Raw genomic sequence first — 115,343 nt, 5'->3', positions numbered from 1 at the left:
CTTTCCACGCTGCCTAGCGCGGCCGTAGCGATCGTCTCGCCAGAAGCGATGCGCGGCAGCCAGCGCTGTTTCTGGGATTCGCTGCCGCCAAGCAGCAGCGCCTCGGCGGCAAGGAAGATACCGGTCGCAAGTGGTACGGCGGCGAGATGGCGACCGGCCTCCTGCGCCACAAGGCACAGTTCCAGGTAGCCGAGGCCAGCGCCGCCGTAGGCTTCCGGTATTGCGGCAGTGGCGGCACCGTGGCCAGCAGCTGACGCCAGACGGGGGCGCAGTAGGCGGCTGCGCCCTCAAGGGCCTTGCGCACCTCGGCAGAGGTGCTGGTAGTTGCCAGCATCTTGCGTACCTCCTCCTGTAGCAGGCGCTGGTCATCTGAGAAATCGAAATTCACGGTTGTTTCCTAGTTTATCAATGTCAGTTGGCGAGTAGCGGCTTGCGGCCGCGTATCAGATCGGAGGCGCGTTCCGCAATCATGAACGTTGGCGCATTCGTGTTGCCCGAGGGCAGGCAGGGCATGACAGAAGCGTCGACGACGCGCAGGCCGTCAACACCACGTACCCGCAATTCCGGGTCGAGCATCGCATCGACGTCGGAACCCATGCGGCAAGTTCCAACAGGATGGTGGCCGGTAGTCGAGATTTGAACCAGCGCGTCGCGCAATTGAGCCTCGCTGTAGTGTCCGGGGCCGGGATATAACTCGCACTCGATCAGTGCGGCCAGCCCGGGCGTTTTGACGAATTGGCGCAGGATGTTCACGGCGGCGAGTACCGCGTTCCAGTCTTCCTCGTCGCTAAGGTAGTTCGGGTTGACGTTGGCGAGTGCGTCCGGGTCGACCGAAACCCGGCACACGCTGCCGCGCGAGCGGGGGCGCATGTCGCAGGGCGCCAGGGTCATGCCCGGCTGTTTGTGCAGCAGGTTCTCGCCGGTCGCATGCTTGAGGTCTACATCGCCGGTAACCGGCAGGCAATGCACCTGGATATCGGGCCGCGAGAGTGTGGGATCGCTCTTGAAGAACAGCATGACATCGCCGACCGACATGTTCATGGCGCCTTTCTTGAAGAGTATGAAACGCAACAACTCGCGGGCCAGGCGCCAACCTCTCAGGTTGGGGTTATGGCTGGGTCCGCCGGGCTTGAAACGCCAGCCCATGACCAGCACAAGGTGGTCTTGCAGGTTGCTGCCCACGCCTGCGCGGTCGGCCAGAACCGGAATGCCGAAACGCTGCAACTGGTCGCCGGGACCGATGCCGGAGAGCATCAGCAATTGAGGAGAGCGGACGGCTCCAGCCGCCAACAGCGCCTCGCGCCGGGCCTTGACCTGGATCCGCCTGCCGCACTGCAGGTACTCGACACCTGTTGCACGCTTACCTTTGAACAGCACGCGTGTCGCGAGCGCCTTCAGTTCGACCCCCAGATTGGGGCGCTTCATGGCCGGCTTCAAATGGGCATCGGCAGCCGAGCAGCGGCGATGGTCGCGGCCCGTGAGTTGCACCCAACCCATGCCTTCCTGGCTGGCTGCGTTGTAATCGGGATTCACAGGCCAGCCGTATTGGCGCGCGCCGTCCATCAACACGTCGCCGAAGCGCGACGGTTCGAAGCCTGGCGACAACTGCAGCGGACCGCCCTTGCCGCGACCGGTGCCGGACGCGCCCGACCAGTCCTCACCGCGGATGAAGTAGGGTAGGACTTCCTTCCAGCTCCAGCCGCGGGCGCCGGCTGACGCCCAGCCGTCGAAGTCCTCGGGTTGACCGCGCACATAGACCAGGCCGTTAATCGAAGACGATCCGCCCATCACCTTGCCGCGCGGCATGACCATCGACCGACCCCGCAAAGCATTGGCCGGAACGGTCTGATGCACCCAGGCCAGTTTCGGATCGAGCATGGCTTGGGTCCAGCCGGCGGGAATCTTGATCAGCATGGCATTGTCCTTGCCCCCGGCTTCTAGCAGCAGGACCGCAATATCCGGATCCTCGGTCAGGCGGCTGGCCAGCACACAGCCCGCCGCGCCGCCGCCGACGATGATGTAATCGTAGCCGTCTGCATGCATCGCCGGTGTGTTCCCGTAAGTTACCTTCAGGCCCTGCTTAGCGCGGGTGGTGTGATGCGTTTGGCGCCGTAGAAGGTCTTCCCGCGCGCCGCCATATCGCGCAGCAAGGCCGGAGCGGCAAAGCGCTTGCCGTAAGCTGCCTGCAGGCGATCGCACTCCGCCAGCACCTGCGGCAAGCCGATGGTGTCCATCATTGCAAAGGGACCGCCAAGATAGGCCGGAAAGCCGACGCCCAGAATCGATCCGACATCACCGTCAGCGGCCTCGATGACGATTCCTTCGGCGAAGCAGTTGGCGGCCTCGATGAGTTGCGCATAGAACATGCGTACCTTGATCTCATCGACGGTCGGCTGATGTGGTGAGCGCGGCCAGTGCTCGACGAGGCCCGGCCAAAGCTTCTTGTTGCCGTCGGCGCTGTAGTCGAAGTAGCCCTTGCGGTTCTTGCGACCGTAGCGGCCAAGCTTGCCTGCCATCAGTTCGATGATCTTGAAGGAGGTGCTGGGCACATGTTGGTCGCCATGGTCCTTGGCCTGCGACTGGCTGGCGTGATAGGCGACATCGAGGCCGATCTCGTCGCCGATGCTGAGCGGGCCTACGGGCAGGCCGGCCATCTTTGCCGCGTTTTCGATCAGGGCCGGGTTCACGCCTTCCGCCAGCATGTTCATGCTCTCGCTCATGTAGGCGCCGATGAAGCGGCTGGTGAAGAAGCCCGGACCGTCATTGACCACGATGGGCGTCTTCTTCATCAGTGCAACGAAGTCGAGCGTGCGGGCCAGCGTTTCATCCGAGGTTTTCACGCCGCGGATCACTTCCACCAGGGGCATGCGCTCCACCGGCGAGAAGAAGTGCATGCCGATGAAGTTCTGCGGGCGAGAGCTGTTTGCGGCGAGGCTGGTGATCGATAGTCCCGAGGTATTGGAACCGATTACAGCATTCCCTGGAAGCACCGCTTCCAGCATCCTGGTCACTTCCGCCTTAACGCCGCGATCCTCGAATACGGCCTCGACTACCAGTTCGACGCCGGCCAATGCCGCGTAGTCGGTGCCGGGGTGGATGCGTGCCAGGATGGCATCGGCCTTTTCGCGCGTCATGCGCCTCTTCTCGATGTCGCGCTCGAGACGCTTGACGCTGTATGCCTTGCCCTTTTCGGCGGCTTCCTGGTCGCGGTCGAGCAGCACCACTTCCACGCCAAGTTGCGCGCAACTATAGGCTAAGCCTGCGCCCATAAGGCCGGCGCCAAGCACGCCGATCTTCTCGTACGTGGTACGCGGGTAGCCTTCCGGCCGCCGCGCCAGTTTGTCGGCTTTGCCCTTGTTCACGAAGAGGGTGCGGATCATGTTGCGCGAGACGGCGCCGCGGCTGAGTTGCGTCATGTACTTGCTCTCGACGCGCAGGGCCTTGTCCATCGGCAACTGCGGACCTTCGTATAGGCAGGAGAGAATGGCCAGCGGGGCAGGCATATTGTGGTAAGTCTTGGCCTGCAGCAGGGCGATGGCCACCACCAGCATCTGCGCCACGGCCGGGGCCATGGGGCCGGCGCCCCCAGGAACGCGGTAGTCTTTCTTGTCCCAGGGCTGAACTGGGTCGCCGCTTTCGAGTATCCAGCGCTTGGCGGCTGCCAGTACCATGTCGGAAGGTACGACCTGGTGCACAAGGCCCATTTTAAGCGCCTCGTCGGGCTTGATCCTCTGGCCTTCCATCAGTAAGGGCATGGCCGCTTGGATGCCGATTAGACGAGGCACGCGCTGCGTGCCGCCACCACCGGGCAGAAGGCCCACCATTACCTCCGGCAGCCCGATGACGATACCCTTAGCGTCGGACATGACTCTATGGTGACAGGCCAGCGCCACTTCCGTGCCACCGCCCAGGGCCATGCCGTTGATGGCGCAGGCGAAAGGTTTGCCGCAAGTTTCCATGCGGCGCAGTAGTTTGGAGAACGAAAAATTCTGCTCCAGCGCCTCGGCCAGAGGCACGTCCTGTTGATGATCGGCCATTTCCTCCATCAGCTTGAGGTCGGCGCCGGCGACGAACACCGGCTTGCCTGACGCGATCACCGCGCCCTTGATCGCGGGATCGCTGGCAACGCGCTCGATGCAGTCAGAAAGCTCCTCCATGAACAGGAAGTCGATGACGTTCATGGTGTTGTCCTGGCGGTCGATGACCAGCGTGGCAACGCCTTCGCTGTCGACCGAGAATTCAAAGACTTGATTCATCTGTATGTCCCCCCGCGTATCCGGTTCGCGCTCAGACGAGCTCGATAATTGTGGCGCTGCCCATGCCGGCCGCCTCGCACAGACTGACCAACCCGGTGGCCGCCTGCCGGCGCTCCATTTCATCGAGGAGAGTGCCGAGAATCATGCCGCCCGTGGCGCCGAGCGGATGACCCATTGCGATGGCCCCGCCATTGACGTTGATCCTGTCGTGCGGCACGTCGAGGCGCTGCATCAGGCACAGCACCACGGAGGAGAACGCTTCATTGAGTTCCCACAAAGCCACATCTTTGACTTCCATGCCGGTCTTTCTCAGCGCCTTCTGCGCGGCGTGACTGGGTGCGTCGAGCATCAGCGTCGGCTCAGAGCCGACGGTGGCTGTTGCACGGATGCGCGCGCGCGGCTTGAGGCCGAGCCTGGCTCCGATTTCCCGATTGCCGACGAGTACGGCAGAAGCGCCATCAACGATGCCGGAACTGTTGCCGGCATGGTGGATATGTTCTATCTCCTCTAGTTCTGGATAGCGCTGGAGGGCGACACTGTCGAAGCCATACTTGAGCCCGAGGTCGGTGAAGGACGCCTTAAGGGCCGCAAGCGAATCCAGCGTGGTGTCCGGCCGGATGAATTCATCCCGGTCGAGTACCGGGAGTCCAAGCACATCCTTGACCGAGACGATGGAGCGGTCGAACCAGCCCTGTTCCCTGGCGTTGGCCGCTCGCTTCTGGCTGTCAACAGCGTAGGCGTCACATTGCCGGCGATTGAATCCGCACTTTGTGGCGAGCAAGTCGGCGCTGATGCCCTGCATGACGAAGTACGTCTTGAAGGCGACCTGCGGATCGAGCGCCCAAGCACCGCCGTCGCTGCCCATAGGCACGCGCGACATGCTCTCTACGCCGCCGCCAATGGCTAGGTCGATCTGGTCGCCGGCGATCTTTGCCGCAGCAAAATTCACTGCTTCCAGGCCGGAGCCGCAGTAACGGTTGATCTGCATGCCGGGCACGCTATCGGGATAGTCAGCGACCAGCGCGGCGATGCGCGCGATGTTGCCGCCCTGTTCGCCCACCGGCACGACGCAACCGAGAATCACGTCTTCCACCAGGCCGGTGTCGAGCCGGTTTCTATCGCGCAGTGCCTGCAGCATTTGTGCTGCGAGCTGCACGGGCGTTATCTCGTGCAGGCTGCCGTCCGGTTTGCCGCGGCCACGCGGTGTGCGCACATGGTCGTAAATGAAGACTTCAGCCATTTGCTCTCCCGTTGATAAAAGTTGGGGATGCGATGGCCCTAATCTCGCCTTGACCATGCAACGAGGCTAACGTTAATGCGGTCAGGTCTGCTATATGGGTGCAAAATACCCAAAATGGGCGCATTGGGCCAATACTCCGTAAGAATGATCTTCGCCGCAGGTTATCTTTTCGATCAATTCTAGGGGAACATACTATGGGCAAACTGTATGAGCGTGTCGCCATCGTCACGGGCGGAGGCGCGGGCATCGGCAAGGGCATCGCGCGCCGCTTCTGCGCCGAGGGTGCAACAGTCGTAGTGGCCGAATACAACGAGAGCACGGGGGCGGCGACTGTCGCGGAATTGCAGCAGGACTTTGGTGCCCGTGCGGAGTTTCTCTGTGTCGATGTGAGCGACAAGCAACAGGTCATGGCGATGGTCGCGGCGACGGTCAAGCGTTTCGGTCGGGTGGATATCCTGGTTAACAACGCTTGGGCGAAGAGACCCGGTTCGATCGGTTTCAACCCGGTGGAGAAAAATACCGACGAGGATATGGAGCACGCCTTTCGCATCGGCTGTATGGCCGCTTTCTGGTCCATGCAGGCAGTGTTTCCGCATATGCGCGACCAAGCGTGGGGCCGTATCATCAACATGGCTTCACTTAATGGCGTCAACGCCCATCCCTACACGCTTGACTACAACTCGGCCAAGGAGGCGCTGCGCGCACTGACGCGAACTGCGGCGCGGGAATGGGGCAAGCATCAGATATGCTGCAATATCATCTGCCCGGCAGCGGCTACAGATGCCTACAAGGTGTTTGCAATGGCACAACCGGAGAACGCCGCAGCCATCACACGCATGAATCCGATGGGGCGCATGGGCGATCCCGAGTTGGATATCGGCGGCATCGCCGTCTTTCTGGCGAGCGAGGATGCCCGTTTTCTGACCGGCAATACGCTCTTCGCCGATGGCGGAGCGCATATCAACGGCGTCAACTGGATGCCAGACAGAGGCTGAATCGCTCCTTTCGCGCCAGAATGCATTGTCGACCTTGTATTTTGCCGTCCTCATCTAAATGAGGTATGACATCGGGTCTTGGCGGAGCGATGCTGCAGGCTAAATGGCAATCGTCCAGGAGACCGTTTTGTCGAATAACTATTCCGCATCCCGTCCGCTGCGTCTGAAAGAAGTTGCGCGCTGGGACATAGAAACGGATGTGGCCATTGTCGGCTTTGGCATCGCTGGCGCCTGCGCGGCGATAGAAGCCCACAAGGCGGGCGCCAAGGTTTGCATTCTGGAAGTCGCGGCCGCCGCCGGGGGCAGTGCAGCGCTTTCCGGCGGTGAATTCTACCTAGGGGGAAGCGGAGGCACACCGGTGCAAAGGGCCGCCGGGTTCGAGGATGCCACGGAAGATTTTTATAAGTATTTGATGCTGTCCGGCGGACCGGGAGCCGATGAAGCACGAGTGCGCCTCTATGCGGACAACGCCGTTGCCCATTATCAGTGGCTCAACGACCAGGGCATTCCCTTCAAGGGCACCTACCTGCCGGGCAAATGGCTGGAACCCAGCGTACGCATCGATGGTGAGCCGCGCACGGTGCGTGCACGCAAAGGCGTCATACTCTGTGCCGGGGGCTACATCTGCAATGAGGAAATGCTTCGTCGCTACACGCCGCAGGCGCTGGGCTGCCCGAATCCGACCACGGGCGGCAACGACGACGGGTCAGGCATACGCATGGGCATCTCGGTAGGCGCCGCTGCCATCCACATGGACCAGTTCTTCGCTACACGCCCCTTCTTCCCGCCGGATTCGCTAGTCAAGGGCATTTTCATCAACGAGAACGGGCAGCGCTTCATAAACGAGGATGCCTACCATGGTCGCGTCACGCATTACATGCTACGCCAACCCAACGGCCGTGTATGGCTGCTGGTGGATAACAGCATCTTCAATCGGCCAGTGATCAAGCCCGACATCGACATCGCCGCGGTCGGCGAGACCTGGGATGAAGTGGAACGCGAGTTGGGGCTACCGCAGGGGGAACTGACACATACAGTAGCCTGCTACAACCGCAATGCCGAGCAGGGGCTCGATCCGCTGTGGCACAAGGAAGCGGAGTTCCTCAACCCCTAGTCGAGCCGCCTTTTGCGGCGATGAGCTTTTGCGAACGCGACTACCCAGCCTCGTTCTTTACGCTTGGCGGCCTTTCCACGCTGACCACTGGTCAGGTGCTGAACGCCGCCGGCAAGTTGATCGAAGGGCTGTATGCCGCAGGGCGCACGGCCTGTGGTTTGCCGCGCTGGGGTGAAGGTTATTCCTCCGGGATGTCGCTGGGCGACTCGAGTTTTTTGGCCGCCAGGCAGGACGCCATGCCGCTGGCGGCGCATGATTTTCAATCAGACCAAAGTGGAAAGCAGTGATGACACCTGATGAGATAATCGCCTTCGAGGCGAAAGTGCACGCCTATGTCGGGCGCGAGGTCAGCGAGCCCAAGAGAGGCAAGGACGACGTCAACAAGGCCATGATCCGGCACTGGGCCGAAGTGATGGGTGATGAGAATCCCGTTTATACGGATGAGGCCTATGCCGCGGCGTCGAGCAAGCGCGGCATCATTGCGCCGCCGACCATGCTGCTGACTTGGACCATGGAGGGCTATTCCATGTGCCAGACTCCGGAGATCGACGTGCAGCGCGAACTGCACTTAATCTTTGATGTGCACGGTTTCGTCGGTGTCCTTGGCACCAATACCAGGACCGAGTACTACCGTGATTTGCGTCCTGGCGACCAGATCACGTCGCACACGGTCATCGACAATATCTCGGATCGCAAGAACACCGCGCGAGGCGTCGGCTATTTCATCGAGACCGTTGCCCGGTTTACCGACCAGAACGGTGAGGAGATCGGTCGCCAGGTGTTTCGCGTGCTGAAATTCCAGCCCAATGCTGCCACGGCGGAAGCCAAGGCGGGCACGCTTGACGACGCCGCTCCGAAGGCGCCGGCGCGCATCCAGGCGCCGCGAGGACACGACAGTGCATGGTGGTGGGAAGGCGTCGACGAGGGCAAGCTACTTATTCAGCGCTGCACACAGTGCGGTACGTTGCGTCATCCTCCGCGCCCGATGTGCGGCATTTGCAATTCGACGCAATGGGACTCGATCGAGTCTCGGCTGGAAGGAGAAGTTTTCAGCTTCACGGAACTCAATTATCCGAGATTCCCCGGTTATCCCTATCCCCTCGTATGCGGGCTCATTGAGCTGAGCGAAGGCACGCGCCTGGTAGCTAATATTGTCGGGTGCGATGCGGACAAGGTTTTTATTGGCATGAAGGTGAAGGGCAAGGTGGAACGTGTCGACGACAAGACGGTGCTGCCGAACTTCTACCCGGCCTGAGCCCATTAACAGCATAGCGAGACGAGACCATGAACAAAACTACACGCCGCTTCGCCAGCGTCGCCGTCGGCGAGAAATTGCCGCCGCTGGCGATTTCCCTCACTGCAGGCCTGATCATAGGCGGCGCCATCGTGTCGCGCGATTTCACGCCAGTGCATCACGACAAGAAAGCTGCGCAGGCGGTTGGTTTGCCCGATGTCTTCATGAACATCCTGACCAGCAACGGACTGATGGGGCGTTACGTGACCGACTGGGCCGGCCCCGAGTGCACTCTGAAGGCCATCGACGTCAAGCTTGGCGCGCCCAACCTGCCCGGCTTCGTAATGACCATCTGCGGCGAGGTGAAGTCAAAAGATGATGCCGCCGGCACGGTGGATATTGCCGTCAGCGGCGACAACAATGTCTGGGGCACGCATATGTCAGGCAGTGTGCGCGTTGCCCTGCCCAAGGAGGCTTGAGCGATGGTTGCGAAGATTTCAGACAAGGCCGCGATCGTCGGCATAGGCGCCACAGAGTTTTCCAAGGACTCCGGGCGCTCGGAATTGGCCCTGGCCGCCGAGGCCGTGAAAAAGGCGCTTGACGACTGCGGTCTCAAGCCATCCGATGTCGACGGCATGGTGACGTTCACGATTGACCAGAACGAGGAAGTCGATGTCGCTCGCGCCATCGGTTGCGAGAATCTCAAGTTCTATTCGCGTGTCCCCTATGGCGGTGGTGCGGCTACCGGCACTCTGATGCAGGCCGCGATGGCGGTGGCCACCGGTGTCGCCGAGGTGGTGGTTTGCTACCGCGCCCTCAACGGGCGTTCCGGTCAGCGTTACTCCGACGGCGTGTCAGGCAACCTAATCACCGGCAGCGCCATACATTACGGCTGGTACATGCCCTTCGGCCTGCTGACTCCTGCTTCCTGGGTGGCGATGTTCACCAAGCGTTACATGCACATCACAGGCTGCACCCAGGACGCCCTGTTCGAGGTGGCTCACGCAACGCGGCAGTATGCGGTAAACAACCCGGCGGCATTCTTTTATCAGCGTTCCTTCGACCGTGCCGAGTACGATTCGGCGAAGAAGATCTGTGATCCCCTGAAGCTTTTTGACTGCTGTCAGGAAAGTGACGGCGGTTGCGCCGTGGTGGTGACGACACCGGCGCGGGCACGCGATCTCAAGCAGCCAGGCGTACTGATCCGCGGTGTTGCATCCTGCCTGGCGAAGGATCAGGAGGAGATGACGTCCTTCTACAGGCCGGAGATTGCTCGCATCCCCGAAATGGACATCGCCGCCAGGGAAGTCTATGCGCAGTGCGGGCTGCGGCCGGACGATATTGATGCCGCGGTGATTTACGATGCATTCTCCTCCATCGTGCTCTGGCAACTCGAATCATGGGGTTTCTGCGAGTATGGTGAAGCTGAGGCCTTCGTAAAGGCCGGCAATCTTCGGCCGGGCGGTCGCCTGCCTACCAACACTCATGGAGGCCAGTTGTCCGAGGCCTACATTCATGGTGTCAACGGCATCATGGAGGCGGTGCGCCTGGTGCGCGGCACGTCCGTCAACCAGCCGAAGAAGGCCATCAATAACGCTTTGGTCACCTCAGGTGTGGGCGTGCCGACAGGTGGAGCGATTCTGGGCCGGATGGTTTAGGTGGAACTATCAGGCTCGGCCGTGACTGTTCTTGAGCGAGGCAAACTGCCGTGCCATCGGTTCTGGAAGATTGCTGACGAGGTGCATCGTGGCAATGAACTCCTGCAAGATCTCCAGAGAGAAGGATTCCAGTTGGCCGGACACGTCAGGAGACACGCTGAGGCGGTTCGTGCCTTCCCGCACCAGCCAGTTGCGCGCCTCCAGTTCTCTCACCTTACGCCTGACGGTTTCGCGCGGGATACCGGTGGCTTCGCTGATCGAAAGCGCGTTGCAGGGGGCAACTTTCTCAAGTTCGAAGGCCTTGACCAGTTGCTTCCAGTTCTGAGGTTTTTTCTTGCTTTCGGCTATCAGCGTGCGCAAGGCGCGCGAGATGTTGTATTGCGCGATTTCACCGAAGACCAGCGCCATCGCCAGGTCACCATCGAATACCTGGTAGGCGCGGCGCAAATAGCCCGTCGTGAAGCGGTTGATTAATGTTCCGAGCAGTAGGCGCTTGTCGGTCGTCTCGCTGATGAAATCGCTGATGCTGAGGGATGGTGCGATGGGGTTGATCGACTTGGATGGCATCTGAGATCCGGAACAATGCGAACTACCCATTATGAGCATTTTCCGCTGCAAGCCCAAGTTGGCAGGACCTATGATCAGCCTACGGCTCTCTTGCCACAAGAACATTGAAGCAACCATTGAAAAGACGCGACGATGAATTTTCTTATGAACGAGGACCAGCGGGCAATTGTTGATCTAGCGGCAGCCTTGTTTGTGGATCACTGCGCCGACGACCAGATTCTTCGCTTCTGGTCAGGAACCGAGCCATATGATCGGACCCTTTGGAGCAAGCTCGCCGAGACGGGTCTGCTCGGCCTGATGCTTCCGGAGGAGCACGGCGGGAGCGGTCTGGGGATGATCGAGGTAATTGCCGTGCTCGAATGCCAAGGCCGCTATCTGGCCCCGGCACCGCTTTGGAACAGCCAATTGGCGGCAGCGACGCTTGCCCGCTTCAGCAGCGATACTGCCAAAGGGCGCTTGCTGCAAGAACTTGTTTCAGGAGAGAAGCTGGGTACTCTTAGCTTGGAAGGGCTCTTGTCCAGTCGGGGCCTTTCCTTGCATGCTGAGAAGGCCGGAGGGAAGTGGTCTTTACTTGGCCGCTGCCCGGCGGTACCCCTGGCGCTTGAATCAAGCGTGGCGCTATTGCCCGCGAAGACAGCGGATGGTGTTCGCGTGTTCGTCGTCGACTTGGCGCTGCAGGGCATAAAGAAAATCGGCGGCGTGATGACCCACCACGAACCCGCGGCCGATCTGGAGTTCGACGAATTATCATTGCCCGCCGAGGCGGTGCTCGCCGACGACGCGCTGGAATGGCTAGCGCCGCGCGCCGCTGCCTGCCTCGGTGCGCTTCAGCTCGGTGTTGCGGGGGAAGCCTTGAAACGGGCGGTCGCCTATACCAGCGAACGTATCCAGTTCGATCATCCCATCGCCACCTTTCAGGCCATTTCGCAGAAGGCGGCCGACTGCCTGATCGACGTCGAGGCCCTGCGTTCGTCGCTCTGGCAACTGGCCTGGCGGCTCGATGCCGGCCTCGAGTCGGCAGGCGCTGCGGCCTCGGTAAGGGCCTGGGCCTGCGATACCGGGCATCGCGTCTCCCATGCAGCGCAACATATGCACGGCGGCATGGGCGCCGACACCAGTTACCCCATCCATCGCTATACGCTGTGGAGCCGGGCGATCGAAATCACCTGCGGCGGCGTGTCCTCCAACCTGGACGCGCTGGGTCTCTGGCTGAATGCTGCGGAAGTGGAGCTCTGACATGCATGTTGATCTGACACCTGAACAACGCGCGCTGAAGCAGGAAATCAGGGCCTATTTCATCAGCATCGTCACTTCCGAATACCTGGCGCTGAGGCATGACTTTGGCAACAAGGACAGGCTGGCTGCCTACAAGGGGCTGATCCGCCGCATGGGCGCGGACGGCTGGCTGACCGTGGGCTGGCCCAAGGAATATGGAGGCAAGGGTTACACGCCCCTGGAGCAGTTGATCTTCTTCGAGGAAGCCTTTCTCGCAGGTGCCATACTGCCCTTCGTGACCATCAACACCGTGGGACCGGCGCTGATGACACATGGCTCCGAAGCGCACAAGAAGAAGTTTCTTCCCGGCATGGCCGCCGGCGAAATCCATTTTGCTATCGGCTATACGGAACCGTCGGCCGGCACCGATCTCGCCACCTTGAAGACTGCTGCGGCACTGGATGGCGACGCCTTTCAGGTCAATGGCCAGAAAGTATTCACTTCGGACATCGACGCTGCCGACTACGTCTGGCTGGCCTGCCGCACCGATCCCAAGCTGGCACGGCACAAGGGCGTATCCATCCTCATCGTCGATACCGGGTCGGCGGGTGTCTCCTGGACGCCGATCTACACAGTCGGACACCAGACTTTTGCGTCGTACTACGACAACGTGCGCGTGCCGGCCGACATGCTGGTGGGGCAACTGAACGGCGGCTGGAAGCTGATCACGTCGCAGTTGAACCATGAGCGCATCGGCCTGGGCGCCATCGGCGTGCTGGCACGCGGCTGCTTCATGGAAACCCTCAACTGGGCGCGCAGCGCCGACGAGTCGTGCATGCGGCCCATCGACAAGCCCTGGGTGGCCAGCGCCCTGGCTGACTGCTATCGCCAGTTGGAGGCCATGCGCCTGCTCAATTACCGCATGGCTGCCGACCTCACCATAGGCAGGATGGATGTGGGCCTGGCTTCAGCAGCGAAAGTCTTCGGCACCGAAACACCCATCTCCGTACTGCGCAAGCTTATGGAAGTGGCCGGCGTGGGCGGGCTATATCGCCATGGTAGCGCTTCCGCCGTGCTGGCGGGCAAACTTGAAGAAGAGTACCGCGCGGCGCTGATCAATACTTTTGGTGGCGGGGTCAACGAACTGCTGCGCGACATGGCCGCCCAATTCGGGCTTGGCATGCCGCGGGCCGGACGCTAGGGCGGGGATGGGCAAGCAGCGGGCGTTGCAGGCGAGAGTTGCGGCGAGCGGCGAAGCCGACGGCCTGCAGCCGCTCTCTTTTCCTTTCCAGGCGCCTGCCTGCGACGGCAGCCTGGTCGATGTGGTGCCCGGCAGCATCAAGTGGCTGCGCATGCCGTTGCCGATGGCGCTGGATCACATCAACCTCTACCTGGTGCGCGACGGGGCGGGCTGGCGCATGATCGACACCGGCTTCGACACCAGGGAGACGCGTGCGCTCTGGGACCGCATACTGCCCGCTCTCGACGGTCCGGTCACGGGCATCATCAGCACACATCACCACGGCGATCACTGCGGGCTCGCCGGTTGGTTGACGGAAAAGCTGCGCGTACCGCTCTACATGAGCCGCGCCGAATACTTTGCCATGCGTCTGTTCGGCGAGAAATCCTCGCTAGACTCCTGGGAGTACAAGGAATACTTCTACCGCGTCGGAATGAGCCAGGAAAGGCTGGCGAAGTTGGCGCAGGCGATGCAGAAGTTCCATTCCGAATCGCCGCTGGCCCGCGCCTACCAGCGCTTGCGGGACGGCGACAGCCTTGTCGTGGACGGGCGGGAATGGCGGGTGCGCGGTGGCGAAGGCCACTCGCCCGAGCACTGCGCACTGCACTGCGCCGAACTGGGAGTCCTGCTCAGCGGGGATCAGTTGCTGGCCCGCATCAGTCCCAACGTCGGCGTGCTGCCCTTCGAACCTGCGGCCAATCCGCTCAAGGACTGGTTCATCTCTCTGGAACGCATCGGCAAGTTGCCGGACGATACGCTGGTATTGCCGGCTCACGAACTGCCTTTCTACGGGCTCGGCAGAAGAGCGCTGGAGTTGAAGCAGCACCATCTCGGCGTGCTCGATCGCGTGCTGGAACTATGCAGGGAGTTGCCCGACAGCATCTACGGACTGTCGCAGCGACTATTCACCGACCGGCGCAGCGCGCTCGACGACATCCTGGCGGTCAGCGAGACCCTGGCCCATCTGGCCTACCTGCTCGAGCAGGGTCGCATCTCGCGCCGTTTGACAGCCGAGGGCAGTTATGAATTTCGGATCGCCGCCTGAGAATGCTGCCGGCGCCTCACCGGCTTGACCAAGGAGCAGAGTTTGGACGAACTACAGACCTTTCGTACCGAGGTGAGCGCCTGGCTTGAAGCCAATTGCCCATTCTCGATGCGCACGCCGCCCGGCGAGGGCGAACTGGTGATGTCGGGCAGCCACGTCGAGTTCCAGAGCGAGGATCAGAGGCTCTGGTATGAGCGCATGCGCGAGAAGGGCTGGTTTGCGCCGGGCTGGCCGGTAGCCTACGGCGGCGGCGGCCTTGATGCGGCACATGTACGAGTGCTGGAGACCGAGATGTCGCGGTTGCGCTGCCGGCCGCCGCAGATCAACCTCGGCATTTGGATGATTGGACCAGTACTGATCGAGTTCGGCAGCGACGAGCAGAAGCAGGCTTTCCTGCCGGCCACGGCGCGCGGCATGATCGGCTGGTGTCAGGGTTTCAGCGAGCCCAATGCAGGCTCTGATCTGGCTTCGCTGAAGACGAGTGCGGTGCAGGACGGCACCGATTTCGTCGTGAACGGCTCGAAGATTTGGACCTCGCACGCCCATCATGCCGACTACATGTACGCCCTGGTGCGTACCGACAACCAAGTACCTAAGCAGCAAGGCATCAGCATGCTGCTGATAGACATGAAGTCTCCGGGCATAGACGTGAGGCCGATCGACCTGCTTAGCGGCAAGTCGCACTTCTGCCAGGTGTTCTTCGACAATGTCAGGGTAGCGGCGAAAAACCTGGTCGGGCCCCTCCACGGCGGCTGGGGCGTGGCCAAGCGCCTGTTGCAGCATGAGCGCACTGCAATGTCCAAATTTGCCGAACTCAATATGCCCGGTCCCGACCTCGTGGGCGTGGTGCGACGCGTCTGTGCCGACTCGACGGGCCGCATTGGCAATGCCGTCCTGCGCGACAAGGTGGCGGGTCTGGAAATGGAGGCGCAGGCGCAACGTCTCACACAGCAGCGCATCGTCGAAATGGCGAAAGCGCACCAAGATGTGTTCAAGGTAGTGGCGACCATGAAATACCAGATGGCCGAGACCGAGAAGCGCAGCGCTGAGACCATGGTGGCAGCACTTGGCCTGCAGGGCCTGGGATGGGAGAGTGACGGCTTCAGCCCTGAGGAACTCGAGGTCACCCGGCAATGGCTGAATGCCAAGTCGCTGTCCATCGCCGGCGGCAGTTCGGAGATCCAGCTCAACATCATCGCCAAGCGCGTCCTCGGCTTGCCGGAATAGGGAAGATCAACGTGGCAATGTTATTTGATTCCGAACAGCAACTTCTGGCCGATACGGCGCGCGATTTTTTCGCGCAGTACACGCCCCCGGCCGCGTTGCGCAGGCTGCGCGACAGCAAGGATGATCTCGGCTACGAGCCCGAAGTCTGGCGCCGGATGGTTGATCTGGGCTGGAGCGCGATCGTTTTTCCCGAAGCCCACGGTGGCCTCGATTTCGGCTACAAGGGACTGGGCGCGGTATTCGAGCAGGCCGGCCGCTGTCTCGCCGCCACTCCGCTGTTCGGGACGGTCGCGCTTGGCGGCAGCGTCGTGATGCTTGGCGGAAGCGAGGCGCAAAAAGCGCAGAAGCTGCCGGGGGTCATCGCCGGCGAGACCTTGTTCGCGCTGGCCCTAGACGAGAAGTCGCGGCATGACCCGCGCGGCGTGGCGATGCGGGCAGTGGCGAGTGGCGACGGCTTCGTCCTCGACGGCACCAAGTCGTTCGTGGTCGACGGCGGCATTGCCGATCAACTGGTAGTCGTCGCGCGCAGCGGGGGTAGTCCCGGATTTGCCGAGGGCCTGAGCCTGTTCCTGGTCGATGCCGGGGCGGCCGGGGTAACGAAACTGAAACGCAATCTCGTCGACAGCCGCAACATGGCGGCAATCAGTTTCGAAAAGGTCCGTGTTCCAGCAGGCGCGCTGCTCGGGCAGGTCGGGCAGGGTGGGGAACTGCTCGATGCAGTGCTCGACCGCGCTCGCGTCTGCCTCAGCGCAGAGATGCTGGGTGCCGCCGGCTGGCTGTTCGACACCACGGTGGCCTATCTCAAGGAACGCATCCAGTTCGACGTGCCGATAGGTTCCTTCCAGGCCTTGCAGCACCGCGCGGCGCAGATGCACGTGGCGCTTGAGATGAGCCGAAGTACGGTGTTGGCGGCCTTGGCGGCGATAGACGATAACTCCCCGCAGCTCCCCGTTCTGGCCAGTTTGGCCAAGGCCAAGGTCAGCGAGACCTTGGAACTTGTCAGCAACGAGGCCGTGCAGATGCATGGGGGCATAGGCATGACCGACGAACTCGATGTCGGCCTCTATCTCAAGCGCGCCCGCGTGCAGCAGCAACTGCTCGGCGACGCGTCCTTCCACCGGGATCGTTACGCAAGCCTGCTGGGCTTCTGAGCGCACCCCATTCATTCATGATAAACAGGAGCAAGACATGGCAGAAGCAGTCATCGTAGAAGCGTGCAGGACGCCCATTGCCCGCGGCAAACCCATCGTCGGCGAACTTTCCGGCCTGCACGTGACCAAGCTGCTGTCGGCAACCTTCGAGGAACTGGTACGCCGCACCGGCATCGACTATGCCGACGTCGACCTGGTTGCCGGCGGTTGCGTCACGCAGGCCGGCGAGCAGTCCAACAACATTACGCGCCAGGCTTGGCTGTCGATGGGCAAGAACTACAGCACCGGCGGCTATACCGTCGACGCCCAGTGCGGCTCCGCCCAGGCCTGCAACCATATGATCTCGGCCCTCGTCGGCGCCGGATCGCTGGATGTCGGCATCGCCTGCGGCGTCGAGATGATGAGCCACGTACCGCTGGGTTCCAACGTCATCAATGGCCCCGGCTACTTCATACCGCAAGACTGGCCCTGGGATACCGCCCAGACCCAATTCGAGATGGCCGAGCGTATTGCCAAGAACCGCGGCCTGACACGCGAGATGGCCGATGCCCTGGCCTGTGAATCGCAGCGCCGGGCCAAGGTGGCCTGGGCCGAGGGACGCTTCGACCGTGAGGTGGTCCCCATCGAGGCACCGGTGCTAGGCGAGGATGGCAAGCCCACCGGCGCTACCCGCCTTGTGACACGCGACCAGGGCTTGCGCGATACCACCATGGAGGGCCTCGCGGCGCTGAAGCCCATGATTCCTGGGGGGGTGACCACCGCAGGCAGCAGTTCGCAGGTTTCCGACGGTGCCGCAGCCGTACTCTGGATGAGTGCCGCCGAGGCCAAGAAACGCGGCCTGAAGCCGCGCGCCCGCATCATCACCGACTGCGTCGTCGGTGCCGACCCCCACTATGGCCTCGATGGTCCGATCGACGCCACCGCACGCCTGTTCAAGCGCAGTGGCATGAAGCTGAGCGACATCGACCTGGTTGAGATCAACGAGGCATTTGCTGCCGTGGTGCTCTCCTGGGCCCAGGTGTACGACGCCGACATGAGCAAGGTGAACGTCAATGGCGGCGCCATGGCGATGGGCCATCCGGTCGGTTCCACCGGCGCGCGCCTGATTTGTACCGCGCTTCATGAGTTGGAACGGCTGGACAAGACGACGGCATTGATCACCATGTGCTGCGGCGCCAACGTCGGCACCGGAACCATCATCGAACGCATTTGACACAAGGAGAGAACAGCATGGGCAATCTGACAGGCAAGGTCGCGATCATTACCGGCGCAGGGCAGGGACTGGGGCGCGAGGAGGCGCTGCAATTGGCGCGGCAGGGCGCACGCATCGTGATCAATGACATCGACCTGCCCAAGGCCGCCGAAGCGGCCCAGCAGACCGTCGCCGACATCAAGGCGCTGGGTGGCGAGGCGATCGCCGTGCTCGGCGACTGTGCCGACACCGCGGCCGCCGGCAATCTCTTCAAGACGGCGCTGGATACCTTCGGCGACGTGAACATCATGGTCAATAACGCCGGCTATACGCGCGACAAGACCATCTACGGCATGAGCGACGACGAGTTCGATTCCGTGGTGCGCGTTCACCTGCGCGGGCATTTCGTCAATATGCGCAATGCCGCCAAGTACTGGCGCGAGAAGGCAAAGTCCGGTCCGGTTTATGGCCGCCTGGTCAGCACCTCCTCGGAGGCCATGCTCTACGCGTCGCCGGGCCAGCCCAACTACGCACCGGCCAAGGCGGGCATCGCGGCGCTAAGTCTCGGAGTTGCCGCCCTGATGCTCAAGATGGGTGTCACCTGCAACGTGATCCTGCCGCGCGGGCGTACCGCCATGACCGAGAACATGCCGCATGCGGCGATGTTCGCCAAGCCGCCGGAAGGGTTCGACGTCTTCGATCCGGCCAACGTCGCCCCGCTGGTCGGCTATCTCGCCTCCGGAAGCCGGCCATATTTCCGGCGAATTGTTCGTGGTCTGGGGTGGCCGTGTCACCATCGTGCAACGGCCACGGCTGGACGTTTCCTATGACAACCCGAAGGGCGGCAAATGGGACATCGCTGACATGCACGCCACTCTGTCGCAGTACTTCGACGATAAGCACCGGCCGGTGCTGGACGGTTACGGCGTACCTCCACAGTAATCGATGTAGTTCAGCAAATGCCCGAACGCGCCCTGGCGGAATCACCGACGGAAACGGAAATGCTGGCGCATCTGCTGCGGCAGCGCAGCGCCTTCATTGCCGAGGGCCCGGTAGCTGCGGCAACTCGCCGTGACCGCCTGCGCCGCAGCGTCGAGCTACTGAAGACGAATTGCGACACGATCTGCGAATTGATTTCGGCGGATTTCGGCGGACGCCATCCGGCGGCCACGATCATGCTTGACGTGCAGGCGCCGATCACGACGCTCAAGTACGCGCAAAAGCACGTCGATGCCTGGATGCGGCCGCAGCGGCGGCGTGGCGTGTTTCCCTTCAACCTGTTCGGCGCCCGCGCCGAAGTGCGTTACCAGCCAAAGGGTGTGGTCGGGGTAGCGGGCACCTGGAACGGACCGTTGTTCATGATCTTTGCACCGCTGGCAAGCGTCTTCGCCGCCGGCAACCGCGCCATGGTCAAACCCTCCGACCTGTCGCCGCGGACATCCGAATGGCTTGCCGATGCGGTTGCACAGTATTTCGATCCACTCGAACTATCGGTGGTCACGGGTGGAGTCGGCGTCGCCCAGGCATTCACGCGCCTGCCCTTTGATCACTTGGTCTTCACCGGTAGCGCCGCAATCGCGCGCAGCGTAATGCGCGAGGCTGCGGCGCACTTGGTGCCGCTGACCCTCGAGCTTGGCGGCAACTCGCCTGCCATCATTGGTCGCAGCGCCGACCTGTCGCGTGCGGTCGAGCGGATTGCTGTGGGCAAAGCGCAGAACAACGGGCAAATCTGTGTGACGCCAGACACCATATACGTCCCGCGTGAGAGGGTAGATGCGTTTGTGGCTGAATTCAAGCGGCGCTGGACTTCAATGTTTCCCCGCATCAGCGGCAACCCGGACGTGACCTGCGTAGCGAACGATCGGCATATGCAACGCGTTGAAGCTAAGATCGAAGAGGCGCGTGCCGCAGGTGCCCGTGTGGAGGCGGCGGGCACTGCCGATGATGGCGCCGCCGACCGCCGCCGGCCGATGCGGCTGGTGATCGATCCGCCGGCCAACAGCGGTATTGCGCGCGAAGAGATTTTTGGCCCGGCGATGGCCGTGGTCGGCTACGACAGTATCGAAGACGTCGTCGCCGGCGTTAACAGCAGCGAGCGACCGCTGGCGCTTTATTATTTTGGCGACGACGCGACCGAGCGGGAATATGTGCTTGGGCACACGCTATCAGGAGGCGTTACGGTCAACGACGTGATGCTCCACGTCGCGATAAATGATGCACCCTTCGGCGGTGTGGGCGCCTCAGGCATGGGACACTACAATGGACCGGAAGGCTTTGCCGAGTTCAGCCATGCGCGTAGCGTGTATCGCGCCGGCTGGTGGGACCCGCGAAATGTATTGGGCATGAACCCGCCATTTACAGACAAGTTCCTGACGATGCTCAAGGATAACGTGCGCCGGTCCTGAGGCGGCACAGCTTCGATGCTAGAGATAGACAAACATCATTTCGTACACCAGCGCTGCCGACTCCTGGCCGACAATGTGCAGGTGGGTCTCTGCCACCATCTTGGTCTTCTTGGTGCTGACTTCGATTTCTTTGATGCGGCTGCGGGCGTGAATCTCGCTATCGACCGGGACGGCGCCTAGGAAGCGCAACCTGTCTGAGCCATAGTTCATCATGTGCCTGTAGCCAGTCACTAGTGTTGTTACGTCGGGCAGGGAATTGAAGCGTGAGAGCATCGACAGCAACAGAAAGCCGTGGGCGATGGTTGTTTTGAAGGGGCTCTCCTTCCTACAGCGCTCCACATCTACATGCAGCCAGGTGTGGTCACCGGAGAGTTCGGCGAAATGGTTGATCATTTCCTGGGTAACCTTGACGTTGTTGCTCCACGGGCCGAAGCTTTCTGAGACCAACGTATTCAGTGCTACGGCGTCTTGGTAATGTTTAGATTGCCCCACGGTTCTTCTCCTTGTTGACTAATTGCGCGCCGGCTTTCTTTTATGCAACAGCGCGGCAAGCCACACTAGGCCCACGAAATAGAGAATACCGGCACCCAGCCCCATCAAAAGGCCGGAAAGTCGAAGGCGGCCTGTATGGGGGAATCGTGGCGACGGTCAGAAAGAGCATCGTCGACATATTCACCGCAAGTGTCAGCCAACCCACAATCTGAAAATAGACGAGTACCAAAATGATGGCGAGAAATACGGCAAGCCCCGCGTTGCCAAGTCTCAAGGGTAGTTGCTGGAGCGAATAGGCGATCAATAGGCCTACGACCGCTCCGACGATTGCCTTAGGTAGCATTCCCATCTGGGCGTGGTTCAAGCCCGCCCAATAGAGCAGGAACAGGAATGCCACCCAGACCTCGGTGATGCCGAGTAGGTGCGTGATCCACAGAAACGCGCCTATCACCACTACCAAGCCAAAGAGGACCAAGAGTCCTTTCCTTGGCGACAAGGCGGCGGATGCGGCTGAGCCGTCATGGCCGTGCGTAACGTCGTTCATTTTGGGTCTACCTATTTGAAGTAAGAGCCGCCATTGGCGACGATGTCGGCGCCAGTGATCATCGCGGCCTCGTCCGAGGCGACGAAGGCGACGACGTTGGCAATGTCGTCCGGCTCGGCAATTCGCCCCAATGGAATCGCCGCGATCATTGAGTCCTTCCAGCTTTGCGGCACATTGCCCATAATCGGCGTGTTGACCGGCCCGGGCATTACATTATTGACGCGGATGCCGCGAGGACCCAACTCGCGCGCAAGGCTGCGCACGAGACCGATCAAGGCAGCCTTGGAAGCGGCGTAGTGCGGCGCGCCTTCTCCCGACATCGCAGAGGTGCTCGAAATATTGGCGATCGAGCCCTTGATCGAATGCCTGGTCATTACGCGCAGGGCCTCGCGTATGCAGTAGAAACTACCGTGCAGGTTGACATTGAGGACACCGTGCCAGCCCTCGTCCTGCATGTCGATGGTGATATCGGGAAACACCGTCGGCGTCTCGCCGCGCGCGATCTGCGCGTTGCGCTCGGCAATCCGCGCGACCTGCTTGTCATAGCCGTCCTTCCTTGCGCTGCCGATGCCGGCATTGTTGACTAGAACGTCGAGGCGACCGTACCTTTCATCGACTTCGGCGAACAGTGCCTGCACCGCAGCGCTGTCGGCGATGTTGCAGATGCGGGCGATGCCGACGTCGGCTCCGATCAGATCCAGCGTCTCGCGCACACCGGCCTCCTTGACGTCGACAGCCACGATCTTGGCGCCTTCGCGTGCCAGGCGCTGCGCGATGGCGCGTCCCATCCCTTGCCCGGCACCGGTGATGACAGCGACCTTATTTGCGAATCTCATGCTGTGCCTCCCATATGAACGGATTCCGGTATTAGTTTTCCGATACAACCGGGCCACCGCGATGATCAAGGGAAGACCTTAGAGAAGATAGCTATCAATTTCATCATCCGATTGGACTATCCCAGTCTCGCCTTCACCTGCAACAATGCGGTCATGACCGCCGAGAATCTGCGTAAGTAGGCCTTTGCGCCCGTCGCAGTCGGTGCCATGTCCCCACCGGAGAATCTGAAGTGATCGACCTCGAATCCATAGAACTGATCAAGCAGCTTAAAGCCCGCTACTTCCGCTCCATTGATACCTGTGACCTGAAGACGCTGGAGCAGGTCTTCACGCCGGATGCCTGGATACATTATCGCAGTCCGACATACGACATCCGTCGCGAAGGTTGGCAGGCGGAACTGGAGGAATTTTTCCGCCTTGGCTTTACCGAAACCAAGTTCGGCATGCATCACGGCCACCTGCCGGAGATCACGGTCAATGGTCATACGGCGACCGGCCTGTGGTATCTGCAGGATATTTTCTACAACCTGGAAGTGCAGAAGGTTTGTGAAGGGACGGCGCTCTATGAGGACGAGTACGTCCGTCTAGAAGGAGAATGGCGCATTCGATCCAGCTATTACGAAAGGTTGCTTAAGTAATACGTCCATTGCCCAAGGACATGCACTTCACATCAAAACCCATCGGCAAGGGTCCGGGACATCGGGAGTGACGCTTTGCCTTGTATGTGTCGGCGTCCCTTGATATGCGACTGCCAACGATACAGAGGCGTGATTTCAGGCGCGGCAAGCGCGTTTGCGACAGTTGACTAGTTCGGCAGGATGATCGGCCTGCTCTACGTCGCGCCACTCGATGCGCAGCGCAGAAGTAGCAGCCGACCCTGATGCGCATTCGCGATCTAATCGGCGCCAAATATGCGACTTTGATCATGCGCTCGCTAAGTGCCGAAGACCTTGGCTTGCTCTGATGGCCATTGAAACGGTCATTGAACGAATACTACTTTTCCGGTTATCTTGCTTGCCTCTTCTGCGGCGTGCCGTGTGACGAAGTGGTGACGGTCGGGGACATCCCGTCCATTTCCTAATGGCGGCACGAGCCTAATTGCGTGACGTAGTGCATGCCACACGATGTTTGCCACGATTTTTGCCGTTGTTATCCGCACGCCGGACCATTCGATCTTTCCCTCTCGCATGCCTCCTGCAGAAGCAGGAGCGCCCTTCACGCAGGGGATCGTGAGCGGCTGGACCAGTTGTTGCCGTACTTGTGGGGCCTCCATGTAGTTTGATCGCAGCTAGCCGTTGCGCGCGCGCAATGTACAGGCGCTGGGCTTCTGACAATGGTGACCATCACGTTCGACAAGGCCGGACGCATGCCGCAGATGAACTCCAACGCGGAACAGTTGGCCAAGGCTGGGGGCGTCGCAGGCTGAACGGTGGACATCCGAAAGCCCACAAAGCCCGTGACAATTGCATTCTGCAGACGGCTATACGCAAACCGGTCGCACGTCTGTATCCGGTGAAGTTCAAGGTAAACGAGACCCTGTCGGTGACTCTGCGCTCGGGCACGGTCGCCCTCGAGCTGCAATGCATGCCAGCGCAGGACCGGCAGGCGGCGAAGACCAGCTGGCACTGCACTTCATGCGCGACGCCGAGACGCGCACGCAGGCGCGAGACAGCGTTGTCAGGCAACTGTTCAGTCTAAACCCGGCGGAGAATGCCTTGGCCATCGAACCGGCTAACGGATATTCTCTGGAAGAGGCGGCAGAGACCTTGGGACCAAACCGCAACACTGTGCGTGCCGTTTGCGCGCGATTATTCCAGGACCTGTGCGCGCCAACAGTCGAACCTGGTGCGTATCGTGCTGAATAGTGTCGTGGCATTCGGACTGGTGTTGGTTGGCCACAGCTAGTGAGGCCTGGACAGCACCGGCATCGACCCCCGCCCGCCCGCATCATTGGTAAGGCGCGCCACCTTGATGGGGATACCGTTTGAGCCGGGCCATCGTCCATTCAGACGACGAGGCCGTTTTGTCCACTACCTAAACTAGAGCAAGCAAGAATGAGGGGCAGCGTTATGTCTGTGAGATTCGATTATGCTGGTCAGGTCGTATTGGTGACGGGTGGTACGAAAGGTATCGGTCGCGGTATCGCCGAGGGGTTCCTCGGTGCTGGCGCCACCGTGATTGTTTGCGGTCGCAACGCGCCCGTCGAGGCTCCCAGCGCCGGCGGTCGTAACGCCGAGTTCATCTCCTGCGACGTGCGTGAGGCCGAGGCCATCAAAACACTTCTGGCCGAAGTGATGCGGCGCCACGGACGCCTCGATGTGCTGGTCAACAATGCTGGTGGCAGTCCTTCGGTGGCTGCCGCTACCGCTTCGCCAAGATTTCATGAAGGAATCATTCGTCTCAACTTGATCGCGCCTCTCAACGCTGCGCAGGCGGCAAACGCGATCATGCAGCTACAGGCTGAGGGAGGGGCCATCATTTTCATCGGCAGCATAGGTGCGCTGCGCCCGGCTCCGGGTACCGCCGCCTATTCCGCGGCCAAGGCCGGTATCGCCATGTTGGCTTGGGGCCTCGCCCAGGAGTGGTCGCCCAGGGTGCGGGTCACTGCGGTGAGTCCTGGTCTGGTGCATACCGACCAAGCTGACGTGCATTACGGTTCCATGGAAGTGTCGGAGGCCGTCGCCGCCACTATTCCCATGCGGCGAATGGCGACCCCAACGGACGTCGCCAACGCATGCCTAATGCTGGCGGCACCGGAATTGGCCTACACGGCTGGGTCGAATCTCTATGTCCATGGCGGCGGCGAGCCGCCGGTATTCCAATACGTGGTTGAGAGCCTGCTCAAAAACGCGACTGAGATGGGAGGCACGCTTGAGTAGAAAGTACTGTAGCAAGGTCGAGGATAGCATATGAGCGCCGAATTGCTGGCCAAGATAGACGCTGCCTGGGCTCAGTTGACAGCACCTGGCGCACCCTTCGAAACAGCAGAGCAGACGATCAATGGTCGCCGATCGCGCGTCTTCAAGAACGCTCCGCAGAATCTGATTGAGATGCTGGCGCCGGCGAGAAAGTTTGGCGAGCGCGAGTTTGTCGTACTGCAACAGCAGCGCTGGAGCTTTGACCGCTTGTTCGCCGAGGCCGATGCTCTCGCCTCTCAGTTGGCGCGGCGCTTCGGCGTCGAGAAGGGTGACCGCGTAGCCATCGCCATGCGCAATCGCCCGGAGTGGATGGCGGCGTTCCTAGCTGCCGCTTCCCTCGGTGCAATCGTTGCACCCCTCAACAGTTGGGGGCGGCGTGAGGAACTGCTGCATGGCCTGAACAATAGCGCGCCCAAGGTCTACTTCTGTGACCCCCAGCGTTTCGAGCCCGTGGCCGGTGAACTGGCGGCGCTCGGCATCAGCGCTGTGGTTACCGATGCCGGGGTTGGAGACGCGGCAGCGGCTTCCTACGAGGCGATGATTGCAGCGGGTGCGGGGCAGGAGGTGCCGGCTGTGCATTTGGTTCCAGAGGATCCGGCGCTGATCTTGTACACCTCGGGTACGACCAGTCGAGCTAAGGGCGCGCTGTCGACGCAACGCGCCGTCTGCCAGGCACTTTCCAACTACGATTTTCAGGGGGCTCTTGCGGGCATGACCTCGCCGGATATCATTCAGGCGATGATCGCGGCAGGATATGCGCCGACGACGTTGATGGCGGTGCCGCTGTTCCATGTCAGCGGCCTGCAATTTCAGTTCCTAGCCGCGTTGCGCACCGGACGTCGCCTGGTAATGACCTGGAAGTGGGATCCGGAGGAAGCGCTGCGCCTGATCGCTGCGGAGCACTGTACTGCCTTCAACGGTTCACCGGCGATGATACTTCAACTCTTGTCGTCGCCATCTTTCGCGGGCACCGATACCAGCAGTCTGAGTGCCTTTGGTCTGGGCGGTTCAGCCGTGGCGCCCCGGGTGATCGACCTCATCCGCTCCACCAAGCCCAAATCTCTGTCCGGCACTGGCTATGGGCTCACCGAAACCAATGGGCTCGGCGCATCGAGTTCTGGTGCAGGCTATTTCTACAAGCCCGGCAGTTCCGGGCAAGTGTCGCCGATCATCGAAATTGCCAGCGCAGACGCGGAGGGCAGGTTCCTGCCGCGCGGGCAGAGTGGAGAAATCTGGCTTCGCGGGCCCACCGTGATGTTGGGCTACTGGCGCGACCCTGAGGCCACGGCGGCCGTGATGCACGACGGCTGGTTCGCCAGTGGCGACATCGGCTATGTCGATGCCGAAGGTTTCATCTTCATCGTTGACCGCATCAAGGACATCGTTAATCGCGCCGGCGAGAAGATTTCCACAAATGAGGTCGAGGCTTGCCTGATTAGCCATGCCGCGGTGGCGGAGGTCGCTGCCTTCGGGGTGCCAGATGAGACCTTGGGTGAAGTGCTGGCCGCAGTGGTGCACCTGCGTCCGGGAGCCGTGGCAAGCGAGGTCGAACTGGTCGCGCACGTGGCGCAACGACTGGCTAGTTTCAAGGTGCCGGCGCACATCATTATTACGGCAGACGATTTGCCGCGCAGCCCGTCCGGCAAACTGCTTAAGCGTGAACTGCGCGCAAGTGTTGCCAAGAATTTCTCCCAAGGATAGCCTCATGGACATCAAGCAATTGGCGATGCGCATTGATCGGCTCGAATCGACGGAGGAAATCCACCAACTGGTAGGCAAGTATTCTCTGTCGCTGGATATGCGCGACCTCGACGCACACGTGAATCTGTTCGCGCCGGATATCCGCGTCAGCAAAGACAAGAGCGGGCGCGCTCATCTCAAGGTCTGGCTCGATGAGACCTTACGCAACCAATTCACAGGCACATCTCACCATCTGGGGCAGCACATCGTTGAGTTCCGCGACGCTGACAATGCAGTCGGCGTGCTCTACTCAAAGAACGAGCACGAGTGCGGCGGCGAGTGGGTGATCATGCAGATGATCTACTGGGACGACTACCAGCGTGTAGACGGCCGCTGGCTGTTTCGCCGTCGTCTGCCCTGCTACTGGTATGCCACCGATCTCAACAAGCCGCCAATCGGCGGCATGAAGATGCGCTGGCCGGGACGCGAACCATACGACGGCGCCTACCATGAACTGTTTCCATCATGGGAGGAGTTCTGGGCGGCGCGCCCGGACAAGGATAAGCTTCCCGAAGTGGCGCCGCCGGCGCCGCTGCAGAAGTTCCTCGAGACCATGCGGCGCGGCGCGCCGGCGCCGAAGATCCGCGTGCGCTAAGTCATGACCACACTCTTCGATCCCATCCAGTTAGGCGAACTGAGACTCGCCAACCGCGTCGTCATGGCGCCGATGACGCGCAGCCGCGCCGATGACGCGGCTGTTCCCACGGCACTGATGGTCGAGTATTACCGGCAGCGCGCCAGCGCCGGACTGATCGTCGCCGAAGGTACCGCGCCTTCGCCGCACGGCCTCGGTTACAGCCGGACCCCAGGAATCTACAATGACAAACAGGTTGCGGCCTGGCGTGAAGTCACGGCCGCCGTCCATGGCGAAGGCGGCCTCATCGCCCTGCAACTAATGCACTGTGGCCGTGTTGGCTCGCACCTCAATAAACCCCCAAGCGCCCGGACTGTCGCGCCCTCGGCGGTACGCGCCTCCGGCCAGATCTACACCGACGCTGCAGGCATGCAGGACCAGGACCTGCCGCAGTCGCTCTTGTTCGAAGAAATTCCCGGCGTCGTCGCCGAATACGCCCGGGCGACGCAACGCGCGCTGGATGCCGGCTTCGACGCGGTCGAACTGCACTGCACGAGCGGCTATCTGCCCATGCAGTTCCTCGCCGTCAACAGCAATCAGCGTAGCGACGCCTACGGTGGCACCGTCGATAACCGCGCCCGTTTCGTCATTGAAGTAATGCGAGCGATTAGCGGGATTGCGGGCGGCGGCCGCGTCGGCATGCGCATCTGCCCAGGCAATCCCTTCAACGACATCGTTGATCCCGATCCTGCAGCAACCTATACGGCACTGCTCGCCGGTGCCGCTCCTCTGCGGCTCGCATATGTGCATGTGATGCGTTCCCCAGTGAAGGGTTTCGATGCATTTGCCATGGCGCGCAACCACTTTAAGGGCGGCCTGATCCTCAACGACGGCTTTGATGCGGCGCGCGCTGCTAAGGCTCTTAGCGAGGGGCGCGGCGAGGCCGTTTCTTTCGGTCGCCATTTCATCGGCAATCCGGATTTGGTGCGGCGTCTACGCGAGCAACTGCCGCTTGCCGGGTTCGATCAGAAGACCTTGTATACGCGGGGTGCACAAGGCTATACCGACTATCCAGCGGGCTAGGCATCAAACTGAGTCGGGGTCGCAAATTGAACTTTTCCTACACTTCAGAGCAACAGGCGTTCCGCGCCGAGGTCAGGACCTGGCTGGAGGCACACGTGCCACGCGAGCGTCTGGCCAGCTTCGACACGCGCGAGGGTTTCGAGCAGCACCGCGTCTGGGAGCGGCAACTGTTCGAGGCGCGCCTGTCCATGGTGATGTGGCCCGAATCCCTTGGCGGGCGGGGTTGCGACCTTGTCGAGTGGCTGATTTTCGAAGAGGAATACTGGCGCGCCGATGCGCCGATGCGCGTCAACCAAAACGGCCAGTTCCTACTCGGCCCGACCCTAATGCAGTTCGGCACGGAGGCGCAAAAGCAGCGCTTTCTACCGCGCATCGCTTCCAGCCAGGATGTCTGGGCCCAGGCTTGGTCGGAAAATGGGGCGGGCTCCGACTTGGCGGCGATACGCGCCAAGGCCGTGCGCGACGGCGATCACTTCATCATCAACGGACAAAAGATCTGGTCGTCGCGGGCGCTCTTCGCCGATTGGATATTCGGCATCTTCCGCAGCGATCCGCTGTCGGACCGGCACCATGGCCTGTCCTACGTGCTCGTGCCGCTGGCGGCGCGCGGCATTTCAGTGCGGCCGATCAAGGGCCTGAACGGCCTGGACAGTTTTGCCGAAATATTCTTCGACGAAGTCAAAGTATCGGTGGACAACCTGATCGGTATTGAGGGCCAAGGCTGGCAGTTGGCCATGGCCACGGCAGGGTTCGAGCGCAGCCTGCTGCTGCGTTCGCCGGGTCGTTACCTGCGTACCGCCGAGAAACTGGTACAACTCTATCGCCGCCACCACGACAGGGCAGATGGCGATCCGCTCCTGCGCGAGGCGGTGCTGCAGGCTTGGATGGATGCCGAGGCCTACAACCTGGCCGCCTACCACACGGTGGGCAAAACGCTGCGCGGTGAGCAGCCCGGCTTCGAGGCCAGCGCTAACAAGATATTCTGGTCCGAGTTGGATCTGCGCATGCACGAGACGGCCCTTCGTATCCTTGGCGAGCGCGGGGAGCTGCTGCCCGCTGCGCCCGCTGCAGGCGATGTTGACAACTGGCTAGAGGGTTTTCTGTTTGCCCAAGCTGGAACCATCTACGCAGGCACCAATGAAATTCAGCGCAACATCATCGCCGAGCGCATGCTCGGCTTGCCCAAGGCCTAAGCCATGGACTTTACGTTTAGCGAACAGCAGCTTGCCTTCCGCGATGCCACGAGCCGCTTCCTGATGACCGAGGCGGCACCGGAAATGTTGCGCGAGATTTGGGAGACTGATGTCGGTCGCTCGCCGCAGTTGCGCGCCAAACTGGCGGCGCAAGGACTCACTAGCCTGTCTGTCGCGGAGATCCAAGGCGGCTTTGGTGGCGATGACGTCGATTGGTCGCTGATCACTCAGGAACTGGGCTATTACTGCATTCCTGATTCGCTAGCTGATACCGCCTACGTTGCGGTCGGATTGCTGGCTGGCTTGGAAAGTTTGACGCCGCTTGCCGGCGAGTTGCTACGAAACATCGCTTCCGGTTCGATGCGCATCGCCGTCGGCCATCCTGTTAACGCGCTGGTGGCCGATGCGCATTTGGCTGACATGCTGCTGCTTTGCCATCAAGGCGAGGTTCATGTCGTGCCGCGCGCAAGCATCGAAGTGGAGCTCAATCCGAGCATCGATCAGTCGCGCCGACTTTGCCAGGTGACGTGGACACCAACGGCGCGAACGCGCGTAGCCGACGCGGAACTTGGCCGCGGACTTTGGGCCGAAGCGTTGGATCGCGGCGCTCTCTGCGTCGCCGGGCAGTTGATTGGACTTGCACAGCGCATGCTCGATCTGTCGGTCGATTACGCTGCTCAGCGCAAGCAGTTCGGTCGACCCATCGGTGCCTTTCAGGCCATTAAGCACCACCTCGCCGACGTCGTCACAAAGATAGAGTTCGCCAAGCCTGTTCTATACATGGCAGCGCATGCCATGGCAAGAAAGCGTAGCGGTCGGTCTCTGCGTGTCTCGCATGCCAAGCTGGCCTGCGCCGATGCAGCTTGGCTGGCGGCGCGCCATGGCTTGCAGGTTCATGGTGCCATGGGTTACGCATGGGAAACGGACTTACAGATGTTCATGAAACGAGCTTGGGCTCTCGATGCTTCATGGGGGGATCGAAGTCTTCACAAGGCCCGCGTGGCGGATTTTGTGCTGTGCAACTTTGCCAGGCTGGGGCCGGGCGATGTCGATGATGTTTAAGGGAGAAATACAATGAAAGTACTGGTATGTGTAAAGCGCGTAGTCGATTACAACGTCAAAGTGAAGGTCAAGAGCGACCACACAGGTATGGATCTTGCCAACGTGAAAATGTCGATGAACCCATTTGACGAAATCGCGATCGAGGAGGCGGTGCGGCTCAAGGAAGCGGGCATTGCCACGGAAGTGATTGCCGTGTCCTGCGGCGCGGCGGTCTGCCAAGAGACCCTGCGCGTGGCCATGGCCCTGGGAGCCGACCGCTCGGTCATGGTCGAAACCGACGTAGAACTGCAACCGCTGGCGGTGGCCAAGCTGCTTGCCGCGGTTGCGAAGAAAGAGAATCCGCAACTCATCTTACTGGGCAAACAGGCGATCGACGACGACGCCAATCAGACCGGACAGATGCTGGCCGCGCTGCTCGGCTGGTCGCAAGCCACCTTTGCCTCGAAAGTCGTGCTTCACGACGGCAAGGCCACGGTCACGCGCGAAGTGGACGGCGGTATCGAGACCATCGAAGTCAGCCTGCCCGCTGTCGTCACGGCCGACCTGCGTCTGAACGAACCGCGCTATGTGACCTTGCCCAACATCATGAAGGCGAAGAAGAAGCCGTTGGAAGTCATCAAGCCAGGAGAGCTCGGCGTTGACGTCGCGCCGCGGCTGGCCACGGTAACGGTGGTCGAGCCGCCCAAGCGTAGAGCTGGTGTCAAGGTTGCAGATGTCGCGCAACTAGTCGACAAACTCAAGAACGAAGCCAAGGTGATCGCATGAGCCTCCTCGTCATCGCAGAACACGACAACGCCAGCCTAAAGGGCGCCACCCTCAATGCCGTCACCGCCGCCGCGAAGATCGGTGGCGAGATTCATGTCTTGGTGGCCGGTGCCGGCTGCGGCGCCGTCGCCGAGCAGGCCGCCAAGGTCGCCGGCGTAGCCAAGGTCAAGGTGGCCGACGTCGCCCACTATGGCGACCAGACGGCGGAAAACCTAGCCGCCCTGATCGTCGCAAACGCGCAGGGTTACAGCCACATCCTTGCGGCGGCCACCAGCAACGGCAAGAACACCCTGCCGCGGGTGGCGGCGCTGCTGGATGTCGCACAGATCTCGGAAATCATCGCAGTCATCGATGCCGACACCTTCGTTCGTCCGATCTATGCCGGCAATGCCTTGGCGACGGTCAAGTCGAGTGATACCACCAAGGTCATCACGGTGCGAACCACGGGTTTCGACGCGTCAGCCAACGGCGGCGGCACGGCGGCTGTCGAAGCCATCCCGGCGGGAGCCGACCTGGGGCAGTCGAAGCTGATCAGCCGCGAACTGACCAAGTCGGCGCGGCCGGAACTGGCGGCGGCCAAGATCATCGTCGCGGGCGGTCGTGGCATGGGCAGCGGCGAGAACTACCACAAGTTTCTGGAACCGCTGGCGGACAAGCTGGGCGCGGCCATGGGCGCCTCGCGTGCCGCGGTCGATGCCGGTTTCGTGCCCAACGACTACCAAGTGGGCCAGACCGGCAAGATCGTCGCGCCGCAGCTCTACATCGCGATCGGCATTTCGGGGGCGATCCAGCACCTGGCCGGCATGAAGGATTCCAAGGTGATCGTTGCGATCAACAAGGATCCCGATGCGCCCATCTTCGAGGTGGCCGACTACGGCCTGGTCGCCGACCTTTTCCAGGCGGTGCCGGAACTCGTTGCCGCACTCGGCGCCTGAGGGATGGAGACTGAGGACAATGGCGAGGCGCGGACCGTAAGCGAAGCGGTGGAGAGCCGCATCGCCATGCGTGCTTTTCGCGACACGCCGATTTCCGGCGAACTGGTGCGACGCCTGCTGGCGGCTGCGGCGCGCAGCCCCTCCGGCGGCAATCTGCAGCCCTGGCATGTGTACGTGCTCGGCGGCGAAGAAATGTTGCGTTTCAAGGCGTTGATGCGCGAACGCCTGCAGGCCAACCCGCGCGGCGACGGTCCCGGTTACGACATCTATCCGCCCGATCTGGGAGAGCCCTTTCGCGCCCGCCGTGCCAAGTGCGCCGAGGATATGTATGCATCGATGGGCATCGCGCGTGAGGACAAGGCTGCTCGCCTGGGCTTCATCGCCGGCAACTTCCAGTTCTGGGGTGCACCGGTCGGGATGTTCTTCTGCCTCGACAAGCAGATGGGGCCGCCGCAGTGGTCGGATCAGGGCATGTACATCCAGACCCTGATGCTGCTGGCTCGCGAAGCCGGCCTGCACAGCTGTCCGCAGGAAGCATGGACGCTCTGGCACAAGACAGTGGGCGAATTCGTCGGCCTGCCGGAAAACATGATGCTCTTCTGCGGCTTGGCCCTAGGCTACGCCGACCATCAACATGCGGTCAGCCGGTTACGCACTGAACGTGCTCCGCTTCAGGAGTTCGCCACATTGAAAGGTATCTAGGATGGCGCTTGAACGCACGTACAGCTTTGCGGATCTGTTCGAGCTCGTCGCGGCCGCCGTACCCGAGCGCGAAGCTGCAGTGTGCGGCTCACGCCGCCTCAACTACGCCCAACTCAACGAGCGCGCCGACCGGCTTGCCACTCACCTCCAGGCCAGAGGCGTGCGCCGGCGACCGCGTAGGTCTGCAATTGTTCAACGGCAGCGAGTATCTGGAAGGATTCTTTGCCGCATGCAAGCTGCGCGCGATTCCGATCAATATCAACTACCGCTACATCGCCGACGAACTACGCTACATCTACGATAATGCCGGTCTCAGCGCCTTGCTGTACTCACCGGCTTTGGCCGGCACGGTCGAACCGCTGCTGCCCGAGTTCCCCAGTGTCAAGGAGGCACTGATTTCCGGACCGGCCTACGAGGCCGCATTGGCTGCCACATCCGTCACTTACGATGTTCCGCAGCGCAGCGGCGAAGACCTTTCCCTGCTCTACACCGGTGGCACCACGGGCATGCCTAAGGGCGTGATGTGGCCGCACAAGGCCCTGTTCTTCAGCGCCCTGGGCGGCGGCGGCTTCTATCGCAAGGAAGGACCGATCTCATCACCCGAGGAGATTGGTCCGGTGGCAAAGGATGGCCTTCCCTTGCGCTACATGGCCATCGCGCCGATGATGCACGGCGCCGCCATGTGGGCGGCGTTGGTGGCGCTGCTCGCCGGCCAGACCGTGGTGATGCGCGAAGAGGTGGAGTTCAATGCCGAGAAGGTCTGGGATCTTGCGGCGCGTGAGGCCGTCAACATCGTCGCTGTCGTCGGCGATGCCATGGCCATTCCGCTGCTTGACGCGCTGAAAACCAATCCGGGCCGCTGGAACCTGTCGCGCATCGTGCATTTCGGCTCAGGCGGGGGCCTTTTCTCGAAGCATGCGCAAGAGGAATTGCAGGCGCTGCTGCCCAATGCCAAGGTTTCCGACAGCATGGGGTCGTCCGAAAGCGGTACGCTGGGCGCCGGCAGCAAGCCGGACAACGGCGAAGGCTTCATCAAGATTGTTGCGCGCCCTGATCTGGTCATCTTGGCGCATACTCTTGATCGGATTGCGGAACCGGATGAGGAGGGCGTGCTGGCGCGTAGCGGCAATGTCGCCGTGGGTTACTGGGGTGACGAAGAGAAATCGGCCAGAACCTTCTTCAGCCTCGACGGCGTGCGCTACGCTGCTACCGGGGACACGGCAAGGCGGGATGCGGACCGCAACATTGTCGTGCTAGGTCGCGGTTCTCAGTGCATCAACAGCGGCGGCGAAAAGATCTTCCCGGAGGAAGTGGAGGAAGTGCTGCATCGCCATCCCGCCGTCGCCGACGCCCTGTGGTCGGTGCCAGCGATCCGCGCTTCGGCAAGAAGGTGGTGGCCGTGGTGGCCCTGCGCCCGGGTGTCAAGGCCGACGAGGAGGCGCGCAGCGAATTCTGCCGCCAGTACATTGCCGGCTACAAGGTGCCCAAGGCCGTGCATTTCGTCGATGAGGTGATGCGCTCACCGGCCGGAAAGGCCAATTACCGGTGGGCCACCAGTCTGGCAGAGGAACGCCAGCAGATTTGAGCGCTTAGCTCAGTACCCCGCCGTCGAGAAGCAACGGGACGCCGCGCAACGGCCCGGCGGGCAGGCTGGCTCACGGCCGCACGCGCCAGCTCGTAGTGCTTGAGCACCATGGCGTTGATGATGGCGTTGACGGCCTCGGCGCGGGCGATCGCCGCTTCGAGTACTTCGCCCGCGCTGACTTCGCCGCAGGCGATCAGTTCTGCCAGGCCGACGGCGTCGTGGCTCGCGTAGTCGCCGTAGGCCAGGGCGCGCGCCTGGGCGCTTCGGGGCAGTTGGGCCGCAGCGAGCAGGTGCCGCTGTTGGAGAGGAATTCTCTTCTGTTCATGGTTTGCGCCGTTCTCCTGGCCAGGCCGGAACGATGTTGTGTTGGAGTGCGAAAGTTTGGGCATTGATGGTGCAGCGCTGGTGTGCTGGCGCGTCCTTGTTCGTCGCGAGCCAAAGCATGACCTGCGCCGGCACCTCGGGCGGTGCAGCACCGACCTTTTTGAACAGGGCGCCGTCTTCGCCGAGCGTGGCGTGCAGTGCCTCGGTGCTGACCACGCCCGGATTGACGGTGTAGGCGCGGATGCCCTGATCGCCGTGCTCGATGGCCAGCAAGCCGGAGAGGCGCGACACCGCCGCCTTGGCGGCGCCATAGGCATAGCCCCAGCCGCCGCGGCCGGCGGCCAGCGGCGGGTCGGTCTCGCCGGCGCCGGAAGTGACGTTGATCACCGTACCACCTCCCTGCTTCAGCATCTGCTGCAGCACCCGTTGCGTCAATCGCACCGGTCCGGCGACGTAGCCTTGCCAGACGCGCGCCAGGACTTCGGCATCGAGGTCGAGAAAACGAGCGTTGAGATCGCTGCCCTGGTAGATGGCGTTGTTGATCAGCACGTCGATGCGGGAAAACTGTTCGAGCGCGGCGTCCGCCGCCGCGTCTATCGACGCCGGCTCGAGCAGGTCCATGCGCAGAGCCAGGGCACGTACCCCGCAGGCCTCGATGTCGCGCAGCGTCGTCGCCAGACTGCCGGGCAGGGCCTGACCGTCGCGGCCGCTGATGCTGTGCTGGTGGCGCTGGCCCTCGACCTCGGTGCGGGCGGTGATGGCGACATCGTAACCGGCGCGGGCGTAAGCCAGGGCGGTGGCCTTGCCTATGCCGCGACTGGCGCCAGTAATAAGCACGGTGGGGCGCATCAGGCGACTTCTCCGCCGTGTTCGACTACGCGGCAGGCACGGATTGAATCCTTGTCCATGAACAAGAATTCGTCATCGCGCAGCACCTGGCCCGCAGGGGAGTGGTAGAACGCCAGGCTGGCCTTGACGTCGTCTGCGCTTTCGTACCAGAACTCCGACACCACGTCGAAATCGGCGGGTGCGCCGAACACGTCGCCGACGACGAAGTTGCGCACATATTTCCTCAGCCCGGGCAGGCAGGTCAATGCCAGCGGTGCATGCACTTCCTCGTAATGACGCCTGAATTCCTCGTGCGTCGGGTCGGCTTTGCGCCGGATCAGGCTGATGGATTTGATCATGGTTTGGTCTCCTGGGGCGCTGGCCCAGCGCCGGGTCGTGTGGGATTGATGGCAGCCAGGCCGGCCAGCGTCAGTTCAGCGCCAGGCGTGTCGCCGTCCTGTCGCTGATAGGCGGCCTGTATCAGCAGCAGGTCGCGGTCGCCGCAATGCTTGCGCAATGCTGCCGACAGCGTCGCCCGTGCCTCGGGCTTGCGCCCGCTGTCGTGCAATGCGAGCGCGTAAAGGTAGTAGGTATGCGCCGAGGCGTTGGCGAGCCGGGTGGCCCGCTGCAGCGGGTGCAGTGCAGCGGGCTTGTCGCCACGGCGCACCAGGGCAAGGGCTAGGGCCTCGTACAGTCCCGCCTGGCCCGGTGCCGCGAGCATGCCGGTGCGCAGCAACTGCTGCGCATCGTCTTCGCGCCCGGCCAGGCGCAGGAGTTCGGCGAGGTTCACATACGCCGGGACGAAGCCGGGTTCGAGCGCGATGGCCACGCGATAGGCCGCCTCGGCGCGGACCAGGTCGCCGCGCGCAGCATGTACATCGCCGAGGGCGAGTTGGGCCGTGGGCCGCTCCCCGTCTTCCTGTTGAGCCTCCAGATACTCACCCAAGGCGCGCTCGAAACTCGACCGAGTCGAATCGGGCAGGGGAGCGGCGGCGAGCAGGCGAGCCGACTCAATACGCACTGCTCGGCGCGGATCTTCCAGCAGTGGCGTCAGCGGCCCAATGCGGTAGCGCGGCGGCAAGGCTTCCAGCCCGAGGGCGGCAACGCGACGCACGAGCGGATCGACATCGCCCAGGGACTGGCGATAGAGAGCCCAGGCTTCCCGGCCGGGATAACGGCGCAGCAGGTTCAGCGCCGTGGCGCGGACGATCCCCGGTTGTGTTGCGTCGGCCGCCAGGGACAGCAATCCGCCGGCGGCGCCGGGCGTGGCATTGCGGCCGGCGGCCAGCGCCAGCCCGTAGTGCGGCTTCTTTGTTGCGGAGCTGCCATACCAGCGCGCGATCTGCGCCTGCGCCCAGCCTGCATCGCGTTTGCTGTGGCAGCCGTTGCAGGCATTGGGCGTGCCGATGGCCGCTGTCAAGTCGGGACGCGGGATGCGGAAGCTGTGGTCGCGGCGCGGATCGACCACCATGTAGGTCGTCGTTGGCGCGTGGCAATCGACGCAGGCGCTGCCGGCGGTGCCGGGCCGGTGGAAGTGGTGCTGTGCCGAGTCGTAGTTCCTGCGCAGCAGGCCGCGCGTATCCACATGGCTGCCGGCGCTTGGCCCTGTCGCATTGTGGCAGGCGACGCAGGCCGCGTTGCCGGGCAGTCTGAGCTTGCCGCCATGCACTTCGTGGCAATCGCTGCAGCGCACTCCTGCGGCGTGCATGCGCGTCTGCAGCCAGGAGGCATAGATGAACACTTCATCCTGCTGCTGGCCGTCGGGCCAATAGCGGCCCTCGTCGAGCAGCATGGGCAGGTACTGGTCCAACAGCGGTGCGCCGGGTTCGGGCGCAGCCAGTAATTGCGTGCGCATGGCATGGCAGGGCGCGCAACTGTCGAGTTGCGCCGGGCCGGCCAGGGCTGCGGCGAAACCCTTGTCAGCCGCAGATCGCGGTTCTGATTTGGCCCAGTCCATGTGCGCTGAGGCGGGACCATGGCAGGCCTGGCAAGCCACTCCGAGGCTGGCCCAGCGCGTCTCGAAGCGGCGTCCGTCCGCGACGTAGTTCTTGCGCATGGCCGTGGTGTGGCAGACGGCGCAATTACTATTGGCGTTCTGCGCGGCGCGCGTCCAGTGCAGGGGGTGGCGATGGTCGAGATGCGTTTGCTGCGGATACAGCCGGAACCACTTGCGCTGCTTGACATCCCAGGCCAGGCGCAGGGCTTGCAGGCGGCCGCCGGACAACTCGACCAGGTACTGCTGCAGCGGTTCGAGGCCGAAGGCGTACTTGATCTCGAAGCTGGCGGACTTGCCGTCGCTGCCGTCTGTCTTCATCAGGTACCTGTCGTCGTGGCGATAGGCCCTCCACGTCACGCCGTCATGGCGCCAGCGCGCGCTGGAAAAATCGCCGAGCACCGTGGCCGGCGTCGCCGGCTGCATCGCCCGGGCGTGCTGCGATGCAGCCCAGGCCTGCTGTTGCGTCGGGTGGCAACTACTGCAAGCGGCTTCGTCGATGTAGTCGGCTGCCGGCGCCGGCAGCGGTAAGGCCAGTGTCGCGGCGAGCAGCCACGGCATGCAGCAACGCGACGAGGCCATCGAATCGAATCTGTGCGCCTACTTCACGAGTTCCATGCCGCCGCGCAGCGAGTTGCCCTTCTGCCTCGGCGGGAACTCCTGCAGCGAGCGGACATGTTCTGTGATGATGTCGCGTATCACGCCGCCGATCCAGGCTTTCTTTTGGGCCAGTACGTTGGACTGTAGGCCTCCGTGCTGCTCGAAAGGATCCATCTTCAGGTTGTAGATCAGCGAGCTCTCACGGAAATAATCGAAGAAGCCGTTCTTCTCCTTGGCGTGGACTTTCCACTGCCGCCAGCGCAGGGCAGCGAGCGTCGATTCGTTGTAGTAGATGTAGTTTTCGCGCAGCGAGGGGCCTTGGCCCAGCCAGTGCGACAGGTTGTTGATGCCGTCGATATAGACGTGGTGGCTGGCCCGCAGATCGGCGGCGACATCCTTGACGCCGGCAGCGGCCGCCAGCGTGGAAAACAGGTCGAGGTGGCTCTGGATGCCGTTGGAAGTGCTGCCCGCAGGCACCTTGCCGGGCCAGCGGATGAGGGTGGGTACGCGCACGCCGCCTTCCCAGGTCGAGGCCTTTTCGCCGTGGAAGGGCGTGGTACCGGCTTGCGGCCAGTGATAGGTCATCGGGCCGTTGTCGGAGGTAAACACGACGATGGTGTTCTTCACTACACCCAAATCGTCGAGCTTCTTCAATATCTGTCCGACGTGGCCGTCGAGCTCGATCATGCCGGCGCGATAGACGTCCTCCTCCGACGAATCCTGGCCGCCGCAGTGACGAATTCGGGCCGCGGGTGGATGTAGATGTGATTGCGCGAGGGATTGTGCCAGACGAAGAAAGGTTTCTTCTCCTTCACCGCGCGCTCCATGAAGCCGATGGTGCGTGCGGCAAACCTGTCGTCCACGCTCTCCATGCGCTTGCTTGTCAGCGGCCCGGTGTCGCGGACAAAGCCGTTCGGGCCGGCCTTGGCGTCGATGACGCCGCGCGGCTTGTATTTGGCCAGTTCCTTCGCCGGATAGTCGAGCTGCTCAGGCTCCTCCTCGGCGTTGAGGTGGTAGAGGTTGCCGAAGAACTCGTCGAAGCCGTGCGCCGTCGGCAGGTGCTCGTCGCGGTCGCCGAGGTGGTTCTTGCCGAACTGGCCGCTAACATAGCCGAGCGGCTTCAAGACCTCGGCCAGGGTCGGATCGCGCTTGTCGATGCCGACCGGCGAATTGGGCAGGCCGACGGTGGTCAATCCCGTACGTATCGGGTACTGGCCGGTGATGAAGGCGGCGCGGCCCGGCGTGCAAGTGGGTTCGGAGTAGTGGTCGGTGAACAACATTCCCTCGCGGGCGATGCGATCGATGTTGGGCGTCTGCCCCATCAGGCCCTGGCTGTAGGCGGAAACATTGGTCGGACCGATGTCGTCGGCCATGATCACCAGGATGTTGGGACGGTCGGCGGCGTGAGCCGTGGCCAGGACCGCAAGCAGCAAGACAATGGCGCGCAGAAAGTGCATGTTATTTCTCCTCCAGGCCGAACTCGGGCCAGGCGCCCGAGACGTAGGATTGACAATTGCCCCAACCCGTGGCGCCGGTCTCGTGGTCGGTGACGACGATCAGGCAATCGCGGAACTGGTTGAGGCGGGCGACGCTCTCCGGCGTCGAACAATCGCTGAAATGCTCGCCCTCGACCAGCAGCTTGCCACGGTAGGAGCCGTGGTGCCTGCCGTCGAAGCCGAGGTAGAGCCCGGCGCCGAGGTGAAAGCCGGTGTCGCCCATGGCGCGAGCGGTCAACAGGCGCATGCGGCCGTCGCTCATGGTGAGATGGAACTCGCCATCGAGGAAGCGCCTGTTGCGCGGATCGAAGCGCAGCTTGGGCTGCATGTCGCTCAGCAACTCGCGCCGGCCGTCGGCAAACTCGAAGCCGCCCTGGATCTTCTGGTGGCGGAATCCCGCTCCGGTATAGAGCAGGTAGTAGTGCATGAAGGCGTAGCGGTCGCCGGCAGTGCTCTGCAACAGCAGTGGATTCCACAGTGCCAGCGCCTTCATGTTGGCGCCGTCCATCGGATCGGGCGGCAGGTCGGCGAGCGGCAGGCCGACGGTGGGGCGCACGCCCCAACTGTGGTCGCGCGTCATCAGCCAGTCGTCCGCGCTGACCTCGCGGCGGTCGCCATCCACTTCGATCCAGCCGCGGGCGATGCCGGTCTGGTGATAGCGGATCTGATCGGCGCTGTGGCGATAGCCGTTGAGCGTGCGCCGGTCCTCGCGCTCTTCCACTGTGCAGGGCACCACGCCTTCGAGGACGAGGTCGAAGGCAACGGGCTGCACATCGTTCTTTTCCAAGATGACGCGGATCTTGTTGAGCGGCTCGATGATCTCGTAGCGCAAGGGTCCGACGTTGATGTCATCGACCCGGGAGGACAGCGTGCGGCTGGCGCGCACCGTCCATTGCTCGACGCCGCGCGAGACGCCGCCGTAGGCGTCGACCACGTCGCGATTGGTGTATTTGCCAAAGCCGAAGCCGATCGACAGCGAACCGTCGCGCGCCGCCACCATGCCGCAGACCTTTTCTGTCCAGGCGTAATCGCTGTGCTGCACCGAGGCGAAGGTGTCGACGATCTGGTGGGTGAAACCCTCATCGGCGGCTACCAGCGGCCCGATGCTGCCGCTCATGAACCGGTCCAGCGCGGCGAGCGCTTTTCGGCGAAGGCGGCGATGCCTTCCAGCGTGTCGCGGCTTCTACGCATCGATTCAAGCGCCGCGTAGCCCGCATTGTCCTGGCGCGCTATGGCCTCGGCCAGACTGAGGTCAAGGCCGCTACGCACGCATTCCTTGGTCGCGCGCAGGGCTAGCGGCGCGGCCCGCAACAGTTTCTGCGCCCAGCGCGATACCGCATCGTCGAGTTCGGCCGTGGGCACAACTTCATTAACCAGGCCCCAGTCGAGGGCGGTGCGCGCGTCCACGCTGTCACCTGATAGGAGCAGGCCCATAGCCCGCTTCATGCCTATCTGGCGCGGCAGGCGGTGCATCCCTCCGGCGTAGGCGACTACACCGATCAGGGGCTCGGGCAGGCCGAACACGGCATGTTCGGCGGCGATGACAATATCGGCAGCGAGCGCGATCTCGAAGCCGCCGCCCATTGCGAGGCCATTGACCGCAGCGATTACGGGTTTGTTCAGGTCGAAGCGGCTGGTGAGACCGCCGTAGCCGGTCGGCGGGATGCGATAGGGCTCGCCTCCGTCGGCCGCGGCGTTCATAGCCTTGATGTCGCCTCCGGCGCAAAAGGCCTTGTCGCCAGCGCCGCGGATTACCGCGACCCACAAGTCGTCGTCCTCGGCGAAGGCCGAAATAGCAGCTTCGAGGGCAAAGTTGGTCTCGCTGTCGATGGCGTTATGGCGTTCGGGGCGATTGATGGTCACGTGCACCACGTGACCATCGACACGCGTCAGGACCTTTTGGTTGGCAGTCATGGGCATGAACACGGAAACGGTTGAGAGGGGCGCTACAGATGGTTTCGACAACATTGAGGCGACTGTAGTCGGCGTACATGCCAAACCGCACCGTCCAAACGGACGATTCGCCGGAACCGGCTCGGCAAAACAATGCTGACGACAACCCTTCAAATCGCCCAAGCGCACACACCACCATGAGTGTTACACAATCCTTTCCGCATCTGGTCAATCCGGGGCGCATCGGCAAGCTTGACTTGCGCAATCGCATAGTCATGTCGCCGATGGGCTCCAATTTTGCCGAGGATGACGGCTACTGCGGCGAGCGTATCCAGGCCTACTACGAGGCTCGCGCCGTCGGCGGCGCAGGCCTCCTAATCATGGGTGTCTGCTCTGTCGCCTACCCGGCCGGCTCGGCCGAACCCTACCAAGTAGGCGTTTCCTCTGACGATTACATTCCCGGCCTGCGCGGAGTGGCCGCGCGTGCGCACCGCCACGGCGCCAAGATAGCCATGCAGTTGCAGCACGCCGGCAAGACTGCAGTGCGTGACATGGTAGCGGGTCGCCCACTATGGTTACCCTCGATACCGAAGCAGCAGCCCAGTGACATGATGAAGGCCGTGACCAAGGACGAGCTCGAAGCTTTCTCCGTTCTGGCATTAAGGGGCCGCCGCAGATTCACGTCATGGACAAAGGCGACATCCAGCAGATGACTGAGTGGTTTGCTGCTGCCGCGGCGAGGGCGCAGGAGGCTGGTTTTGACGCTGTGGAAGTGCATGCCGCACACACTTACATCATTGCTGGCTTCCTCTCGCCCTATTACAACCAACGCGAAGACGAGTATGGCGGCAGTCTGGAAAATCGCGCTCGCCTGATGGTCGAAATCCTGATCGCGATACGCCAGCGCGTCGGTCCCGACTTCGGACTCTGGCTTCGTCTCGACGGCGAAGAACTGCGCACACCGGGCGGCATCGGCATCGTGGACGCCCAAGCTGCGGCGAAGCTGGCAGTGGCCGCCGGTGCCCAAGCGGTTAACATTTCTGCCTACGCCAGCATCACCACCGGCGCGGCCTTCACCGAAGCGCCACTGGTGCACACGCCGGGCGGCTTTGTCGGTTATGCGCAGGCCATCAAGGCGGCGGTCGCGGTGCCGGTGATCGTCGCCGGACGCCTCAATGCCGAGGCCGCCGAAGCGGCGCTGGCCGCCGGTCATTGCGATTTCGTGGCCATGGCGCGCCCGCTGCTCGCCGATCCGGATCTTCCCAACAAGCTTGCCGCAGGGCGGCTGCAGGATGTGCGACCCTGCATCTATTGCTATACCTGCGTCAGTGAGATCTTCTTCAACCGACGCGTCAAGTGCGCGGTCAATCCGCTTACCGGTCACGAATTCGAGGACGCCATCAATCCTGCCGCCACACCCAAGCGCGTGCTGGTCGTCGGCGGCGGACCCGCCGGCATGGAGGCGGCACGGGTCGCCGCCCTGCGCGGCCACCGCGTCACCCTGGTCGAGCGTAGCGACCGCTTGGGCGGCACGCTGTTCTTCGCCGCCCTGGCGGCACCCGAAAACGCGCCGTTGCTCGACTACCTGGTGGCGCAGGTGGGCAGCCTGCCCATCGAAGTGCGCCTCAACACCGAGGTAACGCTGGCACTGGTGGCGAGCCTGAAAGCCGAGACGATCATCGTCGCTACCGGCGCCTTGCGCGCGCCGCAGCCCTTTCCGGGGTCGGCGCAAAGCACGTGTGGAATGGCGACGAGTTGCGCCGGCTGCTCACCGGCGATCGCGCCGACGAGATCGCCAGGAACAAGCTCAACCTCGCCGAACGAGCCCTGTTCAAGGCCGGCGGCATGATCGGGGCAACCGGCAGTCAGCAGGCGCTGCAGAAACTTTCGCACCTGTGGATGCCCCTTGGCAATCGCGTTGTGATCGTCGGTGGCGGACTTGTCGGACTGGAACTGGCCGAGTTTCTTGCTGCGCGAGGGCGCGATGTCACTGTTATCGAGAAGGGAGAGAAGTTCGGCCGCGAATTTTCGTTGGTGCGGCGCTGGCGCGTGCTGGATGATGTCGGCAGGCATGGCGTTCAACTCATCGCGCAGGCAACGGTGCAGGAAATCACGTCACAACAGGTGATCTATACCGATGCCGAAGGTGCTCAACACGCGTTGGACGCCGACTCGGTGGTGCTGGCCATCGGCACCCAGGCCGACGACAGTGTGGCGCGGCGGCTCGGCGCGGGCGGCGTGCCGGTGTATCAGGCCGGCGACGGCGCGGCTGTCGGCTACATTGAGGGTGCCATTCATTCAGGCAACCGCATCGCGCGCAGCATCTGAAGCCAGCCGGGAGACAGCACATGGAAGCCATGCAGTTCGATTACATCATCGTCGGCGCCGGCTCCGCCGGTTGCGTGCTGGCCAACCGGCTCAGCGAGGATCCGGGCGCGTGCGTTCTGTTGCTCGACGCAGGCGGCAAGGATGGCGACCTGATGACGCGCATGCCAGCCGGCTGGGGCAAGATGATCCTGATGGACAAGTATGTCTGGCAGTACCAGAGCGACCCCGAACCCTGCACCCATCAGCGCGGCCAGCTATTGCCGCGCGGCCGTATCCTCGGCGGCTGCTCCACGGTCAATGGCATGCTCTACGTTCGCGGCCAGGCGGCAGACTATGACGAGTGGGAGGCGGCCGGTGCTGCCGGATGGGGCTGGAATTCCGTCCTGCCCTACTTTCTCAAGTCGGAGGATCAGCAGACCCTGTGCAACGAGTTTCACGGCGTCGGCGGTCCGCTCATCGTGTCGGATCTGGTCGACAAGCATCCCGTCAGCGATTCCACCATCCGTGCCTTCGTCGAAGCGGGTTTTGCGCATAACCCCGATTTCAATGGTGCCAGCCAGGAAGGCGCCGGCTATTACCAGGCCAACACGCGCAACGGGGAGCGTTGGTCCTGCTCGCGGGCCTTCGTCGATCCGGTGCGGCAGCGGCCCAATCTAACGGTCATTACCGGCGCCCTGAGCACGAGGGTGCTGATTACGGATGGCGTAGCGACCGGTGTCGAATACCGGCAGGGCAGGGACGTCGTTCAGGCTCAGGCTGTCCGCGAAGTTCTGCTCAGCGCCGGGGCCATCGACTCGCCGCGCCTGCTGATGCTCTCCGGCATCGGCCCGGCCGGCGCGCTGCAGGCGCAGGGCATTCCGGTTCTGCTCGACCGGCCGTCGGTGGGCGCGAATCTGCAGGACCATTACCTGATTCCGATGATGTGGCGGTTGAAGTCCGGCGTGCCGAGTCTGAACAATCGTTTGCAGGGCATCAGGCTAGTCTGGGAAGTGCTGCGCTACCTGTCGTCACGGCGCGGAGCCATGACGCTGCCTGGAGCCGAAGTCGGCGCCTTCGTCAGGAGTTCGCCGGATTCGGCGCGGCCCGACATACAGTTCCATTGCCTGCCCGTGACCGGCGAACTGAACCCAAGCGATGTCGCTTACAGGAAGCCGCACAAGTTTCCGGGCCTCACCATGGCACCCTGCCTCTTGCGTCCCGAGGCGCGCGGCAAGGTCCACCTGCGGAGCCCAGACATCGCTGCGGCTCCCGGCATCCTCTTCAACTACCTGTCGAACGAACATGACAGGGGGCTTACCCTTGCGGGCATGAAGATCGCGCGGCGGGTCGCCGCTCAGCCGGCGTTGGGAGCGCTGGTCGCCGCCGAGGTTTACCCCGGTGCTGCGACATGTAGCGACGAGCAATTGCTCGATTTCGCGGCGGATGTCGGCGTGACCGTGCATCACCCAGTCGGCACCTGCCGCATGGGAAGCGATACGGACTCTGTCGTCGATCCGCAGTTGCGTGTGCGCGGCGTCGATCGTTTGCGCGTTGTCGATGCCTCGGTGATACCGACGCTGACCTCGGGCAACACCCACGCTCCCGTGGTCATGATCGCCGAGCGCGCGGCGGACCTGATTCGCGCGGAGGCAAAGCTGCGCTAGCGCAGCGGCAGGCGTCGGCCGTCAGTAGCCGTGCTTGGCGCCGAGCATCGCCAGTACATTGGCGGCGCCATTGTCCGTATCCATCTGGAATCCCTTCGGCAGCAGGCCGCGCTGCCCGAATACGGTGCCGATGCGGGCCATGATGCTGGCCAATTTGAAGGCGCTGAACACTTCGTAGTACTCAAGGTTGTCGGCCCGTCTGCCGGAAGCGGATTCCCAGCGCGCCACACTTTTATCGCGGTCTGGCAGGCCTTCCAGGCGGGGCACGCCATCGCCTTGGCTGAGACAGCGGTCGATGGTCAGCCACCAGGCCAGGTCCGCCACCGGGCTCCCGAGGTGGGCACCTTCCCAGTCGAGGGCGGCGACCAGGCGGCCGTCGCGGTAGACGCAATTGCCTAGCTTGGCATCGCCCCAGCACAAGCCCACCGGCTGGTTGGCGGGCCGATTGGCATACAACCAGTCGCAGGCGCGATGCAGATGCGGGTAGGGCCGGTTTAGACTTTCCGCCCAGAGCATGTGGTTCCTGAAGTAGCCGAGCATCTGGTCCAGCGGAGTGGCGCCGAATTTCCGTTGGTCAAGAAAGTCGAACCGACCGCCGGAGATGTCGGCATCGGCGACTGCGGCGACAAGGTCGATGCCCTCCATCCACAGAGCGGCACGTCCATCCGGCGTAAGCTCATGCATCCAGCCCTCGACGTGATAAAGAGGATTTTCATTCGGAACCAGGCCGTCGATTCGCTCCATGAGGTAGAAGCGGGCGCCGAGTAGTCCAGCTTCCTGTTCGAAGCCAAATAGCCCGGGAACCGGCACAGCGCTGTCGCGCAGATTTTCCATACAGTGATACTGCACGGAGACGTCATACTCGGGAAAGGTGCCCGGCTCCCTGGATTCAATGCGCAGAACCAGAGGTTGCATCTGCGGCTGGCCATTCCTTGTCCAGTGCAGGTCGAGCAGCCGGGTCTCGTTAGAGAAACCCTGGGCAGGGTTGCGGACATTGCTGATGGAAATTCCTTGGGCATCCCGATGGCGCGCGGCCAGCCAAGCACTCAATGCCGACGATAGTCGCGCAGGATCGGTACTGACAACTTCAGCTTCAGCAGGCATGTCGTTTTCCTCTCGGACCAGCAGGGAGGCCGCAGGCACTTTAGTCTTCCCGGCCGTTGCTCAAACCGTCCATACGGACGATCCCCCGTTACTGGAACGGGAAAACAATACAGGCCATTCTGGAGAATCGCAGACATCCCTCATGAAGCCGCACGTTACGCCGTGACGAGGCGGGTCCAACCCCTCCAATCGATAGCCAGCGGCGGCGGTTACTGGAATATATCGGTGAGCGCCTGAACGACTCCCAACTGGACGTGCAAAGCATCGCCGCCACGTGTGGCATCTCAACCCGATACGTGCATATGCTGATGCGCGGTACGGGCCGAACCTTTTCTCAATACCTGCTAGAGCATCGATTGGAATGCTGCCGGAACGCCCTGCAAGTCCAGTCAGGGAAACGTCGCTCCATCACTGAGATTGCCTTCGAGTATGGGTTTAACGATGGCTCCCACTTCAGCCGCACCTTCCGCAATCGTTATGGTAAGTCGCTTAGGGAATTTCGGCGTAAGGCTTAAGCACCGTAGCGACCTAAATTTGAAGCTGGGCCGGGAGTCTGCTTACCCAGCCCTGTTGGCGCGCGTCCAAAAAAATGCTTCGGATGCGCGTCCCATTTTATCCAGGGGCTCTAAATGACCTCAGTCAAAGGGCGGCTTGTGGATACCCGCTTAATATGGCTTTGAGCGGACGCTTTTGGGCGTAGCCACTTCCGCTTAGGGCACTGAGTGGACGGCGCACTTGTCGTCGTCTGAACAATCATGGGCGACCGGATGCTGCTCTGCCGCATGGTGCATAGATATCGTTAATAAATTTCCGGTAGGCGCAATTTCGAGAATCATATCGTCCGATTGGACGGTTCCCACCAGGACGGTGGGGGCGACAATCCGCCGCAACGATATGGCACAGATACCTGAAGATTGGGCGCAGTCGCTGGCGGAACTAGAGCGCCGGCGTAGCGTTGCGCGCGCCATGGGGGGGGCGGAGAAGCTTGCGCTGCGCGCCCGTGCAGGACGCCGCAATGCGCGCGAAATGGTGGAACTCCTGGTGGATGAGGGCAGCTTCATCGAACTGGGCACCTTAGTCGGCGGGCATAGCTATCGCGGCGAGCCCGTGCGCCCGGCCGATGCGCTGGTGGCAGGCATGGCCCGTCTCGACGGACGTCCGCTCCTGCTTGCCTGCGAGGACTTCACCGTCGCCGGCGGTTCGATAGGTCACGGCACGGCTGCAAAGCGTCTCCGTCTGGCGACCCTGGCTCGGCAGGAGTGCTGTCCCCTGTTATTGATTCTCGACGGCGCCGGTGCTCGTGCCGATAACGCGCTCGAACGTTACCCCTATGCCGGCAACGACCTTCAGGAGTTGGCGCGGCTCTCCGGCGAAGTGCCGACGCTGGCCCTGGTGCTCGGCTCGTCAGCCGGGCATGGGGTGCTGAGCGGCTTGCTGTGCGACTTCGTCATCGCCCTTGAGGACGCGACGCTGTTCGCCGCGGGGCCACCTCTGGTCGAGGCGGCACTTGGGGAAAAGGTGAGCAAGGCCGAACTCGGGGCAGCGACCATGCACGCAAGCGTATCGGGCGTGGTGCATAACCTGGTGCGCAACGAGGAGGAAGCCTGTCGCCTGATTCGCAGCTACCTGGCGCATCTGCCCGGCAATGCCCGGGAATATCCGCCCGCAAAGTGGTCGGCGATTGCGGCGAGCGTTCACTGGGTGGAATTCTCGATCTGGTGCCGCGCCATCCTGCCCGGTCCTATGACATGGCCGGTGTCGTACGCCTGCTTGCCGATGACGGCGAATGTCTCGAACTGCAGCCGCTCTACGGCGGATCGATGATCGTCGGGCTGTTGCGCCTGGGCGGTAATCCCTGCCTGATCGTGGCGAACCAGCCGGCGGTGCTTGCGGGCGCCATCAGCGCCGAGGCGGCGAGCAAGGCCGCCCACTTCCTGGGTTTGGCCGAAAGCTATCATCTGCCGGTAATTTTTCTCGCCGACAATCCGGGAGTCATGTCCGGAACGCACGCCGAGCGCGCGGGCACCTTGCGGGCAGCAGCACGGATGTATGCTGCCCAGGCGGCGCTGTCCGGTCCCAAGCTGCATGTGACGCTGCGCAAGGCCTACGGCTTCGGAAGTTCCCTGATGGCCATGAACCCCTTCGATGCGCAGACGCTAACGCTGGCTTTCCCGGGTATTTCGCTGGGCGGGCTGCCCGCCGGCAGCGGCGGCGCCGCCGCTAAGTTCGATGCTGCGACGCTGGAGCAACTCGTGGTGGCGGTGGCGGACAGCGCCTGGAGCAGCGCCGACACCATGGCCTATGACGAAATCATCGACCCGCGGCAGATGCGCAACGCCCTGCTGCGAGGCCTCGGACTCGCGCTGGGCAGGCGCAGCCAAGGCACGCAACTAACTGGTGTATGGCCGGTCGCCTGATGACCGTTCACAACCAGAGGAGAAAGTCATGAGGACCCTTTTGCGCTGTCTTGTTTTGTCCCTGGCCTTGATGGGACTTCCCGCAGTCGCAAGTGTCGAGGCCAGTTTCCTGCCTGCTGACCAGTACGCCGATATCGGTGAAGGAATCGATGCGCGCCGGGCCATGAAGGAAATCCAGGGCCATCTGGTCAAACTCGGTACGCGCTATCTGCGGCCCGATTTTCGCCAGTCGATCGATGTGGTCGAGGTGGACCTGGCCGGCAACATGAAAATGGTCGGCAGACGTACCGACTGGGTACGCGTGCTGAACGGCAAGGTAGATGCGCCCTTGCTAAGACTGAGGTGTACGCCGCGCTTGGGCAAGCAAGTCATGAGTCGGGGCGAGGACACCCTCACCGATCCGATGTATCTTGATCACAGCGTGGTCTACAGTGCCAGCACGCCGCTGTATCAGGAGAAAGCCTTGCTGAAGCATTGGTTCAAGATGCGTGTCGGCACGCCGCACGAGAAGAATTGGCCCCTTGGTCCCATCATATCGGAACGATACCCATGAACACGATGCACCAGGATCCATTCAGTCCGTTTCAGCTTGGTCCGATCAGTCTGCGCAACAGGTTCATTCGCGCCGGTGCCAACGAGGGCATGTGTATCGACGGGGCACCCTCACGGGCCCTGTTGCAGCACCATCGCGATATGGCGCGCGGCGGCGTGGCCCTCACCACCATCGCCTATGGCGCTGTTTCAAAGGTTGGGCGCACCCTGCCCAACCAGATATGGCTGAACCCGGAAGTGCTGCCCGACCTCAAGGCGGTCACCGAGGCGGTGCACACAGAGGGGGGCAGGATTTCCTTCCAGATCACCCATGCCGGCTCCTTCGTCACCTCCTGCAAGGTGGCCGGCGCGACGATGAGTGCTTCTTCCGGCATCAACAAGGCCGGATTGTTGCGCGGTAATATCTGGCAGCGGGCGATGACCGAGGCGGACATGGAACTGGTGGCCGGTCAGTTCGTGACGGCGGCTCGTCTCTGCCGAGAAGCGGGCTTCGACGCCGTCGAACTGCACATGGGCCACGGCTATCTGCTCAACCAGTTCATTTCGCCGCTCTCCAACAAGCGTCGTGACCAGTACGGCGGCAGTGCCCAGAATCGCGTGCGTTTTCCCGCCCAAGTGCTGTCCCGTGTCAAGCAGGCGGTGGGCGACGACTTGGCCGTGCTGGCCAAGATTAACGTCGCTGATGGCGTGCCTGGCGGCGCCACGGCCGCCGATGGTGTGGTCACCGCGCAGGCATTGCAGGCGGCGGGCGCAGACATGCTCGTTCTCAGCGCGGGGCGCAACATCGAGTCAGGCTGGCTCACCTTCGGCAGCAACCACAATATGGAGGAGATGCAAAAGGTGCTGAAAGGCAGCTGGGTCACCAACCTCATGTTGAAGCTGTCGCAGATGAATGCACCCAAGGTCGAATTCCGCGAGATGTATCTGCTCGAGTATTCGCGCCAGGTACGGGCCGGCGTCACCATGCCATTGGCCTATCTGGGCGGTGTCAAGTCCATGGAGGGCGTGACCACGGCGATGCGCGACGGCTTCGAGTGCGTGGTGCTGGCGCGCACTTATCCACGATCCCGGCCTGGTCAACAAGTTCCGCGACGGCGTGCTGCGCCAGTCCGGCTGCACTTCCTGCAATCGCGGCGTAGCGTACATCTACGACCCGGCCGGCATTTGGTGCGTGGAAAACCCGCCAAACGACCTTGCGCTGAATCAGATTCGCGCAGCGGGCGCTTGACGGGCGCTCACTAGAGAATTCACAAGGGAGAAACAGCATGGATCGGTTTCACGACAAAGTATGCATGATCACCGGCGGTGGCGGAGGCATAGGCCGCGCCACGGCGCTTTCTTTTGCACATGAAGGAGCCCAGGTGGTGGTGACCGACCTCGATGTTGAAGCTGGTGCGGCCGTGGCTCAGGAGATCAACGCCGCGCAGGGCGACGGTCGCGCATTGTACCTGCCACACGAGGTGACTTCTCCTGCCGAGTGGGACAGTGTAATTGCGGCAGTGCTGGCGCGTTACGAGCGGCTCGATGTGTTGGTGAATAATGCTGGCATTTTGATCAAGGGCAGCATCGAGGACGCCACGCTGGAACAGTGGCACAAGTTGCTGCGAGTGAATACCGACAGCGCCTTTCTCGGTTGTCAGGCGGCCGTGCGCGTCATGAAAGGCAAGGGCGGCGGCGCCATCGTCAATGTTTCCTCCATCACCGGCCTCAGTGCCCGCTCCGACTATGTCGGCTATGTAGCATCCAAGCATGCCATGCTCGGCCTGTCGCGTGCGGTGGCGATCCATTGCCGCCAGAAGCGTTACGGCATCCGCTGCAATAGCGTGCATCCCGACGGCGTGCTGACGGCGATGACACTCTCGCAGCTTCCGCCGGGGGTCGACGCCGAATTGCTGTGCATGGATCGCGATCCGATGCAGCGTCAATGCCGGCCGCAGGATGTCGCCGATGCCATCCTGTTTCTGGCCTCGGCGCAGGCGCGCGCCATCAATGGCACGGAGTTGCGCGTGGACGGCGGCCAGCTGCTGATGTCATTGTAAATTGCCATCACATGAAATGGCTGTAGCGAAAGGGCATGAGAAGGCGTCGGCTAAAGATATCGCTAGATTGCTTCTGCTCAATCAGGTTGTGAGTATGCCGAGCACGGAAGAATATTTGGCAATTCCCAGTTTGGTGGCGCCCCTGCTGTCGTTACTGAACGTCGGGGATATCGCCATTCCTTGCCAATGGATGGAGGTGGGCGACCAAATCCCGAACTTGGCGCATTGCTCAAGCTGTGGATGATGCAAAGCTGTATCTCATCCATATGGACGATGTTGCGTTTGCATGCTTCGATACACTCGCCACAGTTGTGCCGCGTATGGCCCGCGGGGGCTTGAGTATCTGCGGCGAGCCGACGTACACGCGTTGTTGCCAAGGTGGCGCAACGTACTTCATTTCACTTGAAGAGGAGAAACAGGATGGCAACTAATAAATCAAAATGGGTTGTCCGGGCACTGCCGATGCTGATCGCTTCGATCTACGCCGGTGGCACCATGGCGCAGGAGCAACTCGAAGCGATCGTCGTTACGGCCCAGAAGCGACAAGAGAAGTTGCAGGATGTGCCGATTTCTATTACCGCCATCAGCGGAGCGCAATTGGAAGCGCGGGGCATCGAGGGCATCGCCAACCTCAACGCTGTGGCGCCGAACATGGCATTCCGTTCCAATCCGGGCTCGGACCTTATCTCCACTGTAATTTTGCGTGGCTCCGGTACCGGCCAGCCGGCCATCTGGGTTGATCCGGCAGTCGGTATGTACCTCGATGGCGTGTACATTGGCAAGTCGCAGGGCAGTGTCTTCGACGTTGTTGATATCGAACGAGTTGAAGTCCTGCGCGGCCCGCAGGGCACTCTGTTCGGGCGCAACACCGAAGGCGGCGCGGTCAACCTCGTCAGCCGTCGCCCAACCGGCGACTGGAGTGGCTCGGTCGGCGGAGATCGGTAACCGCAGACACACTGTCGAGCGGGTCTCCTTGACCTGCCAAAGATGGGCATCGCAAGCATCAGTGTTGGCTATCGCAAAGAAGACCGAAACGGCTGGGCCAAAAACCTTACGGGTCCCGATTTGGGTGCCAAGGACAAGGAAGCATATCGTCTCGCTGCAACGCTGGACTTCAGCAAGGATTTCAAGGTCGACTACACCTACGACCACTCCGAGATCAACAATACTCCGGCGCCGACCAGCCTCTATTCGCTAGAGGGGTGGTCTGGAGGGCTTAAGACATTCTGGCTTCCTTTTGCATCCGCGTTTGGCGGTACGTTCGTGGTTACGGCCTTGGGCAATGCACAACACAATGCCATGCTGCCTTACGTTACGCAGACGCGGCCCGACACGGTTAGCACCAACGGTTCGGCCGGCATCTTCGAAAGATCGCGCACCGAGGGACACGCCTTGGTTGCGGATTACAAACTCAACGACAGGAATGAGCTCAAGTACATCTTCTCAACGCGCAAGATGAGGTACAACGACCGCCAAGATATTGACGGCACGCCAGTAAATTTTGCCACCGTATTCCCTGGCTTTCTCGCGGGCTTGAACGTTTACTATGATCGGCTCACCGACTACAAGCAAGATTCGCATGAACTGCAGTGGATCGGCAACATTGATCGCCTGAAATACGTGCTCGGCCTGTACAACTTCAAGGATGATGGTACTACGGTGGGTGCACAGAATTTTGATTTATTCTTGGGAGGTCCGATTCGCTCCGACTACTCCTCGAGAACCAATACCAAGGCTTGGTACGGACAACTCGACTATGCGCTGGCCGAGGCTTGGACAGCTACCGCCGGCGTGCGCCAGACCAGAGAAGAAAAGGGCGGTTGGACACACCGCTTTAACACCACCGGTTATGACGGCCCGTTCAAGTCCAACATCTTTGGGCCGGTCGATTACAACGCGACTTTCAGCGGCACAACGCCCATGGCGGCATTGGCATTCAAGTATAGCGACACGACCAACCTTTACGCGCGCGTGGCCAAAGGTTTCAAGAGTGGCGGCTTCAGTTCTGAACTGACCAGCAAAGCGGTGCTGACGCCCTATAAGCCGCAGACTTCGGTGTCGGTGGAACTGGGGGTCAAGAACTCATTCTTCAATAACCGTGCCCAGTTGAACGCAGCGATCTTCCAGAACAAGATCTCCGATCAGCAATTGACCCAGTTGGTACCTGCATCGACCGAATCCTTTCTGTCCAACGCCGGTAAGTCAACCTACAAGGGCTTGGAACTGGAAGGTGCGCTGATCCCGGTCGAAGGCTGGAAGGTCCAGGGCAGTTACGGTTACCTCGATACCAAGTACGGTTCGTATATCGACAATGCGCTAAACATTGCCGGCCGACCGCTGATCGACACGGCAAGCAACAAGCTCGCGCCCTACGCGCCTAAGAACACGGCCAGCCTGACAGTCGACGGTCGATTGACCAAGACGGCTTGGGGCACGCTGCGCGCGATTGTTGATTACACTTATGTCTCGTCGACCTACCTTTACTCGGTCAATAAGGATCTGCGAGCCTCTAATGCCGGTGGTAGCTATAGCGCAGCGCTTGATAGCATACCTGCGCTTACCAACGTCAACTTCAAGTTGCTGTTGGCCGGCATTCCGGTTGGTGGACCAGGCAGCGCAGATCTGGCCATCTGGGTCAAGAACGTTAGCGACGAGAAGAAACAGATGCAGGGCATCGACTTTGGCATGCTTCGCACCGCCAACTGGCAGGAGCCGCGCAGCTATGGCATGACGTTAAACTACAAGTGGTAAGTTTCAGTTAGGCGGCGGCGATCCCGTCGGCGGCTGTCAGAGGGGCGATGGGCAACCATTGCCCCTCGCGTTTTAGGCCGCGTTGGCTCGATGGCAACCTCAGTTGCCGCCGCCGCAATTGGGCCTCGACGCCGGTTAACCTGACCGTGTCCAATGCCGAGCTGCAATCCACAAACTTGCAATCGGGCTATGGAATGCTCGTTTGGCGCTGTCGCGACTCAAGGTCGGTCTGGTGCCAAGGACGGGAACCTGACAGTGGCCTTGTGGGCAAGAATTTGTCCGGCAAGATATGCATTAACCTAGCATATCGGATGTGGGCCTCGGCCGTTCGGCGTACCGAGGTGAACCGCACTTAGTCAGCCTGGATGTGATCGTGCAGTACTGATTTGCTCAACGGTGGTGAAGAGGGCGGCAGGATTGTGTCTCCCATATCTTTTCTTCCGCCGGAGTTGTCGCCTGCGTCATCAGGCCGCGTCGGTCGTTTTCCGGCCGGTTTTCGCAATATATTGCGCGGTCACCGGCGGACGCTCGGTCATCAGTTCGTCGATCTCGTAGATACGCTCGTAGCGGCTCTCGATGATTTGCCAGCGGCCTTCTTCCTTGACGTAACGATCGCGATAGAGCGCTGTGCCACATACGTAGTGCATGTCGGCGAAGCGGTAGAAATTATCGTGCAGGTACCAGATGCCGGTCGCTTCCGTCTCGCTGAGAATGTCGATCTCAGGATGGTGGCCGTTGTGCTGAGCGATGACGTTGCTGTTGAAGCTGGCGGCGATCGCTTCGACGTACTCCTCGCGACCGTGCAACTCCCACACGTAGGTCCCGCCGATGAAATACACCATCACATCCTTATGGAAGAGGGTGTTGAGTTCCTCGATGTTCGCAGTGTCGATGCAGCGAAAGTAGGCGTGCTTGACGCGCTTGACGGCCTCAATGTCCTTCAGTATGCGCACATCGCGCCGCAGTTGCTGGAATTCGTCTTCTGAAAAGCTCATGTGATTTCTCCAGTCATCGAATTCATGCCAGCTTGGCGATCACTGTGTCAGCGAAACGACGCAGACCGTCAAGTTTTTCTTGCAACTTGCAGGCCGAATCGTAGACGTTCCAAGGCGCGGCACACAGGTCGGTGACGCCGAGATCTGCGACGCGGTGGTAATCATCGACGTTGCGCGCGTTCATGTCGTTGCCAAAGATCTGGAAGTCCGCGCGGTGCTGGGTGCCGTGCTCGGCGCGAAGGGCATTGAGTTCGTCGATCAATTTCTTCAGATCGGCGAAATCAGTGTTGGCCGACATCCAGCCGTCGCCCAGGCGTGCGGCGCGCGCCAGCGCAGGACGGGCGTGCCCTCCAATGATGAAGGGAACTGGCCGATCCGGCACGGGACACATCTTCATCGGCCCGAAATCGTAGTTGTCGCTGTGATACTCGAAGTAGTCGCCGCGCATGGCGCCACGGACAATGGCGATGCATTCATCGAAGAGCTTTCCGCGCTTGTCGTAGTCCACGCCGTTATAAGCGAAATCCTCCTTCCACGGACTCAAGCCGGCCCCAAGCACGAGGCGGTTGTTGCTGATCACCGCCAGCGAAGTGATGGCCTTGGCCAGGATCAGCGGTTGCCGCACTGGCACCTTGAGCACGCCGGGGACCAGCCGCAGCCTACTGGTCACGGCGGCGATAGCCGAGAGAGCAACGAAAGGTTCGATCACCGGCGCCACCGAGAGGTATTGGCGGACAGCGCTGGTGTCGGCGTAGGGGTATTCGGATTCGGAGATTTTCGGAAAGAAAATGCTGTCTGGCAGTGAGATGGCGTCCCAGCCGCATTCCTCGGCCGCCTTGGCGATCGCGAGGTAGTCCTGGTAACCGCCGAGTCCCAGCATCAAAGTGAAGCGCACGATAGTTCTCCCCGGAGTGATTGATGAATGTTGCCTGTGCGCCGTGGTGCGACGCGCTGGTAGAGCGTGGTGCGTTGCCACACAGGTCGGCCTATGCTTGCCGCCATTTCGGCGAAACGCGCCGGCGTGACTTCTTGACCGTTGAGGCCGCCAGCGGCGCGTGTGATCGATTCGTACATCAATGTGCCGCCGATGTCGTTGGCGCCAGCCTGCAGGCAGAGCAAGGCGCCGGCTGGGCTCAGCTTGGGCCAGGAAGTCTGAATATTGCGTATGAGCGGATGCAGCACCAAACGAGCCACAGCATGCATGGCGAGCACCTCGCGCAGGGTCGGACCGGAACGCGCCAGGCCTTTGCGCCATAGCGGAGATTCCATGTGCACGAAGGGCAGGGGCACGAATTCGGTGAAGCCGCCGCTTTCCTCTTGCAAGTCACGAATATGCAAAAGGTGGCGGGCCCAGTGTTCGGGATGGTCGACGTGGCCGAACATGATCGTGGCGGTGCTCTTCAGGCCGACGGCATGGGCCGTTGCCATCACCTCCAGCCACTGCCGCGTGGTCAGCTTGTCGGCACAGATGATAGCGCGTACTTCGTCATCGAGGGTCTCAGCTGCGGTCCCCGGCAGGCTACCCAATCCGGCATCCTTCAAGTCGGCCAGAAAGTCGGCGAGCGGCAAGCCCAACGTCTTGGCGCCAGTCCAAACCTCGAGTGGCGAGAAGGCGTGCACGTGCATATCTGGTACCGCCGTCTTTACGGCAGTGAGAATATCTAAATAGGTCTGGCCGGTATAGTTGGGGTGTATGCCCCCTTGCAGGCAGACTTCTCGGGCGCCCCGTTGCCAGGCTTCGACGGCGCGCGCCGCCACGTCCTCCGGCTCCATAAGATAGGCCGGGCCGCGCAAAGCTTCCGCACTGCGCCCCTTTGCAAAGGCACAAAAGCCGCATTTGTGCAGGCAGATGTTGGTGTAATTGATGTTGCAGTTGACGACGTAGGACATCGCAGCGCCGACACTGTCGGCACGCAGTTCGTTTGCGCCGGCAAGTAGGGCCCGCAGATCGTTGCCTTCGGCGCAGAAGAGCTTGACGATTTCGGGTTCCGCAAGCCGTTCGCCGCCGCTGGCCCGCTGTAACAGCCGGCGCAGTTCGGGGCTGCTTCGCTGCTGGGGCGGTTGCAGCCAGTCGCTAGCGTTGGCGGGTGGTGTCAGGCCTGTACCCGGATGCCAGGCATCGGCGCGCGCCCGCCCCATAGCATCGCTGGCGCGCAGCAGGGGCGTAAGCATGGCGGCATCGACCCAGGGTTGCGGCTTACGTGCATACGCCGGAGCGAGGGCCAGTCGTTCGACAAGGTGGCGGCTGTGGGCGGCAGTTTCGCGGTTCAACTCTTCAATATGCGGCCAAGGAGCTTCCGGATTGACGTGATCAGGCGTCAGCGGCGAAACCCCACCCCAGTCGTTGATGCCCGCCCGCAACAAGTAGCCGAGTTCGCCACTACGTAGATTGGGCGGCGCCTGCAGGGTCATCGTAGGGCCGAAAATCAGCCGCGCCACGGCGATGGTCCACAGGTGTTCGCGTAAGTCCGGCTCGGCCGCTGATGCCATGGCGGTGTCGGGCTTAGCTCGGAAATTCTGTATGATGATCTCCTGAAGGTGGCCGAATTTGTCATTCAATTCGCGCAGAGCAAGTAGCGCCTCGATACGCTCGCGCCGTGTCTCGCCGATACCTATGAGGATGCCGCTGGTGAAGGGAATGGCTAGTGCGCCGGCAGCCGCCAGCATCGCCAGCCTTGCCTTGGGTACCTTGTCGGGGGATGCGTGATGAGGTCCGCCGCGCTTGCACAAGCGTGCGGCTGAAGACTCCAGCATCAATCCCATCGACACAGAAACCGGGCGTAGGCGCTGCATGTCCTCTCTGGACATCACGCCGGGATTGAGGTGGGGCAGCAGGCCGGTCTCCTTCTGCACCAGCGTCGCCATTGCCGCCACATAATCTAGGGTCGATGCATAGCCCATCTCCTGCAGCGCTTGCCGCGCTGCTGGATAGCGCTGCTCTGGCTTGTCGCCCAAGGTGAACAGGGCTTCCTTGCAACCTGCCGCAGCACCTGCGCGTGCGATGCTCAGCACTTCGTCCGGGCTCATGTAGGCCTGCACACCGTGCTCAGGTTGCTCGGCAAACGTGCAATAGCCGCAGTTGTTGCGGCAGAGTCGCGTCAGGGGGATAAAAACCTTGCGCGAATAGCTGACGTTTCGGCCATGGCCGGCCAGGGTCAGCGCTTCGGCTGCGGCGAGGAGGGCATCCATGTCCTCGAAGTCCGCCAGGTCCAAGGCTTCCCGCCCCAGTCGCTCTCCGCCGCTTGCAGCAGCAATTAAGCGCAAGCCCGTCTTAGTCATGCGGGACTCCTCCAAATATGAATTGATGAAAGTGTAGCGTGGCGTGTTGGCCAGAAGCGCCAGATCTGCCTCGGTATCGATGTCAAGACACAGGCCGGGCAGGTCGACCAGAGCGGCGCGACGGCCGCTCGACGTGGCTTGCGCCAAATGTTTTTGCAAGCTCATCTCGCCGAAGCAGAAGCTGAAGTTGCCGGGCAGCGCCATGAACACGGCATTGGTGCCTTGGCGCCGGCTGTCAGGTGCGAACGCGAGACCCTGCCGGCGTCCGGCCGCGACCAGGGCATCGATCTCCTGTGAGGTCAGCAACGGCAGGTCGGCGTGGAGCACCAGCATTCCCACTGCGCCGTTCGCCTGCAGCCAGTCGACACGCTTGGGCGGCGGCGGCATTGAGGCCGCCGCCGGCGTCGGCAACCACGTGATATCCGAGTACCAGATCTTCTGGGCTGATCACGGCGATGCTGCCCCGATGCTCGCCGCGTCGTGCAGCGCCTTGATGACATCGGCCAGCATGTGCGCCGGACTGCGTCCTGGCGCTCTCCCGGCTTCAATACGGTCCCCAACCTCTGCTTGCAGTCGGCCAGCGTCTTGACGGTGATGACGGCCCAGCAGCTCATGCTTCGGCTCGCTCCGTTGTGAGGGTCGCGGCGAACTCCAACGTGGCGCCGGCCAGGCGTTGGCGATCAGCGACGGTTTGCATCAGGGTGTCGCAGACCAGCGTCGGGAGTTGAATTTCATCAGCGTATTCATGATCGCGGATATCGAGTACGAATCCGTCTATCCATCCGGCATAGTGCCGGGCCACCGCTGACGGAGTCACGGGCAGACCGAGTTCCGTCATGATCTTGGCCGTCGGCCCCTTTACCGCCTTGCCGCCGACCAGCGGCGAAACCGCGACCACCGGCACGCTGCTGGCGCGCAACAGTTCGCGCATGCCAGACAGGGCGCGTATCGGGTCTATACTCAGCCATGGATTGGACGGACAGATTACGATCGCGACGAGATTACTTGCGCGCAAGGCCGCCACCGCGCCGGGGCTAGGCTGCGCCGCAGTGGCGCCGGCAAAGCGCAGGGCATGGATGCACGGCCGGCATTGGCGACGCACAAAATATTCCTGAAAGCAGAGTTCGCCCTGGTCGGTCACTACGCGTGTGCTGACCAGATCATTGCTCATGGGTAGGATGGCGGCGGCGATGCCGAAACGCCGTGCGAAATCGTCAGTAATGGCGCTCAGGGTTTCACCGCTACGCAAGCGACGCGTGCGCTCTGCGTGTACCTCCAAATCGCGGTCGCCGAGCTTGAACCAGGTTTCGCCGCCCTGATGTGCCTGCTCTTCCATGAAGCGCCACGTTTCATCGCGTTGCCCCCAGCCGGTCTCGGGATTGGCTCGGTCGGAAAGGGTATACAGCGTGGTATCGATGTCGGGAGAAATGCTCAATCCCAAGTGTGCGAAATCGTCGCCGGTATTGACGACGATGCTCAAGGTGTTGGGAGGCAGGATGCCCAACAGGCCGAGCGACAGCTTGGCACCGCCGACGCCACCGGAAAGGGCAACCACCGTGCCGCTGCTCATCGGAACAGGTCTTCGGTGAGCGGGCGGATAAGTGAGCGCGCTGGACAATCAGGCGCGCTCCAGTCAAGTCCTTGCACGAGTACTGCCGGGACACCTTCGGCGCCTTCACCCATGACCAGGCCAGCGGCGGCGGCCAGCGCATCGGCCAGCGCCACTTGCGTAACTTCCATGCCGCGCCCGAAGCGGTCTGGTTCTCCCCCGACGGTCGATCAATGACGGCAGGCCAGCGGCACCTAGCGCGACATTGATTACGCCGTTGCGCCAGGGACGTCCGAAGCTGTCGCTGATGATGACGCCGAGGTCGGTGCCGAGATGGATGCGCAGTGCCGCGCGGAGCAACGCGGCTGAGGCGTCGGGGTCCGCCGGCAGCAACAGTACGCGCTCTTCACCGGGCGGGCTCGGCACGTTGGAGCGATCTATGCCGGCGTTGGCCATGACGTAGCCGAGACGGTGGCGAACGATAAGGACGCCGGGTCGCGCGCGCAACACCTCTGAGGACTCGGCGAGTATCAGTTCGACCAAGCGGGGATCCTTGCCTGTGAGCCCGGCCAGCTCCTGCGCGCGGGGCGAGGGCGAAACGGCATTCAGATCAACACTGCGACCTTCGGCCTTGGAAACGATTTTCTGGGCGACGACGAGAATGTCTTTGCTGGCCGTGGTTGGCATGGCGGCGGCCAATAGCGCCGCCAGATCGTCTCCGGCGCCGATCTCAGCCATGCGCTGCAAGGCGTTGAAGCGGATGCACGTACTCATCAACTGATCGCCTCACAGAGGTGAATGTACCGGCGACGGACATTATCGTCACCGTCTGCGCAACTCATCGTCGAAACCGACCTAGATCACCAGCCCGATGCTAGCTCCATGCCTTGTCGCTTCTGCCATGCGGCGGGCAGCCATGCGGCGCCGGCCAGGTAGAGTTGCGCTATGCTGCCCTCGGCCTTGAGCCGGTCATACAGGTCGTGCGTCGGCACCGCCCCGTAAACAAGCACCACGCTGTCGAAGCCTTCCTGGCGATAAGTATGGTTACCGAAAGCCGAAACGAATTCGAGCGTATCGGGATGAATCTTCGTCAGGACCATATTCGGATGGATGAGGACGCCGCAAGTTTCCATACGGGCCAGGACCATTCCGACCGAATACCTGGCGATCTCCCAGCCCAAGTGCACGTTTTGTGGAAGACCTCAACGTGTTTGCCCTTGTCGGCCAGGTATTCCGCAACACAGGCTGTTTCGTAATAATCTTCCTGGGAGACGAGTGCCACCCGGTTTCCGGTCGAGGACTTGCCTTTCATCACTTCCCAGCCTTGGACCACATGGGGCAATTCTAGACCGACCACATCGTGGGGTACGCGCGGGACCGCGCCCGTCGCAATGACGACTGCATCCGGTGATAGCGCCTTGATTGCGGCGATATCCGCAATGGACTCTAGACGGACGTCGACGCCTAAACGCGTCATTTCGTTTTCCTCGAAATAGATTTGGTCCTCGAAGGAGTCGCGTCCGGGGGCTTTGGCGGAAATCAGCAACTGGCCGCCCAGGCGTTTGCCCTGCTCCAGAAGCGTTACCTGGTGACCGCGCATGGCCGCCACACGCGCGGCTTCGCAGCCGGCGAGACCGCCGCCTACCACCACCACGCGCTTGACCTTCTCCGCTGCCTTGTACTGTTGTTGCCAGCGCAACTCGTTTCCTATTACGGGATTGATCGAGCACATCGGCGTGTAGGGGATGTAAAGGGATTCCGATGCCTCGTCGATGCAGCGCGTACAGGCAATGCAGCGGCGTATCTCGCCGAGACGTCCCTCGCGCGCTTTGTTGGCGAAATCGGGGTCGGCGATACCGGCGCGCACCATGCCCACCAAGTCGCAAAAGCCGCCCTTGATCAACTCCTCGGCTAGGACGGGATCGTTAATGCGCCCCGTGAACAGCACGGCGCTTTTCTTGTCCATCTCGGCAAGGTCGGCTTTTGCCGCCTTGCCGATCTCGCGGTATTCCGCATGCGGATAATAGGACGACGGCACATAGGAAGGCGCACCCCAGCAATGACCGATGTCGATGTTCACGAAATCGAGCAGGCCGGTCTCGGCGATCGCATAGAGCATCTCGCGCATTTCCATGGTGTCGTAACCGCCGGCGCGAAATTCCTTGCCGCTGATACGTATGCCTAGGGCGAGCGAGTCGCCAACGCGGCTCTTCACACGTTTGAGCGCTTCCACGACGAAGCGGATGCGCTCAAGCGGGCCACCGCCCCAGCGGTCCGTACGCTTGTTCGTTGCCGGCGACAAAAAGCTATGACCGATGGTCTCGTGGGCGCAGTGGATCTCGATGCCATCTGCGCCCACGGCCTTGGCGACCTCGGCCGCATCGGCATAGGTGTTAAGGCAGAATTCGATCTCGTCTTCGCCGAGCACATGGGGCGTATAACTCTGCGCCCCGACCACAGGTACCGGCGAAGGCGACCAAATGGAAGTGAGTTGGGTCAGTTGTACCACTGCAACGGCGCCTTCCTTGTGCACTTCGTCGACGAACTTCTTCATTCCCTCGGCGAATGCCGGAAACTGATAGGCTGCGTAATGTCCGCCGCAACCGATGGACAGGCCAATTTCATCCGGTGTTTCCGGTGGAAACGGTACATTAAGCAGCCAGGTTTCGCTGCCGATCCAGCCAGTGCCGCCGCGCGCCTTGGCGATATGATGGGCGATGAAGTTCTCGTCTATCATGCCAGGAGTCATCGACGAATTGATGGTATTGGTGGTCTCGCAGACACGGTTCGGTGCCCGCATCGGCCCCACCTGCAAGGGGGCAAAAAGGTGGTCGAATTTCACATTGCTCATGGTGTAGTTGCTCTCAATATGATGTGCTTGGCATGTCTGGCGAAAGTTCGGTTAGGCGACCGCCCTTGCATAGGCTTACGCAGGACCAGACGGCGAAAGAATGACAATTGGAAAGGGACGATCGGTCTGTTTCTGGAAATACCCCCAAGCAGGAAAAACCTTGTCCAGTTTGGGCCACAACGCTTTCCGCTCTTCTTCCGTAGCGTCACGATGAACGACTGTCATTTTGCGACGATCCAGCTGCACCCAGCACTGAGGGCTGGCAGTGATATTGAGATACCAGGCGGGATGTCTGTCATAACCGGCCAGCGACCCAACAACGACCATCTCGTCGCCGTGTTGCAGAAAGACCAGTGGCGTCGTGCGTTTTTCACCTGATTTGCGTCCGATGGTGGTCAGCAACAGCGTCGGAAGTCCTGATGGGCTGCCGGTCCCCGTTGACCAGCCGTCTGGATTAGCTAGGTAACGCTCGACATCGGCGTGGGCATCCTCGGTTATGCGCGACACCGTCGCGGTCCGGTCCTTTATCCAGGCCCATTCTTCATCGGTCATAAAGTCAGGCTTTTGCATGTTTTCACGATTTGCCATATTTCGCCCCCACTGAATTTATCGTCAATGCCCAGTCTGCGTAAATCTTACAGTACAGCATTAAGTCCATGTTTTGCTTAGTCCGTTCAGACGATGATGGCAGCAGGTCCGGATGTGATCATGCATGGGCTGAAGAGCAGGTTACGCAAGCAACTCGCGCTGAAGGCATTGCCGCGCGGCTGTCCGCCGGATCTAGAGTTGTTGTTCAACTTCGACACCTTCCAACGCGGCGGCAGAACGTAGGTTTCCGGACACTGTGGAATTCGCGGGCAAGACCGTTGAGAGCATCCGTGAGCAGTCGCGCCAGCATCCTGTCAGCCGATTATTTGAACCCTGCGGCCGCTGCCGCGGGGAGTTTCGCGAGTGAGGAGATTTCATGAGTCGAGCGCTTGATGGCTTGGTCGTTCTCGACCTGACACGACAGTTCTGCGCATCGCTTTCGGCCGCCTTTCTCGGTGATTTCGGCGCACGGGTGATCAGGCTGGAATTACTGCCGGTTGAGGTTAAAGAGACCCTTGGCCAATGGAATTACGAAGCAGATCTGATCCACCGCAACAAGGAAAGCTTGGCTTTGGATCCGCAAAGCGAGCGTGGGCGGCAGCTTCTGGCCGAGCTCACGACGCGCGCTGACGCCATCGTTACCGACATGACGCACGATGAACTGGCGGCCATCGGCATTGACTACGCGGGTGCCTCGACGCTTCGTCCAGATATCGTCTTCGGCCGGCTATCCGGTTTCGGTCCGAAGGGGCCGGATCGCGACTTGCCTGCGATCGACGAGTTGGCGGCGGCACGTACCGGGATGATGCCCATACTGCCGCAGCCGGGCCAGCCGCCGGTGTATACCGGTGCCGGTGCCATGCATGCATCGGTCATGCTTGCTTTCGGCGTGGTGATGGCACTGTTCCATCGGCTTCGCTCCGGCGAAGGACAGGAGGTGGACGTCTCCTTGTTCGGCGCAAACATGTACGGCGCCGCTCTAGATCTTCAGGCGTTCCTAGCCATCGGCAAAGGCGACCGCCTCCTCAACCCAATTTCCCGGCTAGACGTCTCCAATCCCATGTCCGGCTCGCTCTATCCGAGCGCCGATGGTCGTTGGGTCACTCTGACCATGCCGGACACCGACCGCTGGTGGCCGGTGTTTTCGAAGATGGTGGGCATCGCAGCCGACGACCCTCGCTTTGACAACCACGACAAGCGTACCGAAATTAATCGGCTGGACTTGATCAAGGAGCTGGAGCAGGCCTTCCGCAAAGGATCGGGAACCTACTGGCGTCAAGCTTTCATGGACAACCAGATGTCGGCCGATATTATCGAGCAGTTCGATTATCCGGCCAATGATCCGCAAGTGGCTGCCAACCGCTACATCATAGAGCTGGAACATCCCAGCTTCGGCAAGTTGAAGAGCCTGGGGTTCCCGATATTCATGAGTGACAGTACCGCGCGTCTGGACCGTCTGGCACCTTGCATCGGCCAGCACACGGGACAGGTGCTGCACGAACTTCTCGATTATCCGGTCGAGGCCATTCATCAACTGACCGCTGCGGGCGTGGTCGCATAGGCGGGGGGATAATGACCAAGGCACTCGAAGGAATCCGCGTCGTCGACCTCACTGTCTGGTTCCAAGGACCGGTAGCGGCGCAATATCTTGCCGACTTTGGCGCCGACGTAATCAAGGTCGAGCGTCCACAGGGCGGAGACCAGGGACGCGGCGTACGCAGCATCAAGTCTCTGGAGGTGGGTGACTGGAACCAGTACTTCCTGGTCATTAATCGCAACAAGAAGAGCATGGCCATCGATCTGAAGAAGCCCGAGGGTCAGGAAATCCTCTATCGTCTGGTGGAGAAGTCCGATGTATTTCTGTCCAATCTGGCTCCGGAAATGCTGGGCGGCTGGAATCTTTCCTACGAGAAGCTTTCGGCCATCAACCCGCGCCTGGTTTATGCCACCAATACCGGCTACGGGCGTTTCGGGGGCGTTTCAAAACCCTCTTTCGATATGACCGTGCAGGCGCTGACGGGGGCGATGGCGCGGCTCGGAGAACCTGGACAACCACCCATTTACATGGGTATGGGTTCCGGCGACGCCTTCGGCGGCATTATGTCGGCGTTCGGCATTATGTTGGCCCTTTACCAGCGAAATCGTACTGGCAAGGGCCAGTTTCTTGATGCCTCGCTGTATGGAGCCCAGTTGTACCTTGTGGCACCCTATTTGCAATCGTATCTTGCCGGCCACAAGGCCAACGCGCTGCAGCAGTCACGCAAGCAGGTGGAGAACCCCCTGTGGAATCTCTACCCGACACTTGGCAAGTGGGTCTTCCTTTGCGAACAGAACGAGAACGGACGTTTTGCCGCGATTTGTAAGGCACTGGCGGCGGATGCCATGGCCCAAGACACGCGCTTCGCCGACCCGACCGGACGCAAGCTGCACAATGTAGCCCTGATCGAGGCCATCGAGGTACAGACCTTGAGGGGCGGCCATGAGGAGCTGATGGCCGCCTGTAAGGCCGAGGGCATCATCGCCAGTCCTGTCAACAACCTCGCGGACGTCATCCGCGATGAGCAGGCCTGGCAGAACGGCTACTTTTTGAAAACTTACTGCGAGGAAGTGAAACGTGAAGTTGAGGTGCGCGGTATGCCGGTAACACTCTCCCGGACCCCAGGCGATGTGCACTGTCTTGGGCCACAACTGGGGCAGGATACTGAACTTCTCATGATGGACCTGCTCAGCTATGAGTGGGAAGAGATTGAGGCCTTGAAAGCCAAGGGGGCGATTCCGTGACCGTCGCCCGATACACGACAGGAGGAAGGGATTGATGAGCTGGAGCCAATGGAGCGCCGTGACCGGCGAAGGCTTGGATGATTTCAAAGAGATCATCTACGAGAAGAAGGTGCACCTCGAACACGGTGGCGGCATCGCCCGCGTCTCGCTCAACAAGCCGGACAAGATGAACACTCTGACCCTGGTTACGGTCGACGAAATGTTCCGCGCCTTTTACGACGCTAACCACGACGCTTCTGTCGGCGTGATTGTCATCGCTGGGCGCGGCAAGCACTTCGGCGCTGGCGGCGATGTCGAGTGGGAGCGCTGGGGCTTACGTGAGGCGTTTTACAATCGCTATCCGCATAACCGCCTGATGCGCATCTCACGCAAGCCGATCATCGCGCAGGTGCAGGGCTATTGCATTGCCGGCCACAACCACATGGCCTACTGCTGCGATTTCACCATCGCCGCTGAGAACGCCATCTTCGGCCAGGCCGGGCCGCGCGTGTCATCGCCGGCCGACGGCTTCTTCGTGCCCTACTTGACCAAGGTGATTGGCGCTAAGAAGGCGCGCGAAATGTGGATGCTCTGCCGCAAATACAAGGCATCTGAAGCGCTGCAGATGGGACTAATCAACACCGTCGTACCGCTTGACCAACTCGAGGCGGAAGTCGACCGCTGGTGCGAGGAGATGCTCAGCGTGAGCCCGGGCTGCCTAGAAGTGCTGAAGGCGGCATTCGACCAAGAAATGGACGGCTATAAGGAATCTTGCGTGACCTCGGCGGCACTGTATCCAGACTGGTTCGACATGCCCGAGGGCAAGGAGGGCGGTGCCGCCTTTCTCGAAAAACGTAAGGCTGCGTTCTGGGCGATACGACGGCGCGAAGGCGAAATGCGCCAGCAGCTGCTGGAAGAATATCAGGCACAACAGGCAGGTAAGAAGAGTCCATGACATTCGCAAGGCGGGCCTGCATCGTCGGCATTGGAGAGACGGCATACTGCCGCAAGCCAGGTTCCGGCATGAGTCAGATGGCCTTGCAACTCAATGCAGCCCTCGACGCCATCGCCGACGCCGGCCTCAAAGCTGCGCAGATCGACGGAATCCTGCCTTTCCCTAACCTCGGTAAGGCAGAGGCTCTAGCTGCCAGCCTCGGATGCTCCGACCTGCGTTTTGCCGCGACCATCAACATGGGCGGTGCCGCGCCGGTGGCCGCTCTGCGCATGGCGGCCATGGCGGTGAGCAGCGGCGGTGCCGACTACGTGCTGGTGCCCGGCGGCTGGAACGGATACTCGGGCGAACGCGTGCGCGAAACCTCGGCCGACGATGACGATTCGATTCCGGGTGCGCAGATCGCCCGCGACTACTATATGCCCTACGGCCTTACCGCACCACCGCAGTGGTACGCGCTAATGGCTCGCCGGCACATGCACGAATATGGGACGACGGTCGAGCAGCTCGGTGCAGTCGCCCTGGCCATGCGGCGGCACGCCCAGTTGAATCCGGCGGCCCTGATGCACGGAAAGCCCCTGGCCATGTCCGACTACCTGGCTTCGCCCATGATCGCTTCGCCTTATCGCTTGCTCGACTGCTGCCTGGAGACTGATGGTGCGGCTGCCTTCATCGTCGCCAGCGCCGAACGTGCCCGCGACATGCCACAACGGCCGGTCCATGTGCTGGGCGCCGCCGCCGGCCAGCCTTACCCGGCTGATGAGATTACCAATCGTCGCGAGTTCCACCGCATCGGGCTGACGAGCGCCGCCCCCGAGGCCTTCGGCCAAGCCGGCGTCAGCCCGGCCGACGTCGATTTTGCAGAGATCTACGACTGCTTCACCTTTGAAGTCATCCAGCAGATCGAGGAAGCAGGCTTTTGCGGTCGCGGTGAGGGGGGCAGTTTTGTTGAGGACGGCGCCATAGCGTTGGGCGGTCGCTTACCGGTGAATACCCACGGCGGCCTGCTCTCGCACGCCCACAGCTTGGGTCTTGGCCACGTTATCGAGGCCGTGCGCCAGCTGCGCGGCGAGGCAGGCGCGCGTCAGGTGTCGGACGCCGAAATCGGCGTGGTCACCGGTTGGGGAGATTTTGGTGATGGCAGTATCGCCATACTTGGAAACTGAGCATGGAGGCCGCATGAAGGATCCGTTCATCGACTGTGCTCGGCCGCGGCCCGCGCTGCACGGGCTAGCCAAGGAGTTTTACGACTGGTGCCGACTGGGAGAGTTGCGCTTTCAGCGCTGCACGCAGTGCGGCAGTTTTCGCCACGTCCCGCGCGAAGTCTGCGCCGAGTGTTCATCCTTCGGCTGGGAATGGGTGCGTTCCTCAGGCAAGGGTACGATTTACACTTGGACGGTCGTGGAGCGCGCGCTGCATCCCGCGTACGCGAAAGCGGTTCCCTACGCACCGGTGGTCGTGGAAATGGCCGAGGGCGTGCGCTTGCTGTCCCGCATTATCGATTGCGCTCCCGAGGACCTGCGCATGGGCATGCGCGTGCGAGTAGCGTTCGAACCACTCGACGCGGAATTGACCGTGCCCTGTTTTCGCCGCGCTTGAAGCACCATATCTTTCAGTAGGAGAAATCCCCGATGGCATTGAACTTGCCCGAAACATTCAAGTACGAGAAACGTGGCCGCATCGCCCTGATGACGATCAACCGACCGCAGGCTTTAAACGCTTTCACGCGCGAAATGCTGGTCGGCATGGACGCTGCCTTCGATGATTTCAACCAGGACCCTAACCTCTGGGTGGCGGTGTTCACCGGCACCGGCGATCGCGCCTTCTGCACCGGCATGGACATGAAGGAAGCGCTGCCGGCGATCAATTCCGGCGATTCCATGGGATATGAGGATCCCGTCAAGCGGCCTTTCTATACTATTTACAAACCGATCATCGCCGCCGTCAACGGCCTGTGTATCGCCGGCGGTATGGAATTCCTGCAGGGTACCGACATACGCCTTGCCGCCGACAACGCCAGTTTCGGTCTAGCCGAGGTACGCTGGGGAGTGATCCCAGTGGGCGGCTCGCATATTCGCCTGCCACAGCAGATCCCGTGGGCGGTCGCCATGGAGATGCTGCTCACCGGAAGGCCGATCGACGCTGCGCGCGCTTACCAAGTCGGCCTGATTAACAAGGTTGTGCCGGCCGACAAGTTGCTCGATGAAGCTATGGCTTGGGCCGAAATGATCTGCGAGAACGGCCCGCTGGCGGTGCGCACGGCCAAGGAGATTGCCGTACGTGCGCTCAACAACGAGCCGAATTTTGTGCTCGAGAAAGCCATAGGCGCCCGTGTCTTCGCTTCCGAGGATGCCCGCGAAGGACCGCGCGCCTTCGCCGAGAAGCGTAAACCCAACTACCAAGGCCGCTGAGAGGATGACGATGAACGAAAAAAAACTACCCTTACTCGCCATCCTCGGCGGCACGGGTGACCTCGGCACCGGCTTGGCGCGACGTTGGGCCACTGCCGGGTATCAGGTGATCATCGGGTCGCGCTCTCTAGAGAAGGCGGAAGCAGCGCTTGCCGACCTGCGCCGGGTGATGACCGAGAGCGGCGTCTCAAGTATCAATGTGCGCGCAATGGAGAACCTTGCAGCGGCCGAAGCCGCTGACATCGTCGCCTTGACGGTACCTTTTAGTTATCAGAGCAGCACTCTGGAAGCCGTTCGTTCGGCCCTCAACGGCAAGATCCTTATCGACGTCACGGTGCCGTTAGTGCCGCCGAAGGTGGCGCGTGTACAACTGCCGCCTCAGGGTTCTGCCGGACAGATTGCCCAGTCCTTGCTTGGAGAAGGAGTGCGCGTGGTCTCGGCATTTCAGAACGTCGCCGCCCATCATTTGCAGGAGGGGCACGGGCTCCACTGTGACGTGCTGGTGTGTGGCGACAACAAGGAAGCGCGAACCGAGGTTGTCAAGTTGGTCGAAGCGGCAGGCATGCGCGGCATCCATGCTGGAAGCATCGCTAACGCTGCTGCCGTCGAGGCCATGACATCGTTACTGATCTTCATCAACAAACAGTACAACTGCCAGGCGGGAGTGCGCATCACGGGAATGGAATAGTCCAATCGGACGTCGTTGCAGCGGGCCGCCTGGCCGATGATAGATACGCCAATCAACTGAGGAGAAAACATGTCTGCCGGTAAAGACTATTTCATTGCGATGACCGAGTTTCACTTCATGAATCCGCAGACAATGTCGGAGATTGATTACTATCCCGACGTGAAGCGCTGGTGGGGAAGCGTCGATGGCGTGCTGCGCGCTTGGTCGGGCCGCGATCTGTCGGGCGAGTGGCCACATCCGATCGCCTCCGAGCTGATCAAGTACATGAACCAGGTCGGCGTCGATGTCGCCTTCTGCCTGCGCGAACCTATGATGGATGTCACAGGCGGTACGGTCTCGCTGTCCACCAACGGCTTCATGATGCAGCAAATTGCCCCCTATCCGGAGCGCATGTACCTTGAGGGCAATGTCGGCCCGGTGATTAAGCGCGGTATCAAACATGCCAACTGGGAACTCGAATACCTAGTAAAAGAGAAAGGCATGCGCATCTGCAAGCTTTATACGCCCGAGGACGAAGGTCCCATCAACGATAAGCGCCTCTGGCCCTTCTATGAGAAGGCCTGCGAACTGGACATCCCTATTACCATGCACACTGGCACCAGTTATGTCGTCCCGCAGCCGGGCAGCCGCTGTCAGGTGGGCCAGCTCGACGACGTGATGCTGGATTTCCCCGAACTGAAAGTGATCGCCTATCACGCCGGCTGGCCTGACACAGAGCTCTTGATCGGACTATGCGGCAAGCACCCGAATCTCTACATGAGCCTATCCGGCATCATTGGCTACTACCAGCGTTCGCCGTACCGCGGCTATCACGCGATAGGCACGGCCCTGCAGTGGATGCCGGCCGACAAGATCGTGCTTGGCTTTGACCTGCCTTTCGATGACCTGCAGCGTGTGGTTGACTACATTGCCGACCTTGACATGCCAGCGGAACTGCAGGAAAAGTGGGGTTACCAGCAGCTCAGCAAGGAGGACAAGGCCAAGATCCTCGGCCTGAATCTGGCCAAGCTCACCAAGATCGATCCGGTCAAGCGCGTCAAGATCTGAGCATGACGAAACTGGCGGGCAAGGTAGCGCTGATCACCGGCGCCGGTCAGGGCGTGGGCCGAGGCATCGCCGTAGCCTTGGCAAAGGAAGGGGTCAAAGTCGCAGTGGCCGGACGTACCTTGGCCAAGGTCGAGGACGCCGTAAGCGAGATTGAGTCGGCCGGTGGCGAAGCATTCGCTATCGAGTGCAACGTCAGACAGCGCGATTCTCTGGAGCGTTGCGTGCCGGCGGTTGTGGAACGTTTCGGCGGACTCAACATCCTGGTCAATAACGCCCAAGAAGTACCCATGTGCAAGCTCATGGACGTCAGCGACGAGAGCTTCGAAGCTGGATGGGCGTCAGGGCCGCAAGCCACGTTGCGCCTGATGAAACTCTGCTATCCCTACCTCAAGGGTGAAGGTAGCATCATCAACCTGGCCAGCGCGGCCAGCAAGCGCTGGGATGCCAGCGGCTATGGCGCCTACGGTGCAGTCAAGGAAGCCATACGCCAGCTGTCGCGAGCGGCGGCCTGCGAGTGGGGCCAGGACAATATTCGCACAAACGTGCTGCTCCCGCTGGCCGAATCGGAAGGACTGAAAGGTTGGGCGGCGGCGCGACCGAATGAGGCAGTCGCCTACTTTTCCACTATCCCGATGCGCCGCGTCGGCAACTGTGAGCTCGACATCGGTCGTTTCGCGGTGACCTTGTGCAGCGAAGAATGCCGCTATGTCAACGGTCAGAGCATCGCTCTTGACGGCGGCCAGGCCTATCTCGGCTGAGACAAGTCGGAGACCGATACGAGACATGAGTAAAATTCCCCAACCGCTGACTGGCCTGCGCATCATCGAGAGTTCCATCCTCGGCCCAGCAGCCATCACCACTGCATTCGCGGATCTAGGCGCCGAGGTGGTCAAGGTCGAAACCCCCGCTGGTGATTACATCCGCGAGATGACTTGGCCCATTATCGAGGGTGTCTCCTTGATGCACTATCACTTGAACCGCGGCAAGAAGAGCCTGGTTCTCGATCTCAAGAAGGAAGAGGCGCGTGAGATATACCGCGAACTGGTGCGCGGTGCCGACGTGGTGATCGAAGCTTCAAGCCCGGCGCCTTGGCCAAGTTCGGCCTCGGCTATGATCAGTTGAAGGCTGTCAATCCAAAGGTGGTATTCTGCACCGTCTCTGGCTACGGCATGACCGGCCCCCTACGCTGAAATGCCTTCCCACGGAATTGCCTACGACACGTGGTGCGGCGCCTGCATCCCGGCATACGACGAGGAAGGTTTTTGCTACATCCCTGAGCACGTCGGCATAGGCATTAATGCCGCGCCCTTGTTCGGCGGCCTGGCAGTATTGGCTGGCGTGTTGCGGGCCCGCAGTACGGGCGAGGGCTGCTTCATGGAGCTGGCGCAGTCCGACGCCGCCGCCGCCTTCGACTGGTACCGTAGCGAAAGCTACATGGCCTATGCCAGGCCTGAGGACGTGGTCACCGGTAATAAGTCTGATGGCTACAAGCGCCGCCCGGTGGCGACGGCCGGCATGCGTGAGGGAGTACGCTATCAGATGTACGAATCCGCTGACGGCCACGTGTTGTTCATGGCTTCGGAACAGGCTTTCTGGAAGAACTTCTGTACCGGAATTGGCCGCCTCGACTTGTTCGAGAAGTGGCCTGGCTCGAAGTATGCCGACCACGCCCGCGGCAATCGCGAGTTGCAGGCCATCCTGCGCGGCATTTTCAAGACGCGTACGTCGACGCAGTGGCTGACTTTCAGCGCTGAGGCGAACACGCCCATTGCGCCGGTGAACACGCCCAAGAACATCGTCGACGACGCGCAGTTCCAGGCGCGATTTAAGTTGCTGCCGCATCGGCAGCATGGCGCCGACATGCTTGGCTTTCCGGTGCATTTTGTGGGCGAGGAATTACCGCCACCGCGACGGGCTCCGACAGTGGGACAGGATAGTGAGCAGGTGCTGCATGACCTGCTCGGTTTCGACCAGGCAAAAATCGCTGCTCTACGCCAAGCCGGCGTCTTGGGCTGAAACAGATCAATGATAGTGAGACAAGACCATGGACTTTGAATTTTCTCAAGAACAACGCGAGTTTCTGCGCGAGGTGGACCAGTTCCTCAAGGAAAATGAGGACATTAAGACTATGGATGTCACGCGCGAGAACATGGCGCAGGTTTGCGACACACCGGAGCGCCGCGCCTTCATGAAGAAACTCGCGGAGCGCGGCTGGCTGGGCATCACCTGGCCTAAGGAATACGGCGGCCAGGATGGCAACGGCGTCTACGAATTCCTGCTCAACGAGAAGTTGTCCTCTGTCGGGGCACCGCAGATCGGCAAGGGTGTGGGTATCATCGGCAAGACACTGATCCGTGTAGGCTCGGAAAAATTGAAGAAGGAATTCCTGCCGAAGATACTTGCGGCTGACGTCGAGTTCGCTGTCGGCTATTCCGAGCCCAGCGCCGGTTCCGATGCCGCCGCCATGCGCCTCAAGGCCGAGCGCCAGGGCGAGGGCTGGGTGCTCAACGGGCAGAAGGTATTCACCACCTCGGCGCATTTCGCTGACTGGTACTGGGTCGGCGCGCGCACCGATCCGAATCTCCCCAAGCACCACGGCATATCGCTCTTTCTGGTCCGCATGGACGATCCTGGACTGACCATCCATCCGATGTACACCATGGGCAACGAGCGCACCAACGCAGTGTTCTTCGACAACGTTTTCATTCACGACGACTATCGCGTTGGCCAACTCAACAAGGGGTTCCAGTACATCGCGGAGGCGCTCGACATCGAGCGCTTCACGATGTTCACTTTTTCGCCCATCCGCGGCCGCGTCGAGCTGCTCTGTAACTTCGTCAAGACGACGAAGCGCGATGGCAAGCCGCTTAAGGACGATCCGGTGATCCGGCAGAAGGTGGCGCAACTGGCGACCGAATGCGAGGTGGCGCGCCTGCTCGGCGTGCGCTTCGTCGATGCCGCGCTAAACTCGGCCAAGACGCCGACCATTGAGTCCTCCGAGTACAAGTTGTACGCCACAGAACTGTCACGTCGCGTGGCCGACGCCACCATGGATATCGCCGGACCGGGCGCGCAGCTTGCGCTGGGCACCGCAGACGCACCACTCAAGGGCCGCGCCGAAGGTTGTTATACGTATACGGTAATCGACACCATTGGTGGCGGCTCATCTGAGGTCCAGAAAAACATCATCGCTACGCGCAAACTCGGCCTGCCGCGCAACTTCTAGGTCGGGGAGAAGGGAATGGCATTTCTCAAAGGCTACAAAGTGCTCGATCTGGCCAGCGTCGGACCGGCCGCGCGTGCCTCGCGCATCCTTGCAGATTACGGCATGAGCGTGATCAAGGTCGCGCCGGTGTCCGCCCAAGGCGCCAAGCAGATCGATCCGGTGTTTCACGCCTACGGCGCGGGGCGCGGTACGCAGAAAATGCGCGTTGACCTGAAGTCGGCTGAAGGCAAGGAAACCATTTATCGACTCGCGCGGCATGTCGACGTCGTGATCGAGAGTTATCGCCCCGGCGTTGCTGCCCGCCTCGGGGTCGGCTATCAAGACATCAAGGTCATCAACCCGAAGATCATTTATTGCTCGACTAGTGGTTACGGTCAGGACGGCCCATACCATGACTGGGTCGGACACGACATCAACTACCTGGCTGTTGGCGGGTTCCTGAGTTGTAGTGGTCGCGATGCCGAAGGGAAGCCGGCGATGCCCGGGGCCACCGTTGCCGACAGCGCTGGCGGCGGCATGCATGCGGCGCTGGCCATTGTCGCTGCGCTGCTCAATGGAACGAGGACCGGCGAGGGTGTCTATCTCGACGTATCGATCGCCGACGGCGTACTCAATCTGATGTCCCTATACCTCGACCAGTATCTCGCCACCGGCGAGGAGACAATGCCAAATTCAGCAGCGTTGACCGGCAAATACGCTTGGTATGGGGTGTACGCTTGCGCGGATGGCCAGCACGTTTCGGTCGGAGCAATCGAGTCGCATTTCTTCAAGAATCTGTGCCGTCTGCTCGATCTGGAGCAGTTCAGCGGCAGCCAGTACGATGCCACCAGACAGGATGAAATGCGTGCAGCATTCCAGCAGCGGTTCCTGACGCAGAATCGAGACTCCTGGGTATCGACCCTTTCCGGCAATGATACGTGTGGCACCGGTGTTGTCGATTGCCGAAGTGACCGCCAATGCACATTTACGCGCTCGGCAAACTTTCATGCAGGCACGTCACCCGGAGCGTGGCGATTTTGAACAACTGGGACCGGTGCTGGCAGGGTGTGAGCGGACACTGCCCCGGCACGATCTGGGCGCAACCGGACATACCGACACTGGAGCGGTCCTCGCGGCGGCGGGGTTTGCCGCCAGCGAGATCGCCAGTTTGCGCGCTGGCGGCATCATCGAATGAACGGACGGCGGCACGACGTCATGACAGACGAATTACCGGCGGCGGTCAGGGAAATGATAGGCAAGCATTTGTGTGCAGAGCAGACCGAGTTCCCGATCGAGATGGGCTACGTTTACAACACCTGCGCAGCGGTGCAAAACAGCAATCCGCTTTTCTGGGACCGCGAGGCCGCTGACGAAATCACGGGCGGCCAGATTGCGCCGCCAACCATGCTCTCGGTCTGGTTTCGACCGCACTACTGGGCACCCGGCGCGGAGGGCGAACGCAAGGCATTGATGACCCATTTCAAGCTGAAGAACTTGCTCGATCTGCCCGAGGCGGTGGTCGCCAGCAGTGAAACCATCTTCGGCGAACCAGTGCGCATCGGGGATGTCCTGAAGACAAGCCAGGTCGTGCGCTCGATCGGCGAGCTAAAGAAGACAAAGCTGGGTACGGGGCGCTTCTGGGTCATCGATGTCGAGACCGTCAACCAGCGAGGTGACTGGGTCGGCACCGATACCTACACCATGTTCGGCTACCGGAGGCCGGAGCAATGAGCGCAATACGCAATCTGTGTGCTGCGGATGTGCAGGAGGGGCAACTGTTACCGGCTCTGAAGCACCAGGTCAGTGCCACGACAATCGTACTGGGCGCACTCGCCAGCCGTGATTGGCGGCCCATGCATCACGATAAGGATTTCGCTGTCGAACGCAATGGTGTCAAGGATATCTTCGTCAACACACCAAACAACGCTGCCTGGTTCGAGCGCTATATCACTGACTGGACAGGACCCAAGGGTCGTCTCGGCAGAATCAAGTTCAAGATGAAGAAGTCGGTGTTTCCCGGTGACAAGATGTGCTTCTCAGGAAATGTCGCGCGTGCCTCGACCGACGCCAGTGGCTGCTTCTGGCTGGAACTGGAACTCGCCGTATCGGTCAATGGCGAGGTCACGACCGAATGCCAGGCGCGTGTCGCCATTCCAGTCGATGACAACGACAATCCTTGGTTACGCAAAGCGCAGCATTGGCAACCGTGAGCAATAACTTTACCAAGATGAGACAAATACCATGGACCTGAAATTTACTGACGAACAGAATATGTTGCGCGACACTGCACGCAACCTGTGCAATGACTGCAGTACTCCGGCAGTGGTGCGCAAGATGGAAAACGATCCGCTCGGGATTCCCACGGAACTGTGGAAACAAATGCAGGAGACTGGCCTGCTCGGCGTGCTGCTGCCGGAAAATCTCGGCGGTCTCGGGCTGAACATGCTCGACAGCGCCGTGATCTATGAGGAGTTCGGTCGCACCCTGGCACCCGGACCGTATTTCTCCAGTTCGGTAATGAGTTTGTCGGCGATCAAGCATGGCGCCAGCGAGACGCAGAAAGAAGAATGGTTGCCCGCCCTGGGCAGCGGCAAACTTATCATCGTGCCAGCATGGCTGGAACCGGATGGCGGGTACGGCCCTGAGGGCGTGCAGTTGCGCGCTGAACTTGGCAAGGACGGCTATCGCCTCAGTGGGGTGAAGCGCCACGTGTTTTATGCCGCAGCCGCCGACAAGCTGCTGGTTCTCGTGCGAAGTGGTAAAGCGGCGAATGCGCTAGATTTGCTGCTGGTCGACGCCAATGCACCGGGTGTGACCATGGAACAGCAGAAGAGCATGGCATCCGACACCCAATACCGTGTCACTTTCGACAACGTGCAGGTACCGGCGAAACAGCGCATCGGCAGCGCAGGTTCTGGCTGGCAGACTTGGGCTACGGCAATGTATGACGGTATCATCCTGCTTGCCGCTTATGCCGCCGGGGGTGCCGAGCGGGCGCTGGAAATGACGGTGCAGTATTCCAAAGAACGCGAGCAATTCGGCAAACCGATCGGAGCCTTCCAGGCGCTTGCCCACTACATGGCCGATGCCAGCGCGGTGGTTGATGGCGCCAAAACCCTGGCCTACGAAGCAGCTTGGGCGCACGCCAACGGCAGGGACATCAAGCGCCTTGCGCCGATGGCCAAACTCTTCGCTTGCAAGGCCTTTCGCGACGTCACCGCCATGGCCGAGCAGGTGCACGGTGGTATTGGATTCACGCTGGATTACGACATCCAACTCTTCTACCGCCGTGCCAAGCAATTACAGATGAACTGGTGGGATAGCCGCTACCTTGAGGACCTGATTGCCGCCGATGTGCTCGACCGCGATGACGTCCGTTCCATCCCCGATCCATTTGCGGCGTGATCGATGATTCGGGCGTGCCGAGGAGGCGAACTTGCGTAGGGTCAACCCGGCTTATGGCAACGGAATCTTTCGTCGTCGGCTGCGTTTGCGCGCGGGGCACCAACAGGTGGTAGTGGAACTTGAAGACTGTAACCACGCATTCCGCCTGTGGCTACACCATGATGGTGAAAAGGTGGTAAGCGTTGACGCAGAGGTGAAGCGTTATCCGTACATTACCTGTGCGGAAGCCCCGCGAGCGCTTGTAAAGTTGGTCGGTGCCGCGATCAACGGTGGGGCAGATGGCCTGCGGCCACGCCTGCCGCCGAGCGACAACTGCACTCATCTGCATGATATGGCGCTGCTTGCCTTGGCGCATGCCGCTGAGCCGGACCTGGAGAGCGTCTACGACATCAGCGTGACGGATGAACGCGACAGCGTGACCGAGGCGAGGATCGATTGCAATGGCGAGATGATGCACGTCTGGCAGATACGCGAGCATGCGGTGGTCACACCTAAGGCCCATGCCGGCAAGACGATGATGCGCGGGTTCTATCAGTGGGTGTCGCAGTGTCATGCGGGCGTGTTACTTGAAGCGGCGGTTGCGCTTCAGCGTGGTTATTATGTCGCTCAGGGAAGACGACATCTGTCGGACCTTCCGGCAAGCGCTGACGGCATGCCTCCCGGCGCCTGCTATTCATATGGCCATGGCGTCGTCGAACGGGCGCAACGTATCCAAGGATCGGTCTGGGATCTAACTGACAAGCACGAACTATTGCTGCAATTTCGCGAGCTTCCATGAGAGGAGCAGCGAATGAACATGCCTGAGTCCAAGCCCGGTGCACTGGCCGGCATCAAGGTAATCGACTTTGGCCAGATGGTATCGGCGCCCTATTGTGCGAAGCTATTCAGCGATTTTGGCGCCGACGTGATCAAGGTGGAACTGCCCGTCGGCGACGCCGCCCGCGCCGCCGGACCTTTTCCCGGCGACCGTCCACACCCGGAAAAGAGCGGCTTGTACTTCATCAACAACACCAACAAGCGTGGCATCACATGCGACGTCAGCAGCGAGGCCGGGCTGGCTCTGTTTTGCCGTCTGCTGGCCTGGGCTGACGTGCTGATTGAGAACAATCTGCCGCAAAGGATGCGAGCTTGGGGCCTGGATTACCCGCGCATCGCGGAGATCAACCCACGCTTGGTGGCGATTTCGATTACTCCGTTCGGCCAAACCGGTCCCTATAGCGGCTGGATTGGCTACGATCTCAATGCCTACCATCTCTCCGGCGCCAGTTCGCGCTATTGCGGACTGCCTGGGGAGATGCCACTGGAGCACGGTACATTTTCTGCTGATTACTTCGGTGCGATCTCCGGCGCGAGCTGGGGATTGGCAGCGGTTTATGGTCGCGAGCTGGCAGGTGGCGGTCAGCAGGTCGATGTGTCCTGTGCCGAGGCTATTGCCGCTACTTTTGTCGGCGGTCAAAATATCGGCGGTTACGCTCAGGACGGTCGCTTTGATAAACGTACCGGCGTCGGCATGCCACTGGGTGCGCCGGCCACAATCATGCCCTGCAAAGACGGCCATGTTTGGATGCTGGCCCTCGAGCGCGGCCAGTGGGATGGACTACGCAAAGTGATGGGCTATCCGGAGTGGGCCGATCTGGAAATCTTCGAGGACATGTTCGTGCGCGCACAAAATGCCGACATCATGTACAGCTTTATTCAGGAATGGACGCTACAGCATGGCAAGATGGAAATCATGGAAAAGTGCCAGGCAGCCGGTTGTCCGATTACCGCCGTGTTCACCATCGCCGAGGCGGCGGAACAGCCGCATCTCAAGGCGCGAGACTATTTCGTGGACATGGTGCATCCGCAACTGGGCCGTCTGCGCAATCTGGTGCACCATTCAAGCTGCCGGCCAGTCCTGGCGGACCTGTTCGACCGGCGCCGCTGCTCGGCCAGCACAATGAGGAAGTCTATGGCGGCCTGCTCGGCCTTTCGGCGGAGGAGATCGCCATTTTCAAAAGAGAAGGTGTGCTATGAACGGCAGGGCGCTGCCTCTAAAAGGCATCCGCGTGGTGAACTTTGGCTGGGTCTGGGCCGGGCCCATGGTCGGGCAAACCCTGGGTTTTCTCGGCGCTGAGGTGCTCAAGGTCGAGTCGAGCGCACGCATTGATATGACGCGCAATCTGCCGCCCTTCGCCGAAGGCAAGCAGGGTCCTAATCGCAGCTTGTCAAATAACGCATGCTGGGCTGGCAACGGTTCGGTCTCACTCAACCTGAAACAGCCCGATGCGATAGAACTGGCGTTGCAACTGATCGCCACCGCTGACGTTGTGGTGGAAAATTTTGGTCCGGGGGTCATGGAGCGAATGGGGCTCGGCTACCAGGTATTGAGCAAGGTCAAGGAGGACATCATCCTGTTCTCCATGCCTGCGGCGGGTCTGACGGGTCCTTTAAAGAATGTGCGCACCTACGGCCTAAGTCTCAGTTCAATTACCGGTCTGGATAGTCTGGTCGGATACAAGGGCGGCGATCCAATGCCAGTGGAAAACGCCTTCGCCGATCCGTACGCCGGCATTCTTGGCGCTTTCGCCATCCTCGTTGCGTTGCATCACAGACGTAATGGCGGCATTGGCCAACATGTTGACTTTTCGCAACAGGAAGCGGTAATGCAGATGGTCGGACCGTCCTACATGGACTACGTCCTCAATGGTCGTAGTGGCGGAACCAAGAGCAACGAGCATCCGCTCGCCGCTTGCGCGCCGCACGGCGTGTTTCCATGTGCGGGCGACGACCGCTGGATCAGCATTGCCGTGGTCACACAGGAGGAGTGGATGGGCTTGGTCACTGCCATGGGTGCGCCGGACTGGGCGCTCGCGGCAGAGTTCGCCAACGTGGCGGCACGTCTAGTCAATATCGATGACCTTCATTCTCGCATCGGTGCATGGACGACTGGCTTCGATGACCGCGTACTGGCGACCCGTCTGCAGGAACATGGCGTTGCTGCGGCGCCGGTATTAAACGTTGCGGACCTGCTCGCCGATCCTCACTATCGGGCGCGCCAGACCTATATCGAGGTGATCCATCCGCTCGGCTACAAGGAAACGATCTACGGCGCCTACGTCAAGACCAGCCGCAGCAAACCCGACGTCCGCCCCGGGCCTATGATAGGCGAGGACAACGAGAAGGTTTTCAGGAAGATCCTCGGCCTTTCCGAGGCGCGCTATAACGACCTGGTAGAGCGCCAGGTCATCTATTGAACGGGAGTAGACCACATCATGAGATTCGCACTATCAGCCTCGGGCTTGGACAACTATCCGCCGGCCATGGCACCTTGGGAGCCCGCGGCCGGCGGCGCCGAGATCCTACGATACGCACACACCGCAGACAAGCTCAGTTGGGACTGGCTGACCATTCCCGAGCATCTGGTTATGCCGGTCGGTATGGCCGAAGCTATGGGCACGCGCTTCGTCGAGGGGCTTTCTGCGGCGGCGGTGCTGATGGGTGCCACCGAGCGCATCCACATGCTCACCTACATCCTGGCCCTGCCTTATCGCCACCCTCTCTTGCTGGCCAAGCAGATCGCGACCATCGAATTCATCGCCGGCGGGCGCTTTACCTTGGGCACGGCGGTGGGTCACCTCGAAGAAGAATTCAAGGCTCTCGGCGTGCCTTTCGACAAGCGCGGCAAGATCACCGACGAGTACCTGCGGGCCCTGAAAGAGGCATGGACGTCCGATCGTCCGAACTTCGAGGGCAAATATGTGAATTTCAAGGATGTGGTCATCGAGCCCAAGCCGGTGCAGAAACCGCATCCGCCGATATACATCGGCGGCAATTCGGAGGCGGCAATGCGCCGCGCGGTCGGGCTTGGCGACGGCTGGATTCCCTGGCTGGTTACGGCGGAAACTCTGCCCGGCTGCATCGAAGCGATGCGCAAGATGCCGGGCTGGGAAGCCAAGGAAGGCCGGTTCGAGATTCTGGTCACTACCACCGCCTACAACGTCGACGACCACCACCAGGCCAAGGGTGATACCTCAATTTCCGGCGACCGCGACAGCGTATTGCGCGAACTTGAGGGCTTGCAGAAGGCCGGTGCTACATCGGTACAGGTGCGCCCTCCCAAGCTCGACACGCTGGAACAAACCCTGGAATGGATCACCTGGTACGACCAGGAAATCATTCCCCAATTCCGCTGAGGATCGCGCGCTATGAGCGACGAATTGAAGTACATTCGCTTCGAGATCGACGAGGGCGTTGGCATCATTACTCTCAACCGACCCGAGAAGCTCAACGCCCTCAACTGGGAACTGGCCGAGGAAATGGCCGGCCTGCTGAGCGACCTGCGCACGCGTGACGAAGTGCGCTGCTTGGTACTGACCGGAGCTGGGCGGTCGTTCTGTGCCGGCGGCGATGTCGACTGGATTTCCGGCAAGGAGGATAGGCCCATGCCCGGCACCTCCGACCCATTGCGCCCCATCCCGCGCCATCAACGCAAGACGCCGGGAGGCCCTTTTTTCGAGGTTACGCGCCAGTTGATCCTCGTTGACAAGCCGGTGATCGCTGCCATTCAGGGCCACGCGGTCGGCGGCGGCTTGGCCTGGGCGCTGGCGTGCGACCGCCGCTTTGCGGACCAGACGACGAAGATGGCTGCCATCTTTGCCAACATCGGCGTGGCACCGGATTGTGGCTTGTCCTATTTTCTGCCGCGCCTGGTGGGTCGCTCGAACGCCCTCATGCTGGTCGAGACGGCGAAAATGGTGAAAGCCGATGAAGCGCGGCAACTGGGCCTGATCGACGAACTGGTGCCCGAAGGTCAGGCCCTCACGGCGGCGCTGGAATATGCCAAACTGATTGCCGGGAAAGCCAGCGCAGCGGTGGACATGGCGCGGCGGCTGATCCACTTGTCCGACCATTTCACCCTGGAAGAGATGCTCGACTACGAAGGCCTGGCCGGCGTGGTCATCGCTTCTACGCTCGATGCCAGAGAGGGGACCATGGCATTCCTGGAGAAGCGCAAAGCAGTGTTCCGCGGCGTATGAAGCGTGCCGACATTCCAGTTGAAACGACTGCGCGTCGGGCCGCTGCGACGCCTACTCATGCCGCCGTCAGGCAGGGGTTATTGCCGCAGCTTTCCGCATTTCCGGCACTCATCCTGCACGACCGTTATCGTGGCACGGATCGCCCTGGTTCGGGCATGAGCCGTCGGCACGCTCTGCCGATGCGGGCGTCGGTCATGGAATCATCGTGATGCCACCGATGGAACCCCGCTCCCCCTGGCAGACTTATCTTGTTCTGCTCTTTGGCACCTTCGTGACCATCGAGGCGGCCGCATTTCAGGCCCCGGCGATACCGAGTGTTGCGCGCCACTATGGCATTCCGATCAATCTTTCGGCCCTGATTCTGCTGTTCTATTTTCTTGCACTTACCGTGTTCGCTCCTATCATGGGCCGTCTCGCCGACCGGGTGGGGCGCAAGCGCATTCTAACGTGGGGCCTGTTCCTGTTTTCGATGGCCGAGTTCCTTGCGGCGAGCGGCCCCGGTTTTCCTGTGTTCCTCGCTGCGCGCTTTCTTCAGGGCTTTGGTGTGGCCTGCATCCTGCCGGGGGTCATGGCCTACGTGAACGACCTTTTCCCTGCCCAGAAACGGGGTGCCGCCCTGGGTATCCTGACCTTGGCCATGACTCTCGGAGCAGCGTCTGGCGGCCTGCTCGGCGGCTTGTTGATAGACAGTTTCGGCTGGCCCAGCGTCTATTGGATCAGTGGAGCCTTGGCGATCGTGGGGTTGGTGCCCCTTGCCGCACTTGTCCCGGAAATCCGATCGAGCAAGTTGCACGGACCGTTCGATCTGACTGGCGCCGTCTGGCTGTTCATCACGATCGGCGCCCTCTTGTCGCTTCCCACTTGGGCGGGCAATTTCGGAATTCGCTCGTCCTACACATTTACCGTCTTGGGCGTTGGCATTCTTGGTCTGGTCATGTTGACTCGAATCGGATATCGTGCCGCCGCGCCGGTGGTCGACCTGAGCATTCTGAAACAGCGGGCATTCGCGCTTCCGACCGCCATCTATTGGCTGCACCTGCTGTCGTTTTCAGGTGTTCTCTATTCGCTTGCCTTTTTCATCAACGGCAGGCCGGGCGGCAGCGCGTCGCAGTTCGGTTTCGTCAGCCTTTTTCTGTACGGGAGTTGCATGATCAGCGCACCAATTGCGGGGCGTCTGGTGGATCGCATCAACCCGCGTCGGGTGAGCATTTTCGCTCTTACGGGAACGCTGATCGCCCTAGTATTGTTCACTACCATCCGGGTCGATACGCCGCTATGGTTCATCGTGCTAACGGTCAGCGCGCTTGGATTGATGATGGGCGGCAATACGCCGGCGATCATGAAGCTTGCCCTCGGCGCCGTGCCGCAGGAAAAAATGGGGGCCGGTACCGGCTTGTTCAGTATGCTGCGCGACCTCGGTAGTCCGACCGGTTCGTCGTTCGCGCTTGCGGTTTTCGGAACTTCCCTGGCGATTCATACTGAGCGGGCGCTAACGGAGCAGGCCCGTGCGCTGGGAGTCGGCGACGAGTTGTTGGGGACTCTTGGTACGTTGCTTGCCAGCAAGGGGCAGGCGGTGACGCCAGCCCTAGCCAGACAGTTGCAGGCACACGGCATGGATGCAAAGGAACTGCTTAGGCTGGCAGGCCTGGACGGGCTATCGGCGGCACTGCCCAGCGTAGGTTACCTGCTGATCGGCATGGTCGGCATCGCCTGGTTCTTGAGCTTTCTCTTGCCCAGGTCGTCCGCCGCGAGCATAGGGAGCCAAGAAGGATCTAATCCGGGAAATGCAGCTTGCAGAGGAAACTCCGACGATCGAAAGGAGAAGCCGGGGCTCTAGATGATGCGGTCGGCTCGCAGCCTAGCCAGCAGTTCGCGCGCCGCATCGGCGGGCGATCCCTGGATGAACTCGCAGTTGCCGTGTACCTGTGGCACGAACTGGCTCAGGAGTTGGGCGCGCGGAGCAAGCTCAGAGGCGCCCAACCCCAGCGATGTTGCGGTGATTTCCGTCGGCGCCATCTTGCGCGCCGCCATCTTGGCCTTGGCGCTGGGGAAGCGCGGCGTTCCTAGTTCGTTGCTCACGGTCACCAGCGCAGGCAGCTTGCCCTGCACTAGCTCGTCGCCGTCGGGCGTTACGCGCGTGATCCGGAGTTCGCCCTCAGTCATTTCCAGTTTTCGCGCAAGCGTTGCTGCTGCCATATTGAGATGTTCGGCAAGCAATAGCGGCACCACGCCCTGGTCATCGTCGGAGGCCTGGCGCCCACCAATCACCAATCGGCCCCGCCGCTACCCTTGATGTAGGCGGCAAGAATGGCGGCGACGCTGTGCCAGTCAACCTCCGCGCCTGCGGGATCGATGGCGACGATCTCATCGGCGCCAGGAGGGCGGCGCAGTGCTTGAGTAGGTTTTTTGGTCGGGGCCGATCGATACTGCGGTGATCCGGCAGTCGAGACCGGCGTCGCGCAATAACAATGCCGCTTCCATCGCCTGTTCGTCATACCCGTTGATCAGGCGCGGCACGGCAGCGGCTTCCGGCGTCTTGCCGTCAGCGGCCATCTTCAGCTTGCCGGCTAGTGCGTAGTTGTTGACTGCGGCTGGATCCATTACCTCCTTGATACAGACGACAATGCGCATGGCATTATGCTCCTTGTATGGTGTTGGGCGGGGGGCCGTCGAGCAGAGTCAGGCTCTCCTGCGCGCACCACACCGCCACTTGCTGGAAACCTTCCGGCTTGCACGTTAGTTCGGTGAGCAGAAACCAGCGCCAGGGGTAGGAACCGAAATCGCGGTAATCCCCTGTCAGCGTGCCGGTGAACTCGTGCCTTCCGGAAAGATGGGTGCCGGCCAGGGGCTGACCGCCGTCGCACTCGGCTCGGCGCCCTTGGTAGCGGGGGTCGAATCCGCTGCGATAGGGGACGACGTCAGATTCAGGCATCGGCGAAGCGGTCGAAGACGTCGAGCGCCTCTTCGACAATGTCGGAAAGAATCTGCCGGGCCGGCTTCATTTCCGTAATGTAGTGAATGCCTTGGCCGGCAGCCTCGGTCATCAGATCTTTGCGCTGGTAATCGAGTGAGGCTTGGATATAGTTAGAGGAGAGAATCATCTGCAGCGGCGGCTTCAGGACTTCCGGCGCCTCTTTGTCGTTCCAGGCGTCGTGCCAAGGGCAGCGAGTGGTTCGCATGGTGTAGCCGGAGATGCAGTTGGAGAAGACAGCGTCCTCGGTTTCGGCTTTCGATCAGGCGCTCCTTGAGCGGCAGATTGACGTCCGACTCGCGCGAGGTTAGCCAGAGCGAGCCGGTCCATACGCCGTCGGCGCCTAGCGCCAACGCTGCAGCCAGATGACGGCCGGTCGTGACGCCGCCTGCCGCGATCACACAGACGCCAGTGCCGCGTGCCGCGTCTACCACCTGCGGCACGATGGAGAATGTACCGATGTTGCCGGTATGGCCGGCCGCGTCGAAACCCCTGGGCAATGATGACATCGGTGCCTGCTTCGATCTGGCGCTTGGCCTGGCGCGGCTTTCCAACCAGCCCCCAGACCTGCATGCCCAATTCGTGGGCGCGCTTGAGCAGGAATGCAGGCGATCCGAGACCGGAGGCAAATACCGGCACGCGTTCGTCGAAGATTACTTCCATCTGGTCCATCGCGCGCTTCTGGTCAAGCCCGCCCCAGTGGTGGATATCGGGCACGATCTTTGGATCGGGCACGTTGTATTTTCCTTGATTTTCCTTTCATACTCGCGGTGGGCCGGCGGAATCATCGCCAGCAAATCGTCTACGGTCTTGTCTTCAGGTACCGAGGAGGGCAGCACCAGGTCAATGCCGAAAGGCTTGCCGTTGATACGCTCGCGTATCCACTTGATGTCAGCGGCGATCTGGTCGGGCGTATGCAGCGCCTCGCCCAAGACGGCAAAACCGCCGGCGTTGATGACCGCCACGGCAACGTCTTTGCAATGTGTAAAGGCGACGACAGGGTATTCGATCCCCAACTTGTCGCAGAGTGGGGTATGCAAGGGACCGCTCATGTTTTTCCTTCCGTACGGGCGCGCCGACGGCGCGGTGACGGTTGAAGTCTGATGGATGCGGACGAATTCGGCCTCGTCCAAAAGGACGACGCAGGTGCCATGGCCTGTCTGTACTGTAACAATCGAATATTCCCAGTAACAGTGGAGAAAGCCCGATCGTGAGCCGCCGCACTGACCTTACCAACGTCGGCATCGTGTCGCGCGAGGAAACGCAGGCCAAGATGGACGCGCGCGCTGCGGTGACGGCGCGCATCAAGCCAGGGGCCGAATACACGATCGCCGACCGGCTCGAGGAGCGGGCCCTGACTTATTCGACTCGCCCCTTCCTGTACTACGGCGACATCACGCTCAGCTACGCCGAGGTTAACGCGCGCTCCAACCGCCTGGCACATACGCTGCACGTGCTGGGTCTGCGCGCCGGCCAGGTCTGCGCCTTGGCCATGGAGAACCGGCCGGACCTGTTTGTCATCTGGTTCGCATTGTCCAAGCTTGGCGTCACTGCCGCGCTGCTCAATACTCAAATTCACGGCCAGCCACTGCAGCATGCGCTCGTGGAAGCCCGGACAGATGCAGTTATCGTCGGCGAGGAGTGCCTGGCAAGTTTTGCCGACCAGGAGGCGCGGTTGCCCTTATGGCTTTGGCCCGATCCTGAAAGGCCCGCGGCGCCCGAGCTGCGCGCCTTGTCTGCTTTGGAGCTACGTCCCCTCACCGCTGCGGCAACTACCGAAAACCCTTCGCGTGCTTGGCGCGCCGGCGTGTTGGCGGGGGACACCGCAGTATTGGTATTCACCTCGGGGACGACGGGCATGCCGAAAGCGGCGAAATACAGCCACCTACGCTGGCTGATGGTCGGCGATGTGATGGAGGTCACACTGCACACTACGTGCGCCGACGTCTTCTATTGTTTCCTACCGCTCTACCATGGCGCGGCCGCAGTTTCTCTCGGTTCGACGGCTCTGCAGTGCGGCAGCGCCATCGCCATCCGCCGCCGTTTCAGTGCGCGAGAATTCTGGAAGGATGTGCGCCGCTATGGCGTCACCACCATGCAGTATGTCGGCGAGATCTGCCGTTACGTGTTGCACCAGCCGGCCAACAGCGATGACCGGCAGCATACCCTGCGCCGCATGACCGGCACCGGCATGAGCGCGGAATTGTGGCAGCGCTGGGTCGAGCGTTTCGGAGCCATGGATATTTTCGAGAGCTGGGGAGCCACGGAATCGAACTGCAACCTGATCAATGTTGATAACCATCCCGGCTCATGCGGCCGCGTGCCTTACTGGGAGAAGACTAATTTGCGCCTGATACGCTACGATGCGGGCAGCGACAGGTATCCTCGCGACAAGGAAGGACGTTACGTTTTGTGCGAGCCTGGCGAGATCGGCGAGGCAATTGGCATGGTCATCGACAGCCCAGAAACCGGCGCGGGACGTTTCGAGGGCTACACATCGACAGCGGCGACAGAGCAGAAGATTCTGCGCAATGTGTTTCGCGACGGCGACGCTTGGTGGCGTTCGGGCGATTTGATCCGCCATGACATGGATGGCTACTGCTGGTTCGTTGACCGGATAGGGGACACCTTCCGCTGGAAAAGCGAAAACGTGTCAACCATGGAAGTGGCTGACGCTCTGGTGGGGTTCCCCGGACTGGCGTTTGTGACTATTTACGGTGTGGCAGTCCCGGAGCAGGAAGGCCGCTGCGGCATGGCCGCTCTGGTGCTGCATCCGGGCAAGACTTTTGATGCGGAGGGCTTCTTTAAGCGCACCGAAGAGAGCCTGCCGCACTACGCGGTGCCGCAGTTCGTGCGCCTCTGCGCTCAGGTGGACATGACCACTACCTACAAGTTGCGCAAGGTCGACCTACAGGCCCAGGGCTACGATTCCGCGCGTTGCGGCGATCCGGTCTATGTGCGCGACGACGAAGGCAGGACCTATGTGCCCCTCTCGAAGGAGGCGTTGGAGCGCGCCGGGTTTGCGCCCTTCGCGTGACCCTTAGAAGTGCGTCAGGTACGTCACTGAGCTGTTGTGGCCGTCGGGAAGTTGACGCTGGCATGGTGCCTGCGTATATGTGGGTAATTACTTGACCGGGCCGGTAACCTCGTTGGGGGAGTCAGGCGACGCATGTTAGTTTGTCGATTCGGCCTGAGCTTGCAACATCTATGCCGAAGGCAGAAACTGTGACGGTCGTGCCGGGTATAACGGGTTCTCCGTTGTGCATTCACCGTAACGGCGGTGAATGCACACAGCGAGGGCGCCGTCCAAACGGACAAATTTCTTGACTTTCTTAACCGTGCGTCTTGTTGCGCTTGATCAGGGCGTAGGCCGAATGGTTGTGGATGGACTCGAAGTTTTCGTTCTCGACCACATAGGCGTCGATGCGGGCGTCGGCGTTGAGCGCGCCGGCCACATCGCGCACCAAGTCCTCGACGAATTTCGGATTGTCATAGGCGCTCTCGGTAACGTATTTTTCGTCAGAGCGCTTCAGTAGCCCGTAAAGTTCGCAGGAGGCCTCAGTCTCCGCCATGCGAACGATATCCTCGATCCACACCAATTGATTCGTAGTGGCAGTGATCGTAACATGCGAGCGCTGGTTGTGTGCGCCACGTTCGGAGATCTTCTTCGAACATGGACACAAACTGGTGACCGGTACCACCACCTTGATGGTTTGCCGATAGCGGCCCCCTTCGATAATCTCGCCGATAAAGGTGACCTTGTAATCCATCAAGCTCTTGACGCTGGTGACCGGCGCAGCCTTGTTGATGAAATATGGGAAACTCATTTCGAGATAACCAGTTTCGGCCTCGAGCCGGGTCACCATGTCGCGCAACATGTCCTCGAAGCTCTCGACCGAGATCTCACCCGTATGCAAATTGAGGATTTCGACGAAGCGCGACATGTGAGTGCCCTTGAAATTGTGGGGCAGTCCGACATACATGCTGAAGGAGGCGACCGTGTGGCGCACTCCTCCGTTCTTGTCCAGCACCTTGAACGGATGACGGATGTCCTTGATGCCGACCCTGTTGATCGGCAACTGCCGCGAATCCGCGGTGTTTTGAACGTCTGCAATGAATGATTCTTCGATCGCTGCTGCGGAATCCCTGCAATTCATGTCTTGTCCCTGTCGCTGGAAATCCGGTTAATGCAGATGAACGTTTGGCCAACCTTTGCGAGATGCGCGCAGACCGCGGTGCTTATGCCGGATGTGGTGAAACACATGTTGAACTCCGCAACAATCGGATTGCAGAGACTCTAGTGCCAGAAAGAGCCGCTGCAAACCCCCAAACAGACGATATGAATCGTCGATTAGCCAAGCTCCACTTGAGTACCACCTGAGCGCCCAGGCAGGAGGCGTTGACAGGCATCCCCTTGGACGTTGGTTTGGCCGCCATGACCTTAGTTATCGTAATTAGCGCCGGCTTGCCGCCGCCTCCGGTGGTCCGCCATGGTCGGAGGGCCCTGCCGTGACGGGGCTGGTGGAGGCATTATTGATCACGATGTCGAGCCGACCGAAGTGCTCGTAGGTCGCCATGAGCAGGGCATCCAGCATTTTCGTCGAACTGCGTTAACTGCGATGGCCAAAGCCCGACGGCCTTGGGCGCGAATCTCGTCGGTCACGGCTTCACAGTTATCCAGTTTGCGGCTGACAATGGCCAGGTCGGCCCCTACCCGCACCAATTTCTTTACGATGACCTGTCCAAGGTAGCGGCTACCCCCGATGGCCAGCGCGACCTTGCCTTCTAGATTCAGTTGATATATGCGAGTTCCTCTACAAACTGTTTCTCCCGTGGTGATGCCGGCGCGGCGTCAAAGCAAGAGTTCCGCAACGTCGCGCAACATCTGCGCTTCACCGCCGCCCATGACTAGCATTGTCGTTACCGAGGAATCGCGCCAAACCTGGATCCGCTCCCTCATCCGCGCCTTGGGTCCCGACAGAGTTATTTCGTCGGCAAACGCGTCGGGCACCGCCATCACTGCCTCCTCGCGACGTCCGCCGAGGAAAAGTTCCTGGATACGATGGGCCTCGGCTTCGTAACCCATTCGGGCCATCAGGTTCTTGTGAAAGTTGTGTTCCTGCGCGCCCATGCCGCCAACATAAAGGGCCAGAGCCTCATGGCACTCGGTTAAGCCCCTGACGCCCCGGAAACAGGTGGGCTGAACACTTCTTCGGATGGTAGGCTTTTGTTGCGAAACGAAAGTCACCCACCTCAGGAGGTCAGCCCAAATGAAGGATAGCAAAGTTGAGCGAGCCAGGCAGAAGGCGATGATGTTCGGCAGGCAGTTTCTTCAGGGCGATGCCGGTGTTTTCGATCAAGCGCTGGGTGCCGATGCCATGGCGGCGGCGATAAGCACGCAGGCGCCGGGCTGTCGCGAGCGCATTTACGGCCCGCTGGATACGCTACGCCTGTTCGTCGGGCAGGTTCTGTCCGCGGACCGCGCGTGCCAGGATGTGGTGGGTCGGCGGCTATCGGAGCGTATTGCCCAGGGCCAATCAGAAAGCGCCCTCACTACCGGCTCCTATTGCGATGCCCGGCAGCGATTGCCGCTCGCGATGCCGATCGCGCTTGGCAACGCACTCGGCGCGCAACTGGAGTTGCGGGCGCCCGCGCATTGGCGCTGGCAGGGACGATCGATCAAATTATTCGACGGCACCATCGTGTCGATGCCCGACACGCCGAGCAATCAGACGGCCTATCCGCAAAGCCGCGAACAGAAGCCGGGGCTGGGGTTTCCCATTGCCCGTATTGGCGCGCTCATCGGCTTGGCCAGTGGCGCAATGCTGGGCTATCAAGTCGTGGCCTGCGAAGGCAAGGGAGTCGGCGAACAAACCCTGCTGGGAAACTTGCTTGACCATCTCAATGCCGGTGATGTCTTGCTGGCCGATGCGCTACTGGCGACGTGGTGGATCATTGAGGGCGCGATTCGCCGGCGCGCCGATGTGGTGATGGCCCAGCATGGAAAACGCATTACCGACTTCACGCGTGGCCGACGACTCGGCGAGAACGACCACATCGTGCAATGGCCACGACCGCCCAAACCAAAAGCGATGAGTGCGGCAGCATACGCACACTACCCGGCGTTCATCACGATGCGCGAGGTCGAGGTAAATGGGCGCATTCTGGTCACGACCTTGCTTGATCCGAAGATTGTCTCGCCCGGCGCACTTGCTTCACTCTACAAGATGCGTTGGAATATCGAGGTCGACTTCCGCACCATCAAGGCCACGCTGGAGATGGATGTACTGCGCTGCAAATCGCAGCCGATGGTGGAGAAGGAGATTGCGGTGTATTTCCTCGCCTACAACCTGGTGCGCTGGGCGATGGCGAAGGCGGCATTGCTGGCGGATATCTTGCCTCGGGTGCTGAGCTTTACCGGTGCGAAGCGTCTGCTGAGTGCCTTCGCCGATCAACTGCGCCGCACATCGGGTGATGGCATTCGCAACCTGATCGCGACCGTGCTACGCCTTATTGCCACGCTGCGATTGCCGCATCGACCCGACCGGATCGAGCCTCGCGCGAAGAAACGACGACCCAAGAACCTTCCGCTGCTAAATGTGCCACGTCAGGTTGCGCGTGACCTGATTCTTGCGCAGAGAACGCTTAACCGAGTGCCATGAGGGCCAGAGCCATCTTGGCCGGCAGCAGGGCCTTCGTCAGGTCGTCGCTGATATTGACCATGACCATTGGCGCGATCTCGAAGCCGGGCCGGGCATCCTTCAGTTGATCAGCATAGAAAGATATCCGGATGGAAAGGACGGTAGTAGAGTGGCAGCCAGCCGTCAGCGATGGCGACCGTTTGCGTCACGTTCTTGGGTCCTTCGGCGCCTAGGTAGATCGGGCAGGTCGGAGCGCAGGGATCCTCAGCAGCTTGCCCACGCCGACTGCGCCTGGCCCCCGGTAGGGGCAGGGGGTAGTGAGGTCCGGGACTGCTCACCGGCCCTTCGCGGCGCAGGACCTGACGGACGATGTCCACGTATTCCCGCGTGCGGGCCAGGGGCTTTTCAAATGGCTGGCCGTACCAGCCTTCCACAACTTGCGGGCCGGAAACACCCAGGCCGAGAATCATGCGCCCGCCGGACAGGCGATCCAGCGCTAGGGCCGCCATGGCGCAGGCCGTCGGCGTGCGGGCCGAGAGCTGGGCGATGCCGGTTCCAAGCCGGATCCTGCTGGTATGGGCTCCAATCCATGCCCGCAGCGCGAATACGTCGTTGCCCCAGGATTCGGCCATCCATACCGAGTCGAAACCCAGGGCTTCCGCTTCACGCACCAGCGCCACGTGACCATCTGTCGGCGCCTCCGAACCCCAGTATCCAAGTTGTAGTCCAAGTTTCATGAGTTCATCTTCCCGTGTTGCTTGTTCTTGCGATCGGCCCATCATCCGGAATCACGTTCATATTTGATTTGAGCGTGCCGGGAAAGGCGATGATCGCCGTCTGCTCGTCTTTTCTATTTTGGGCAACCTGCCCATGTTCTCATATGCTCAAACCTGACGCCGGACGAAAGCCGATGGATGATTGATCCGCGAACAGAAACGCCGCGCAGCCGACGTCGGCCCTGGGCAGCGCGAGTTCAGCGAAAGGCCACGCCGCATAATCGCAATGCTGGTGGCCGGAGAAGCTCGGTCGTCGCCGGCTCTGGGGTAGTCCAAGCGGAGGATGATAAGGGCTGCCGCCTCCGCTACGGTCTGTCTTCCGGTTGCACATTCCGTGTGCAGCACTACCGCGGCGGAGAACTTGCAGTGGAGAATTTCAGCAAAGGTCGGATTGTCACCATCTTGTTGGCTGCGAGCTTCGCTTCGACCATAGGCGGCCTGCCATTCAACGCGCTTCCCATTCTGCTCGGCACGCTCGCAGATACCTTCCGCCTCGGTTCCCAGCAGACTGGCCTACTCGGCTCCAGCTGTTTCGCCGGTTACCTGGCAGGAACGCTTGCTGCTGCGTTGTTCATCGACATGCTGAACTGGCGTTGGCTCACTCTCGGGTGCGCTGTCGGCGCCGCAACTGCGCTGCTGGTATCGACTCGCTTGCCGATCCAGGGACAGTACCCGATCTGGGCGGCGGTCGGATTCTTTGCCGCGCTGATGACCTGCTTGGGTATGCGCATCATCGGTGAATTGCCGAACAAAGAGCGGGCGTTAGGTGTGAGGCAAGGCATTGAGCTGAGCACCACGGCGGCGGTGCTGTTTGCCCTGCCGCCACTATTCATAGCGCCATTCGGCTATTCGGGTGCGGCCACCGCGCTGGCGGGCGTTATCCTGTTGCTGTCTCTCAGCGGAATGCGGTTGCCGAACCACGGCGACATGCCCAGCGCATCCCCCGAAGAGCAGGCGAAGAGACATCCGCCCGCGCGGCTAGCCTTTGCGGCTCTCGTCATCCTGTTCATCTTCCTCACTGGTGAGATCGGCCTGTGGGCTTTTCTCGAACGCATTGGGAACAGCATCCCTCTTGCACCCGCAGAGCTGGGGACCGTGTTCGCGGTACTCAAACTGCTAGGTGGCGCCGCCGCGCTGGGGGCCGCTGCAATCGGCAGCCGGCTTGGTTTCCTCGTCCCTCATCTGCTGGCACTCGGCATGATCTCGCTCGGCCTCGTGTTGCTCGCAACGGCGCAGGGCTTCCTGCCCTATGCGCTAGGCGCCTGGGTCTGGGAGGTCGGGCTGACCTTCAGTTGCATCTTCCAGACCGCAGCCATAGCCCGCTTCGACGTTTCGGGACGATCGATCATGCTGGTTCCGACCGCATTCGCGCTGTCATCGATGTTAGGCCCAGGCATGGCGGGGTTTCTGGTTGGTGGTGGTTTTGCCACACTGCTTTGGCTGGCGCTATTCTGCGCTTTTGTGCCTACCCTGACGTACGGCATTCTGTTCGCAAAGCATCTGCAAACCCAAAATGCTGGGTCCATCTTGCCGTGAGCAGGTTTCAGGGGATCAGCCTGATGTGGACGACATGCGAACGTGGATCAGCAGGATGAACCTGCCTGTTTACTCAATTCTTGTCGTGGTCCGTTCCGCTTCTCTAACGCCGGTTGTCATGAGGTTTGCGGGGAGCTTCGGCGGTCGACCAAGTTTAGGGAAGCCTGCTTGAGATAATTCAAGCAGGCAATCAAACTGCGCGGGGACTAGCCGTATGATCAGTCGTTTTGTTGCAGTTGGCGAAAACGCTCCCCACTGACGTGAATGAACACGCATTCACAACTCGCGGTCATCACGCCGTTGGCCCAGATCTCGCCTGTGAGAGTGTTTTTGCGCCCCACCACCTGCTTGACCCGGGCAATGAGTTGCAGTTCGGTACACAAGGGCGTTGGACGATTCAGCCTTGCGGTCAGGGTTCCCGTGACGCCGGGCTGACCGGTCATTGACTGCGCTATTCCAAGAAACTGGTCGAAGAGCGCGCAGACGAAACCTCCATGCACAGTGTTTGGCGGCCCCTCGTATTGCCACCCCAGCGTGGCGCGACCGTGGGCCACATCGCCTTCGATCCATGTGATGAACGGTGGAGAGATCGGGTTGCTTTTACCGTCGAGTGGATTCAGTTCATACGCGATTCTGTGCAGGCTGCCGTGGCCGCCACCAGCGTGGTCCTCGAAGGCCCGTCGTCCGTAGAGGACCTGTTCCTTTGTCAGCCGCGCGGTCTGCTGCCTGATGGTCTCCGCAACGGCGCGCAAGGCGGCGGCATTGCAATTGGTTGTCACCAGGTTGGAAATCAGCTGTCTCACGGCCTCCGCCGCTTCGCGCCTGGCCGTCCAGTCGTCATTAAGGGGGGCCTTGACGCCTGGGCATTCGAAGGGGCTGAAAGGATCGTTGTCGTTCATTCTTCTGCTCTCTATTCACAGGGTTCGCGGAGACTTCGGCCATGGATCGCGATGGACTTGCAATGAATATCGGAGCGTACGGCTCGCGCTATTCTCCGCAGTCTTTCGCGGTCGTCGACTGCGTACAGGTACCGCGACGGCAGGCACGGCAATGACATTGTGCATCTGTTCGCGCTGCCAGTGGATGCCCGGATCGCCCACACGCCGAGCTTTACGCACCCTAGTGTAGTGCTTCGTATTTAGTGCGACTTATGTACATGTTCACAGACTGTCTCCTTCCCCCGGCAACGGGGGAAGGCTGGGATGGGGGCGATCCTTGCCGTGAAGACACCCCCATCCCGGCCTTCCCCATTTTCATGGGGGAAGGAGTCACAATTTGCCGCCATCACGCTTCACTCGCATAAGTACCAAACAGCGTGAAGCACTACACTAGGGCAACGTCGGCTATATCGGAAAGCAGCAGGAAGAAGGCTACGTGATGATGGTGCCGCCATCGATGTGGATCACCTGGCCGGTGATCCAGTGGCCCTCCCGGGAAACAAGCATGGCAACGCCGTCGGCGATATCCTGCGGTGTGCCCATGCGACCCATCGCTGCTGATGCCGCGCCGTGCTTGCGCAAGGCTTCGACGTTCCCGCCTCGGAGCATTGGCGTATCAGTCATGCCAGGTGAAATCGCGTTGACGGTAATGCCGCGGCGCGCCAACTCCCGTGCCAGCACCTTGGTGAAGCCTTCCGTAGCCATCTTGCTGCCGACATAGAGCGCCATGCCCGCCGGATTGGCGACAGTGGCTCCGGTGGAAACATTGACGATTCGGCCTTCGTCCTCGATATGGCGGGCAGCCTCGCGGCACATCAGGAAGCTGCCGCGGGCGTTGGTGCCGAAGGTGTGGTCGTAATGTTTCATTGGGATGTCGGCAAAGGCCTTCATGTGGCCGATGCCGGCGTTGTTGATCACGACGTCGATGCGGCCGTAGCGTGATTTCGCGGCGACGAAAAATGCCGCCACGTCTTCTTCTGCGGTGATATCGACGCGCTGGGCAAAGGCATTGCCTCCCGCGGTTTCGATCGCTGTCACAGTGGCTTTGGCCTCCTGGGCGGATCGCGAATAACCGACCAACACCGCAAAGCCATCCTTCGCCAGGCGCAAGCAGATGGCTTTACCGATGCCAGTGCCGCCACCGCTGACGATGGCGACCCGCTGAAGGGCGCTTGACGGGCTCAGACGACCTCGAACAATCCGGCTGCGCCCATGCCGCCGCCTACGCACATCGAAACTACAACATAGCGTTCACCGCGCCGGCGGGCTTCGAGCAGTGCGGTGCCCACTAGTCGTGCCCCGGACATGCCGAAAGGATGGCCGATGGCGATGGCGCCGCCATTTACGTTGAGGCGCTCATTGGGGATGCCGAGTTGATCGCGACAATGGATCACTTGGCAGGCGAAGGCTTCGTTGATTTCCCAAAGGCCGATGTCAGACACTTTCAGTTTGTTGCGGGCGAGCAGTTTTGGAATCGCATATATGGGGCCGATGCCCATCTCATCCGGCTTGCAGCCTGCTATCGCTAGTCCGCGGTAGATGCCGAGTGGCTGCAGCCCGCGGTCCTTGGCCGTCTGCCTGTCCATCACCACCGACACCGAGGCGCCATCGGAAAGTTGCGACGCGTTGCCAGCAGTGATATGCCGGCCTTCCTTGACCCATTGGCCGTTCTTCCACACTGGCTTCAGTGCGGCTAGGCTCGCCAGTGTCGTATCGGCGCGGTTGCCTTCGTCACGGGTCAGGGTCATGGTCTCGCTGCCTGTGACATTGCCTTCCTTGTCGAACATTTGTTTCGTTACCGTGATCGGCACGATCTCGTCGGCAAACTTGCCGCTGCGTTGAGCTTCCGCGGTGCGCTGCTGGCTTTGCAGGGCGAACTCGTCCTGAGCCGAGCGGGCGATGTTGTAGCGTTCGGCAACGATTTCCGCCGTTTCTATCATCGGCATGTAGGCCGTGGGGCAGGCCGCCAACACGGCCTGCGACGGCGTCTTGAAGGCGTTCTTGTGCTTGTTCTGCACCAGCGAGATGGTTTCCATGCCGCCGGCAACGATGATGTCGCGCTCGTTGGCGATGATGCTCTTGGCGGCGTCGGCGATGGCGATCAGGCCGGAGGCGCACATGCGGTCGAGCGCCATGCCGGGCACGGTCTCCGGCAGGCCGCTGGTATAGACGCTGAGGCGGCCGAGGGTATATCCCTGAGTACCCTGCTGGGCGGCGACGCCGATGATTAGGTCATCGACTTCGGCTGGTTCGATGCCCGCGCGCTCCACTGCGGCTTTCACCACATGGCCGCAGAGCACTGGCGCTTCGGTATCGTTGAAGGCGCCCCGATAGGCCTTGCCTATGCCGGTGCGGGCAGTGCTGACGATGACGGCTTCTCTCATGGGATTTCTTGGCTTTCTAGTTGTTGAAGAAAAAGCGGCTGATACTGTCGACAACGCAGGCCGGTTTGTCCTTCCCCTCGATGTCCACTGTGATACGGATGGTCGCCTGAACGCCGCCCTCTATGGCTTCGGCCTTGACTAGTTCACCACGCCCGCGAAGGCGCGAACCGACCGGCACTGGCGTCGGAAAACGCACCTTGTCGCAGCCGTAATTGACGCCCATGCGCAGCTTTTTGTAATGCACGAATTCGGGCAGGAATCGGCTGGCCAAGGACAGGGTCAGGTAGCCGTGGGCGATGCAGGTGCCGAAGGGGCCGTCCTTGGCCCGGACCGGATCGACGTGTATCCACTGGTAGTCGTCGGTGGCGTCGGCGAACAGGTCGATGCGCTGCTGCTCGATGCGTATCCAGTCGCTTTCGCCCAGCGGCTTGCCCACGGCGGCCAGCACTGAAGCGACGGAGTTGAAAGTGGTGTTCATGGATGCTGGCTGCTGACAGAAACGATTTCCCCGGTCATGTAGGAGGAATAATCGCTGGCGAGGAAGATCATGGTGTTGGCGATCTCCCAGGGTTCTGCGGCGCGCCCGAAGGCCTCGGTCGCGGCGAGCCGGTCAAGCAGTTCGGCCGACGCGGCTTTCTTGAGGAATTCATGCAGCGCGATCGAGGGCGCCACCGCGTTGATGCGCACGCCGAATTCGGCGGCTTCGAGCGCGGCGCAGCGGGTCAGGGCCATCACGCCGGCCTTGGCGGCGGCGTAGTGGGCCTGCTCCTTCTGTGCGCGCCAGCCCAGCACCGACGAGTTGTTGACGATGACGCCACGGCCGCGGGGCTGCATCACTCGCAGCATGGCGCGGGTCATGCGGAAGACGCTGTGCAGGCTTACGTCGATGACTTTGAACCACTCGTCGTCGCTCATGTCTACGATGCGCTTCTGGCCGCCTAGGCCGGCGTTGTTGATCAGCACGTCGGTGCCGCCCAGCTTGTCTTCGGCGGCATTGACCAGGGCCTGCACCTGGTCTTCCTTGGTCACATCGCATAGCAGGGCGTGGACTTCCTGCAGCCCGGTTTCCTTCTTCAGCTTTTCGACCGCCGCAGCCAGGCGCTTTTCGTGGATGTCGGAAATGAAGAGGGCGCGGGCACCTTCCTCGGCGGCGCGCTGCGCGACGGAAAAGCCAATGCCGGCGCCCGCGGCGGCGGTCACCAGGACCGACTTGCCCTTGAGCAGGCCGTGGGGAGGAACGTAGGCGGGTGGGGGCGTCATGGCGGTATCTTTCAGTTGGCCGGACGCGCCTCCCGGGGCATGCCCAGGCCGCGCTCGGCGATGATGTTGAGCTGGATTTCGTTGGTGCCGGCGTAAATCGTATCCGCGCGGCTGAAGAAGAATACCTGCTGCAGGCGCAGCAGCGCGGGATCGTTGCTGGCGATGTCGGCGTCGAAGCCGAGCACGTCGGCGGCGAGCTTGCCGAAGTCGCGGTGCCAGTTCGACCAGTAGTACTTGGCGATCAGGCCGGCGCCGTCGGCGGCCCCGTCGGGCCGGTCGGCGAGCATGCGCATGGCGTTGTAGCGCATGGCCTTGAGTCCCATCCAGGCCCGGGCGATGCGGTCCCGGATCAGGGGATTGCGTGCGGTGCCGTTTGCCCGGGCGGCGGCGCAGACGAGCTGCAGTTCGTGCTCGAAATGCGCCTGCTGGCCCAGTGTCGACAGGCCGCGCTCGAATCCGAGTAACGCCATGGCGATCTTCCAGCCTTCGCCCGGTGCGCCGACGACATCTGTGCAACGGGCATGGGCGCCATCGAAAAAGACTTCGCTGAATTCCGAGGTACCGGTGAGTTGCTTGATCGGGCGGACTTCGATGCCCGGCTGCTGCAAAGGCATCAGCAGGAAGATCAGGCCCTTGTTGCCGCGCGAACCCGGCTCGTGGCGCGCTAGCACGAAGATCCATTGCGACTCGTGGGCGAGCGAAGTCCACACCTTCTGCCCGTCGACGATCCAGTCGCCGCTGCCGGCCTCCTGCCTTGCCCTGGTCTGCACATTGCCGAGGTCGGAGCCGGCATTGGGTTCGGAGTAGCCCTGGCACCAGTATTCGGTGCCGGCGACGATGCCGGGCAGGAAGCGGCGCCGCTGGTCCTCGCTGCCAAGCGCGATCAGGGTCGGTCCGATCAGGGTTTCGCCGAGGTGGCCGACCCGGCCCGGGCCGCCGGCGCGGGCGTATTCCTCATGGAAGATCACCTGACGGGCCGGACTCAGGTTGCGGCCGCCGTGCTGCTCGGGCCAGCCGACGCAGGTCCAGCGCGCCTTGGCCAGGTGCTGTTCCCAGCGCTTGCGCAACTCGGGGTAGGCGTCCTCGTCGCCGGGGCCGCCGCGGTGACGCAGGCATTCGAATTCGCCTTGCAGGTTGGCCTGCATCCAGGCGCCGATTTCGGCGCGGAAAGCCTTGTCGTCGTGGCTCATGATCAGGCGTCCCCCAAAAGGTCCGCGGCGACCCGCTCGCGCAGTTCGTCGCCGCTGCCCAGCCAGTGGCCGCCGGACTGGGCGCGCTTGAAATGCAACTGGGGATCGTATTCCCAGGTGAAGCCGACGCCGCCGTGCAGCTGTATGGCCTCCTGGGCGCAGAAGAAATAGGCCTCGGAGGACAGGGCCTTGGCGCAGGCGGCTTCGAGCACGAGGCTGCCTGTCGCCGGCTTGGTAGCGGCCTGGTGTGCCGCACCATAGACCGCCGAGCGCGCCGCCTCGATGCGGACCATCATTTCCGCGCAGCGATGCTTGACGGCCTGGAAGGAGGCGATCGCGCGACCGAACTGCTTGCGTTCCACGGTATAGGCCAGCGTCATGTCGAGGCAGGCCTGCGCACCGCCGACCTGTTCGGCAGCCAGCGCAATGGCGGCAAGGGCGCAGGCGCGCTGCATGGCATCGTCCAGCGCCGCGCCGCGGGCGATCAGGTCACCTGCGGCAACGCGCACGGCGTCGAGCCTGACGCTGCCGATGCGACGGGTCCTGTCGAAGCTGTCATGGCTCGCGGTATCCAGGCCCTGCGCGGGGAGGGGCACGGCGAACAGCGCCAGTTCACCTTCGGGCAGGCGTGCCGGCAGCAGCATCAGGCCGGCGTTTTCCGAATCGGGCACATGGTGGTAGTTGCCGGAAAGGATGAACTGTTCGCCGTCCGGCATGGCGATGGCGTTGATGCTTTCCGGCTTCCAGGTGATTCCATCAGCGGCGAGGGCAACCGTGGCGCTCAGGCTGCCGGAGGCAATCCGGGGCAGGTAGCGAGCGCAGGCGGAGGCATTCCCGGCCTCGAGCAGGACCGGGGCGGCGAGGCAGGCCGTGGCGAAGTAGGGGGCGCAGAGCAGGAAGCGGCCGCATTGCTCCGCCAGCAGTACCGTTTCGAAGCAGCCCAGTCCCAGCCCCTCGTATTCTTCCGTGATGGCCGTGGCGCACCAGCCGAGTTCCTGCGCCAGGTGTTGCCAGGTCTTTTCATCGAAGCCGGAGGCGCTTGCCATCGCGGCGCGAACGGACGGCGACGACGAGGCGTCGGCGAGAAACGCCGCCGCCGTGTCGCGGATCATCGTCTGGTCGGAATTGAGCGTGAAATCCACGGTGGGCGGATCAGCTGCCGTAGACTTTCTGCGGAGGCACGCTCTCGGCGATCAGCTGGTCGATCACCGCGGTGAGTTCGGACGGTTCCCAGCGCGCGCCCTTGTCCTTCATGGGGCCGGGTCGCCAGCCGTCGCAGACCGAGATCTTGCCGCCGCCGAGCTCGAACATGCAGCCGCTGACGTGACTCGAGAGCGGGCTGACCAGCCAGACCACGGTCGCGGCGACGTTGGCCGGATCCCAGAAATCGAAGCTGCCGTCGCTGGGCGCCTTGACCATGTCCGGCATGCCCTGCAGGGTCATGGCCGTGCGCGCCGACGGCGCCAGCGCGTTGGCGGTGACGCCGTAGCGCTTGAGTTCGGCGGCCTGCACCAGGGTCAGGGTGGCGATGCCGCCCTTGGCGGCGGAGTAGTTCGACTGGCCGACGGAGCCTGCGAGTCCCGCGCCGGAACTGGTGTTGATGATCCGGGTGTCGAGCTTGATGCCGGCCTTGGACTGGTCGCGCCAGCGCTTGGCCAGCACGTTGGCGAGGCAGAAGTGGCCCTTGAGATGCACGCGCATCACTTCGTCCCAGTCTTCTTCGCCGAGGCTGATGAACATGCGGTCGCGCAGCACCCCGGCGTTGTTCACCACGGCATGGACTTCGCCGAAGCGCGCCACAGCGGCGTCGACGATTTTCTGTGCCGTGGCGAGGCGGGTGATGTCCTCGCTGCTGGCCAGTCCCTGGCCCCCGGCCTCGGTGATTTCGTCGACGACGGCCTGCGCGGCTTCGGCGCGGATGTCGTTGACCACGACGTTGGCGCCCTCGGCGGCAAGTGCCAGCGCATAGGCGCGGCCGAGACCGGCGCCGGCGCCGGTGATGATGACGGTGCGATCGTTGCAGATTCCCATTTCCAGTTCCTCAGCCCAGACGTTCGATGATGGTGACATTGGCCTGACCGCCGCCTTCGCACATGGTCTGCAGGCCGTAGCGGCCGCCGCTGCGCTCCAGTTCGTGCAGCAGGGTGGTCATCAGCTTGGTGCCGGATGCGCCCAGCGGGTGGCCCAGGGCGATGGCGCCGCCGTTGACGTTGGTCTTCGCATGCGGATAGCCGGTCTCCTTGAGCCAGGCCAGCACCACGGAGGCGAAGGCTTCGTTGATTTCCACCAGGTCGATGTCCTCGATCTTCATGCCGGCCTTCTTCAGGGCGCGGGCGGTGGCGGGGATCGGCGCGGTAAGGTGCCAGATCGGATCGTCGGCGAGCACGCTGATATGGTGGATGCGGGCGCGCGGCTTCAGGTTGTAGCGCTTCAGCGCCGCCTCGGAAACGACCAGCACAGCGGATGCGGCATCGCAGGTCGAGCTGGACACGGCAGCGGTGATTTTCGGATAGGTGGGATCGACGGGCTCCAGCGTCGCCATCTTTTCCAGGGTCGACTGGCGCGCCGTCTCGTCCATGCGGCATTCCCCGTAGGGGACGATTTCTCGGTCGAAGCGGCCTTCGGCGATGGCCCGCAGCGCCCGGTTGTGGCTTTCCAGCGAGAACGCCTCGAGGTCGGCGCGCGAGAGCTGCCAGTGGTCGGCGATGCGCTGTGCAGCGTAGAACTGGTTGACCGGGGCATCACCGAAGCGCGCCTGCCAGCCCTTGCTCTGCGCGAAGGGCGTGGTGAACCCCAGCGGTTGGCCGGCCAGCATGGCGGAGGAAATCGGAATCGAGGTCATGGTCTGCACACCGCCGGCCAGGATCACGTCCTGGGTGCCGCTCATCACTGCCTGGGCGGCAAAGTGCACGGCCTGCTGCGAGGAGCCGCACTGGCGGTCGATCGTCGTGCCGGGCACGCTGAGCGCCTGGCCTGCGGCAAGCCAGGAGGTGCGGGCGATGTCGCCGGCGAGGGCGCCGATGGTGTCGACGCAGCCGAAGATGACGTCATCGTAATCTTCGGAGGGGATGGCATTGCGTTCGACAATCGCCTTGATTACATGGGCGCCGAGATCGGCGCCGTGCACCGCGGCAAGACCGCCCTTGCGCTTGCCGGTGGGCGAACGCAGGGCATCGACGATATAGGCTTCGGGCATGGTCGGACTCTCAATCGGGAAAAGTTGCGCCGGGCCCCAGGGGCATGGCGGCGTTGAAAATTGCATCGGAAACGCGCGCCTTGTGGAAGCCGCGGTCGCCCCAGGCGCCGGCCAGGGCCCAGGCGCGCTTCATGTAGAGTTGCAGGTCGACTTCCCACGTATAGCCCATGGCCCCATGGACCTGCATGCAATTCTTGGCGGCAAGGTTCGAGGCTTCGGTGGCCGCCAGCTTGGCATGCGAGACAAGCAGCGCCGCGGGATGGCCGTGGGCCAGGGCGTAGGCGGCGCGGTTGGCGATGGGGCGCGCGAATTCGAGCTTGACGGCGACGTCGGCGAGCAGGTGCTTGACGGCCTGGAAACTGCCCAGGGACTTACCGAACTGCTTGCGGTCGGCGGTGTAGGCGATGGCGAGGTCGAGCATGCGCTTGCCCAGTCCCAGCATCTGCGCTGCGGCGGCGAGTGCGCCGCGGTCGAGCGCCGCCTGCCACAGTGGCGCCGCGGCATCGGCCGTGAGCACGCGGCTCGAACCGGCCGGCTGCCATTCCACGCGGAAGAGACGACGGGACGGGTCGATGCTTTCGTTGGCGACGAGCTTTGCCGCCCGCGGCGCGACGGCGTGAAGTTCGCCGCCATGGTCGAGCAGCAGCAGGTCGGCGACGTGGGCATCAGCGACCAGTGGATTGAGGGCATGGCCGACGGCGATGCGCGCGTGGCCGGCAGCGACCTTTTCCAGCCATTGGTGACGTAGCGGATGGTCCGGCGGCAGGCCGCGCAGTAGTGCCACGGCGATCCAGCAGGTGTCGACGACGCTGTCATCGACCGCGCAGTAGCCGAGTTCCTGGGCCATCAGCACCCATTCGAGGTCGCCCATGTCCCAGGCCGCCGGCCTCCTCGGGCACGGACAGTCCGGTCAGTCCCTGGGCGGCGAACTGCTGCCACAGTTCCGTCGGGCGGCCGTCGGCGGTCTGCCAGCGCTTGCGCTGCAGTTCCGGGCGCGTCTCGACGGCGAGGAAGTCGCGCATGGCGTCGCGCAGGTTGCGCTGGTCGTCGCTGAAGGTGAAGTCCATGGTGTCGTCCTCAGCGCGGCATGCCGAGCATGCGCTCGGCGACGATGTTGCGCTGGATCTCGTTGGCGCCGGCGTAGATGCTGCCGGCGGTGGAGAAAAGGAATCCGTCCAGCCACTGGCCGACGTCGCCCGCGTCCGGCGCGTGCGGCATCAGTTCGGCCCGTGCGCCGAGGATGGAGAGTGCGGTTTCGTGCATCTGCCGGTCCATCTCGGACCAGAAGATCTTGTTGGTGCTCGATTCCGGACCGATGCGTGCGCCGGCCTTCAGCAGGCTTGCGGTCTGATAAGTGGACAGGGTATAGGCCTCGGCTTCCATCCAGGCGCGCATCACGGCATCACGCACGGCCGGATCGCGGTCGGCGGTTTCGCGGTGTGCAAGGTAGAGCTTGATCAGGGCTTCGGCCGTGGCCTGGAAGCGTGCCGGAGAACGAAGAAGCAGTCCGCGCTCGAAGCCGGCGGTGGACATGGCGATGTTCCAGCCCGCGCCTTCCGCGCCGATGCGGTTCTCGACCGGGACGCGCACGTCGTCGAAGAATATTTCGGCAAAGCCGGTCTGGCCGTTGAGCTGCGCGATGGGCCGCACCGTGATGCCGGGCGTCTTCAGTGGCAACAGGATGAAGGAGAGGCCGTGGTGGCGCTGCGAATCCGGATCGCTGCGGAACAACCCGAACAGCCAATCGGCATAGACGGCGCGCGTGGCCCAGATCTTCTGGCCGTTGATGACGTAGTTATCGCCGTCGCGAACTGCCTTGGTGCGAATCGCTGCCATGTCGGAGCCGGCGCCGGGTTCCGACCAGCCCTGGGCCCAGATGTGTTCGCCGGTGGCCATGCGGGGCAGGAAGCGCTGCTTCTGTTCCGGGCTGCCATGCTCCATCAGGGTGGGGCCGAGCAGGAAGATGCCGTTCTGGTTGACACGCAGCGGCGCCCGGGCGCGCCAGTATTCCTCTTCGAATATCAGCCACTCGATCAGGTCGCAGCCGCGCCCGCCCAACTCGCGCGGCCAGGTGACCATGCTCCAGTTGCCGGTGGACAGGGTGCGTTCCCACGCGCGGTGCTGCTCAAAGCCCGCGGCGGTGTCAAAGCTTTGCAGAGGTTCGGCAGGCAGGTTCGCTTCCAGCCAGGCGCGTACTTCGGCACGAAAGGCGCGCTGCTGATCCGTGTATTCCAGCTTCATTGCGCCGCCGACCTGCAAGGCTCGGCCATGCCCCGAACTTGGCGCGTGCTTGGCGACGAAGGCTTCGCGCGTTTTGCCGAATCCGGACTCATGTAGGCCTGCAGGGTGAAACCTTGCTCCCAGCGGTACTTTTCTTCCAGGTTGCCGTCCTCGATGCCGTTCAGCGCCTCCTTTGCGATGCGAATCATGGCCGGGCTCTTGGCGGCGATCCTGGCGGCGATCTCCATGGCGGCGCTGCGCAACTGGTCGCGCGGCACGACGCGTTCGATCGCGTTGAGGCGAAATGCTTCGGCGGCCGAGATCATCTCGCCGGTGAAGAACAGGTAGCGCACCTTCTGCAGGCTGAACATGCGCGACAGGTGGGCGGCGCCACCCATGGCGCCACGGTCCACTTCAGGCAGGCCGAAACTGGCACACTCCGAAGCGATCACCACGTCGGATGCGCCGCAGATGCCGATGCCGCCGCCGAGCACGAAGCCATGCACCGCCGCGATGACCGGCACCGGGTTGCGATGCACGGCGCGGAAGGTTTCGTAGTTGCCGGCATTGACCGTGACGATGCGGTCGGGATGGGCATTCAATTCCTTGATGTCTACGCCGGCGCAGAAGCCGCGCCCCTCGCTTCGGATCACGATAACGCGCACCGCGGGCCGGTTGCCGAGCGCGGCGATTTCATGGGCCAGAGCGTGCCATTCAGCGCTGTCTAACGCGTTGACCGGCGGCTTATCGATGATCACTTCGGCGATGCCGGACTCAGAACGGTGCGGCAAGGGGGTTTCCTGTCCGCGGTCACGTGATTCTCCCATGGCCAGTGCGGCGGCGCGCGCGCGCGCGGTATTCACCATGGCGGCTATCATTTCGGCCACCGGTGGCAACTGATTGATGGCAATGGCAACCTGGCCGCTGGGCAGCACGCCCTCGGCCGGCTTGCCCTCGACTATGGCCCGCTGGATGATCACCGGCGCGTTGGCCGCCATCAGGGTCTGAGCCACGCTCATGTCTCCATCCTTGAGCGCCTTGGCGGCGGTGTTGAGCATATGGCCGGTGCTCATACCGGTGCGCTGTTTGAACTTCCAGGCGCTGCCGAGCGCCATCATGAGGCGGCTTAAGCCGCCTGCGCTTCCCAGGTGGAGCAGGAACTCGTTGTCGATCATGCGCTGCGGCATACCGTCGAGGGCGGTCGACGTGCGTATGCTCGCTGCATCCTTGGCCTCGAGATAGCGCGCCAGCGTCGTTGCCGGCACCGGCGATTCGGCGGTCATCAGGAAGCGCGTGCCCATGGCGATGCCTGCGGCGCCAAAAGCCAGCGCCGCGGCCAGCCCGCGTCCATCGTAGAAGCCGCCCGCTGCCAGTACTGGGACTTTGACCGCGTCCAGCACCTGCGGCAGCAGAATGGTGGTGGGCACGCTGCCAGTGTGTCCGCCACCTTCCGAGCCTTGGACAGTGATCAGGTCGGCCCCCAGTTCGATGGCCTTGACGGCATGCTTGACGGCGCCGACGGTCGGCATGCAGGTAATGCCGGCGTCGCGGAAGCGCTTGATGATCTTCTTGTCCGGGCCGCGGCCGTAACTGACGGCGCGGATGCGGTCACGATGCCTGATGGCCAGGTCGACGATTTCTTGGGCACCGGGCTGGAACATGTGGAAATTCAGCCCGAACGAGCAATCGGTTAGAGCTTTGGTCTTGGCGATCGCTGCCTCGACTTCGGCCGGCGACATGACTGCTCCGGCGAGAAAACCGAAGCCGCCTGCGTTGCAGGTTGCCGCCACAAGCCGCGCATCGGCAATCCAGCCCATTGCGGTTTGCACGATGGGATAGCGGCAATCGAGCATTTCGCAGGCCGGCGTATACAGAAAATCACTCATCTATGTTCCTCAACGCTTGACGATGACCGAGGAGCCATGCCCAAACAAACCCTGGTTGGCGGTGATGCCGGCGGAAGCCCCTGGACCTGGCGTTCGCCGGCCTGGCCGCGCATTTGCCACGCCAGTTCGCAGACCTGCGCCAGGGCCTGTGCCGGCACGGCCTCGCCGAAGCAGGCGAGGCCGCCGGAAGGATTGACCGGCACGCGTCCGCCCAGGCGGGTGGCACCGGAACGCAGCAACAGTGCGCCTTCGCCGCGCTTGCATAACTGCAAGTCCTCGTACCAGTCGAGTTCCAGCGCGGTCGACAAGTCATAGACCTCGGCGACATTGATGTCCTCCGGGCCGATGCCGGCATCCTCGTAGGCACGGGCGGGCAGGGCGGCGCGGTAGCGGTGCGGATCGGCGGCGATCGCCGAGTCGGTCGCGATGTCTGGCATTTCCAGCACTTCCGAGGCAAAGCTGGGTGTCACGGTCGAGATCGCGGCGATGCGCGGTGCATTCGCCTTTCCCATGCGCTTGGCGTAATCGAGGCTGCAGACGACGATGGCGGCGCCGCCATCCGAGGTAGCGCAGATGTCCATCAGGCGCAGCGGATCGGCCACCATGGCCGAGGCGGCGACATCGGCGGCGCTGAACTTCTTGCGGTAGCGGGCGTTGAGATTGCTGAAGCCGTGTTCGGCGTTCTTCACTTTCACTGCGGCGAAGTCCTCCAGGGTGTCGCCGTAAAGGGCCATGCGCCGTCTTGCATAGAGTGCGAAGTAGGTCGGGTTGGTGATGCCGATGCGGAAGCGCACCCAGTCTGGATCGTCGGGGCGCTCGCCTTTGGCCGGGGCGAGGAAGCCCTTCGGCGTGGTGTCGGCGCCGACCACCAGCGCAACGTCGGCATCGCCGGCAAGGATCCGCGCGCGCGCCGCGGCCAAGGCTTGGGAGCCGGAGGCGCAGGCGGCGTAGGAGGTGTTGATGGACGCGCCCTGCCAGCCCAGTGCTTGAGCAAAGGTGGCACCAGCTACGTAACCGGGATAACCGTTTCGGTATTGTTGCGGCGCCGGAAACGAACTGAATGTCGCGCCAGTTCACGCCAGCATCGACCAGCGCGGTGCGTGCTGCAGCAACGCCGTATTCGACAAAATTGCGGCCCCACTTGCCCCAGGGATGCATGCCGACGCCGAGGATGGCAATATCTTTGCTCATGAGCGTTGCTCCGCAGCGGGCTTCCATTTCCAGACCGTCTTCTCGCCGCTGGCATCGACCGCCAGGGTCTCGATGACCAATTCCATGGGCATGCCTACCTTCAATGCCTCCACGCCGACTCCGCTGATCACTTGGCCAAGCACAACCATGCGTTCGCGTTCGAGTTCCACGGCGGCGATGGCAAAGGGCACGAAGGGATCTGCGGCGACGTAGGGCGCGGGCGGCTGGTACGAGGCGTTGGTGTAAGACCACAGCCTGCCAGTGCGCGATAGTGGCGCATCCTCGAATTCCGCACCGCCGCAATCCGGATTGCGGCAGAAATTGCTCATCTTGGGAAAGTAATAGGTGCCGCACTTGCGGCAGCGGCTACCGATTAGATGTGCCTGTCCGCCTGTTTCGCTGAACCAGCCTTCAAGAATCGGCGTTGTCACGGCGCCGCTACCTGGCGAATTCCAGGCGGGTTCCCTTTGATGATGGCGGCACGCAGGTTGTGCGGGTCGAGGCGGCTGATGATTGCCAGTTGCTCGGCGGTCGGCAGCGATGTTTCTCCCATATCCTCGGCCTTCAACAACGGGAAGCCGGTGGCCGCCTGCACCTGTTCAAAGCTCACTCCGGGATGCAGCGACCTGACGCGAATGGCATGGTCGGGGCCCATGAAGTCCATCACGCACAGATCGGTGACGATTAGGCGCAGGTCAATAAAATCGTTCTTCATGCCGGGCTCGAAGCGCGCCGGGTTGTAGCCGACTCCCGAGACCATGTCCACTTCGCCGGCGACGAAGACGCGCGGACCGTGGTTGGGCACGAAGTAGGAATTTGCGTGGTTGATGTTGTTGCCCGGCAGGCCGCGAACCCCCAGCACCATCGACTTCGGCTTAGCATACTCGCCGCCAACACATGACAGGTTGGCTTGGCCAAAACGGTCGATCTGGGATGGTCCAATCATGGCGTGGCGCTTGCCACCCCAGACACATTCGAAGACGCGATCGAAGCTCATGTATCCTTCGAACTTGGGCACGTAGTCGCCGCGCGGGCCGAGTGGAACCGGCTCGGAGACCAGGTAGGTTTCGCTGTCGGTCATAAGCAGCTCTGGTGTATGCGTGAGCTTCGCCAGGCTGGCGCCGAGACGCGGCACTGTGGTGATGCCGGAGGCAAGTAGCTCGCCGTTTCCGCGCCAGGCTTCGGCGCACGCGACGACCATCAGTTCGGCCAGGGTGCATTCTGGTCGCTGCTCCCGAGTCAAGATCTCGGCCAGTTCAAATCGGTGGGACGGCGCGTTCGGCGCCGCCGATGCCCGCCCTGGCGAGGTATTCTTCCTCGCCGCAGCGTATGAATTCGTCGCAATACTTTTCCCATCCGCCTTCTTCCGCGGCGGAGGCGTTGTACTTCTTCAGATGGTCCATGTCCCAGCCGTAGTTCTTGCCGCAATACGTCGGGTGGGCACCGCCGGGCGCATGCACCACGCCCTTCACCAAATAGCGCTCGAAATAATTAAACCGTGCCTCTTCGCCGGTAAGCGCAAACTTGTCTTCCAGCTTCTCTGTGCTGACGTAGCAGGCGTCAGCCGCACGTGCAAACAGGTTGTCAAACAGTGGATCGGCCGCTGTGATCAAGGTATTGCCGAGCTTGTCGGCCACATCGACATGCAACAGCGCGACATCCAACTTGAGCGCCGGCATCGCCAGCAGGACTTCGCCATCAGGATAGGGCGACTTCACCATCTTTATCCCGGGATTGCGTTTCACGACGTCGGTGCCGAGGCCGCAGCGAGTCGGCAGGAAGGGAAGGCGCATGCCGGCAGCGCGGAGGCCCCACTCGAACATGCCTTCGTCCAGTTCCATGACTTCCAGGGCCCCGCTCTCCCGGGCCTTGCGGAAATAGGGTTCCAGCGGCAGCGCGTCCATGGTGACGAAGCCGAACACGAGCTTCTTCACCTTGCCTGCGGCGCAGAGCATTCCGATTTCGGGGCCACCGTAGGCGACGATGGTCAGATCCTTCAGGTTCGAACGCAGGATTTCGCGCACGATGGCCATGGGTTTTCGCCGTGGTCCCCAGCCGCCAATGCCCAAAGTCATGCCATTGGCAAGCACGGACACAACTTGGGACAGAGTGCGTTGTTTGTTCATGGGCTCGTCGCTATCAAAGGGTGATTTGGGGCATCCCGATTCCTATCCGATTCTCATCTGGACGCGGCCTTCAGGCATCGTCCAGAGGGACTAGCGCGAGGCGGCGTTGATCTTGGCAAGTCAGTTGTATGGTGACCGGGGGAGCCGTTGACGCCTTCGTCTGATCGGACTATGCACATAGCCTTATGGGCTGCTCTCGATCATCTGAATCACGTCACACGATTCGGCTGAGCCATCATCCCGATCGACGATGCGAGCGGATGCCGACTAGTAGAAAATCCATCCAATTCGGACGATGGAGGAACGAGGTCGGGATCTCTTCCCTTTCGGGCGTTCGCTGCGCCGGGTTTTCTTGGTAGCGACGGTTATCGTCCACTCGGACGAAGCCGGAAGGAGTGCCGGCCAACATAATCCACCTCATACTCGATTATCTGGGAGCAGGTCCATGAATATGCTCAAAAATATACTTAAAGCTGGCGTACGCATGAAAAGCGCGGTATGCGACGCCGAGATCATGGTCATCAAGGTTCCGGGCGGCGAATGCCAGTTGAGCTGTGGCGGTCATCCCATGATCGCCATGACGGCAACACGCGATGTCTCGGCTGCGCTGTCCGCAGCCGAGGACAACGCCTGCCTGGTTGGCAAGCGTTATGCCGATGCCGAAGACAAAATAGAAGTGCTTTGTACCAAAGGGGGGAAGGGTGCCATAACAGCAAATAGCCAGCTCCTGACTGTGAAGCAGGCGAAAGCACTGCCCTCTTCCGACTAAGCGAAAGCAAACCATGAACTTGGCCATGCTGTTAGAGATGGCGGCGGAGACTTACCCCGACCGCGTTGCCGTGAAAACCGGCAGCGAATCTCTGACCTACTCCGAACTGCAGCGAGCGTCGTGGGCGGCGGCGGCAAAGATACATGCGAGTGGCTGCAGTTACCTGGGTCTCATAGATATCAGCAGCATCGCTATACCGGTTGCAATTTTCGCCGCGGCCTATGCCGGCGTACCTTATGTGCCGATCAACTACCGCTTGACGACGCACGAGATCGAAGCCCTGCTGGAGCGCATTGCCCCGGCGTTGGTGATCATCGGCGCAGAATACGCAAAGCCGTTTACGTTTCCCAAAGCCGTGCAGCCCATATTGACCGCAGACTTACTTGCGGCCTGCCGGGCCGAGTCCGTGGCCGCAATGGCGGCCAGCGGCGAGCCTCGGGACGTCGCCATCCAGCTATTTACCAGCGGCACCACCGGCAAGCCGAAAGCGGCACTGCTGCGTCACGAAAACCTGATGTCCTACATCCTAGGCACAGTGGAGTTCGGCTCGGCCGCCGAGGAAGACGCGATTCTGGTGACGGTGCCGCCTTATCATATCGCCGGCATTTCGGCGGTGCTTAGCTCCACCTATGCCTGCCGGCGCATGGTGCAAATGCCCAATTTCGAGGCGCGCGAGTGGTTGCGCCTGTGCCGCGAAGAAAACGTTAGTAACGCCTTCCTGGTTCCGGACCATGCTGGCGCGTATTGTCGAGGAAATCGAGAACGGTGCTGCGGTCGAACTACCGACCTTGCGCGCCATTGCATATGGTGGCGGAAAAATGCCTCCGCCGGTGATCGAGAAGGCGTTGCGCCTTTGGCCGCACGCGGACTTTACCAATGCGTATGGTCTAACCGAGACTAGTTCAACGATTGCCCTGCTTGGGCCGGACGACCATCGTGCGGCGGCCACCAGCCACGACCCGGCGGTACGGCGGCGCCTTGGTAGCGTGGGGCGACCCCTTCCTGCCATAGAACTCGAGATACGCGATGACAACGCCAACTCTCTCGGCCCCGACCAGTCAGGTCTGATATTCGTCCGAGGCGGGCAGGTTGGCGGCGAGTACCATGGGCTGGGCAGCCAACTCGATGAAGCTGGATGGTTTCCGACCAAGGATCGCGGTTCGCTCGACGCCGAAGGTTTTCTGTTTCTTGAGGGGCGCGATGATGACGTCATTGTCCGTGGTGGGGAGAACATTTCGCCGGGCGAGATCGAGGACGTGCTGCTCGATCATCCGGCGGTCGCCGATGTCGCTGTAGTAGCCATTGCCGATCCGCAATGGGGCGAAGCGGTGGCAGCAGCCGTCGTGCTCAAGGACACAGTCAAAGCCACCGTGACGGAACTGCAGGACTGGGTGAAGGCGCGGCTGCGCTCCTCGCGGGTACCCGTCGCGATCAGTTTCCAAACGGAACTGCCCTACAATGAGACGGGGAAGCTGTTGCGTCGTATCGTTCGTCAGGAATTTGCTAAATGATAATTCAGGAACAAGTACCATCGATGGAGGATCGACAAACATGAGCGTTGTATTCTGTTCCTGGGGCGATGTGATTGAAGGCGGTGGCGTCGAGGCCCTGACGTTGGCGCGCCAACGGGCCGAAGAGACGAGTGTCGAGCTGAGCTGGCTTGTGATAGGCGGCCTCGCCGCCGGCGCGGAGGAGATAGCCGCGCGCTATGGCGTTGCTGTGCTGGATGTGATCAATGATACGAGACTTGCCGGCTACGGTAACGACGCCGTGGTCGCAGCCCTCAGCCAATACTGCGCACAACGAGCGCCGAAGACACTGATTTTCAACCAGAGCGCCGCGGCGCGTGCTGTTGTTCCAACGCTGGCCGGTCGCCTGGGCGTTCCGGTGGTGATGAACGCTTTTGCGGTGGCGAAGAGTGGCGCAGGGATGGACATTACAGCGACTGCCTTCGGCGGCGACACGCATGTCGTCTATCGACTGGTGGCTCCGGTCAATATCGTCGCCGTGGTCGCGACCTCGCTACGCGCACAGACTGTGGCGCAGCCCGTCCCACTGCGGAAGAATTCAATCAGTGTCGATCTTTCCTCCATAGTGGAACGCTTCCGTGTCGTCGCCTCACCCAAAGCAGAGGGGCCGCGCCTGGAGGACGCCGAGATTATTGTCTCAGGTGGCCGTGGCCTGGGCAGTGCGCAGAATTTCGAGCTGGTCAAACAACTTGCTGATAGGCTTGGCGGAATGTGGGGCGCTTCGCGCGCCATCGTCGACGACGGTTGGGTTGACTCCTCGCGTCAGGTCGGCTTGACCGGCAAGATCACGCGCCCGGGGCTTTATGTCGCGGTGGGTATCTCCGGGGCCAGCCAGCACATGGCAGGTTGTTCCGCTGCCAAGACCATCGTCGCCATTAACAAGGATGCCGACGCTTCCATTTTTCGTTACTCGCGCTACGGCATCGTCGGCGATTGCCTGCAGGTGGTGCCCGAACTGATCAAGGCCGCCGGAGCCTGAGGAGAGAACCATGAGCGAACATACAAAAGGCCACTTCGTTGCCGAAGGATCGGTCGCCGGCGGCAGC

The 115,343-nt window shown here is 61.7% G+C and carries 97 protein-coding genes and 16 pseudogenes (2 of these 113 running past the window's edge); 64 read left to right on the top strand and 49 right to left on the bottom strand.

Translation table 11 applies throughout. The annotated features are described in order from the left end of the window. The 4 genes and pseudogenes from IPP88_09980 to IPP88_09965 all read right to left on the bottom strand — a co-directional run. Positions 1-388, bottom strand: a pseudogene (locus tag IPP88_09980) (acyl-CoA/acyl-ACP dehydrogenase); it reaches 699 nt to the left of the window's first position. A gap of 23 nt (positions 389-411) precedes the next feature. Continuing rightward, a complete protein-coding gene (locus tag IPP88_09975) occupies positions 412-2,043 on the bottom strand; it encodes a GMC family oxidoreductase N-terminal domain-containing protein (protein ID MBL0123026.1) in 1,632 nt (543 codons plus the stop codon). Positions 2,044-2,069: 26 nt separating this feature from the next. Then, positions 2,070-4,256, bottom strand: coding sequence for an enoyl-CoA hydratase/isomerase family protein (locus IPP88_09970; protein MBL0123025.1), 2,187 nt, complete (start codon positions 4,254-4,256; stop codon positions 2,070-2,072). A gap of 31 nt (positions 4,257-4,287) precedes the next feature. Then, positions 4,288-5,496, bottom strand: a complete 1,209-nt coding sequence (locus tag IPP88_09965; GenBank protein ID MBL0123024.1) for an acetyl-CoA C-acetyltransferase — start codon at positions 5,494-5,496, stop codon at positions 4,288-4,290. Positions 5,497-5,690: 194 nt separating this feature from the next. On the opposite strand from IPP88_09965, the gene IPP88_09960 reads away from it, so the two are divergent. The 5 genes and pseudogenes from IPP88_09960 to IPP88_09940 all read left to right on the top strand — a co-directional run bounded on the left by IPP88_09960 (position 5,691) and on the right by IPP88_09940 (position 10,497). Beyond that, complete coding sequence (locus IPP88_09960; protein MBL0123023.1) at positions 5,691-6,491, top strand: SDR family oxidoreductase; 801 nt, start codon at positions 5,691-5,693, stop codon at positions 6,489-6,491. 127 nt (positions 6,492-6,618) lie between these two features. Then, a pseudogene (locus tag IPP88_09955) lies at positions 6,619-7,861 on the top strand (FAD-dependent oxidoreductase). Between the two features lie 30 nt (positions 7,862-7,891). Next, positions 7,892-8,860: a MaoC family dehydratase N-terminal domain-containing protein gene (locus tag IPP88_09950; protein ID MBL0123022.1), complete on the top strand. Its 969-nt coding sequence runs from the start codon at positions 7,892-7,894 to the stop codon at positions 8,858-8,860. A gap of 29 nt (positions 8,861-8,889) precedes the next feature. Continuing rightward, complete coding sequence (locus IPP88_09945) at positions 8,890-9,318, top strand: acyl dehydratase (GenBank protein MBL0123021.1); 429 nt, start codon at positions 8,890-8,892, stop codon at positions 9,316-9,318. 3 nt (positions 9,319-9,321) lie between these two features. Further along, positions 9,322-10,497 (top strand): lipid-transfer protein, encoded by a 1,176-nt coding sequence (locus IPP88_09940; protein ID MBL0123020.1) that lies wholly within the window; start codon positions 9,322-9,324, stop codon positions 10,495-10,497. 9 nt (positions 10,498-10,506) lie between these two features. On the opposite strand, the gene IPP88_09935 is transcribed toward IPP88_09940, so the two are convergent. Beyond that, positions 10,507-11,064 carry a hypothetical protein gene (locus tag IPP88_09935; GenBank protein ID MBL0123019.1) on the bottom strand — a complete coding sequence of 186 codons (558 nt, stop codon included), beginning with the start codon at positions 11,062-11,064 and terminating at the stop codon, positions 10,507-10,509. Between the two features lie 132 nt (positions 11,065-11,196). Here IPP88_09935 and IPP88_09930 point away from each other — a divergent pair, with 132 nt between their 5' ends. The 8 genes and pseudogenes from IPP88_09930 (at position 11,197) to IPP88_09895 (ending at position 20,539) form a co-directional block, all read left to right on the top strand. Continuing rightward, positions 11,197-12,300 (top strand): acyl-CoA/acyl-ACP dehydrogenase, encoded by a 1,104-nt coding sequence (locus tag IPP88_09930; protein MBL0123018.1) that lies wholly within the window; start codon positions 11,197-11,199, stop codon positions 12,298-12,300. Between the two features lies 1 nt (position 12,301). Then, positions 12,302-13,480: an acyl-CoA dehydrogenase family protein gene (locus IPP88_09925; protein MBL0123017.1), complete on the top strand. Its 1,179-nt coding sequence runs from the start codon at positions 12,302-12,304 to the stop codon at positions 13,478-13,480. Positions 13,481-13,487: 7 nt separating this feature from the next. Then, complete coding sequence (locus IPP88_09920; GenBank protein MBL0123016.1) at positions 13,488-14,564, top strand: MBL fold metallo-hydrolase; 1,077 nt, start codon at positions 13,488-13,490, stop codon at positions 14,562-14,564. 42 nt (positions 14,565-14,606) lie between these two features. Next, on the top strand, positions 14,607-15,791 hold the full coding sequence (locus IPP88_09915) for an acyl-CoA dehydrogenase family protein (GenBank protein ID MBL0123015.1): 1,185 nt from the start codon (positions 14,607-14,609) through the stop codon (positions 15,789-15,791). Between the two features lie 11 nt (positions 15,792-15,802). Beyond that, positions 15,803-16,942, top strand: coding sequence for an acyl-CoA dehydrogenase (locus IPP88_09910; protein ID MBL0123014.1), 1,140 nt, complete (start codon positions 15,803-15,805; stop codon positions 16,940-16,942). A gap of 37 nt (positions 16,943-16,979) precedes the next feature. Then, positions 16,980-18,155: a steroid 3-ketoacyl-CoA thiolase gene (locus tag IPP88_09905; GenBank protein ID MBL0123013.1), complete on the top strand. Its 1,176-nt coding sequence runs from the start codon at positions 16,980-16,982 to the stop codon at positions 18,153-18,155. Between the two features lie 17 nt (positions 18,156-18,172). Further along, positions 18,173-19,076, top strand: a pseudogene (locus IPP88_09900) (SDR family NAD(P)-dependent oxidoreductase). Between the two features lie 17 nt (positions 19,077-19,093). Continuing rightward, the gene (locus IPP88_09895) at positions 19,094-20,539 is read left to right on the top strand and encodes a coniferyl aldehyde dehydrogenase (protein ID MBL0123012.1); all 1,446 of its coding nucleotides are present in this window, start codon (positions 19,094-19,096) and stop codon (positions 20,537-20,539) included. 18 nt (positions 20,540-20,557) lie between these two features. Here IPP88_09895 and IPP88_09890 read toward each other — a convergent pair whose 3' ends face one another. From IPP88_09890 to IPP88_09880, 3 genes are all read right to left on the bottom strand, one after another. Next, entirely contained in the window at positions 20,558-20,932 is a 375-nt protein-coding gene (locus IPP88_09890; protein ID MBL0123011.1) for a MaoC family dehydratase, read from the bottom strand. Between the two features lie 139 nt (positions 20,933-21,071). Continuing rightward, the gene (locus IPP88_09885; GenBank protein MBL0123010.1) at positions 21,072-21,575 is read right to left on the bottom strand and encodes a hypothetical protein; all 504 of its coding nucleotides are present in this window, start codon (positions 21,573-21,575) and stop codon (positions 21,072-21,074) included. Positions 21,576-21,586: 11 nt separating this feature from the next. Beyond that, positions 21,587-22,411 (bottom strand): SDR family oxidoreductase, encoded by an 825-nt coding sequence (locus tag IPP88_09880; GenBank protein ID MBL0123009.1) that lies wholly within the window; start codon positions 22,409-22,411, stop codon positions 21,587-21,589. A 230-nt stretch (positions 22,412-22,641) separates the two neighbouring features. Here IPP88_09880 and IPP88_09875 point away from each other — a divergent pair. The 12 genes and pseudogenes from IPP88_09875 (at position 22,642) to IPP88_09820 (ending at position 34,968) form a co-directional block, all read left to right on the top strand. After that, positions 22,642-23,120: pseudogene (locus tag IPP88_09875) on the top strand (nuclear transport factor 2 family protein). A gap of 871 nt (positions 23,121-23,991) precedes the next feature. Further along, entirely contained in the window at positions 23,992-24,276 is a 285-nt protein-coding gene (locus tag IPP88_09870) for a hypothetical protein (protein MBL0123008.1), read from the top strand. A gap of 204 nt (positions 24,277-24,480) precedes the next feature. Continuing rightward, positions 24,481-25,290 (top strand): SDR family oxidoreductase, encoded by an 810-nt coding sequence (locus IPP88_09865; protein ID MBL0123007.1) that lies wholly within the window; start codon positions 24,481-24,483, stop codon positions 25,288-25,290. Positions 25,291-25,320: 30 nt separating this feature from the next. Next, positions 25,321-27,030, top strand: coding sequence for an acyl--CoA ligase (locus IPP88_09860; protein ID MBL0123006.1), 1,710 nt, complete (start codon positions 25,321-25,323; stop codon positions 27,028-27,030). Between the two features lie 4 nt (positions 27,031-27,034). Then, positions 27,035-27,664, top strand: coding sequence for a nuclear transport factor 2 family protein (locus IPP88_09855; protein ID MBL0123005.1), 630 nt, complete (start codon positions 27,035-27,037; stop codon positions 27,662-27,664). Between the two features lie 3 nt (positions 27,665-27,667). Beyond that, positions 27,668-28,726, top strand: coding sequence for an alkene reductase (locus IPP88_09850; protein ID MBL0123004.1), 1,059 nt, complete (start codon positions 27,668-27,670; stop codon positions 28,724-28,726). 26 nt (positions 28,727-28,752) lie between these two features. Beyond that, complete coding sequence (locus IPP88_09845; protein ID MBL0123003.1) at positions 28,753-29,919, top strand: acyl-CoA dehydrogenase family protein; 1,167 nt, start codon at positions 28,753-28,755, stop codon at positions 29,917-29,919. 3 nt (positions 29,920-29,922) lie between these two features. Then, positions 29,923-30,981: an acyl-CoA/acyl-ACP dehydrogenase gene (locus IPP88_09840; GenBank protein MBL0123002.1), complete on the top strand. Its 1,059-nt coding sequence runs from the start codon at positions 29,923-29,925 to the stop codon at positions 30,979-30,981. A 12-nt stretch (positions 30,982-30,993) separates the two neighbouring features. After that, positions 30,994-31,746, top strand: coding sequence for an electron transfer flavoprotein subunit beta/FixA family protein (locus tag IPP88_09835; GenBank protein MBL0123001.1), 753 nt, complete (start codon positions 30,994-30,996; stop codon positions 31,744-31,746). Continuing rightward, entirely contained in the window at positions 31,743-32,681 is a 939-nt protein-coding gene (locus IPP88_09830) for an electron transfer flavoprotein subunit alpha/FixB family protein (protein ID MBL0123000.1), read from the top strand. Before IPP88_09835 ends, IPP88_09830 begins: the two co-directional genes overlap by 4 nt. 66 nt (positions 32,682-32,747) lie before the next feature. Next, positions 32,748-33,383, top strand: coding sequence for a nitroreductase (locus tag IPP88_09825; GenBank protein MBL0122999.1), 636 nt, complete (start codon positions 32,748-32,750; stop codon positions 33,381-33,383). Position 33,384: 1 nt separating this feature from the next. Next, a pseudogene (locus IPP88_09820) lies at positions 33,385-34,968 on the top strand (AMP-binding protein). Here IPP88_09820 and IPP88_09815 read toward each other — a convergent pair. From IPP88_09815 to IPP88_09785, 7 genes and pseudogenes are all read right to left on the bottom strand, one after another. Next, complete coding sequence (locus IPP88_09815; protein MBL0122998.1) at positions 34,923-35,357, bottom strand: hypothetical protein; 435 nt, start codon at positions 35,355-35,357, stop codon at positions 34,923-34,925. The pseudogene IPP88_09820 and the gene IPP88_09815 sit on opposite strands and share 46 nt — an antisense overlap. Further along, on the bottom strand, positions 35,290-36,141 hold the full coding sequence (locus IPP88_09810) for an SDR family oxidoreductase (protein MBL0122997.1): 852 nt from the start codon (positions 36,139-36,141) through the stop codon (positions 35,290-35,292). The genes IPP88_09815 and IPP88_09810 overlap by 68 nt, the downstream gene beginning before the upstream one ends. After that, positions 36,141-36,479 carry an EthD family reductase gene (locus tag IPP88_09805; GenBank protein ID MBL0122996.1) on the bottom strand — a complete coding sequence of 113 codons (339 nt, stop codon included), beginning with the start codon at positions 36,477-36,479 and terminating at the stop codon, positions 36,141-36,143. The genes IPP88_09810 and IPP88_09805 overlap by 1 nt, the downstream gene beginning before the upstream one ends. After that, positions 36,476-38,674: a tetratricopeptide repeat protein gene (locus IPP88_09800; protein ID MBL0122995.1), complete on the bottom strand. Its 2,199-nt coding sequence runs from the start codon at positions 38,672-38,674 to the stop codon at positions 36,476-36,478. Before IPP88_09800 ends, IPP88_09805 begins: the two co-directional genes overlap by 4 nt. Positions 38,675-38,713: 39 nt before the next feature. Then, positions 38,714-40,170: pseudogene (locus tag IPP88_09795) on the bottom strand (arylsulfatase). Between the two features lies 1 nt (position 40,171). Next, positions 40,172-41,326, bottom strand: a complete 1,155-nt coding sequence (locus tag IPP88_09790; protein MBL0122994.1) for a hypothetical protein — start codon at positions 41,324-41,326, stop codon at positions 40,172-40,174. Continuing rightward, on the bottom strand, positions 41,323-42,123 hold the full coding sequence (locus IPP88_09785) for an enoyl-CoA hydratase/isomerase family protein (GenBank protein ID MBL0122993.1): 801 nt from the start codon (positions 42,121-42,123) through the stop codon (positions 41,323-41,325). Before IPP88_09785 ends, IPP88_09790 begins: the two co-directional genes overlap by 4 nt. Before the next feature lie 176 nt (positions 42,124-42,299). On the opposite strand from IPP88_09785, the gene IPP88_09780 reads away from it, so the two are divergent. The 4 genes from IPP88_09780 to IPP88_09765 are packed head-to-tail and all read left to right on the top strand — an operon-like array spanning position 42,300 to position 46,073. After that, positions 42,300-42,815, top strand: a complete 516-nt coding sequence (locus tag IPP88_09780; GenBank protein MBL0122992.1) for a hypothetical protein — start codon at positions 42,300-42,302, stop codon at positions 42,813-42,815. Next, complete coding sequence (locus IPP88_09775; GenBank protein ID MBL0122991.1) at positions 42,788-43,951, top strand: FAD-dependent oxidoreductase; 1,164 nt, start codon at positions 42,788-42,790, stop codon at positions 43,949-43,951. Before IPP88_09780 ends, IPP88_09775 begins: the two co-directional genes overlap by 28 nt. Next, complete coding sequence (locus IPP88_09770) at positions 43,948-44,430, top strand: FAD-dependent oxidoreductase (protein ID MBL0122990.1); 483 nt, start codon at positions 43,948-43,950, stop codon at positions 44,428-44,430. Before IPP88_09775 ends, IPP88_09770 begins: the two co-directional genes overlap by 4 nt. Before the next feature lie 20 nt (positions 44,431-44,450). Beyond that, positions 44,451-46,073 carry a GMC family oxidoreductase N-terminal domain-containing protein gene (locus tag IPP88_09765; protein MBL0122989.1) on the top strand — a complete coding sequence of 541 codons (1,623 nt, stop codon included), beginning with the start codon at positions 44,451-44,453 and terminating at the stop codon, positions 46,071-46,073. 21 nt (positions 46,074-46,094) lie between these two features. On the opposite strand, the gene IPP88_09760 is transcribed toward IPP88_09765, so the two are convergent. Beyond that, on the bottom strand, positions 46,095-47,177 hold the full coding sequence (locus IPP88_09760) for a phosphotransferase family protein (GenBank protein ID MBL0122988.1): 1,083 nt from the start codon (positions 47,175-47,177) through the stop codon (positions 46,095-46,097). A 254-nt stretch (positions 47,178-47,431) separates the two neighbouring features. On the opposite strand from IPP88_09760, the gene IPP88_09755 reads away from it, so the two are divergent. The 7 genes and pseudogenes from IPP88_09755 (at position 47,432) to IPP88_09725 (ending at position 54,936) form a co-directional block, all read left to right on the top strand. Continuing rightward, complete coding sequence (locus IPP88_09755; protein ID MBL0122987.1) at positions 47,432-47,692, top strand: helix-turn-helix transcriptional regulator; 261 nt, start codon at positions 47,432-47,434, stop codon at positions 47,690-47,692. 379 nt (positions 47,693-48,071) lie between these two features. After that, a pseudogene (locus tag IPP88_09750) lies at positions 48,072-49,594 on the top strand (acetyl-CoA carboxylase carboxyltransferase subunit). A gap of 28 nt (positions 49,595-49,622) precedes the next feature. Then, a complete protein-coding gene (locus tag IPP88_09745; GenBank protein MBL0122986.1) occupies positions 49,623-50,147 on the top strand; it encodes a DUF3016 domain-containing protein in 525 nt (174 codons plus the stop codon). Further along, positions 50,144-51,374, top strand: a pseudogene (locus tag IPP88_09740) (NADH:flavin oxidoreductase). The gene IPP88_09745 and the pseudogene IPP88_09740 overlap by 4 nt, the downstream one beginning before the upstream one ends. Before the next feature lie 37 nt (positions 51,375-51,411). After that, entirely contained in the window at positions 51,412-52,185 is a 774-nt protein-coding gene (locus IPP88_09735) for a glucose 1-dehydrogenase (GenBank protein ID MBL0122985.1), read from the top strand. 420 nt (positions 52,186-52,605) lie between these two features. After that, entirely contained in the window at positions 52,606-53,130 is a 525-nt protein-coding gene (locus IPP88_09730; protein ID MBL0122984.1) for a TonB-dependent receptor, read from the top strand. Positions 53,131-53,172: 42 nt separating this feature from the next. Continuing rightward, positions 53,173-54,936, top strand: a complete 1,764-nt coding sequence (locus tag IPP88_09725; GenBank protein MBL0122983.1) for a TonB-dependent receptor — start codon at positions 53,173-53,175, stop codon at positions 54,934-54,936. A gap of 464 nt (positions 54,937-55,400) precedes the next feature. On the opposite strand, the gene IPP88_09720 is transcribed toward IPP88_09725, so the two are convergent. The 7 genes and pseudogenes from IPP88_09720 to IPP88_09690 all read right to left on the bottom strand — a co-directional run bounded on the left by IPP88_09720 (position 55,401) and on the right by IPP88_09690 (position 64,198). After that, on the bottom strand, positions 55,401-55,931 hold the full coding sequence (locus IPP88_09720; GenBank protein ID MBL0122982.1) for a nuclear transport factor 2 family protein: 531 nt from the start codon (positions 55,929-55,931) through the stop codon (positions 55,401-55,403). Between the two features lie 22 nt (positions 55,932-55,953). Beyond that, positions 55,954-56,826: a TIGR03619 family F420-dependent LLM class oxidoreductase gene (locus IPP88_09715; GenBank protein MBL0122981.1), complete on the bottom strand. Its 873-nt coding sequence runs from the start codon at positions 56,824-56,826 to the stop codon at positions 55,954-55,956. Continuing rightward, positions 56,811-59,597, bottom strand: coding sequence for a 5-amino-6-(D-ribitylamino)uracil--L-tyrosine 4-hydroxyphenyl transferase CofH (cofH, locus tag IPP88_09710; GenBank protein MBL0122980.1), 2,787 nt, complete (start codon positions 59,595-59,597; stop codon positions 56,811-56,813). The genes IPP88_09715 and cofH overlap by 16 nt, the downstream gene beginning before the upstream one ends. Before the next feature lie 223 nt (positions 59,598-59,820). After that, the gene (locus IPP88_09705) at positions 59,821-60,780 is read right to left on the bottom strand and encodes a 2-phospho-L-lactate transferase (GenBank protein ID MBL0122979.1); all 960 of its coding nucleotides are present in this window, start codon (positions 60,778-60,780) and stop codon (positions 59,821-59,823) included. Beyond that, positions 60,777-61,533: pseudogene (gene cofE, locus IPP88_09700) on the bottom strand (coenzyme F420-0:L-glutamate ligase). Before cofE ends, IPP88_09705 begins: the two are co-directional and overlap by 4 nt. 81 nt (positions 61,534-61,614) lie before the next feature. Continuing rightward, positions 61,615-63,610: pseudogene (locus tag IPP88_09695) on the bottom strand (FAD-dependent oxidoreductase). A gap of 75 nt (positions 63,611-63,685) precedes the next feature. Continuing rightward, positions 63,686-64,198: a nitroreductase family deazaflavin-dependent oxidoreductase gene (locus IPP88_09690; GenBank protein ID MBL0122978.1), complete on the bottom strand. Its 513-nt coding sequence runs from the start codon at positions 64,196-64,198 to the stop codon at positions 63,686-63,688. A 376-nt stretch (positions 64,199-64,574) separates the two neighbouring features. Between IPP88_09690 and IPP88_09685 the strand changes: the two genes are divergently transcribed. The 21 genes and pseudogenes from IPP88_09685 (at position 64,575) to IPP88_09585 (ending at position 85,521) form a co-directional block, all read left to right on the top strand. Continuing rightward, positions 64,575-65,759, top strand: a complete 1,185-nt coding sequence (locus IPP88_09685) for a CoA transferase (GenBank protein MBL0122977.1) — start codon at positions 64,575-64,577, stop codon at positions 65,757-65,759. 11 nt (positions 65,760-65,770) lie between these two features. Beyond that, positions 65,771-66,979 carry a CoA transferase gene (locus tag IPP88_09680; protein ID MBL0122976.1) on the top strand — a complete coding sequence of 403 codons (1,209 nt, stop codon included), beginning with the start codon at positions 65,771-65,773 and terminating at the stop codon, positions 66,977-66,979. A gap of 34 nt (positions 66,980-67,013) precedes the next feature. Next, positions 67,014-67,913 carry an enoyl-CoA hydratase/isomerase family protein gene (locus IPP88_09675; protein MBL0122975.1) on the top strand — a complete coding sequence of 300 codons (900 nt, stop codon included), beginning with the start codon at positions 67,014-67,016 and terminating at the stop codon, positions 67,911-67,913. Next, a complete protein-coding gene (locus IPP88_09670; GenBank protein MBL0122974.1) occupies positions 67,910-69,076 on the top strand; it encodes a transporter in 1,167 nt (388 codons plus the stop codon). Before IPP88_09675 ends, IPP88_09670 begins: the two co-directional genes overlap by 4 nt. A 13-nt stretch (positions 69,077-69,089) precedes the next feature. Then, positions 69,090-69,509 carry an OB-fold domain-containing protein gene (locus tag IPP88_09665; GenBank protein ID MBL0122973.1) on the top strand — a complete coding sequence of 140 codons (420 nt, stop codon included), beginning with the start codon at positions 69,090-69,092 and terminating at the stop codon, positions 69,507-69,509. Between the two features lie 32 nt (positions 69,510-69,541). Further along, positions 69,542-70,321 (top strand): enoyl-CoA hydratase/isomerase family protein, encoded by a 780-nt coding sequence (locus IPP88_09660; GenBank protein MBL0122972.1) that lies wholly within the window; start codon positions 69,542-69,544, stop codon positions 70,319-70,321. A gap of 10 nt (positions 70,322-70,331) precedes the next feature. Then, entirely contained in the window at positions 70,332-71,009 is a 678-nt protein-coding gene (gene npdG / locus IPP88_09655; protein MBL0122971.1) for an NADPH-dependent F420 reductase, read from the top strand. 69 nt (positions 71,010-71,078) lie between these two features. Continuing rightward, the gene (locus tag IPP88_09650; protein MBL0122970.1) at positions 71,079-72,056 is read left to right on the top strand and encodes an amidohydrolase family protein; all 978 of its coding nucleotides are present in this window, start codon (positions 71,079-71,081) and stop codon (positions 72,054-72,056) included. Positions 72,057-72,058: 2 nt separating this feature from the next. Further along, the gene (locus IPP88_09645) at positions 72,059-72,814 is read left to right on the top strand and encodes an SDR family oxidoreductase (GenBank protein MBL0122969.1); all 756 of its coding nucleotides are present in this window, start codon (positions 72,059-72,061) and stop codon (positions 72,812-72,814) included. Positions 72,815-72,839: 25 nt separating this feature from the next. Beyond that, a pseudogene (locus IPP88_09640) lies at positions 72,840-74,072 on the top strand (CoA transferase). Positions 74,073-74,100: 28 nt separating this feature from the next. Continuing rightward, entirely contained in the window at positions 74,101-75,282 is a 1,182-nt protein-coding gene (locus IPP88_09635) for an acyl-CoA dehydrogenase family protein (protein ID MBL0122968.1), read from the top strand. Positions 75,283-75,297: 15 nt separating this feature from the next. Continuing rightward, a pseudogene (locus IPP88_09630) lies at positions 75,298-76,456 on the top strand (CoA transferase). Positions 76,457-76,476: 20 nt separating this feature from the next. After that, on the top strand, positions 76,477-76,992 hold the full coding sequence (locus tag IPP88_09625; protein ID MBL0122967.1) for a MaoC family dehydratase N-terminal domain-containing protein: 516 nt from the start codon (positions 76,477-76,479) through the stop codon (positions 76,990-76,992). Beyond that, positions 76,989-77,471 carry a hypothetical protein gene (locus IPP88_09620; GenBank protein ID MBL0122966.1) on the top strand — a complete coding sequence of 161 codons (483 nt, stop codon included), beginning with the start codon at positions 76,989-76,991 and terminating at the stop codon, positions 77,469-77,471. Before IPP88_09625 ends, IPP88_09620 begins: the two co-directional genes overlap by 4 nt. A 31-nt stretch (positions 77,472-77,502) precedes the next feature. After that, positions 77,503-78,666 (top strand): acyl-CoA/acyl-ACP dehydrogenase, encoded by a 1,164-nt coding sequence (locus tag IPP88_09615; GenBank protein MBL0122965.1) that lies wholly within the window; start codon positions 77,503-77,505, stop codon positions 78,664-78,666. A 31-nt stretch (positions 78,667-78,697) separates the two neighbouring features. Next, positions 78,698-79,444 (top strand): DUF2889 domain-containing protein, encoded by a 747-nt coding sequence (locus IPP88_09610; protein ID MBL0122964.1) that lies wholly within the window; start codon positions 78,698-78,700, stop codon positions 79,442-79,444. A gap of 75 nt (positions 79,445-79,519) precedes the next feature. Then, positions 79,520-80,782, top strand: coding sequence for a CoA transferase (locus IPP88_09605; GenBank protein ID MBL0122963.1), 1,263 nt, complete (start codon positions 79,520-79,522; stop codon positions 80,780-80,782). Next, positions 80,679-81,902, top strand: coding sequence for a CoA transferase (locus IPP88_09600; protein MBL0122962.1), 1,224 nt, complete (start codon positions 80,679-80,681; stop codon positions 81,900-81,902). Before IPP88_09605 ends, IPP88_09600 begins: the two co-directional genes overlap by 104 nt. Before the next feature lie 45 nt (positions 81,903-81,947). Continuing rightward, positions 81,948-82,841 (top strand): TIGR03619 family F420-dependent LLM class oxidoreductase, encoded by an 894-nt coding sequence (locus IPP88_09595; protein ID MBL0122961.1) that lies wholly within the window; start codon positions 81,948-81,950, stop codon positions 82,839-82,841. Between the two features lie 12 nt (positions 82,842-82,853). Next, entirely contained in the window at positions 82,854-83,684 is an 831-nt protein-coding gene (locus IPP88_09590; protein MBL0122960.1) for an enoyl-CoA hydratase/isomerase family protein, read from the top strand. A 217-nt stretch (positions 83,685-83,901) separates the two neighbouring features. Then, positions 83,902-85,521 (top strand): MFS transporter, encoded by a 1,620-nt coding sequence (locus IPP88_09585; protein MBL0122959.1) that lies wholly within the window; start codon positions 83,902-83,904, stop codon positions 85,519-85,521. On the opposite strand, the gene IPP88_09580 is transcribed toward IPP88_09585, so the two are convergent. From IPP88_09580 to IPP88_09555, 6 genes are all read right to left on the bottom strand, one after another. Next, on the bottom strand, positions 85,518-85,952 hold the full coding sequence (locus IPP88_09580; GenBank protein MBL0122958.1) for a hypothetical protein: 435 nt from the start codon (positions 85,950-85,952) through the stop codon (positions 85,518-85,520). The two genes, IPP88_09585 and IPP88_09580, sit on opposite strands and share 4 nt — an antisense overlap. A 96-nt stretch (positions 85,953-86,048) precedes the next feature. Next, positions 86,049-86,315 carry a hypothetical protein gene (locus tag IPP88_09575; GenBank protein ID MBL0122957.1) on the bottom strand — a complete coding sequence of 89 codons (267 nt, stop codon included), beginning with the start codon at positions 86,313-86,315 and terminating at the stop codon, positions 86,049-86,051. Positions 86,316-86,319: 4 nt separating this feature from the next. Beyond that, on the bottom strand, positions 86,320-86,616 hold the full coding sequence (locus IPP88_09570) for a hypothetical protein (GenBank protein ID MBL0122956.1): 297 nt from the start codon (positions 86,614-86,616) through the stop codon (positions 86,320-86,322). Then, the gene (locus tag IPP88_09565) at positions 86,609-86,863 is read right to left on the bottom strand and encodes a hypothetical protein (GenBank protein ID MBL0122955.1); all 255 of its coding nucleotides are present in this window, start codon (positions 86,861-86,863) and stop codon (positions 86,609-86,611) included. Before IPP88_09565 ends, IPP88_09570 begins: the two co-directional genes overlap by 8 nt. Further along, positions 86,769-87,164 carry a nitronate monooxygenase gene (locus IPP88_09560; protein MBL0122954.1) on the bottom strand — a complete coding sequence of 132 codons (396 nt, stop codon included), beginning with the start codon at positions 87,162-87,164 and terminating at the stop codon, positions 86,769-86,771. The genes IPP88_09565 and IPP88_09560 overlap by 95 nt, the downstream gene beginning before the upstream one ends. Positions 87,165-87,308: 144 nt before the next feature. After that, a complete protein-coding gene (locus tag IPP88_09555; GenBank protein ID MBL0122953.1) occupies positions 87,309-87,788 on the bottom strand; it encodes a nitronate monooxygenase in 480 nt (159 codons plus the stop codon). 140 nt (positions 87,789-87,928) lie between these two features. Between IPP88_09555 and IPP88_09550 the strand changes: the two genes are divergently transcribed. Beyond that, a complete protein-coding gene (locus IPP88_09550) occupies positions 87,929-89,692 on the top strand; it encodes a long-chain-acyl-CoA synthetase (protein ID MBL0122952.1) in 1,764 nt (587 codons plus the stop codon). Positions 89,693-89,987: 295 nt separating this feature from the next. Here the strand turns inward: IPP88_09550 and IPP88_09545 are convergent, their stop codons facing one another. The 4 genes from IPP88_09545 to IPP88_09530 all read right to left on the bottom strand — a co-directional run bounded on the left by IPP88_09545 (position 89,988) and on the right by IPP88_09530 (position 91,786). After that, complete coding sequence (locus tag IPP88_09545) at positions 89,988-90,812, bottom strand: GTP cyclohydrolase I FolE2 (GenBank protein ID MBL0122951.1); 825 nt, start codon at positions 90,810-90,812, stop codon at positions 89,988-89,990. 297 nt (positions 90,813-91,109) lie between these two features. Then, positions 91,110-91,250: a hypothetical protein gene (locus IPP88_09540; protein ID MBL0122950.1), complete on the bottom strand. Its 141-nt coding sequence runs from the start codon at positions 91,248-91,250 to the stop codon at positions 91,110-91,112. Then, positions 91,193-91,495, bottom strand: a complete 303-nt coding sequence (locus IPP88_09535; protein ID MBL0122949.1) for an SDR family NAD(P)-dependent oxidoreductase — start codon at positions 91,493-91,495, stop codon at positions 91,193-91,195. Before IPP88_09535 ends, IPP88_09540 begins: the two co-directional genes overlap by 58 nt. A 12-nt stretch (positions 91,496-91,507) precedes the next feature. Then, entirely contained in the window at positions 91,508-91,786 is a 279-nt protein-coding gene (locus IPP88_09530; GenBank protein ID MBL0122948.1) for an LLM class flavin-dependent oxidoreductase, read from the bottom strand. Positions 91,787-91,925: 139 nt separating this feature from the next. On the opposite strand from IPP88_09530, the gene IPP88_09525 reads away from it, so the two are divergent. Continuing rightward, positions 91,926-93,317 (top strand): IS4 family transposase, encoded by a 1,392-nt coding sequence (locus IPP88_09525; GenBank protein MBL0122947.1) that lies wholly within the window; start codon positions 91,926-91,928, stop codon positions 93,315-93,317. Between the two features lie 107 nt (positions 93,318-93,424). Here IPP88_09525 and IPP88_09520 read toward each other — a convergent pair whose 3' ends face one another. Further along, positions 93,425-94,033, bottom strand: a complete 609-nt coding sequence (locus IPP88_09520) for an LLM class flavin-dependent oxidoreductase (GenBank protein ID MBL0122946.1) — start codon at positions 94,031-94,033, stop codon at positions 93,425-93,427. 405 nt (positions 94,034-94,438) lie between these two features. Between IPP88_09520 and IPP88_09515 the strand changes: the two genes are divergently transcribed. Beyond that, complete coding sequence (locus IPP88_09515) at positions 94,439-95,608, top strand: MFS transporter (GenBank protein ID MBL0122945.1); 1,170 nt, start codon at positions 94,439-94,441, stop codon at positions 95,606-95,608. A gap of 218 nt (positions 95,609-95,826) precedes the next feature. Here IPP88_09515 and IPP88_09510 read toward each other — a convergent pair whose 3' ends face one another. From IPP88_09510 to IPP88_09440, 15 genes and pseudogenes are all read right to left on the bottom strand, one after another. Then, on the bottom strand, positions 95,827-96,507 hold the full coding sequence (locus IPP88_09510; protein ID MBL0122944.1) for a PaaI family thioesterase: 681 nt from the start codon (positions 96,505-96,507) through the stop codon (positions 95,827-95,829). Positions 96,508-96,978: 471 nt separating this feature from the next. Then, positions 96,979-97,656, bottom strand: a complete 678-nt coding sequence (locus IPP88_09505) for an SDR family oxidoreductase (GenBank protein ID MBL0122943.1) — start codon at positions 97,654-97,656, stop codon at positions 96,979-96,981. 71 nt (positions 97,657-97,727) lie between these two features. Beyond that, complete coding sequence (locus IPP88_09500; protein MBL0122942.1) at positions 97,728-98,930, bottom strand: acetyl-CoA C-acyltransferase; 1,203 nt, start codon at positions 98,928-98,930, stop codon at positions 97,728-97,730. Between the two features lie 16 nt (positions 98,931-98,946). Then, entirely contained in the window at positions 98,947-99,408 is a 462-nt protein-coding gene (locus tag IPP88_09495; GenBank protein MBL0122941.1) for a MaoC family dehydratase, read from the bottom strand. Beyond that, the gene (locus IPP88_09490) at positions 99,405-100,190 is read right to left on the bottom strand and encodes an SDR family oxidoreductase (GenBank protein ID MBL0122940.1); all 786 of its coding nucleotides are present in this window, start codon (positions 100,188-100,190) and stop codon (positions 99,405-99,407) included. Before IPP88_09490 ends, IPP88_09495 begins: the two co-directional genes overlap by 4 nt. 11 nt (positions 100,191-100,201) lie before the next feature. Next, a pseudogene (locus tag IPP88_09485) lies at positions 100,202-102,522 on the bottom strand (acyl-CoA dehydrogenase). Positions 102,523-102,532: 10 nt separating this feature from the next. Continuing rightward, positions 102,533-103,411: an SDR family oxidoreductase gene (locus IPP88_09480; GenBank protein ID MBL0122939.1), complete on the bottom strand. Its 879-nt coding sequence runs from the start codon at positions 103,409-103,411 to the stop codon at positions 102,533-102,535. Between the two features lie 10 nt (positions 103,412-103,421). After that, complete coding sequence (locus IPP88_09475) at positions 103,422-104,576, bottom strand: acetyl-CoA C-acetyltransferase (protein ID MBL0122938.1); 1,155 nt, start codon at positions 104,574-104,576, stop codon at positions 103,422-103,424. A 10-nt stretch (positions 104,577-104,586) separates the two neighbouring features. After that, positions 104,587-105,643 (bottom strand): annotated as a pseudogene (locus IPP88_09470) (acyl-CoA/acyl-ACP dehydrogenase). Positions 105,644-105,653: 10 nt separating this feature from the next. Beyond that, positions 105,654-106,817, bottom strand: coding sequence for an acyl-CoA dehydrogenase (locus tag IPP88_09465; GenBank protein ID MBL0122937.1), 1,164 nt, complete (start codon positions 106,815-106,817; stop codon positions 105,654-105,656). Further along, positions 106,814-108,682 (bottom strand): enoyl-CoA hydratase family protein, encoded by a 1,869-nt coding sequence (locus tag IPP88_09460; protein ID MBL0122936.1) that lies wholly within the window; start codon positions 108,680-108,682, stop codon positions 106,814-106,816. The genes IPP88_09465 and IPP88_09460 overlap by 4 nt, the downstream gene beginning before the upstream one ends. A gap of 9 nt (positions 108,683-108,691) precedes the next feature. After that, positions 108,692-109,873, bottom strand: a pseudogene (locus tag IPP88_09455) (lipid-transfer protein). Beyond that, the gene (locus tag IPP88_09450) at positions 109,870-110,304 is read right to left on the bottom strand and encodes an OB-fold domain-containing protein (protein MBL0122935.1); all 435 of its coding nucleotides are present in this window, start codon (positions 110,302-110,304) and stop codon (positions 109,870-109,872) included. The pseudogene IPP88_09455 and the gene IPP88_09450 overlap by 4 nt, the downstream one beginning before the upstream one ends. Further along, the gene (locus tag IPP88_09445; GenBank protein ID MBL0122934.1) at positions 110,301-111,074 is read right to left on the bottom strand and encodes a ketoacid CoA transferase; all 774 of its coding nucleotides are present in this window, start codon (positions 111,072-111,074) and stop codon (positions 110,301-110,303) included. The genes IPP88_09450 and IPP88_09445 overlap by 4 nt, the downstream gene beginning before the upstream one ends. Positions 111,075-111,129: 55 nt before the next feature. Beyond that, positions 111,130-111,999 carry a CoA transferase subunit A gene (locus IPP88_09440; GenBank protein ID MBL0122933.1) on the bottom strand — a complete coding sequence of 290 codons (870 nt, stop codon included), beginning with the start codon at positions 111,997-111,999 and terminating at the stop codon, positions 111,130-111,132. 451 nt (positions 112,000-112,450) lie between these two features. On the opposite strand from IPP88_09440, the gene IPP88_09435 reads away from it, so the two are divergent. The 4 genes and pseudogenes from IPP88_09435 to IPP88_09420 all read left to right on the top strand — a co-directional run. Continuing rightward, positions 112,451-112,768 carry a hypothetical protein gene (locus tag IPP88_09435; protein MBL0122932.1) on the top strand — a complete coding sequence of 106 codons (318 nt, stop codon included), beginning with the start codon at positions 112,451-112,453 and terminating at the stop codon, positions 112,766-112,768. A 13-nt stretch (positions 112,769-112,781) separates the two neighbouring features. Further along, positions 112,782-114,279, top strand: a pseudogene (locus IPP88_09430) (acyl--CoA ligase). A gap of 40 nt (positions 114,280-114,319) precedes the next feature. Then, complete coding sequence (locus tag IPP88_09425) at positions 114,320-115,276, top strand: electron transfer flavoprotein subunit alpha/FixB family protein (protein MBL0122931.1); 957 nt, start codon at positions 114,320-114,322, stop codon at positions 115,274-115,276. A 10-nt stretch (positions 115,277-115,286) separates the two neighbouring features. After that, a protein-coding gene (locus IPP88_09420) for an OB-fold domain-containing protein (protein MBL0122930.1) crosses the window boundary here: on the top strand, positions 115,287-115,343 show its start. It continues 354 nt past the right edge of the window; only the first 57 of its 411 coding nucleotides appear in the window; its start codon is at positions 115,287-115,289; its stop codon lies off the right edge, out of view.

The sequence above is a fragment of the Betaproteobacteria bacterium genome (assembly GCA_016720925.1).
Lineage (GTDB): Bacteria > Pseudomonadota > Gammaproteobacteria > Burkholderiales > Usitatibacteraceae > UKL13-2.
Note: the sequence above shows the minus strand (reverse complement) of the source record. Positions and strands in the feature narration are given on the sequence as shown.

What these genes read in the sequence shown, in the direction of transcription:
- IPP88_09660 (MBL0122972.1), top strand. Translation starts at nt 69,542, where the DNA reads ATGGCATTGAACTTGCCCGAAACATTCAAGTACGAGAAACGTGGCCGC.
- IPP88_09855 (MBL0123005.1), top strand. Translation starts at nt 27,035, where the DNA reads ATGGACATCAAGCAATTGGCGATGCGCATTGATCGGCTCGAATCGACG.
- IPP88_09510 (MBL0122944.1), bottom strand. Translation starts at nt 96,507, where the DNA reads ATGAACGACAACGATCCTTTCAGCCCCTTCGAATGCCCAGGCGTCAAG.
- IPP88_09560 (MBL0122954.1), bottom strand. Translation starts at nt 87,164, where the DNA reads ATGTCATCATTGCCCAGGGGTTTCGACGCGGCCGGCCATACCGGCAAC.
- IPP88_09975 (MBL0123026.1), bottom strand. Translation starts at nt 2,043, where the DNA reads ATGCATGCAGACGGCTACGATTACATCATCGTCGGCGGCGGCGCGGCG.
- IPP88_09540 (MBL0122950.1), bottom strand. Translation starts at nt 91,250, where the DNA reads ATGCTGGATGCCCTGCTCATGGCGACCTACGAGCACTTCGGTCGGCTC.
- IPP88_09425 (MBL0122931.1), top strand. Translation starts at nt 114,320, where the DNA reads ATGAGCGTTGTATTCTGTTCCTGGGGCGATGTGATTGAAGGCGGTGGC.
- IPP88_09780 (MBL0122992.1), top strand. Translation starts at nt 42,300, where the DNA reads ATGAGTGTTACACAATCCTTTCCGCATCTGGTCAATCCGGGGCGCATC.
- IPP88_09885 (MBL0123010.1), bottom strand. Translation starts at nt 21,575, where the DNA reads ATGAACGACGTTACGCACGGCCATGACGGCTCAGCCGCATCCGCCGCC.
- IPP88_09880 (MBL0123009.1), bottom strand. Translation starts at nt 22,411, where the DNA reads ATGAGATTCGCAAATAAGGTCGCTGTCATCACCGGTGCCGGGCAAGGG.
- IPP88_09920 (MBL0123016.1), top strand. Translation starts at nt 13,488, where the DNA reads ATGGGCAAGCAGCGGGCGTTGCAGGCGAGAGTTGCGGCGAGCGGCGAA.
- IPP88_09685 (MBL0122977.1), top strand. Translation starts at nt 64,575, where the DNA reads ATGAGTCGAGCGCTTGATGGCTTGGTCGTTCTCGACCTGACACGACAG.
- IPP88_09745 (MBL0122986.1), top strand. Translation starts at nt 49,623, where the DNA reads ATGAGGACCCTTTTGCGCTGTCTTGTTTTGTCCCTGGCCTTGATGGGA.
- IPP88_09925 (MBL0123017.1), top strand. Translation starts at nt 12,302, where the DNA reads ATGCATGTTGATCTGACACCTGAACAACGCGCGCTGAAGCAGGAAATC.
- IPP88_09670 (MBL0122974.1), top strand. Translation starts at nt 67,910, where the DNA reads ATGACATTCGCAAGGCGGGCCTGCATCGTCGGCATTGGAGAGACGGCA.
- IPP88_09860 (MBL0123006.1), top strand. Translation starts at nt 25,321, where the DNA reads ATGAGCGCCGAATTGCTGGCCAAGATAGACGCTGCCTGGGCTCAGTTG.
- IPP88_09785 (MBL0122993.1), bottom strand. Translation starts at nt 42,123, where the DNA reads ATGACTGCCAACCAAAAGGTCCTGACGCGTGTCGATGGTCACGTGGTG.
- IPP88_09800 (MBL0122995.1), bottom strand. Translation starts at nt 38,674, where the DNA reads ATGCCGTGGCTGCTCGCCGCGACACTGGCCTTACCGCTGCCGGCGCCG.
- IPP88_09935 (MBL0123019.1), bottom strand. Translation starts at nt 11,064, where the DNA reads ATGCCATCCAAGTCGATCAACCCCATCGCACCATCCCTCAGCATCAGC.
- IPP88_09570 (MBL0122956.1), bottom strand. Translation starts at nt 86,616, where the DNA reads ATGCCTGAATCTGACGTCGTCCCCTATCGCAGCGGATTCGACCCCCGC.
- IPP88_09520 (MBL0122946.1), bottom strand. Translation starts at nt 94,033, where the DNA reads ATGAAACTTGGACTACAACTTGGATACTGGGGTTCGGAGGCGCCGACA.
- IPP88_09890 (MBL0123011.1), bottom strand. Translation starts at nt 20,932, where the DNA reads ATGATCAACCATTTCGCCGAACTCTCCGGTGACCACACCTGGCTGCAT.
- IPP88_09465 (MBL0122937.1), bottom strand. Translation starts at nt 106,817, where the DNA reads ATGAAGCTGGAATACACGGATCAGCAGCGCGCCTTTCGTGCCGAAGTA.
- IPP88_09590 (MBL0122960.1), top strand. Translation starts at nt 82,854, where the DNA reads ATGAGCGACGAATTGAAGTACATTCGCTTCGAGATCGACGAGGGCGTT.
- IPP88_09605 (MBL0122963.1), top strand. Translation starts at nt 79,520, where the DNA reads ATGGTATCGGCGCCCTATTGTGCGAAGCTATTCAGCGATTTTGGCGCC.
- IPP88_09725 (MBL0122983.1), top strand. Translation starts at nt 53,173, where the DNA reads ATGGGCATCGCAAGCATCAGTGTTGGCTATCGCAAAGAAGACCGAAAC.
- IPP88_09840 (MBL0123002.1), top strand. Translation starts at nt 29,923, where the DNA reads ATGGACTTTACGTTTAGCGAACAGCAGCTTGCCTTCCGCGATGCCACG.
- IPP88_09475 (MBL0122938.1), bottom strand. Translation starts at nt 104,576, where the DNA reads ATGCCCGAAGCCTATATCGTCGATGCCCTGCGTTCGCCCACCGGCAAG.
- IPP88_09490 (MBL0122940.1), bottom strand. Translation starts at nt 100,190, where the DNA reads ATGACGCCCCCACCCGCCTACGTTCCTCCCCACGGCCTGCTCAAGGGC.
- IPP88_09615 (MBL0122965.1), top strand. Translation starts at nt 77,503, where the DNA reads ATGGACCTGAAATTTACTGACGAACAGAATATGTTGCGCGACACTGCA.
- IPP88_09705 (MBL0122979.1), bottom strand. Translation starts at nt 60,780, where the DNA reads ATGAGCAGCGGCACGGTGGTTGCCCTTTCCGGTGGCGTCGGCGGTGCC.
- IPP88_09530 (MBL0122948.1), bottom strand. Translation starts at nt 91,786, where the DNA reads ATGGGCGCGCAGGAACACAACTTTCACAAGAACCTGATGGCCCGAATG.
- IPP88_09945 (MBL0123021.1), top strand. Translation starts at nt 8,890, where the DNA reads ATGAACAAAACTACACGCCGCTTCGCCAGCGTCGCCGTCGGCGAGAAA.
- IPP88_09525 (MBL0122947.1), top strand. Translation starts at nt 91,926, where the DNA reads ATGAAGGATAGCAAAGTTGAGCGAGCCAGGCAGAAGGCGATGATGTTC.
- IPP88_09495 (MBL0122941.1), bottom strand. Translation starts at nt 99,408, where the DNA reads ATGAACACCACTTTCAACTCCGTCGCTTCAGTGCTGGCCGCCGTGGGC.
- IPP88_09545 (MBL0122951.1), bottom strand. Translation starts at nt 90,812, where the DNA reads ATGAATTGCAGGGATTCCGCAGCAGCGATCGAAGAATCATTCATTGCA.
- IPP88_09770 (MBL0122990.1), top strand. Translation starts at nt 43,948, where the DNA reads ATGATCGGGGCAACCGGCAGTCAGCAGGCGCTGCAGAAACTTTCGCAC.
- IPP88_09625 (MBL0122967.1), top strand. Translation starts at nt 76,477, where the DNA reads ATGACAGACGAATTACCGGCGGCGGTCAGGGAAATGATAGGCAAGCAT.
- IPP88_09765 (MBL0122989.1), top strand. Translation starts at nt 44,451, where the DNA reads ATGGAAGCCATGCAGTTCGATTACATCATCGTCGGCGCCGGCTCCGCC.
- IPP88_09810 (MBL0122997.1), bottom strand. Translation starts at nt 36,141, where the DNA reads ATGCGCCCCACCGTGCTTATTACTGGCGCCAGTCGCGGCATAGGCAAG.
- IPP88_09680 (MBL0122976.1), top strand. Translation starts at nt 65,771, where the DNA reads ATGACCAAGGCACTCGAAGGAATCCGCGTCGTCGACCTCACTGTCTGG.
- IPP88_09675 (MBL0122975.1), top strand. Translation starts at nt 67,014, where the DNA reads ATGAGCTGGAGCCAATGGAGCGCCGTGACCGGCGAAGGCTTGGATGAT.
- IPP88_09835 (MBL0123001.1), top strand. Translation starts at nt 30,994, where the DNA reads ATGAAAGTACTGGTATGTGTAAAGCGCGTAGTCGATTACAACGTCAAA.
- IPP88_09830 (MBL0123000.1), top strand. Translation starts at nt 31,743, where the DNA reads ATGAGCCTCCTCGTCATCGCAGAACACGACAACGCCAGCCTAAAGGGC.
- IPP88_09550 (MBL0122952.1), top strand. Translation starts at nt 87,929, where the DNA reads ATGGACGCGCGCGCTGCGGTGACGGCGCGCATCAAGCCAGGGGCCGAA.
- IPP88_09965 (MBL0123024.1), bottom strand. Translation starts at nt 5,496, where the DNA reads ATGGCTGAAGTCTTCATTTACGACCATGTGCGCACACCGCGTGGCCGC.
- IPP88_09805 (MBL0122996.1), bottom strand. Translation starts at nt 36,479, where the DNA reads ATGATCAAATCCATCAGCCTGATCCGGCGCAAAGCCGACCCGACGCAC.
- IPP88_09460 (MBL0122936.1), bottom strand. Translation starts at nt 108,682, where the DNA reads ATGAGTGATTTTCTGTATACGCCGGCCTGCGAAATGCTCGATTGCCGC.
- IPP88_09445 (MBL0122934.1), bottom strand. Translation starts at nt 111,074, where the DNA reads ATGGTCGTCGCGTGCGCCGAAGCCTGGCGCGGAAACGGCGAGCTACTT.
- IPP88_09480 (MBL0122939.1), bottom strand. Translation starts at nt 103,411, where the DNA reads ATGGGAATCTGCAACGATCGCACCGTCATCATCACCGGCGCCGGCGCC.
- IPP88_09825 (MBL0122999.1), top strand. Translation starts at nt 32,748, where the DNA reads ATGCGTGCTTTTCGCGACACGCCGATTTCCGGCGAACTGGTGCGACGC.
- IPP88_09905 (MBL0123013.1), top strand. Translation starts at nt 16,980, where the DNA reads ATGGCAGAAGCAGTCATCGTAGAAGCGTGCAGGACGCCCATTGCCCGC.
- IPP88_09870 (MBL0123008.1), top strand. Translation starts at nt 23,992, where the DNA reads ATGCATGCCAGCGCAGGACCGGCAGGCGGCGAAGACCAGCTGGCACTG.
- IPP88_09790 (MBL0122994.1), bottom strand. Translation starts at nt 41,326, where the DNA reads ATGAGCGGCAGCATCGGGCCGCTGGTAGCCGCCGATGAGGGTTTCACC.
- IPP88_09435 (MBL0122932.1), top strand. Translation starts at nt 112,451, where the DNA reads ATGCTCAAAAATATACTTAAAGCTGGCGTACGCATGAAAAGCGCGGTA.
- IPP88_09500 (MBL0122942.1), bottom strand. Translation starts at nt 98,930, where the DNA reads ATGAGAGAAGCCGTCATCGTCAGCACTGCCCGCACCGGCATAGGCAAG.
- IPP88_09970 (MBL0123025.1), bottom strand. Translation starts at nt 4,256, where the DNA reads ATGAATCAAGTCTTTGAATTCTCGGTCGACAGCGAAGGCGTTGCCACG.
- IPP88_09940 (MBL0123020.1), top strand. Translation starts at nt 9,322, where the DNA reads ATGGTTGCGAAGATTTCAGACAAGGCCGCGATCGTCGGCATAGGCGCC.
- IPP88_09575 (MBL0122957.1), bottom strand. Translation starts at nt 86,315, where the DNA reads ATGCGCATTGTCGTCTGTATCAAGGAGGTAATGGATCCAGCCGCAGTC.
- cofH (MBL0122980.1), bottom strand. Translation starts at nt 59,597, where the DNA reads ATGCCGCCGCCGCCCAAGCGTGTCGACTGGCTGCAGGCGAACGGCGCA.
- IPP88_09815 (MBL0122998.1), bottom strand. Translation starts at nt 35,357, where the DNA reads ATGCCCAAACTTTCGCACTCCAACACAACATCGTTCCGGCCTGGCCAG.
- IPP88_09850 (MBL0123004.1), top strand. Translation starts at nt 27,668, where the DNA reads ATGACCACACTCTTCGATCCCATCCAGTTAGGCGAACTGAGACTCGCC.
- IPP88_09865 (MBL0123007.1), top strand. Translation starts at nt 24,481, where the DNA reads ATGTCTGTGAGATTCGATTATGCTGGTCAGGTCGTATTGGTGACGGGT.
- IPP88_09895 (MBL0123012.1), top strand. Translation starts at nt 19,094, where the DNA reads ATGCCCGAACGCGCCCTGGCGGAATCACCGACGGAAACGGAAATGCTG.
- IPP88_09950 (MBL0123022.1), top strand. Translation starts at nt 7,892, where the DNA reads ATGACACCTGATGAGATAATCGCCTTCGAGGCGAAAGTGCACGCCTAT.
- IPP88_09730 (MBL0122984.1), top strand. Translation starts at nt 52,606, where the DNA reads ATGGCAACTAATAAATCAAAATGGGTTGTCCGGGCACTGCCGATGCTG.
- IPP88_09650 (MBL0122970.1), top strand. Translation starts at nt 71,079, where the DNA reads ATGTCTGCCGGTAAAGACTATTTCATTGCGATGACCGAGTTTCACTTC.
- IPP88_09720 (MBL0122982.1), bottom strand. Translation starts at nt 55,931, where the DNA reads ATGAGCTTTTCAGAAGACGAATTCCAGCAACTGCGGCGCGATGTGCGC.
- IPP88_09930 (MBL0123018.1), top strand. Translation starts at nt 11,197, where the DNA reads ATGAATTTTCTTATGAACGAGGACCAGCGGGCAATTGTTGATCTAGCG.
- IPP88_09760 (MBL0122988.1), bottom strand. Translation starts at nt 47,177, where the DNA reads ATGCCTGCTGAAGCTGAAGTTGTCAGTACCGATCCTGCGCGACTATCG.
- IPP88_09565 (MBL0122955.1), bottom strand. Translation starts at nt 86,863, where the DNA reads ATGCGAACCACTCGCTGCCCTTGGCACGACGCCTGGAACGACAAAGAG.
- IPP88_09735 (MBL0122985.1), top strand. Translation starts at nt 51,412, where the DNA reads ATGGATCGGTTTCACGACAAAGTATGCATGATCACCGGCGGTGGCGGA.
- IPP88_09440 (MBL0122933.1), bottom strand. Translation starts at nt 111,999, where the DNA reads ATGAACAAACAACGCACTCTGTCCCAAGTTGTGTCCGTGCTTGCCAAT.
- IPP88_09960 (MBL0123023.1), top strand. Translation starts at nt 5,691, where the DNA reads ATGGGCAAACTGTATGAGCGTGTCGCCATCGTCACGGGCGGAGGCGCG.
- IPP88_09645 (MBL0122969.1), top strand. Translation starts at nt 72,059, where the DNA reads ATGACGAAACTGGCGGGCAAGGTAGCGCTGATCACCGGCGCCGGTCAG.
- npdG (MBL0122971.1), top strand. Translation starts at nt 70,332, where the DNA reads ATGAACGAAAAAAAACTACCCTTACTCGCCATCCTCGGCGGCACGGGT.
- IPP88_09585 (MBL0122959.1), top strand. Translation starts at nt 83,902, where the DNA reads ATGGAACCCCGCTCCCCCTGGCAGACTTATCTTGTTCTGCTCTTTGGC.
- IPP88_09775 (MBL0122991.1), top strand. Translation starts at nt 42,788, where the DNA reads ATGGACAAAGGCGACATCCAGCAGATGACTGAGTGGTTTGCTGCTGCC.
- IPP88_09635 (MBL0122968.1), top strand. Translation starts at nt 74,101, where the DNA reads ATGGACTTTGAATTTTCTCAAGAACAACGCGAGTTTCTGCGCGAGGTG.
- IPP88_09690 (MBL0122978.1), bottom strand. Translation starts at nt 64,198, where the DNA reads ATGGCAAATCGTGAAAACATGCAAAAGCCTGACTTTATGACCGATGAA.
- IPP88_09620 (MBL0122966.1), top strand. Translation starts at nt 76,989, where the DNA reads ATGAGCGCAATACGCAATCTGTGTGCTGCGGATGTGCAGGAGGGGCAA.
- IPP88_09600 (MBL0122962.1), top strand. Translation starts at nt 80,679, where the DNA reads ATGAACGGCAGGGCGCTGCCTCTAAAAGGCATCCGCGTGGTGAACTTT.
- IPP88_09665 (MBL0122973.1), top strand. Translation starts at nt 69,090, where the DNA reads ATGAAGGATCCGTTCATCGACTGTGCTCGGCCGCGGCCCGCGCTGCAC.